Source organism: Desulfocucumis palustris (assembly GCF_002933875.1).
Taxonomy (GTDB): Bacteria; Bacillota; Desulfotomaculia; order Desulfotomaculales; family Desulfocucumaceae; genus Desulfocucumis; species Desulfocucumis palustris.
Genome location: NZ_BFAV01000019.1, coordinates 1 through 115,343, shown reverse-complemented (window position 1 = coordinate 115,343; position 115,343 = coordinate 1). Strand labels below are relative to the sequence as shown.

Sequence of the window (115,343 nt, the reverse complement as noted above, 5' to 3'; positions counted from 1 at the left end):
GTTTTTCCTGAAAGCTTGTAATTATATTCTGGTTAAAGTCTAACGCGCCAAATCGGCCCGGCGGCTGTACAGCTGTTAATGTAGCCCATTTACCTTGTCCACGGTGAAACGAAATTAAATCATTGATATTAACATCACAAACACCGTCGCCATAGGTAAAACAAAAAGTCTCATTTCCAACATAACTTTGAACCCTTTTTAGCCTTCCACCTGTCATAGTTTTTTCCCCGGTATCAACCAGCGTAACACGCCAGGGTTCACAATGGTTATTATGGATTTCAAACTTATTATTAAACAATTCAATTGTTACGTCAGATTGGTGCAAAAAATAGTTAGCAAAGTATTCTTTAATTAAATATCCTTTATATCCTAAACAAATTATAAATTCGTGTATATCATAATAAGAATATATTTTCATTATATGCCATAGTATAGGTTTGCCACCGATCTCAATCATCGGCTTTGGTTTAAGATGGGATTCTTCACTAATACGAGTGCCTAGTCCTCCAGCTAAAATAACAACTTTCATTAAAATTCACTCTCTTTATATATTAAAATATTTGCATATTTTAGCAAACAAAATATGATTAATCTAATCGCATACTTAGCATATCATTAGGATTTAGGCCAAAGCGAACTTTTTTTCATACCTTTTTCTAACTCTTTCAAATCAAATTGACTATTTGTCTGAATCACATATTCTTTTGGTATGCCAAGGAAAAAAACCAAAAAGTTACTGAATATAGTATCTATTTTTTTATCAAGTTTTTCTCCAAATACTCCTACTATTTTGCAATATTGAAGAAAGGATCTTTTAAATCGAATGTAATCTTCATTAAAAGTTTTGTCAAGAACTGCATGTGGAAAATTGGTAAAGGCTTGCTCTCTAGCTACTCCTTTATCCCTTATATTAAAGTCAACATCAATTTTTCCTATTTTTCCTGTTAATACTACCATATAATAAAATAGGTATTCTTGAAAAGTGTTATTATAAGGCAATAGTTCCTTATTACGGACTAGAAATCTATATATTTCTTTCAACTCTTTTGTTCTAAAAACTTGATAAAAAAGTGAAGGGAAAAAGCCATGATTTATTAATTCCAATCTTTTAATAGGATCGCTATCATAAAGTCCTGCAAAAAAATCATATTCTTTTAAATTAGATATGTCTTTAACATAGAATAAATTTCTACCTTTAACAGAAAACAAACTACTATCTCTTTCTAAAGCAATTAGTGACCTGAACAATCCCTCTTCTTTTATGAAATCATCATCCGCGCACAGACAAATATAATCAGTATCTATATCTTCAATACCTTGAAAGATTTTTTCAAAAACACTAATATCCGAATTAAATGATAAACAATCTAGATCTAGGCCTTGAAAATTATCAATTATCTTTTGATTAATAATTTTATTTTCTTGACAACTAGAGTCAAGCACCAGTATCCTAGGGGCAACCCTAGAATATTGATTATTAATATAGTAAAGTAATCTACTTAAATACCTAGGCCTATTATATGTAGGAATTATTAATGCAAAATTATTATAGCAATCATTATCTGAGCATAAAAATGATTTACTCACTTGAACAATACTACTATTTCGATATTGTTCTTGCTCTATATTAGAAATTATTTGTATAAGCTCCAATTTATCTTCACTTTTCATTGTATTATTTATTAACTTTTCATAAATATCAATAGCAAAAGTATAATCTTTTTTTTGCTCATAAAGATATGCCAAATTAAAAAGCAAATCATAATTATTCTTATCAATTAGTAAGCCTTTCCTGATTATTTCTTCTGCCTCATGCAAATTATTATTCATTATAGCTATAACAGCTTTCATTGAATAAATATCAAGGTCGTCACCATTAATATGCTCATATTTATTAATAACTTTTTGTGCCTTATAAAAACTACCTTCGTTAATCAAAGTTTTTATATCTTTCTTAAACTCAGATTTATATTCTTCGTAGTCTTTTAAGGGCAGAAATTGTTCAATATCTTTTTCACTGTCCATCAAAATGTAGACCAGACTAAGCAATGCAACCGCCGCCGGATCATCAGGCAGGGAAGCAATATAGTGATTAAGCAATTCCTCCGCATTAATAAAATTATCTTCCTGTATAAGCTTTCTAACAGAATTTAAAATATAATCCCTTTTTTGTCTCAACTCAGCACATTGCTTTTCAAATTCAATATTTTTAAGCTTTTCAATGTACTTTTCAAGAGGCTTAACCATATCGTTATAGGTTTTTTTTGCTTTATCCAAATATTTAGCTCTACTTTTTACTTCTTTTGCTTCGAATGCTTTCATAACAAAAAGCAAGAATGCTTCTTCTTTATTTTTCATACTAAAGATATGTTCTTCCAATACAACCTGATCACTATATACATTTCTTACATATTTAAAACCAATTTCCAGATAAAACTTAAATGCTCCAATATATTCATTTTCTTCAATACCACCAATCAAGATTATATATCTAGCCATAATCTTTCCAATTCTCATATCATCAAGTGTTGCCTCATGAGGCACGTCTATTAAATAACGATATACTATCTTTGTAAGTCCGGGATAATGCTTTCTTAAATATTCAAAATATATATCAATATCCTGCTCCCACAAAATTCCAATTAACTTTGAAAGAGGATGTTGATTTTTCATCCAAAGTAGTATAATATCAGCATAATAATCATATTGTCCATAAAAATCGAAACATTTAATTCTATCTATAATGTCAGCATCAGCCGATGCATCTCTTTTATATTCAAGCCTCGCCTCGCACAGCAGGCCATAATTTCCTGGGGTATTTTCAAAAGCCCTGCAGAATGCAATAAACTGCTCAGGAGTCATATTTTTTCTGTTATTCTCCAATGCCAGATAAAAGCCTGGAATACTGTCAGGCAGTTGGTTTTCCACGTTATCGACAAAGTATTTCCGCAATTCATCAAACCTTGCCAAATAGACAAAAACTTTAACTATATTTTCCAAGTTGTTCCGTATATAATCTATTTTTGTTATTTTTATTGCATATGACAGTGCATCTTCCAGCTTATCAACCAAAATGAATAGTTTAAAAAGAAGCACATAGGCATCTTCAACTTTTCCAACTGTATACAATGTGGTGGTGAGATCTGCTTCTTCCTCACCCATATGCATACTTTCTATAATTTTAAGATAATTCTTAAAGTTTTCTATTGCTTCACTGTATTTATTTAGATTGAACTGCGCTATTCCGGCAATATAATGTACATCAAGATGTCCTTTTTTTATATTAAAACACTTAAGGCAAGCTTCCTCCGCTTCCTTGTACATGCCCAGGTTGTTATAGACTATTGCACATTCGTTAAAAACATAGTAATTTTGTTTTAAATCCAAATTATGCTTGCTAACGACATCCACGGCTTTTAGAATACACTCCAGCGCAGTTTGATATTCCTGATGCATGGAGTAGGTAGTGCTTAATTGAAAAAGATAGTATACATTATCAGGATTTTTTTCAAGCTCAGATTTAAGTATCGAGGACGTTCTCTGAAACTTTCTTTCCATCAGCTCTTTATCGGTGTGAAGGTAACCATAGTGGACCAGCAACGCTTGTAATTTCCTTACCGGCGCTTTATATATGGCTTGATTGTGTACAGCACCCTCATAATGAAAATCTTCGTCATTTCTAAAAAGCCTTGGAGCTGTGATAATAGAAAAGCCTTCTTCTTCGTTTGTTTCATTGGTGATATTTTTAATCTGAATAACAGCAGTATTGAATTTATTACTTTCTTTACCATTTAAAAAATTAACAAGCTGTTCATGCTCCTGAAGTATTTCATCTCCATCCACAATAAACAGCCATTCTCCTCTGGAATAGCCGATGGTAATATTCCGCATTTCCGAAAAATTGTTATTCCACGGATGAAAGTAAACGTTGTCGGTATATTCCCTTGCTATTTCTACAGTATTATCTTCTGAGCCGGTATCGACTATGATTAACTCGGAATCCACTTTTTTCATTAACGGCTTAAGTGCTTCAAGGCATTTTTTTAGATATTTGGATTCATTTTTAACCATCATCGCTATACTTAGCTTCATTTTGTACATCCCCCGAAGTAGTTTCTCGCATATTATTAGGGAAGCCAGAGGATACCCTCTGACTTCCCTGAAACCCTTTTTTCTTATAGTGTCAATGGCATCACAGCATTACCTGAGAAGCTGCAATACTCCTTCGGGCTGCTGATTCGCCTGAGCCAGCATAGCCTGTGCCGCCTGCATGAGAATGTTGTTCTTGGTATACTCCATCATCTCTTTAGCCATATCCACATCACGAATACGAGACTCGGATGCAGTGAGGTTCTCAGATGACGTGTCAAGGTTGTTAATAGTGTGATCAAGACGGTTTTGGAAAGCACCGAGCTGTGAGCGCTGCGCAGACACTGTTTCAATGGCATCATTAATCACGCTTATCGCGGCTGAAGCCTTCTCCGATGTTGAAACATCAAGGGAATATTCCACATTTGTATTTGTTGTGCCGTTTGTTACATTCGCCGATGCAACATAGCTGGCAACCGTGCCGTTCTTGGCTGTTGCTGTATCATATGTTCCGTCGCCGCTCACACCGATAGCCTTGGAACGCATGTCAGCTACAGTAATGGTCATGCTCTGACCGGAGTTTGCACCCACCTGGAACGTGGCAGTGTAATCACCCTGGTCTGTGGTTCTGATCTTCATATCCGGAGCTGTTGCAGAGGTGAAGCCATCCTTTTGCACCAGCTTAAGCTTGCCATCATCCACTGAAGCAGTATATTTTTCACCCAGGGTTTTGTTCTTATTGATGGCTTCAACAAGATTTGAAAGCTGTCCTTCAGCAGAAGTTGCTTCCTTCATCGCGGTGCCGTCATCATAACCAGTGTGAGCAACCTTGTCGGATATAACTATTTCCTCACCGTCAATAATGAACTTGGCACCGGCTTGCTGTAATTCACCGGTATCTACCGAGTAGACGCCGTTGGTTCCAGTAGCCCGCAAAGTAATATCAGCGCTGTCCATGTCCTCGCCCGTTGGAGCTTTTTCAGTAAGAGTTATCTTTGTAGGCGTTGTTGAATTGATGGAGGCCGTGTAAGCAGCCTTCAGGGTGCTTAAGCTAATGGCGTCCATAAGACCGGTGGCCTGGCCGCCGAGATCGCCGCCAGCCACGCTGAACTCGCCTTTTGTGGCATCGGCAACGCCGTCAACAGCTTTAAACTTCTGTCCCTTGATATCAACTACATCCCCCGCCGCAAATGCCTGCGTCACCTCAAAGCTGTATACGCCCTTTGACTCCTCAGTTCCGCCTACAAAGGTTCCTGTGCCCTGAACTATATTGTTGCCAACCGTGGAAGTATCCCAGTTACCCAAAGCAGAAACGGTTATCTTTTTAAGATCAACTTCTGTTTGGGGTTTGCCCGCGGCTTGATCAGCAGCGCTTTGCGTGAGCTTGATAATACCGTCCAAACCTACTCCCAGTTGATGCAATTGCTCCTGTATCTTTTCCGCCGTGTTCTTGCTGGCAGTCTTATTGGCAAGCTGGATTTTAATCTCAAAACTCTCAATATTGCTGGTAACGACTGTAACCTTCAACGTATCAGGATTCGCGGATGTATTCTGGACAATTGTTATTTTGTCAAAATTTCTGCCTGACGCATTTGATAACACCAGTTTGTCGTTTGTGCCGTACCCAGCCACGGTCACGTTCTCCAACCCGACACCGGTCGCCTGTGCGGCCTTCTCAGTAAGTATGAGGGTCGCATTGGTTACCGTTACGGTATAGTGATTCTTTAATTCGGCGTCCGCCTCTATAGCGGCTTTCAGACTGGTAAGCTGTGTGTTGGCGTCCACAACAGAGTTGGCTGCGTTTGCTATATCGAACTCGTGATTTGCAGCCACTGCATTTTGCAGAGTTGCTTTAAAGGTTCTGCCAGCTATGGTAATTGTATCTCCCGCTTCATTAAATACGTCCTTCAGTTCAAACTTATATACACCTTTAACTTCATTTTTCCCACCGGAGAAGGTACCGGTTTCACCATCCGTGGTCAGGTTGACCACTTCCGACTCAGAACCGGCAGGCTGAAGAACCTCTAGTTTAACTCCGTTAGCTGCAGCGCCAGTTATATTGTTTATCGTGGCTGCAGTAGCATTAAGCAGTAAATTATTAATCTCATTGTACAACTGGCCCCTGTTCTGCGCTCTTGATGTCCCGTCAGCATTCTTGCCTATTGTTATGGTCATAGTGTTTGTTGTGGAATCAATCTTTGAAACGCCGCCGATAGTTGTGCCTTGGATAACTTTTATAGCCTTGCTATTTGCGTCGTTAAGATTGGTGCCCATAACTGTATTCAAGGTGGTACCAGTAGCACTGATAGACAATTGGATTGTTATACCGTTTGAGAGGGATACCGAACTCCTTAAGCCTTTCACGCTGTCAGTGCTAGCGCTAACAGTGGATACCTTGGCAGTCGCCTCGCTGGTGCCTGCCTGAACGCTGGCTTCCGATTCGGAGGCCACTACGCTGTTTTTATCCACTGAAAGTGATGTCAAAGCGCCTGCAAGTACACCCTCAGCGCCAGCGGTAATGGTGGTTTTTAATGCATCGGAAGTAACGGCGGGAGTTATTATCCCTTTGAGCAGAGACTGGGTGTTGAATTCTGTGGTGTTGCCGATACGGTTGATTTCAGAGGTTAACTGGTTGATTTCCTTTTGGATCTCGTCACGGTCAATGCTTACGTTGGTGTCGTTGGAGGCCTGGGTGGCCAACTCACGCATCCTCTGCAGAATGCTGTGGGTCTCGTTCAGGGCACCCTCAGCGGTCTGAATCAAGGAAATGCCGTCCTGGGCGTTGCGGGAAGCCTGATCCAAGCCGCGGATCTGGGCGCGCATCTTCTCACTGATGGCCAGACCTGCCGCGTCGTCACCGGCCCGGTTGATGCGCAGTCCGGATGAAAGCTTCTCCAGCGACCTGGACCCGATGCTGGTGTTGTTGCTCAGCTGGCGATAGGTGTTGAGAGCTGCGATGTTGTGGTTGATTCTCATTTTTCTTCCTCCCTGAAATATTTGTTCACCGCATCCATGCGGTGATTTATAGGGAATCCGGTCGGCCGCCCGGATTCTTTCCCTGCAATATATATCGGCATTTTACGAGACAGATTTAGACTAAAAAATATATTTATTTCTTTTTCGACATGATATTCATAAGCATTTCCGCTGCGGATTTACCGGTGGAAACTGCGGTAATGTTTTCATCTGTCACGGATTTATACAGTTCGCTCCTTAATATAATTGTGTCCTTGGGAGCCTCTATTCCTATTTTTACCACATCGTCCTTAATTTCCAGTATTACAACCGAAATATTATCCCCCAGCATAATGCCCTGATTTTTTTTGCGGGTGAGCACCAGCATTATTTCCCCTCCCCGCCTGAAACATTACACTTTTTCTTTTCACTGGAGGAATTCATGTCCGGAAAAAGCCTGTGTCTGGTAGTGTAGGGCAAACCATTCAAAATGATCTGCCTGGCCCGGCTTGTGCGGGTGTTAATAATCACCGGGGCCAGCAGGTTGGCGGTGGTCAGTGCAGGGTCATCCCCGGGAATGGTTACCACGGCTATTACCAGCACCTGCGCCTGCTCTGTTATTTCCAGTTCCTCCAGGTCCGGGCCGGGGATTTCAAAGGAATAGTCTATAAAATATTTAAAGGGGTCAATTACCAGCAGGGCCACCCCGGGGTTCTCCACAGCCTGCAGCCAGTGTATGTCTTCCAGGCCTTCCACCGGCAGTAAAAAAAACCGTCTTACATTTTCAAAACCGGGTATTCCCCGGGGAAAGGTTATTATTTTTTCTTCTTTAATTTCCAGATTTCCGAAACGGGTAGTCTCTATTTTCATTTCCGCCCTCCCGTGATAAAGGTTTAAACTATTTAAGGTGACCTGTCCGGTCACCCCAAAATATCGGTTTCGTTACATATATTTATCCAGCAGAACCCCTTTTAACCCTGGAGGCATGTCTTTATCCGGGCTGTCTGAGTCTTTTGGCTTATCGCCTTCCTGGCGTTTTCCACCGGAGTCTTTGTTCTTTTTACCCTCTCCGGATGTTTCTTTGTTTCGGAGGTAACCTTCCAATTCCGCGGATTTATTTGGGTGAAGCACCGGTTTATTAAGCTCCAAACCCTGTTTTTGCGATTGAAGCAGTTCCTGTTCCAGGGTGGGTTTTAGCCTGATCTGCTCTTGCTGTCTGGCTGCGACGGCATCCTGGGCTGCCTGGGCATTATGCCCCCCGGAGCCTATTTTCATTTCCTCCTCCTCCCCACCAATATATAATTAATCTTCTTATTGCAAGCTCACACTAGCGGAGAAAGTCCAGCAGGCTCAACTGCATCATACTTGCTCCCGAAGCCAGGGAAGCATTATATGCAAGATTCTGCTCGGCATACTCTATTGTCAGCTTTTCCATATCAGCGCCTTCTATATTGTTTAAATTAGCTTTAAGGGCAACTTCCTGGTCCAGCAACTGCGCCTGAATACCCTCGAAGTGATTGGTGCGGGCTCCTATGGCCACACGGTACTGAAGCGCCTGGTCATTTTTCTGGTCCAATTCATCAATGCTTTTCTGCAAGCCGTCGGTGTCATTATTACTGAGCCTGTCCCTCAGGGCAAATAGAACATCAAAAATTCCCTTGTCAATTTCAGACTTGCCGGTATCCGCAGGGTCATAAACCACACCGCTGTCATCCACATTCCCGAAGACTCCAAGCTTCCCGAAACTTAAATTATATTCCGACCCGTCGGCAGAATTACTAAAATCAATATCAAGTCCGTCAAGCACGTCACCGGCTGTTCCCAACTCGTCAAATGTCATGGTTACGTTATCATAATCTGTCTCCACGGGGTTTTCGGGATCAGTTAAATCCTGAATTTTTCCGTTTATCGTAACCGTTCCGGACACAGCATCAACTTTTACACTTAATACGCCAACTATGTTTGTATTGGTTTGCCTGCTGGTAACCTCCGGTTTTTCGGAAGCCAGCGCTTCATTATTCACACCGTCAATCTCTACGCCGGTGGTAACGCCCGGCGCGTCAATCCTATAATCCTTGCCTGGGGACACTTCTCTGTACAAGCCTTCGAAGTTTCCTTTGTAAATTATCTTGTCCCCCTCTCTTTCAAAGGGAGCCGCATTGTTGTCCGTTCCCGCGTATATATATTTATCACCTACGGATGAGTTGGCCAGGTCTACAATCTGATCAATCATTTTATCTATTTGGGTGGCTACTGCCGCCCGGTCATCAGGATTATAAGTATCATTGGCCGCCTGAAGGGCATATTCACTGGCCTTTTTCAAAATATCCCCTATGGTGCCCAGGGCTGTATCATTCATGCCCAGGTAGGATAACCCGTCGTCAATGTTTTTACTATACTGCTCATTATAGGAAAGGGTATTCTTTATTGATAAAAGTGAACCCATCGCATTTGGGTTGTCGCTGGGCCGCAAAACCTTTTTAGTGGAAGCTAGTTGCTCCTGGCTGCGGGCCAGCCTGCTTAAATTCCCCTGAATACTGTTTATTACATTGTTGGTAATATATCTGTTGCTGATTCGCATAAATACCCTCCCGCCCTAAAAATAATCCTCAATACCCTTTTAGAACAACTTGTTTATTATTACATCCAGCATGCTGTCTATTGTAGTTATCATCCTGGAGGATGCCTGAAAACCATATTGAAACTGAAGCATTTTGGTTAATTCCTCGTCTATGGATACGCCGGACACGGAATCCCTCAAGGCGGCGATTTGATCCCTGATGGCGGACTGGGTGGCTGCCATGTCGTCGGCTCCCTTTGCCGCGCCGCCCACCTCCGTGATTAAAATCCCAAAATATTCCTCCAGTGTGCAGGGTTTTGTCAGTGGCGGAATCTCTATTTCCGATGACCTAACGTTGGCATTGTTCTTGGCCTTGTCGCCATCCAGTTGAGAAGGGTCGTTTATCAGGCTTGGTATCACATTGAAGTCACCATTTACCAGGTCGCCCTGGAAAAAATAATTGGTGCTGTCCGCCATAATGTTGTCCCTCAGGGTAATGGCAAAGTTGTTTAATTTATCCTTAAATCCGACAATCTGCTGCCTGGCCGCCTCCACTCCCAGCAGAGAACCGCCGCTTACAATATTATCGGAATCGCTTAAATCCTCCTGATTGGTCAAATCCACCGTCTTTAACTCGGTGCCGTCAGGGTCGGAAAACACAAGTTCGATTGTATCATCGGTGTCATCATCATCGGTTCCGCCGTCATTATAATTAAGGCTCAGCGTTACCGGCTGAAACTCCGGATCCTCGGAATTAACAACCTCCTGCCCCATAAAGCTGACCTGCAGCTCGCCGTTCGGCTTTCCGCCGGTATATCCGTAGGTGACCTTTACCGGGCCGAACTCGGCCAGTTGCTCCAGCAGCGCATCACGTTTATCCATCAGGTCATTGGGCTGCTGTCCCAGATCATAAATTTTCTTAATGGCTTCGGTCAAGTCATTAATCTGGGTTAAAACGTCATTGGCGCTGTCCACCTGTTCCTTTATAATGCCTCCAACCACCTCCGGGGTATCATCCACAGAGACAACCGAATTCTGTATTTCCTTCAACTGGCTGTATGTATAGGACATCAAATTCGCCAACCCGTCTCCAACCTCAACAACCGCCGCTTTGACACCAGGGTCCTGGGGCGTATTATTCAGGTCCATCCAGGCTTTGAAGAAATCAACCAGCAGGTCGTCTATACCGTCGGTATCAGGCTCGGAGAAGGAGGATTCGGCCCTTTGCAGGATGGATATCTGATCCTCCCAGTAGGTGGTGTCGGTGGCGGACCTGTATACATTTTGCTGCAGATGCTCGTCGGTAATCCGGCGGATCATATTTACCATGGAGCCCGTGCCCAGCTGCCCCGGGGTGACGGCGCTGTCCATGGTGGGATTTGAAAAGGGATCGGTGGCAGTAATCATTACCTCCTGCCTGGAGTAACCCGGGGTGCTGGCGTTGGCCAGGTTGTGCCCGGTGGTGTCCAGGCTCCTCTGGTGCACCATTATTCCCCTTCTACCTGTTTCAAGACCTAGCCATGTTCCCGGCATATAATAATACCACCTGTCTTAAATAGTTTTGTTTAAAACCGAGCTGGTGCTTCTTTCATTTTTAAATACCCCGCTGCCCGCATAGGTGTTGGTATCGCTTGGGGCGATTATATTAAGGAACCGCGAGGTAAACTGCAGCCCCCTGGCGGCCAGCGCCTGGTTGATATCGTTAATCGCCGACAATTCTTCTATTTTATCCTTTATTTCAGCGGCGAGCGGTTTAAGTCTGGATATAGACGGTGATTCACCCGCCCCGGCCAAAATATCGGATAGCCGCGCCTGCCGGTTAAGTCCCAACTCCTCCGCTAATTCGTGCTGAAGCTTTTCTCTTTGTTTATCCTGCCTATGCAGTGTCCCGGACACCTCTTCCAGTCTCATCACCGCGGCCACCATGCCTGGGGGATTATTTTTCCTGAGGGCGGCATTATGCTCCTTGGCCGCCGGCAGCATATCCGCCAAGGTTGCATTTTGTTGTTCCAGCACGTCAATAAGCTCTTGTAATAAATTTTCCATATATCATCCCTGCCGTAATATTCTTGTCCCGGTCAACCCTGCCGAAAAAAATTCGGCAAAACCAAACAAGGCGGGTTTCGGCCCGCCTTTCAATTACTACACTTCCTCGTCAAGAAGCCTCTCCCTGATTATACCTTCGGCAATTTTTCCGGCATCGGGTTTGTAGGCGCCTTTATTAATCTGTGACTTAATATCCTCGACCAGATCTTCCCTCACCAGGGGCATATCCTTTAAAACGGCCTTGAATGTTTGCAGTGCCTTGCCTTCCTGGGATATCTGCAAGGTATCCCCGCCTGGCGAAGCCCCTGCGCCGCTTCTTTGCAGTTTATCCTTATTTGCGCCGGCCCTGTACAGCCTGGTTATATCCGCGGGGCCGTAACCGAATATTTTCATCTCTACCGACCTTCTTCAGTGTATCTTATTTCTAAAATCGGCAGAGCATTATAAAACTTTATATCATTTTTACAATTTCCTGGGCAATATCATAGAGCGGCGGCACCTTTTCCGCCGCGCCTCCGGAGTCAGGCCCATAGTCGCTCTGCCCTTTTATATAACCTCACCATGTAAAAATTGACCATGTTGGGCATTTCAACCATTGTTGTTTCACCCCTTGAACTCTTGCAATATGTTTTTGTCCCTTGCTTTGTAAAGAGGCAGCAAATCAAAATATTTCCGGCGGGATCCAACTTCAAAGTTTATTCGTGCCGGCCTGTCGTTTTCCAGCAGTAATTGACCTGTCTTAAGTATTTGATGCTGAAGTACCAAAGGGACTTTGGTAATATCCACCACGTCGAATGACCGGCCTGTTTCTTTTTCCAGTTCCATTCCGGCAGTCAGGATCAAGTCAAAGCGCTGTATTTTATTTTTTATTTTCTCATCTAATAATACGGCAATATCGATGTCGCTATTTTTTTGCATCAGGTTTTTGGCTGCGGAACCGAAAAGATAAACGGCCAGGACATGCTGCTTACCGGTAAAGTATTTAATTATGATATAAAAGATGTTTTTCATGTCGGCAGATGTAATAACGTCCATATTGCACCTTCTTCCAGGCAATTTCCCTAATTATACCATTGCAGGTATGTGGGTGCAATTGACCGTAACAGCATTCAGATAACACGAAACGAAACAAGGACAATTATAGTGTTATGCCCAATAAACAAGAACAGCCTCGCGCGCGAATCAATTCACAGGAGGCTGCTTCCCATTTATTTTCATTACTTATATCATTTTTACAATTTCCTGGGCAATATCATAGAGCGGCAGCACCTTTTCCGCCGCTCCGATTTCATAAGCAGCCTTGGGCATGCCGTACACCACGCAGGTGCTTTCCGCCTCGGCAATGGTATGCCCCCTGCGCTGCCTTATTTCCAGCATGCCTTTTGCCCCGTCCCTCCCCATGCCGGTGAGAAGAACCCCCATGCAACCAGCGCCGCAGGTTTGAGCCGCCGACGACATAACCACATCCACCGACGGCCTGAACCCCCCCGGCGGCACGGGACCTTTTCCGGGGTCCAGGTTTACCGTGAGTGCCCCCGGCCTTCCCCTGAAGGTGAGGTCGTAGCCTGCCGGAGCCACCAGCACAGTTCCGGGAGTCACCGGATCTCCCTGGGCCGCGTGTTTCACCTTTAATTTTGACTTTCTGTCCAGGTGCTCCGACATGGGCCCAGAAAATCCCACCGGTATGTGCTGCACTATGACCACTCCCGCCGAAAGGGTGGTCGGCAAGACCGGAACCAGTTGCTGCAGGGCGGCGGGCCCGCCGGTGGAGGACCCGATAACCACCAACCCCACTTTCCCACCGGTCCTGGGTTGGTGACCGGTTGGGGTGATAACCGGCGCAACCGGCCTGATGGGAGAAATCGCCTTTCTCTGGGCGACTCTGCGCAAGGAAGCCTGGGCGGCCGCCCTTAATTTAAATTTAAGGTCCGCCACCATGGCTTCCATTTCTCCCGGTTTGGTGGGTTTGGATACGAAATCCACGGCCCCCAGGGAAAGCGCCCGCATGGTTTCCCTGGCCCCTTCGTAGGTAAGGGCGCTTAACATTACCACCGGTATGGGACGCTGCTTCATAATGGTGCTCAGGGTTGTAAGACCGTCCATAACCGGCATTTCCACGTCCAGGGTCACCACATCCGGACGAAGGTTAATTATTTTTTTAATGGCCTCTTCACCGTTGGAGGCCGTGTCTATTACCTGGAACTCCCCATCAACCTCCAGAAAGCGGGTGATCAGGCGCCTCATCAGGGCCGAATCATCCACCACCAGAACCTTAATTGGCGGCATAGGCAAGCTCCTCGGTGCCCAACTCTTTAACCAGTCCCCTGGCGTCCACTATCAGAGCCACCCGTCCGTCCCCAAGTATTGTGGCTCCGGAAAGCCCGGTAATCTGCCCGAGGTAATTGCCCAGCGACTTAATGACTATCTCCTGCTCGCCTATTAACCTGTGCACAACCACACCTATCCTGCGCTCCGCCGAGCCCAGGATTACCACATAAAGCCTTTCTTCATCCGCCTCTTCCATCTGGTATATGTTGGACAGGCGGACCAGGGGCAGCACTCTCCCCCGCACCACTATAACTTCATTGTGGCGGATAAGTTTAATTTCCTCCCGCTTTATGGCCAGGGTTTCCTGGACATTGGTGAGCGGGAAGGCATAAACCTGCTCGCCCAGACTCACCATTAACGCCCTGATAATAGCCAGGGTAAGGGGCAGCTTGATGTAGAAAGTGGTGCCCCGGCCAACGGAGGTGTCCAGTTCAACAGTGCCGTTTATTTGCTCTATTTGGTTTCTCACTATATCCATACCCACGCCCCGGCCGGAAACATCGCTTACCACCTGGGCGGTGGAAAATCCCGGGGCCATGATCAGTTCCAGGGCCTCGCGGTCGCTCATCCGGGCGGCGGCTTCCCCGGTGATTATCCCCTTTTTAACGGCGGTTGCCTTTAATTTGGCCGCGTCCATGCCCCGCCCGTCGTCTTCCAGGGTTATGACGATGTGGCTTTCCACGTAGGAAGCCTTTAATTTTACCCGGCCGGTCCGGGGTTTGCCTAGGGCAACCCTTTCCTCGGGGGGCTCAATTCCATGGTCGATGGCGTTCCTGATTAGGTGAATAAGGGGATCGCCGATTATTTCAATAACGTTACGGTCCAGTTCCGTTTCCTGGCCTTCCACGATAAAGTCGATTTCCCTGCCCAATTTTTGAGCTATATCCCGCACCATCCTGGGCAAACGGTTAAAAACGGTTGCCACGGGAAGCATCCTGGCCTTCATTATTTCATCCTGAAGGTCGGTGGTAACCTGCCCCAAATGATTGGAAATTTCCAGTATATTCTCGGCCAAATCATCCGAACCGTACTTGCCCTCAAATATCTCCGAAAAACGGTCCAGCCTGGTGCGGTCAATAACCAGTTCCCCCACCAGGTTCATCAGGGAATCAAGCTTCTGCACATCCACCCGGACGGTTTTAATGGTGGTCTTTTCCATATGGGGGGCGGCCGCCTTTTTAATATCCCCGGAATCCTTCCGGGTCTCGTTTACCTCGGCGGCTTGCTGCCCAAAATTATTCTCGACGGCGGTGTCACCGTCGGCAACATGCCCGTTTATTTCCAGGGGCACTACCTCAACCCTGCTTATTTCAGCTATTGACATGAGCAGGTTGGTTATTTCCCCCTGGTCTTCCTTGGTAAACAGCACCAGGGTGAATCCCTGGTCGTATTTGCCGTCTTGCAAATCCTCCGCCGAAGGAATGCTCCTGATGATATCCCCCACCTGCTGCAGGGATTCAAACACCAGAAAGGCCCGAACATTTTTCATCTGGGTGCCCGGGTCCACCTCAATGTTTATTTTATAAGCCTGGTAGCCTCTTACCTCGGCTTCTCTTACCATATTCTCAAGAATATCGTCTATCTGAAGCATATCTTTAAAAGTCCCGTCAGGCTGTTCAGACACAACCGGTCCGGCGGGGGCGGGGGTTTCCGCTGCTGCCGGAGCGCAGCCGCCGGTTTCCCCAAGACAGGATTTTATTTTTTGAATAACCGGTGCCTCGTCCACCTCTCCGGCATCCCCGGTTATTTCATCCTTCAGGGCTTTAAGAGTGTCCAGCGCCTCAAACAGTATGTCCACCATGGGAGTTGTCACCTTCATAGTTCCCTGGCGCAGGCGGTCAAACAGGTTTTCTATTTCATGCGTAAGCCGGGACATTTTCTCGTAGCCCATCACCGCCGACGATCCTTTTATGGTGTGGGCCGCCCGGAATATCTCCTGGATAACCGCCGGACTTTCACCGTCCTTCTCCAGCAACAGCACATTATCATTTATCAGCTGAATTTTCTCTTCCAGTTCCTCCATGAATACCATCATTTCAACGTCGCTGAACATACTGTCATCACCCCTTACACGTAACTTTTTAATGCATTCATGTCAAGTTGGTCAAGGGCCGTTTTTTCTTCCTCCCGCAGCACCCTGGCCAATTCCAGCAGAATTATCATGCGCTGGTCAAACAGAGCTACCCCCCTGATAAATTCCATATTGCCGATCATCGGCGGCGGAGGCTCAATACAGGACACGGGAAATCTTAATACCTCGGAAACGGAATCAACAATCATTCCCACCGTGCTTTCCCCGGCCTCCACTATGATAATCCGGGATGATGAAGTGATTTCCGACGCCTCCAGCCCGAACCACCTGGCAAGATCCATTACAGGCACTATGCGGCCCCTGAGATTAATAATGCCTTCAATAAAGTGAGGGGTACCCGGCACCTGCACAATGGACTCCATGCGAATTATTTCCAGCACTGAATCAATATCAATACCGTAAGTCTGCTCCCGCAGATAAAAAACCACGGCCTGTTCTTCATTTCTATTGTCAGCCATCTTTTACCCCCCAATAACTATGTATTATTCCTCTTCCTCTTCTTTGCTCCTATTACGGGCGGACGGGTTTAAAAACGCCGTAAGCCTTTCCCTGATCAGTATCGGATTGTAGCCGGCCTGCAGGGAAACAATCCCCTCCACCATAAGCTCTCTTAAAAGCACTTCTTTTTTGCTGATATTGCCCAACCTGGCGGCCATTGGTAGAAAGACCACGTTGGCGCTGCCTATTCCGTAAAAAGTGGCCATGAACGCCACGGCAATGGCGGAAGCAAGGCCGTTGGGGTCGGACACGCTTCCCAATACGTGCACCAGTCCCATAACCGTGCCTATAATTCCCATGGTGGGCGCGTAACCACCGGCGGCCTCAAAAATCTGTATGCCGGCGTGATGCCTTTCCTCAATGGAATAAAGCTCCACATCCATTATGCTTCTAACCAGTTCGGGGTCTGTTCCGTCCACAACCAGTTGAATACCTTTCCGCAAAAAAGGATCATGAACTTCATTCAGGCGGTTCTCCAGAAACAGCAGGCCCTCCCGCCTGGCCTCATCCGCCAGCCCCACTATCAGGTCGATGATCTCGGCGGGATCCTGGGATTTGGCCTGGAGCGCCACCCTAAAAAGGGTGGGAATGTTTTTTATTTCATTAAATGTAAAACTAAAGAATGTACACCCGGCGGTCCCCCCGAAAACAATCAGCGCGGCACTGGGTTTAAAAAGCGAGGACAGGTGTCCGCCGTCCCACAGAAAACCCCCTGCCAGGGAAAATACAGCCACTAAAAAGGCGACAATCATTGTAGCTTCCATACAGATAATCCTTTCCCTTATCTATTCCTTACCTAACTGCCTGACTATTGTTAAATTCCTCAGCCGGTACGATCCTCGCTGATTCGGGCTCCGTCATGATAAATTTGTTTCTCATGATAACTATATTGACGCGCCTGTTAAGCTGCCGGTTATCGCTGGATATGTTCGGCGCCCTTGGCCTGAACTCCCCGTAAGCCGCCGCGGAAAGCCGCTGGGGCAGTATATCGAAGCCTTTTTCCAATTCCCTCAATACATTGATGGCTCTGGCGGCTGAAAGCTCCCAGTTGGAAGGGTACTGCCTGGTATTGATGGGCAGGTCGTCGGTATGCCCCTCTATCCGCATATAATTGGGAACGGTTTCCAATATAGGCCCTATTTTGTGTATGATTCCCCTCGCGGAAGGGGTTAATTCGGCTGATCCAAGATTGAACAACACTTCCTCCTGGAAGGAAAGCACTATTCCTCTCTCCTCGGTGCTGACAGACACTTTCTTATCAAGCTGCGCCTTGGTTATATACTCCTGAAGCTGCTGCTTTAATTTTTCCAGTTGCGCGGTTTCCGCTGAAGTATGGATAGTCTCCGGCTGTGACAATCCCTCCACCATGGAAGGACCGGGTGCGTCAAGCACCATACCACCCGCCCCCAGCGCCTGGGTAAGTGAATTTGAAAGCACCCTCCATTTTTCCACATCTATCTTGCTCATGGTGTATAATACAATAAAAAAAATGAGCAAGAGTGTAATCATGTCTGAGTATGTCAGCAACCAGCGTTCCGAATTATCCTTTTTTTGTTTTTTCGAAGAACGCTTCAAACGCCGGGCGCCCCCTCCCTGTTTTGCTAAATATTGCAGAATAATACCTTTATATGCAATATTCGACTTCAAAGGAAAACTTCCTTCAATATGCCTGAAAAATTCTTTTTTTTGCCAATACCTTGCCACATTTTGTTATCTTTAAATTAATTTAAAGTTATCTTTAAACTTTTGTTTGCTATGTGCTAGCAATGCTTTCCCTAATCCTGCACCAATATGTATAATAGATTAGTGGATATACGCCGGGACATTCCTTCGCGAGTTTTTGTTTAAAATTAAAAAAGAATTAAGATAGTCCACAAAGGTGTGTCCCCGGACCTGTTTGGAGGATAACACATGTTAATAGAAGTAATTGCGGCCGCGAAACATATACCTGACCATGATTTAACCGGAAAAACCGCAGTGGTATTTGATGTGCTCAGAGCCACCAGCACCATAACCACAGCGCTGGCCAACGGATGTTTGGGAATTTTTCCGGTGGTTTCCGTGGAGGAAGCCCGGTCGCTGGCGGCGGAGCCCCAGAAAAAAATAAACAACGCTCATCCGGGGATAATGTTGCTGGCGGGAGAGCGGGGAGGACAGAAGATACCCTTTTTCCCCCACGGCAACTCGCCTCTGGAATATACACCACAGGTGGTTACCGGCAATTACCTGGTGCTTACCACCTCCAACGGCACCAGGGCCATCAGTGGGGCCGCCAGGGCGTCCGACATTTTTATAGCCGGCATGTTGAACGCAAAGGCAACCGCCCTGGCAGCGGCAAAAAAAGGCAAGGACATTGTACTCATCTGTGCCGGCACCGCGGATAAATTTTCCCTGGAGGACACCCTGGCGGCCGGATTTGTGATACAGGAACTGCTGCAGCTAAAACCCTCGCTTGCCGATTCAGCCACGGGAGCCCTGCGCATCGCCCAGCATTACGCCCGGGAACCGATCAGAGCATTTTACGATTCCCGGCACGGACAAAAACTTTTACGGCTTGGCCTTGAGGAAGACATTAAATGGTGCGCCAGGTTAAACATGTATGACTTCACCAGCCGGTATAAAGATGGAAAAATTGAATTATATAGATGACATGTACATATTTTTATGACCGTTCACCCTTGCTTTTAGGGAATATTTATGTTAACATGACTATTGCAAGTTGATAGTCGCGGGGGCGTAGCTCAGCGGGAGAGCGCTTGACTCACATTCAAGAGGCCGCTGGTTCGAAACCAGCCGTCCCCACCAGACCTACAGCGACAAGGGATTCAGGGTTTTTACTCTGAATCCTTTTTTATTTTGACAACTTAATTTCATGTTTTAAAATTGCTCCATTTTTTAACCTCTTAACTCACGAATCAAATTGTCAATTTACCACAAAAAAATTTTAAGGAGTGGTACAAATTGACAAACCAAGAATTGGTAAATTACTTCCTGATGTATCAAGAAACAAAAAATCTCTCTAAAAATTCCATTGACTGGTACAAGACAATGCTAGACAAATTTCTTACCTTTTGCAAGGAGAATAAAGTTTCAATTACTTCAATGGGAGTCCCACATGCAAGGGGTTATGTCCACTGGTTACAAAATTGTAAAAGCAAATTAGGAAAAAAATATGCTGACAATGGCATCAACGGCTATATACGTGCGATAAAAGTTATGTTCAACTATCTTATGGAAGATGAATACATTGAGAAAAATCCATTTGCCAAGGTTCGGCAAATAAAAACGGATAAAGTTATTATCCAGACGTTTGAACTCGAGGAAGTTAAAAAAATGCTGACTCAATTAAAAAGAAATGTCTATGCAGATTTAAGGTCTGCCCTACTAATCAGGATTCTTTTTGATTGTGGCCTGAGAATCTCGGAGGCAAGAAATTTAAAAATTGCTGACATTGACACCGAAAGAAATGTTTTAAAAGTTTTTGGCAAAGGCCATAAGGAGAGAAAGGTTCCCTTTGGCAGAAGTGTCAAACGTGAGATATTAAAATTTCTTGCCAAACGTGAAAAATCTGTCCCCAAGGATTTAGACGAAGGTTATCTATTTAGTACACGGATGGGCACTCCCTTAACAAACAGAAATGTTCTGAGAAAAATTCAAATAGTAGGCAAAAAAGCAAAAATTGAAGGTAAACGCTTGTCGCCTCACACTTTTAGGCATACTTTCGCAAAAATGTATTTAATGCAAGGTGGAGATTTATTTAGTTTACAGCAGATTATGGGCCATACTGACTTAGCCACAACCAGACAATATGTCCACCTTCTTACAGAAGATATTCAGAAAAAACATCGTCAATTCAGCCCCTTGGATAATCTATAGGGGGTGAAAATATGAATATCGTTTATGGTTATGGCAAAACAATCCTCTGTAAACAACCTATTGTTGGAAAATGGTATGATCATATACAATGTGATATTTCACGTAAATATAAAGTTTTAAGCGCAGGATTAAGCGAAAGTGAATATGAAATGATTGTATCCGCTAAAGAATTATGTTCTGATTGTCCATGTAATTACGGTAAAGTTTCAATGTACTGGAAGAAAGAATAAAAATAAAAGGGGTAGGCCAAAAACCTACTCCTTTTTATTCTCTAAAATAGATTCTTTAATTTAATATTTTCTTTCCTAATCATATCACCTGTGCTAGTATCCTGTGCAACTAACGAAATATAATAAGTTGCTGAATTTGCTTTTATTGAACATTGAGTATTACTAATAACTGTTAATGTTGCTATACTACTATTGCCCAAATAATCAATAGAAAAATTAAATACTGCATTGGGGTCTGCTGTCCCATTAACTAGTTTGCTTGCAGTATAATTTTGACTGTATCCCTTGACAATCTCACTTGCACCTGTAAGAGTATATGTAATAGTTTCAGGAATTTCTACTTCTTCAACAGTAATAGAAATTGAATCATTGACGGTAGCATCAAATTCTAATTGAACGATTATATTTACATTACCAATTGAAATAGGAGTAACTAAACCATTAGAATCTACTGTAGCCACCGATTCATCACTTGAACTAAAAATCATTGGTAAAGGTTCAGTCAAAACAGTTTCCCCATTTTTTTGCTCAACATCTAACTGTACGGGTGTATTAGTATTAGTTGTCAATGGTTTCGTATTAGTAATTATAATAGAATAATCAGGAAATACTTGTGCTTCTGCTGAGAATTCCATTTTAAGAATTAATAAGCCGAATTTACTAATATCATCAACATTTACAACTTTATAGTTATATTTTGAGATTTTGTAAATATCATTAACCTTAATATTACTATTAAAGGAATCATTGGCAATTAGAATATAAATAGTAGTATCTAAAGTCATTAAATATTGACTAGCATCAACATTTAAACTAGCACCATCTGTAACAATACAAGGAACATTATATAAAATACCTGAAATATTTACGGTTAAATTATTATTGCACTTTTGCATTATGCCCTTATATTTATTGTATCTCATGCCATTGACTTCAGAGATAATAAGCCATTTTTTATTATTATAATCAATCAAAAAACCACGCTCAATATTTGTGAGTGTGGTTATCTTTTTGTTGTCTGTAGATTCGTTTAAATTGGTATTTGTTATCAATGCCCTTGCAGGGATATTATTAATATATATATCTTGACCTAAATTATCCAATATGTATTGAAAATCATTATCATTTGGTTGGAGTAAATTGAACAATAAGTAATCCTCCTTTCTCTAACTACTAAACATATAGAAGAAACTGGCTCCATCCTCATAAATTTTTTCGTCATTGGGTATCTCTCTAATTTTTCGTTCTAATTGGTCAATCCTTGCCATTAGATTTTCATGGAATTGGGAGACAGTAATATCATCCTGCTTGTATGACTTCATTAGTTGTGGCTGATTAGCAATGGATTCCAGAATTGATAAAGCCGTTTTTAGGATATTCCGCTTATTAGTGTTGCTGGCAGGATTATAAACAGTAATTGAATCAAGGTCATTTTCCTGTAAATAAATTTCCAGTTCATTAGGGGTTAGGGTTATCCCTTTTGTTTCAAGTTGTAAACGTTCTAAATTTGTCAGCGGTGACACCTCCTTAAAATTGAGAAATAAAAAAGGTATTATTAGTAGTCATCAACAAATATTATTTAATTATCATTTAACTTTCATTATAGATTCCCTATCTTAACATAAAAATAAAAGGGAGTAGCAATCCACTACTCCCCTACCCTACTCTACCCTAACTATCTTACAACAACACCAATTGATTTCTTTTTACCGCCATACTCAACCCATATTTTACATTTACCTTTACCAACTGATTCAACACAACCATATTCATCTACTGTAATAACATCTTCGTCAGTACTACTATAACTACATTCTTCGGTAACATCTTCTTTTGTTTTATTTGTATATGTGGCAATCACTTCTAACTGCTCCGCACGATTAAGAGGTAATTTTAATGTCTTTGGTGTTATTGATAGAGATTTTACCTTTACTGATTGAATAACATACTCAAAACTTATAACATTACTTTCACCAATGTCGTATTCTGCATATGTTTTAAGAGTGGTTGTTTTATTAATTTTTATTAGTTCTTCATAAATGTCTCCATTCTCAATAGGATCACTGCCATCTAGTGTATAATAAATATTAGCATACATATCTGTAGTTAATTCAACTTCAATAGGATTTTTATATGAACCACTTTCATAATTAGATTTAGGCGTCATATTAGGTATTTCATTTTCATTATATACACATACATTACAAATTGCTTCACAGTTTCCATCGACAGATTTTGCTCTAATAATAGTATTTCCAAAATTAACAGCAGTAACGGTGCCATCTTGAGAAACAGTTGCTATGTCAGTATTATCACTAGACCATATTACAGATTTATTAGTTGCATTAGATGGTTCAACCTCGGCATATATTTGTTCACTTAAATTTATTTCAGGAAAATATATTGCTTCTATATCAAGTGTAATTTTTTCAACTGGAATTGTTGAACCTTTGGGATTTACTGTAACATATATTTTGGTTGAACAATTACCTCCGTCATGTGGCGTTAACGTAATTGTTGTTGTTCCTGGTTTGCCAGGAATAACTTTATTATCTTTTATTGTTGCTACTGTTCCATTACTTGAATACCAATTATAATATCTGTCAGTTGCATTAGATGGTGATAATGTTACGGTAATATTTTGTGGTTCATCACCTTCAATAAATGTTAAATTTGAAGGTTCAACTGAAATAGAAGTAACTGGTATATCTGTTGATATATCGTCTGAATATGCTACAAGTCCATACATATTCCCTACTAAATAATTACTTTCAACTGTTTGTAGCACTACTAAATAATATGTTCCTGCTGAAACTTTATATTCTAAATATTGTGCTTCTGCTGCAGATATATAACTACTAGATTTTAAAATTTTATTATTTTTATCTAATAAACATATTGCTAAATATTTTTCATATCCATCAAATATGCCAATAGTTTTTAATGTGCAATCTTGTGGGATGGTTAGTTTGTAATAATCTAAGTCGTAATAATAATTCGTAATTGTACCAAAAACATAATCGTCAAGGTGAATAGTGTCTGCTTTAGATATAGAATTGTTTGGTTCGGTTTCAACTACTCTAGGATTTTCACTATTTGGTTTAATATTTAGTAAATTTTGTAATTGTAATGTGTTTTTAGGATTGATTGATAAACTTTGTGGTTGTAATCTGGTTTGGTTAATTTGATCGTTTTGAAATTCTTTGAGAAGGTTTAGGTAGTTTTGTGTGTCTGTGTTGTTAGAATCAATTTTTTCCATAATTATTTCGTTGCCTGTGATGTCAGTCATTGCAATTACTGGGTTAACGGAAAAAAGAAAAGTTAACGTCAATAACAAAAATACTGCGGGCCATTTTCTTACACCCCTAAACAACATACATTCCCCCTTAGAAGTTTTGCTTCCATAATACTTCCTTAGTAAAATGTATTCAATTCATATGACATATACCGACATTATTTTTAGAATTAAGTTGTCAAATGAAAAAATTGAATTTCTTAATCTTATAATAATTATCCTAAATTTGCCAATATTATATCCATCTGCTCTTTAGTAGTGAGGGGTTCTAGTATTTCATATTTAGTATTATCCCAAAGACAATTATTTTTAGTAACATGCCATTGGCTGGTATCATAGTTGAAATGAATATATTGCTCCTTTTTAGTTTTAAAATTTTTCAGTAAAATAGATGTGAATCTAATATCTAAAAACATAACTTTGATTATAGCATATTGATTTTTTATATCTGGATATGAGGCGTTGAATGTATTTACAAAATCATTGTATCGTTCAAGGAAATGGTTTTTATCCTGCTCTTGTTTTTGTTTTGCTTTTTGTCGATTTATATTTTCTTCTTGCTGTCTTTGCTCTGGTGTTTTGTGTTTTTCTAAATTAGCATAGAACGGTTTTCTGAAGTAATTATATGATGGCATTGTGAATCTCTCCTTCCAAATAAAAAACCCGACACAAAGCCGAGTTTTAATGGTTTATCTATTGTATTTGTATTTATAATTATTTTGCAACAGTCGTAGTAGTATTTTTTAATTCATCAAATTTCTTTCTTGATTCATCAATTCTTTCTTCAACCATTTTTAATACAGTAACATATTTATTGATTTCAGCATGACTTTGAATACTTTTTGCCAATAAATCTAAGTTTTCCTCTATTTTATAATCCATGTCAACGCCATATTTTTTGCAGAATAGATGCTTTTCATATTTTTTATATTCCTCAATAATAGGATTAATTATAGATTCCAACTTTTTAATTATTTCATTTTTTAATTCTGTATAAATTTCTATATTAAGTTCATAATCATATCCATTTCCGGCACTATGAATCAATGTGTTTAGAGTAATCAATTGGCATTTTTTATTAATATCCATATTTAACCACCTTTTTTGTTTCCATTGTATCATAATCTAGGATTGAAAAATGCTTAAAAATCTTAAAATTTTCCGAACGTGTAAATTTAGGTATGCTAGAGCCATCCAAAAAACTTTTGGGGTATCGCCACAATCAATTCTAACGGCTCTAAAATGCCTTTCAATCAACGAAAATTAATTAGGGATACAATTTTATACCCTGTGATATATGTCAACTTAATCAATTTATATGAATGCCAACAAACCCTTATAATATAAGGAAAAAATGAGCATCAGTAATAATCAATAATAAATAGCCAACTAACCCTTATATATCAATGGTTTTTAAGGATTCTAACAGTAATTAAAACCATTTTAGAGGGGCTGTGAGCCATTTAAATTTAACTTAGGAACAAACATATTACCGGAAAATAGCCCGGCAAATAGGGGCAAAATTTAAGCCATTTTTAGCAAAAATAGAGCAATTAAGTTGTCACTAAGCATAATACAAACTGCTAAACCCTTGAAATATAAGGGATTCTTTTATTTTATACCTGTAAAAATTGACAACTTAATACTTGATTAAGATGTCAATTATGAATAGGAGGAAAATAATTTACTTCCTAAAACATGACAAAAGAAAAATTTTATGTTGAGTTTTAATTGGTGAATTATCCACCAATTGAGGATTACAAATAATTTGGTATCCTCTCAGCCAGTAGGCCATTACCGGGAGAGTGGGGAGGGGAGGATATAAGGCGAACAATTGTTCTGGTTGCGATATATATAGCACCCCTCCCAATGGACAACTGTTCTATATTGGAACAGTTAAGGTAACATGCGCCGGAAAGGTGAACTAACATTCCAAATATCCATCCCCTATAACTCCTACACTCTTAATTGATAATCATTCTCATTAAAAACAATCTACTCCAATTGATTATTTACAATATCCTCATTGCCTTTATTTACACTCTCTTTACTTAACCTCTCAATCTCATTCACAGGGTCATATATCATCGGAGCGTTTTCTACTGCTGTCTGCAAACTCATTACCCCTAATTCCTTCAGCGTCTTAATGTTGTCAATTATATCTGATTCGTTGAGAGGTCTGGAATAAATAAAAACAACATCTATATCATCTGAATTAATCTCTATTCCCTGTAACCCTAACAACTTCTCTATCTTCTTAAACCTTTGTTCAAACCCTTCTCTAATGTACCTCTCATTTAATCCTGCCTTAATATCAGCCAAAGAAAAAAGCAACTTGATTGAAACCTCGCTCAAATTGCTTATATCAGTATTATTCATGCTAACGGCAGGAGTATTACTTATATCTAACAATGCTTGCTTTAATACCTTCCAAACTGATTCAAAACTTTCAAAATCCAATTGCCCATGAACAAATTTCATATCTGAGCCATCGTCCAAATTCAAACCAATACCAACTAAATTTGTAGGTATCTCACCTTGATTGTTTTTAATGTTTAATTTCTGACCAATGACAACAGGAAGCGGATTAAGAAATTTATAAATGCTATCAGTGTACTTACTAATTAAATCCTCCATGTTATCAATGATATTTACAAAATCTTCTAAATCTGATCTGCCATCTGTATTATCTAACTCATTCAGATTCTTATAAATAACAGGAAGTCCACCAGGATTATTAAATTCTCCTAGAAAATTCAAATCCCCTCCGGCATCCGTCCATTTCTGGACTGTGCTATCAGTAAAAATATTATAGAAACTTACATTAAAAACGCTTGTGAAATGCTCAATAAAGCAAATCATTTCCCCTTGCTCATTATAAACAGGGTATGAATCTTCAGGAGCAATCAATTTACTTTTTATTTTTCCGTCTTTATCAATAAACAGGTATTCATAGACAGCCCCGTATTTAACCATCTTATCCATAATATCTAAATCGCTTCTGTGTAGTTTACCTTTTTTATAAACGTCCTTCATTACCTTTACGTCTGATTCTTCACCTGTAAGTGTTACAGGATTTTTAAGCAAATAAGAAGTAGAAAAATTCAAAACAGTTTTGGCATATTGTAAAACTATTCTCCTGGGTTCAAATGTCTTTCCATTCCATTGTTCTGCTGGCCTATTATTAATTAGGTGATTGCCGGAAAGATACTCCTTAATGTCAACAACCTTATTAATTCTGTTCATATGGTAATAACTGTTGCACTCAGAAACAAACCAATCCGCTTTCCCATCATGGACAAAATTTATATATTCTTGTAAATTCAAGTTTCATTCCTCCTTTAAACATACCATTTACCACATTTCATTCCCTGTATAGCAAGGGCTGAAGCAATAACCATATCATCATGGAAACCTTCACCCCTAATATTTCCTGTTTTTCCGTTATAATCAGTAAAAATTTTCATTTCTTCCAGGGTTTCATTATCATTAAGTAAAATTAAATCCATTTCGAACTGCTCTTTATAATCTGAAATTAATTTTGGCTTTGTGACACTTGTTGTCACCCATCCGATTTTATACCTTTTCCGGCCACGCTCATCAAACTGCTTCATTTTATACATATTTAAGTAGCCATACTCAACCCTTAACTTTTCAATCACTGATTGTCCGAATGAATTTTTTTCTACAACCAGAAAACCATAATGAAAATATATTCCAATGTCATAAACAACCTGGGCAAACTTATATACAGGAATTTTATTATTAAAGAACGCTGCCACCTGTTCACCGTTGCTATCAAATACACTGACAGCGGAATAATCTCCACCAGAGCCGGAAGAAGTATCAACGCCAATATAATAGCGTTCATTTGCCTTGACATTCTTGTAAATAAAAAATCCCTTGTTCAAATAAGAATCAAGGGAAATGGGTAATTCTTTATTTATATCAGCCCTGCCAATGGGAGGGAGGATATAATTTAATCTCTCCGTAATTTTCATGGTATCAAACACTGATCGACTTGTGGCCTTGAATGATTCCTCTGGCGTGGAAGGGTATTCCTGTTGGAAATCCTCAATATCAATATCTTCCAGTTTCCATCTACGCCACATTAATAATTTAAAGGAGATTCCTTTTTCTCTCAGAGGAATTTCATCACGCTCTAAATGTTGTGGCTCCATCCTATGGCCTTTGTTATTGGCTCTAAACCATTTTTCTGCCAGTGAAATCTCATGTTTAAATTGGTTTGAAGTAGCAGAAGAAAACCAAGGAAAGAAAAATGCTTTGTATTTACTATTGCCTTTATAGGCAGACATAAATAATTTCTGGTAATAATTGTAACCGTTTGAGGTAGTTTCAATAACTATTTTACTGTCATTATTTTTTGCTAATGCTTGCTCCAAAGATACTAAGGAATCCTGTTGTTGGTCATTTTGATAAAAGCCAAATTCGCTCAAAAGTACATATTGAAGCGTCATACCCCTACCCAGTGATTTAACGCCAGCAGTTTTCACAATTATTCTTGAATTATTTTCCAAGAATAATTCCATTCGGTTGTTTCTACGTTCTCCAGGTTTATATTTATCTGGAATAGAAGCGAACATTTGTTTCAATCTCTCGAATATGCTCTGTGTTGATTCAACGTTATACGATACAATCAGACAGTTTGTATTTGCCTTAGTGCAAGCAAGCCATAAACAATAAGCCAGGGAATAGGTTGTAAATCCCAATTGCCTTGACTTGGATATTATATTGAACTTATCCATGTTCTGGTAAAAATAATCTTGCTGCTCATTTAATACGAATGGAATTTCATCGCCATTATTGTCGATGATCTTAACAAAATTTTTACACCATAATTTAAAATCAGCATTAATAATCTTTAATTTATCCTGAGCCGTTCGTGCTGGTCTAGTCATTGCCGATCACCTACAATTCCAATCCATCATCATCGGCAACTTCTTTTTCTTTTCTTTTGGCCTGACGAATATTGGCCTGGATTTCTTTCTGCAATTTTAAAAGGGTATCAATTGCTTTATCATTGCCCTGTTTGGCCTTCTCGGAAATGGCAGTATATATATCAAGTAAATCATTAGCAGTTTTTGTATTAAGATAAATATTAACTAAATTTAAATATTCATCTGTTTTTTCCCAATCTGCAAAATATTGAGGATTTTTTACGCCTAAATATTTACAGATTTCTTCGATGGTATTTTGATTCATTGGTCTGCCACCGAAAGGAATATTAAATTTCCATCTAAAATATTTTCTTTGTCTATCATTTACTTGGCTTAATGCGTATTCTAAATCGTTCCTATATTTAAATCCCATTATTGCTACCTCCAATCAAATATATAAGGGGCAGGACAATAAGCCCTACCCCTTTAATGATTTATTTTATAGATAATTATTTCAAAGAATCGTTAATAATCGCTTTTGCATCCTGAATGTATAATATATTTTTATCAATTAATTCCTCTATATGTTTAAAGCGTACTATTACTTCTTCATTGTATTTTGCAATTAAATCCATTATTTCAATTAGTTTTTCTTTCATTTTTCTTGCTCCTTTCATTTTTATTTGTTGTCTGTGACACAGGATAAAAAATAAAATTTGCTAAGTTCAGGCGTCTTTCAGGACGCCTTCACCAAGCAAATTTAATATTTTTTATTTATGCCCGCTCTGCGGAGCGGTCATTCAATATTTTTTATTTTTGTTTTTTAATTGTAAGAGTAGAAACCTTTGAATTTTCATTTACCACGTTTATTTTAATTTTATTTCTATTGGTCTATGGGGCAAGCCCCATCCCCCAATCAAAAAGGTAAAATATAAAATAAATCCTGAAATGAAAATATTTTTACTTTATAATTTTATACATTGCGTCACTTTTACTAAATAATTAATATAATATAATTTTATAGTAAAACCAACGCAAAATAAGATTAATAACTACAAATCAACTATTTTTGTAATAATTATATATTTTTTATTTCTCATTTCTCCCTTTGTTTCTGGTGTGCTTTTGGATACTGCGTATGGTAAACTTAATTGTTCTCGTAATATACTTTCTAATGTTGAAGGTTTTATTTTTTTGGTTCGATAATCTATTTTATTTTTTACAGTTATAAGTTCTCCAATAATTAAATCTGATAGTTTTTGCTGCTCATCACCGAACAATTTTTTGCCAATTATACTTTCCAAATAATCCTCCAATTTCATAACGTCTTCATTAAGCACAACATCTTCTATCAAATTCATTTCATCAAAAGTATACCCTAATTCCAACCAAGACAATTGTTCAGTAATAAAAGCAAATTCGCCTTCTTCTTCAAATTTATTAACCATATAAGCAGCAAATTTTATGTCCTTAATTAATCTATAATATCCACCTTTATTTAACTTCCAGTTTCCATTTTTCTGACTTCTATAAAATAATTCGTTTAAATTTTTGCCTATTTTCCATAAATCATTGTCGTATTTTCTATTAAACTCATTTTCATTATTTTTATACAATTCAACTTCATCTAATTTTTTGTTGTAATTAATTATTTTCTGTGAAAAACTCTTTTTATATCTAGTCATTATATATAAATTAATTTGTTGAGCGTTTTCTATCTCAATTCTTTTTCTGCCCAACATCTGCACAAAAGTTATTTTATCCCATGCCATAATTACAATATTTTTGAGTTGGTCGTCTTTGATATTGATTCCATTATCAAGCGTTTTTGTGGCAATTAATACTTTGCTTTCAAATTTACTATTGTTAATTATAGAAGTTAATTCTTCGCTTTTTGTTCCTGATTTAATAATAGTACATTTATCTTGACCTAATTCTTTTTCAATTTCTTTTGCATCATCTATTTTACTAACGAATACTAACCACTTATCATTTGTGGTATCGTTTTTAATGGTTGCAATGATACTGTCTAAATCTCTGAAGTAATTAGTATTAACATAACTATAATCAATTCCAGTTGTATAATTATGTATTTTCGGTTTCTTGCCAATTATTTTATCTACATAATTATAAATTGGTTTTTTAATTTCATCCATTGTAGCAGAAATGAATATTTTTATGGTTTGTCTGTGATAATCCCTAATTAATTCATCAAGGACTATGCGAGTTTTATTATTAAAACTTCCATCTGAAAGAATATAATGTGCTTCATCAAGGACAATATAATCATAAAAGTTTAAATCACCTTTAAATTCAGCAACATTATAATCTTTATCTAATTCTGAATCCTGAATGGCATGATAACTTGTAATTACTACATTATATATTTTTGTTATTTTATCCAATTCTTCCAATGATTCAGGAATTTCTAAGTTGTATTTTTCCAATAAATCTTTTTTAATTTGTCTCTTTAAATTTGTCCTATTAGAAACAAGTAATACATTTTTATAATCCTCAATGTAGTCAAGTAATACATTTTCTATGAACCAAGTTTTGCCTGTGCCTGTTTGGGCATTCAGAAGGACAATATCACCTTTTCTCCAATTCTTATATTCATCACCTATTGTTTCAGCCACCCATTTAAGATTTAATCTTTTACCAGTATCTGTCATTAGTTATCATTTTCCCCCTATCAATTAATCCTTATTTATAATCGCTTTACCCTGCTTAAATATGCTCATTTTTTCTTCAATTTCAGGCGTTCTCGGAAACTTTAAGTATAAATCACCTTTCATACCTTTACCTGCTTCTTCAGGCAAGCATCCTTGTTGGAGTAGCCAGTTACATTGTAAAAGATTATAAATGTAATATGGATTTCTTTTAATATTTTCTTGCATAATTAATCATCCTCCTAAATTATCAAAGTTATGTCTATAATAACATTATATTTTAAAAATGTAAAGAGGGACTTACTGCTGTCTCACGACATGTGCCCTCTGGTTAAACTAATCAATTCTAATTGAATAATTTAAATAATCTCTTCTTGTTAGTGCAACACTATACATTTCCTCTGATATATCATCTTTACTCCAGGAATAATTTCCTTTAGGTAAACTCATAGCATTATTTTCGTATTCTTCCTTCTTGTAAAATTTATTTTCGGGCAACAAAAAAGGAAGATTAAAAACCTTCCTTAACGCTTCTAAATCAATATCCGTATGTAGGAATCCTTTTTTTAAACTAATCTTTCCGGCAAGATTATATTTGCTAATTAGGTTTGAAAATTCATATTGCTTATGTCTTTGTAGGCACTCGTATAATTCTGGAAAATCCATATAATCAACTAAATATTTTCTATTTGCTTTTTTAGGCAATGGATAACCACTGTAAAATCCTTTGAATGTTGAATCTATACACAATAAAATCATTTTTGCTTCTTCTGTGGCAGGAAGTGGAACATCATATAGTGACCATATTGTTAATAATGTGCTGCCACAATATTTGCTGAAATAATTTTCTCGGCTGATTTCATCTATGATATTGAAATTGGCTGATTGATAATTGTAATCATCATTGCTATTCATCATAACCACGTGATTATCAAAACATTTGCTATTGCAAAGGGAAAAGTCAACGCCTATATTTTCATTGCCATCTGCAAATTCGGTTAAACCCATTGCAGAAAAGTTATAGTTGAAATAATTAGGTTTCCATCCCTTGACCATCTCTAACAACTGACAACTAAAAAATGAATCTAAATCATTGCTCAAAATTAAATCATAGTATTTAGTATCATGTACCCATTCAGGAAATTTCTCCTTTATATTTAATTTCACTTTTGCATATGTTGCTGTCTATTGATATGCTATTTTATAAATTGAAAAAATATCTTGTATTAAATTGTTTTTTAGTTTTTCAATGGTTTTTTGGTGCATTTCAAGGTGGTATCCGTTAATACCACTTTCGACTACAAGCATTATTCAACCCCTTTCAATTATTATTTATTAGTAATTTGGTTATATAGTTTACTCATTTCATCTAAGTTTAATTTTATATTTGCTATTTCTTGCCTAACTAATTTGTCATATTCTATTAGTTGTTGCTGAAGTTCAAGTAATTTTTCTAACATATTAATCACCTACCTTTCAATTTAATTTATTTAGGGGTTAGGACAAGAGATAATTCCCCTGCCCTAACATTGACTAACTTTGACCAATTAGGCATAAGTTAAAACGGCAATGGCCTTCTGATTTAATACTTTTAGGGTAAGTTCAGTGACTACATGACCAGAAATACTATCACCTGTTTTTGCCAGTGGTTCAAATACTGGTTGACGGAGATAAGCAATTTTAAGATAGTTAGGATCAAATACAACCATTTTGTCACTCGGGCAGTGTCTATTAAGCACAAGTTTAATGGTTCCATAGTTTGTGGCAATGCTAGAAACCACTAGACCAAATAGTGATTCCTGAGCAATATAGGAATATTTACCATCATATAAAGCATCAATTTTTTCCTTTAGGTCAGCATTAACCATTGCGATATATTGGCCTGTTGACATTCCCGCAGTCCATAGAGTTTTTACAGTATTTTTTACATCTGTTTCAGCAAGAGTCCCAGTAGTTGCATTGGTTATAGATTGGTCTTCTAAAGCAAATGCTAAAATACCATCCATTTTTCTTACAAAGGGAGTAAGTGAACCATCATTTTTTGTACCAGAAATTAACTTCTTTTCAATATTTACCTTCATTTCAATAAGGCGGTCATTAATTTCCTCTGAAAAGAGATTGCTAATACCTGTAATACCTGAAGCAGAAGCAGTTCCAGAAACGCTTACCGCTTTCTTGAATATCTCACAAATGTTAGATTTCTCTGCTCTTTCACTGGCCTGGAATACAGTGGTTTCGCTTCCTTCTACCTGGGAAATATCCTCAGTGGTGTCAAGGGATTTTTCCCTCCAACTTGTGATTTTTGAAGTAGTATTCTCACTTTTCCCGCTACCAAGTAGAAGAGTGCTAAATGGGCAATCCATTGGAGCCACCAAACTGATTTCCTTTGCCAGATTAATGTTTTCATTAGTAGTAAAAGTAGTAGTTTTAATCATAAATAATCATCCTCCTTTAATTTATTTAAAAATTTTAGATAGTTTAGTATCAATCATGCCAATAGTGTCTTTGTTCTTTTCTGCTTGAGTATAAGCATCAGTTTGCTTGTGACTGTCAGGGATATAAGAACTATTAAGTTTTTTAGCATCTAAAACCTTATTAAGTTTTTCAATGTCCTTATTCAATTGTTCAGTGTCATTGGCATTAAAAAAATCTGCAAATTCATGCAGATTGTGCTCCTTTAGAATTAGGGATTTTTCCTTATTCCATAATTCTTGTTCCTTCTGCTCTAATGCCTTTTCAGTGTCAGATTTTTCCTTGGGTTTATATTGCTCTACTTGCGCCTGAATTGGTTCCAATTCATCCTTAATCCATTTTGCCTTAGTATCTGCTAGTATTTGGTCAATATGTGCTTGTTGTTCAGCGGTAAACTCCATTAGTTATTCTCCCTCCTTAGAATTTGATTTTATGTTAAACAGAATCAGATCCCTTAAACTCTTGACTGCTTCTGTATTATTTTCTAATTGCTGGACTAATTTATCTTCTCTTGATTTACTGTCCCGGCGTTCATTTATCATAAGCCAAACAAAGAGCAAGCAAAAGACACCATTTGATACTGCCACTTTAATTAATTCTTGCGAAAAATCCATTATCACCACCTCCAATACTATGGATTTTATTTAGTTAAAATTTAGTATGAAATTTTTGTAGCCAATTATCTTTCGTTCATCCATGCAAATATCTTCTCGTTCATATCTGGATAGTAATGATATACTACAATTTAGATGATTTGCAATTTGCTTTAGACGTATTTTTTTGTTTCTCCGCAAGTTAAAATAAAAATGTTTTTCGTATTCGCTCATTACTTATAACCTCTTTTTTAAAATTTTAATAATAATGTTTATTAAGTGCTTGATTTTACAGTAAAGTAAATTCAAAAATTTTAATAAAAAAATATAAAAGAGAGGGGCAGCCCTCTCTAGTCCTATGTATAGATTTGCAACATTTGCCTAAAAAGCAAAAGTCACATTAAATACACTCAACGGAATGTACTTAATGTGGCCTTTGGTGTTAGTGGTGTATTATATTCATATACAAGAAAATGAAACTTGCCTTTGTAAAACCGTATTTTTTATGCATTTGCAAGATTTTCTGTTTTCGACTAACTCTAATTCCATACTGCTGTCCACATAAAAATTCCTATCTATATCATAAGTTAAGAAAAATATAAACATTTAATAAACATAGTTAAAATAAGTATTTTTATGAATATTCTATTTCAAACAATTTTTATTTATTCCATACTGATAAATACCATTCTAAATGGTAAAGTTTTTCTCTATATACCACACTACTATCTCTTGCTCGTGTCCGCAACCTATTGATATGTAAGGGTTAGAAGGTTGTTTCTAAAACGTCACATTTTTATTTCTCCCTAGTAGTAACCATATCCCCTTAAAGAGCATTATCTTTTTGTTTTTATTTTGAAATATGAAGAAAATAGAAGTAATACAGAGTTGATTTACAATTATGGCAATTTTCTAAACCGTTAACATTTTTTTATTTCTATATTCATTTATAATACAAAATTTCTCGCACTTAAAAAATCTCTTTATTTTCAAGGGGTTTAGGGTTTGACTGCTTCGTCCAGCACTTTTTATATGACAATTTTATCATGCACAACTATCGTTACTTATTATTAGTGAATTTATTCCATATACAAGAAAGATAGTCGCCACTCAAAGCCGTTAATATTATTTAGTTTCTGAATACCCTTATGTTGCAATTAACTACTTTTTTGTTTATATACCTATATACTCCGCTGAAAATAACCTCACAAAACCCAATAATATTAATGGTTTGCGGAATAGGCACTTGGACAATTTGGCCATTTTTGACTAAATTTTATAACTATAATTTTACGACATACTACTATCGTATTCATAAATAGAAAAAATAATTATATACCTATATAGGGTGATTTAACCCACCCACAGAAAAGATAATAAATACAATGGTTTAAGTATGTTAAATTTTCAAAAAACTTACTTTTGGGTACTTTTGATGGTAATATTTAATGGTAAGATTTATTGGTAATCTACTATTAGTTTCATAATATAGAAAATTTTTTTATATCTATAGGAATCCTTTATTTGCAATGGTTTGATGATAATTTTAATACTGTCGTAATCACTTTAGCAAATATGTCACTCATATATATTATTCATAATCAGTAATAGTTATTGAATCAAAAAATTCGTGATAAATTTCCGTTTTGGTAGAGATTTAGAATATCATCACCAAATCTTGTTTTGGTTAAAAGTTAGCCCCTTGGGTGATTGAAACCAAGTACCTAGTTACAAACAAAAAAGATAGGCAATAATTGCCTACCCCTACATTCTAACAAAATCACCTTCAATTACTAAAAACCAAACAGTATTGGCTGCACAATCATCAAGCATATAAAATTCATCTCTCATTTCATCGTAACGGATTTCATATATTTTCCCTACTGTCAAACTTCCTTCACAATGTTGATTGATTTCTTTGCATATCCAGTGTGTTGCTTTTTCTATAGGAATTTCATTTTGTTGTGGCTCTGTCTGATCGTGACAGCCAGGGAAATTGACAACAAGGCCCATTATATCACCTTCTTTAAAATTTGTTTTATGGATTTTTGATGTATCGTTTTTTTACCTTTGGGTATATCTCTTGTTAGGAAAAAATATTCGCCCTGCTTTTTTTGTTCTTCCTTGGGAAGTTTTAAAAAATCACTGCCTAAATCTTTCTTCCAATCAGGTATATATATTACAGTCCAATCTAAACCTTCAAATCCCGCCAATTCATTCATTCTACGTAGTTTTTCAATCGTTTTTTCAGCACTTTCTTTTGTTGATGTTCCACGGTCAGCCCATTTGCAACTATGGTAGAAATATTCTTTTCCTTTAGATTTGTCGTCTAAATCTTTGGGTATAATTCCTATAGAGTATTCGTATGCGTAACCTCCAAGTGTGTCCTTGATAACATAGATACCTTTTGTCATGTAAACTACCTCCTATAAATTTGATATTTGGTTGCTTATATATTACCATCTTAAATCCATACTTGCAAGCACATTATTTAATTAATTTAATTTTATGTATTGACACGTCATTATTAGATTACAAATATAATAGTTGTGCATAAATTTCAGTTACTATTATATTAGTAATCTAATAATCACATATTTTGTTACTATCACTTTTAGTTTTAAAACAACATGTGGTTCAAGAGTGAATAATTCACTTTTGAAAATTAATCTGAATTACCAGAATGTATTGTTGAATTGGAAGGGATGTTTATGGTAAAATAAATTGACAACTTAATACGGTTAAATTGACAACTTTATTCGAGAAAAAATAAGAGGTTAAAAAACCTTGTAACCCTTGTAAATAAAGGGATGGGGACTCAGCGTAGCTCAGCGGGAGAGCGCTTGACTCACATTCAAGAGGCCGCTGGTTCGAAACCAGCCGTCCCCACCAGTGGTATTAACTGGTTCCGTTTTTTGCGGAACCAGTTTTTTTGTAGACATTAATGGCAAAAATTATATAATATTTCTTTCCCGCAGACCAACTCAGCTTAAATCCAACATTTCTATTTGATGAAGAAAAAGAGCAATTTCAGCAACAAAGCTACAAATGCTTTTACAAAAACTACGGTACATGCTATTTAGACAGTTGTAATCAAAGTTAAAAACCCCCGGGGAAACCGGAGGCTTACATAGTCAACCTTGTATATTAGTTTGGCATCAATTCTTTTAAAGCCTGATTAAATTCATCCATGGTTTTGGACTTTACTGCCCGGCGAAGTATTTTTTTCAACAAGTCTCTATCATCAACAGCGGACAAACTCTTCTTAATCCAGTTCGGCTTCTGTCCCGTGTTTTCTTCGAGAGCTTCTATAATTGCCTCAACTATCCCCTCACCAAGACCTTCGGCTCTACCCTCGGCTTTACCTTCGGCTTTACCTCTGGCCTCCCACTCTTCCCGGATGCCGTCAAACAGCGGTAGGTTTTCCAATTTGCTCACCTCCAGCACCTTTAGAATTACTTCCTTCGGAAACTTTAATGACGATAGTGCGGCCAAAGCAACATACAGTATATTCCTTTCATCTTCCGCTTGCACCTCGTTATGAAGCCGGTTAGCGCACTTTTCAAGTACCGCCTCCGGCGGATCATCCTGCCGCATCAATGGGGCCAGGGGCAACAGCTCCACCGGTCCCGTGTATAACAACTCCCTGCCGGAAACCTCCTCCAGGTTAATCCACCTAAAACTGAAATCAACCACGGTCAGATCAACACAGTCCATTCTGTATCGTTCTTCCCGCCGGCTTCCGCCGGTCAGGTTTATAACCACCGGGTAGACCGGTCTCTCATACCGGCAATGGTGCATCGCAGTATATTGCAATAACCTGCCGGGCATCTTCCTGTCCGGCCTGGCCTGAAACTCCACTAACATTAAGTATTCATACCCATTTTCCCGTATCTTTACCAAAACGTCGGAAGTGCGCTGCACCGCCACGGCCTCTTTATCTCTATCCTCCAACTGCTCCACGGAAACTTCCACGCCCCGGATAAAAGAAGCAATCTTGTCCATGTAACGTCCGGCCAGGGCTTTGATAATCAAATCATATTCGGCCAATTACATCTTCCCTTTCTGGAATAATTATATCACATCAGGCGATTTGGGGTTTATTTCTTTTCCTGCCTGACCTTCTGCCTGAATAGTTGCGGAAATCCGTGTAAATCAAGGGATACAAACGGAACTAAAACAACTCCGCAGAAAAAACAAAAAGCCCGCAAAGCCATCATTCAAACGGCTTTGCGGGTTTTTCGCTGGTGCGCCCGGCAGGAATCGAACCTGCGCTTCCGGCTCCGGAGGCCGGCGCTCTATCCCCTGAGCTACGGGCGCGTACGTTAATCGCTGCAAAGAATATTATATCGAAACTGATGTTGGAATGCAAGCAACAAATACGTTATTAGGCATGTAATATATCCCATGCCTGGAATTAATGCAGCCGGCCGGTGCCCCACGGCAATCTTTCTCCTGTCCTCAACCGCCATAATATTCCTCATATTCCTCCATATAAAATATTATATATTTTTTGTAGGATTTATAGTAACTATGCAGAACATTCAAGATTATAATTCGTCTATTATTACGGAACTCAAAAACAACAGCGTTTGCAGAAGGGACATAATATAATGAAGAAAAAGGCATTACTGACAGCAATGGCAATTTTATTTTGCATCCTGCCCCTGGTGGCCGGATGCTCTTTATTCAGTCAGGAAAAGGGCTCGGAAAAAAAGGTTGTCCTTTCTACAAACAATGAACAGCCCGGCCATCAAACAGGCTCCACAAGCAACACCCTTCCCGTTAGTCCCCCGGCACCAGATAAAAATGCACAGCCCCAAGCTGAACCGGAACCGGAACCGGACCATAACAATAGCGCCGGCCCGCCGGAAGCCCCTTTGGATAAAAACAATGGGGAAAAAACCCCGGAGGAGGCGGAACAGCCGCCACAAGCCCCGCCTTCACCCGGCAGCAATAATAAAAACATTAAAACTGTCTACCTTACCTTTGATGACGGCCCCAACTCGCATTTTACGGAAAAGGTTTTGGGAATTTTGGATAAGGAGCAGGTTAAGGCAAGTTTCATGGTGATTGGGACCAATGTTTTAAAAAACAGCGAATTAATCAAACAGATGGTTGCCCAGGGTCACACCGTGGCTAACCACACCTATAGCCACGACTATCAATATATTTACGGTTCACCGGAAAATTTCATGGCGGATCTGGAGAAAAACAGGGAGATATTAAAATCTCTCACGGGAAAGGACACATTGATTTTCAGGGCCCCGGGCGGACCGGCCCGTTTAACGAAGCCCTACTGGGATAAGCTGCAGGAAAAGGGCTATAAATCCATTAGCTGGAATATCACCGGAGGGGATTCGGACCCGGCCGGGGTTACACCGGAACAGGTCTACAACAACGTGGCGTCCGGGCTGGACAAAGTGGAAAAAGCCCACCTGACCCCCATCGTGCTGTTGCATGACGGAAGTCAACTGAGCAGTTTGGAAGCGAAGCCCGGCACAGCCACGTACTATTACATCCAAAGCAGAAACAGCGTTGTAACCGCCCTGCCGGATATAATTCATTTATTTAAGGAGAAAGGCTACACCTTTGTAACGGTGGATGAAAACACTCCCAACGCATGGTGACAGGGTTGAACAACCCCGGGTGTCATCTGGCTCAGCCCGGCCCTCCGCCCAGAAACACGGCGGCAAAGCCTGCGGCCACCAGGCCTATTCTCCATCCGCTGTCGTAATCCGATAAAAGGCCGAAGGCTATCAACCCTATTCCCGCAAGGCGTAAAACATTTTTTAACATATCAGACTCCTTTACGTGAGTCAGGGGCCGGTTCTTTGGCCCGCCGGCCAGTCAAAAAACCGGCCCCTGACTCACCGAATCGGATTTTCATTCCACATTATTATGGCGTCTTCATTATTGTCGGAATAATACTTTTTACGGAGCCCCAGTTCCTTAAAGCCCAGGGAGCGGTATAGTTTAAGCGCTATTTCGTTCGAAGGCCTGACCTCCAGGGTGATTTTATCGGCGCCTTTTATGGAAGCCCTTCTCATTATCTCCGTCATTAACAAAAACCCCAACCTGTTGCCCCGGAAATCCGGGTGCACGGCCACGTTTGTAATATGCCCCTCATCAAGCACAACCCACAGCCCCGCATAGCCCAATACCTTTTGATTATAAACAGCCACAATGTAATGGGCAAACTCATTCTGCATTATTTCAAATTCAAAGGATTGCCTGGACCAGGGCACCGGAAAGCTCATTTTTTCTATCTCCAGCACCTGATCCAGGTGTTCCGGCAGCATTTCTCCAATGTTTAACTGCATCCGCCGCACTCTCCGGTTTTTTGTTTTTGCAGCCATTTGCTTTCCGCCTCGGAAAGACGGATGTAACGGGGCAGAAGTTTTAAGGGATCCGTCCCTCCACCCCTGGAAATCTCCATGACACCCAATTCCGCCACTCCCGCCCCCCGGGGAAAACTGACGGCCGCCGGTGCGAATTCGACATTATTCAAAAGCGTTGTCAAAATTTCCCGGTATACGGGGACTCCATCACCTAAAAAGGTTACTCCCCTGCCCAAATTGCGGATTACACCGGCAAGTTCCTCCGGAGTTACCGCCGCGGGTCCGTAAATTTTTTCAAAACCGGCTTCCGTGTCATCGAAAAGGGCTGTGTAAACCTCGTTTTTTCTGGCATTCATAATGGGGCACAGCAAATTTTTCGACCCTTTCAGGGAATAGGCCAGGGAATCCAGGGTGCTGATCCCCACCACAGGCAAACCCCAGACCTGGGCCAGTGTTTTTGCGGTGCTCATGCCGATGCGCAACCCGGTAAAGGAGCCCGGACCGCTGGACACCGCTATCGCGTCCAACTGGCCCGGAGATATTCCGGCCTCTTCAATTACCGCCTTTATCATGGGCAGCAGGTTGACTGAATGGGTGCGCTGATTATTGATCATTCTTTCAGACTTTATATTACTCCCGTCCACCACAGCCACCCCCGCCACCGGCGTGGCTGTTTCAATACCTAAAACCATCAAAACTTCCTCATCTCCCTTACCAGCCGCTCATATCCCTCACCCCTGGGCGAAAAGGTCAGCTTTCTTTCATTTTCACCGTCACCCGGGTCAAAATCGATGTCCAGCCTGTCCCGGGGCAGCGCTTCCTCCACCCGGCCGGCCCATTCCACCAGGGTTACCCCCCTACCGTAAAAATATTCCTCGCAGCCAAGATCCGACATTTCTTCGGAACCGCCCAGCCGGTACACATCCATGTGATATAGAGGCAGCCGCCCGTGGTACTCATTGATCAGGGTAAAGGTAGGGCTGGTAACGGGCTCCGAAATACCCAGGCCTGCCGCGACCCCCTGGGCAAACCTTGTTTTGCCCGCGCCCAGGTCTCCATTGAGACATAGCACGTCCCCCGGGGCCAATATTTTACCCAGCAGTTCCCCCAGCCGGTATGTATGCTCAGGCGATTTTGAAATAATTGTATGATACATAGACATCCTTCTTTATAAACTATTCCACCTTTCAATTATTTTAACCTGTAAGGTTTACGTCAAGACCCAAAACAAAAAGCCTGATTTTTTTTCATCAGGCTTTTTGTTTCTTTTTGTGGAATTTTTTTAACCGGTGTTGCCGGAGCAGTAATAATCCGACTTATTGCAAAATCTCCAGTAGAAATCGTAAAGAAAAGTCTTTATCTCGTCAACGTCAAAGGGTTTGGCGATGCAGCACATGGCTCCCTTTCTCATTGCCATTTCCACTGTTTCATCCGACACGTAAGCGGTCATCAATACAACTTCGGTATCGGGTGAAATCATCTTTATCTTTCCCAGGGCTTCCACTCCGCCCATCAGCGGCATACGAACATCCATAAATACAAGATCGGGTTTTGTCGAACGAACTATTTCCAGAGCTTCCAGTCCATTTTCCGCAATCAATACCCGATGCCCGGATTCCTTAATAATAATATCCAGCAAAAATCGGACCCCTGGCTGATCGTCCACAACCAGCACATTCATCGATGTCGTCATTTTTCCCGCACCTCCGACAAAATATGACATCCGCTTACAATTGTGTATAAATATACCATTATCATATTTCGTCGTCTGTGACACAACTCCTGCTTAAAGCAAAAAATTATTCGGCAAAAATTTTTCCACACCCGAAAGATCGACAGTCACCTTTAAAGGCCGGTCAAAATTGATAGATAAGCTCAATAGATCAGCCGATAACTTTCTCTCCGGATACAATTACAGCGCCGACCCTGGTCCTGGTATCAAAGGGATGGCCTTCAAAAATGGCTATATCCGCATCCTTACCCGGCTCCAGGCTGCCCAGCCTGTCCTCCATTCCGATTATGCCGGCTGCATCCAGGGTAATTGCCCTCAGCGCTCTTTCCTCGGTAAGACCGCCCCTTACGGTCAGCCCCGCGGATAAAGACAAATATTGGATGGGAACCACCGGATGATCCGTCATTATGCCGAAAGTAACACCGGCCTCCGCCAGAATTCTGGCATTTTCCAGCGTAATTCCCTGTAATTCCACCTTCGCCCTGTTGGTTATCACCGGCCCCAGCACCGCCATTACCCCCCTGGAGGCAAGCTCCGGGGCCACCTTGTAACCCTCGGTGCAATGCTCCACCACCAGGCGCACCCCAAATTCCTCCGCCAGCCTTACCGCGGTCATGATGTCATCGGCCCTGTGAGCGTGAACCCTTAAGGGTATTTCCCCCTTTAAAACCCTGGCCAGGGCCTCCATTTTGAGGTCCCTGTCAGGCTGCTCCCCATTGCCCTGCTCACATTTCTCCATCTTCCTTATATAATCCCCGGCCTTGGCCAGTGCTTCCCGTATTAAAGCCGCCGACGCCATTCTTGTATAGGGCGACTTTTTCTGGCTTCCGTAGCTTCTTTTGGGATTCTCCCCCAGGGCTGCCTTTAACCCCACCGGATATTTCACCACCATGTGTTCAACCAGCCTGCCATGGGTTTTTATCGCCACCATCTCGCCGCCCAGCACATTGGCGCTGCCGGGCCCGGTTACCACCGTGGTCACCCCCCCGGACAGCGCGTCGGCAAACCCCAAGTCTTCCGGATATATAGCGTCCACAGCCCGGAGATGGGGAGTTACGGGATCGGTAATTTCATTGCAGTCGTCACCTTCCTCCCGGTATATTTCCTCCACAATGCCAAGGTGGGAGTGGGCGTCGATAAAACCGGGGAATACCATCTTTCCCGAAGCATCCACCGTTTTCGCGCCGGCGGGTATTTTATTGCCCTGATATACGTCCGCGATTACTTTGCCGTCAATAAGCACCGTTCCCGTATCATAAACTTTTCCAGCCATGGTATACACCCTGCCGCCTTTTATCGCCAGCAAATTTGTCACCTCGCCCTTCACAATAAACTTTTTTAACAATTTTCCGGAAGGAACGTCCCCAAACAAGAAAGGGGACACGCCTTCCGGTGCCGGAGCTTGCTCCTTTGCCATCGGCAAATTCAGGAAGGAATATCCCCTCTACAAGCAGCCGCCCGGACCAGGGCCTGAAAAATTGATAAAAATAATTTATCCCTGGGCCACATGGTTTCCGGATGGCACTGGATTCCCACAACAAAGGGCAGGTCCGGACGCTCAATGCCTTCCACCACGCCGTCCGAGGATCTGGCTGAAACTATAAAGCCCGGGGCTATTTTGCGAACGGCCTGGTGATGGAAACTGTTCACCCTGATTTTCCCGCCCCCGGTTATCCTCTCCAGCAGCGTTCCCTTAACCACTTCAATATCATGGGTGGGGTGCCAGCGGGGAGCCTGCTGCCGGTGCTGAATACCCCTTTGGCTCCCGGAATAAATATCCTGGTAAATGTCCCCGCCCGCCGCGATGTTGAGCACCTGCATTCCCCGGCAAATCCCCAGCACCGGCAAACCGGCGGATAGGAACAGCCGGGTCAGCTCCATTTCAAAGCAGTCCCTTTCGGGGTCAATCTCACCGCAGGCGGGTGAAGGCTCCTGGTCAAAAAAAACCGGGTCGACATCCACTCCACCTGTTAGAATTACACCATCCAAATAATTAACCAATTTTTTAAAAACTCCTGCATTGCCGCTGTAATCAAGCAGCAGGGGAATCCCCCCGGCGGCTTCCACCGCCCGGGTGTAATTCCTGGCAAGCCATATACGGTCGTTCTGCATATCGTGGCTGCAGGTCAAACCTATAACAGGCCCCATAGTTAAAGCCTCACTTTCTGAGAGGCGCGAGGCGAGAAGTGAGAGGTGCGATTCCTGTGGGAATTTGCTAAAGCAAATTCCTGCTATTCCCACATCCCACCTCTCACTTCTCACTTCTCAATAAACAGCCCCATATAATATATTAGGGGCATCCCCTTTTAAATACTCCGGGATGCCCTTTCTATATCTCTATTAATCCCAAACTGATTTCCGCAGCCTGGTTTACTTTTCTCATCATATCCTCATTAAGGGAGGTTACCTTTTCCATAAGCCGGCTTTTGTCAATGGTTCTTATCTGCTCCAGAAGCACCACCGAATCCTTTTCCAGCCCGCCCGGGGTTTTGCTCAATTCCACGTGGGTGGGCAGCTTGGCCTTGTCGATCTGGGATGTTATCGCCGCCACGATGGTGGTGGGGCTGTACTGGTTACCGATATCATTCTGCAATATCAAAACCGGCCTGGTTCCACCCTGTTCGGATCCCACCACAGGGCTCAGGTCGGCGAAAAAGATATCCCCTCTGCGGATCAACATGTTACTTGGCCTCCGCCAGAGGCTCGTAAGGTGTGGAGACCTCCGATTCCAGCCGGTACTGCTCCAGTGCCAGGGCCAGGTTTATTTTGGCCATTTCCATGTAGCCCATTTTCATTTGTTCCCTTAACAGACGCCGCTTGCGCTCGGCGATATACAGCTTCATGGCCTCGCGTATCAGCTCGCTCCGGTTCAACTGCTCGGCGGCTACAATACCGTCCACCTCTGCCAGTAAATTGTCGGGAAGACTGATCATAATTCTCTTGACCTGGGCCACCTGCCAAAAACCCCCCCTAACGATACCTGATTTTTTGGTATAACATATTATACACAAAAAATCAGTTTATATGTCTATACCGTCTGTTATATACTAGTATACGCAATAATGGCCTGCTTCAACACGCATTTATTATATAAATTCTCCGCCCGGAAGCGAAATCCTCCGCTGGCGGCGAATAAACAAAATTTACCAAAATTCATTTTCAAGCATTATCGGAAATATTCTTCGTTGCTTCAGGAGCCCTGGACAGGGCAATTTTACCGGTGCGAACCAGTTCCACTATGCCGTGCTCCTCCAGTACGGCACAAAGCGCGTTTATCTTTCTCTCGTCCCCGGTGAGCTCTATCACCATGGTTTCAGGGTTTACATCCACTATACCGGCCCGGAATATATTTACTATATCCACAATGTCCGAGCGGCGATTGGCGTTTGCGCTGACCTTGATCAAGGCCAGTTCCCTTTCAATGGACTCCTCGGTTTTCAATTCATGAATTTTTATCACGTCCACCAGCTTGGACAGTTGTTTTACCACCTGATCCAGTATATGAGTATCCCCCTGCACCACAATGGTAATGCGGGTTACGTCAGGTTCCTCGGTATACCCGGCGGCTATGCTTTCAATATTAAAGACCCTCCTGCTCAAAAGTCCCGCGATACGGGCCAAAACACCGGGCTTGTTTACCACCAGAACGGCAAGGGTATGTTTCATTTTCTTTACCTCCGGAAACAATGTGTTATTGAAAAATATTGTATCATAACGGCATGAATAATTGAATTAAAAAGGGCAATATAAATAAGCTGCTTCGGTTTTCTATCCCAAGCAGCTTTGTTGATAATTTTTGTTAATAATTATTGTTATTTGTCAAGGTAGTTCAGCATTTCCAAATTGAAAACCTGGCCAAAGTGCCATATAACCCTCTCCCGCACCTCTTCCTCATCCACCGGCGCTCCCCTTTCTTTTTCCAGGGAAGTCACGCCCTGGTCGGATTTGCCGCAGGGGTCGATATAACTGAAATGGTTAAGATTGGTATTTATGTTCAATGCAAAACCGTGGTAACTTATCCAATTGCTGATGGCTATTCCCAGGGTGCTTATTTTCCGGTTGCCCACCCATACCCCGGGACATTTGTCCCTCCTGTAGCCGGACAGGCTGTAGTCCTTCAAGAGCCTGATCACAACTTCCTCGTAATTATTCACAAGCCACCTCTCATCCTTGACGTGCTGTTTAAGGTCAAGAATGGGATAGGCCAGCAACTGGCCGGGTCCGTGGTAGGTAATATCCCCGCTCCTGTCCGTTTCATATACAAGTATACCTTCCCTGCGAAGCACCTCCGGCTCCACCAGAATGTGCCCCCTGGCGCCTTTCCGCCCTATGGTGAGTATGGGCGGGTGATATAAAAGCACCAGGGTGTCCGGTATTTTATACCCCATCCTTTTACATATGAGCTGTCTCTGGTAAGAATAGGCTTCCTGGTAATCACAGCATCCAAGATATACCACATTGCATTTTCTATACATACGATAGACCACCTCACACGTGGATTCAAATCCCGTGCACAAATATTACTATCCGGGGGCAGGGACTCTAGCCAGCGCAGGGTGAGAAATGGTGGCCATTTATATCAAGTCTTCGGAGTCCGTCAGATAGCGATGGCACTCCCTGGCGGCGCCGCGCCCTTCATTTATCGCCCAAACCACCAGGCTTTGTCCCCGGCGCATATCACCGGCGGCAAATACCCCTTTAACATTGGTGGAAAAATGTCCGTAATCGGCTTTAACATTGGAGCGCTCATCCCGCTCTATGCCAAGCTGCTCCAGCATGGTATCCTCGGGGCCGAGGAAACCCATGGCCAGCAAAACCAGCTGCGCCCGCCACACCTTCTCGGTTCCCGGAATTTCCCGGGGTAGAAAACGGCCTTGCTCATCCTTAACCCACTCAACATTAACAGTCTGCACCCCGGTCACCCGCCCGTCCTGGTCACCAATAAACCTTTTGGCGGTGATGCAGTATTCCCGGGGGTCTTTACCATAAAGGGCGATGGCCTCCTCCTGGCCGTAATCAACCTTCAGCACCCTGGGAAACTGCGGCCAGGGATTGTTTTCGGCGCGCTGGAGCGGTGCCTGGGGCATAATTTCCAGCTGGGTTACGGTTTTGCAGCCATGACGAATAACCGTGGCCACACAGTCGGTACCCGTGTCACCGCCGCCAATAACGATAACATCCTTATCCCCGGCGGAAATGTATTTACCGTCGGCAAGATTGGAATCCAGCAAACTCTTGGTATTCAGCCGTAAAAAATCCACGGCGAAATGAATGCCTTTAAGTTCACGCCCTTCTATTTTAAGATCCCTGGGGTTGGTGGCTCCTCCGCAGAGAACCACCGCGTCATATTCATTTAACAGGCTCCTGGAGGGGTAGTCCCTGCCCACCTCGGTGCCAGTGACAAAGGTGACCCCCTCTTCCTCCATTATCTTCACCCGGCGTTCCACATATCTCTTATCCAGCTTCATATTGGGTATGCCATACATCAGCAGTCCGCCGATCCTGTCTGCCCGTTCAAAAACCGTTACCAGGTGGCCGTACTTGTTCAGTTCGTCCGCGCAGGCCAGCCCCGCGGGGCCGGACCCCACCACGGCAACCTTTTTCCCGGTGCGCCGGGCGGGAGGGACGGGAACCATCCAGCCTTCATCGTAAGCCCTGTCGATAATGGCACACTCAATATTTTTGGTGGTTACCGGGTCGCCCGCCAGTCCCGCGGTGCAGGCGCCCTCACAGGGCGCCGGGCAGACCCTTCCGGTGAACTCCGGAAAATTGTTGGACATCTTCAACCGGGCCAGCGCTTCCCGCCATAATCCCCTGTAAACAAGATCGTTGTATTCCGGCATCAGATTGTGATTGGGACAGCCGGAGGCCATGCCGTTAATCAACATTCCGCTGTGGCAGAAGGGTGTGCCGCACTCCATACAGCGGGCCGCCTGCTTCTTAATTTTTTCCTCGGGCAATCTGTGGTGAAATTCCTGCCAGTCCTTAATACGCTCCAGCGGTGAGCGGTCGGCGGGCAGTTCCCTTTTATATTCCATAAACCCGGTGGGTTTACCCATGGTTTCTCCCCCTTTACTGATGAGACCTTCACAGCAGGTCCGTCCTAAATTTGATTAAAGCCGGCTTTAAAAGCAAGAATTAAGGCACTACGGAAAGTGCGTCCCCTGAGCTTAATTGCCAGGCGCCGTTTTTCCCCAGCCTCTTTAGTTTCCGGCCACCCGGGATATGTCCCTGATGTTTTCCTCAAAAGCAACCATAATCGCTTCCTCGCCGTTCAAACCCGCCTGGTGCGCCCGGTCTATGGCTGCCAGCATGCGTTTATAGTCCTTCGGGATAACCCGTACAAATTTAGGCAACATCTCATCCCAATTATCCAGAATCCTTTGGGCAACTCCGCTCCGGGTATATTCCAGATGACGTTCAATCAAAAGCTTTATGCCGTCAATTTCGGCTTGATCCTCCAGTTTTTCCAGTAAAACCATATCCTTGTTGCAGCGTCCGGGGAAGGTATCGTCCCGGTCCAGCACATAGGCGATACCGCCGGACATGCCCGCGGCAAAGTTCCTGCCGGTGGCGCCCAGCACCACCACCTGGCCGCCGGTCATATACTCGCAGCCGTGGTCGCCTACTCCCTCCACCACAGCCTTTGCACCGCTATTCCTGACACAGAACCTTTCGCCGGCAATACCCCGGATGTACGCCTCGCCGGAGGTTGCCCCGTAAAGGGCCACATTGCCGATGATTATATTTTCCTCGGGCACAAAGCTTGCGCCCCTGGGCGGGTGCACAACAATTTTGCCCCCGGAAAGTCCCTTGCCCAAATAGTCGTTGGCATCGCCCTCCAGGGTAAGAGTCATGCCCCCGGGAACGAAGGCACCAAAACTCTGGCCCGCGGATCCTTTAAAATTAAGTTTGATGGTGTCCCCGGGAAGCCCACCGGCGCCTTTAAGCCTGGTAATTTCGCTACCCACAATGGTACCCACCACGCGGTTGACATTTTTTATGGGCAGGGCGGCTTCCACCTTTTCCCCCCGGTCCAGGGCCGGCCGGCAAATGGATAGCAGTTCCTGCACATCCAGGGATTTATCCAGCATGTGATTCTGGGCTATGCGCTGGCACCTGCCCACCACCGCCGGCACCTCCGGCTGGTGCAAAAGGGGCGACAAATCCAGGCCCTTGGCCTTCCAGTGGCCGGCCAAATTCCCTCCAACCTCCAGTATCTCGGTGGCGCCCACCATTTCACTGACGGTGCGAAAGCCCAGTTCAGCCATTATCTCCCGAAGTTCCCTGGCGATAAACAGCATGAAATTGACCACGTGCCGGGGATCGCCCTTGAACAATTTGCGCAACTCGGGATTCTGGGTGGCTATGCCGCAGGGGCAGGTATTGAGATTGCACACCCTCATCATAACGCAGCCCAGCACCACCAGCGGAGCTGTGGCGAAACCATACTCCTCGGCCCCCAGCAGGGTGGCTATGGCCACATCCCGGCCGGTCATAAGCTTGCCGTCGGTCTCCACCACAATCCGGTCACGCAGGTTGTTCAGCACCAGTGTCTGGTGCGTCTCCGCCAGACCAAGCTCCCAGGGAAGGCCGGCGTGATTGATACTGGTGCGGGGGGATGCCCCGGTGCCGCCGTCGTAACCGCTGATCAGCACCACGTCCGCCCGGCCTTTGGCTACCCCGGCGGCAATGGTACCGACGCCCACTTCGGAAACCAGTTTCACGTTTATTCTGGCCGCGGGGTTGGCGTTTTTCAAGTCGTGAATCAGCTCGGCCAGGTCTTCAATGGAATAAATATCGTGGTGCGGGGGCGGTGATATCAGACCGACCCCGGCTGTGGTGCCCCTTACCTCGGCCACCCAGGGATAAACCTTGCGGCCGGGAAGCTGGCCGCCTTCACCGGGCTTCGCCCCCTGGGCCATTTTAATCTGAATTTCATCCGCGTTGACCAGATACTGGCTGGTTACCCCGAACCTGCCCGAAGCCACCTGCTTAATGGCGCTGCGGCGGGAATCTCCATTGGGATCGGGAGTGTAACGGGCGGGATCCTCCCCGCCTTCGCCGGTGTTGCTTTTCCCGCCGATGCGGTTCATGGCTATGGCCAGTGCCTCGTGGGCCTCCTTGCTGATGGAGCCGAAGGACATGGCCCCGGTTTTAAAGCGCCGGCAAATGGATTCCACCGGTTCCACTTCATCTATGGGCACCGGCGGCCGGTTCGATTTAAAATCAAAATATCCCCTGAGGGTGCTTCTCTGCCCGTTGATCATGGCGGAGTACTTTTTAAACAGGCTGTAGTCGTTGTCGCGGCAGGCCTGCTGCAGGGTGATTATTGTCCGGGGATTGTATAAATGCTGCTCCCCATCGTGCCTCCACTGGTAGGCGGAGCCGGAATCCAGGGGTTTCAGGGATGCGGCCGCGGCCGGGTAGGCCTTTTTATGGCGCATCTCCGCCTCCCGGGCAATAACCTCCAGGTCAATGCCCTCCACCCGGGAAGAGGTCCAGGTGAAATATTTGTCTATAACCGCCTGCTTTATGCCCACCGCCTCGAAAATCTGGGCGCCGTGGTAGCTCTGTATGGTGGAAATGCCCATTTTGGACATTACCTTGACCACACCCTTGGTGGCCGCCTTGATATAATTTTTTAACGCGTTTTTGGGGGTGATGTCCGTCATAACCCCCCGGCGGATCATATCCTCAATGGTTTCAAAGGCAAGATAGGGGTTAACGGCGCTGGCGCCGTATCCTATCAGCACCGCGAAATGGTGAACCTCCCGGGGTTCCCCGGATTCCAGCATTAGCCCCACCCTGGTGCGGGTACCCTCCCGTATCAGGTGGTGATGCAAGCCCGAAAGGGCCAGCAGGGCGGGAATCGGAGCATCCTCCGGGCCGGCTTCCCGGTCGGAGAGAATTAATAAATTGGCGCCCCCGTCAATGGCCAGGTCCGCTGCCCGGCACAAATCATCCAGGGCCTTTTCCATCCCGGCGCCGCCTTCCCCCGCCTTGAACAGAATAGGCAGGGTTACCGTTTTATACCCTTCTTTTTCAATATGCCTTATTTTTGCCAGTTCCCCGTTGCTGAGTATCGGGGATTTCAGCCTTATCTGGGTGCAGCTGTCGGGGGCGGGCTCTATGAGGTTCCTCTCCGAGCCGATGGCCGTGCCGGCATCCATGATAATTTCTTCCCTTATGGAGTCAATGGGCGGGTTGGTTACCTGGGCAAACAGTTGTTTAAAATATGTGTACAGCAGTTGGGGCTTTTCCGACAGCACCGCCAGGGAGGCGTCATTGCCCATGGAACCCACGGCGTCGATACCGTGTTTGGCCATGGGCTCAATCATTTTGCCCAAATCCTCAAAGGTATAGCCGAACAGCTGCTGCCTCTGGAGCAGGGTTTGCTGGTCGGGTATGGGCAGTTCTCCGGCGTCCGGAAGTTCCTCCAGGCTGACCATGTTTTCATTCAGCCACTGTCGGTATGGCTGCGCGGTAACAATCCTGTCTTTCAGTTCGGCGTCGGAAACTATGCGCCCCTCCCTGGTATCCACCAGCAGCATGCGGCCCGGGCGCAGCCTTTCCTTGACCAGCACCTTTTCAGGGGGCACGTCCAGAACGCCCACCTCCGAGGCCATAATAATCAGATCGTCGCTGGTTACGTAATAACGCGCCGGGCGAAGGCCGTTGCGGTCCAGCACCGCCCCGATTCTATCCCCGTCGGTGAAGGCGATGGCCGCGGGGCCGTCCCAGGGCTCCATCAGGCAGCTATGGTATTCGTAGAAAGCCTTTTTCCGATCATCCATGCTTTCGTGGTTGGCCCAGGGCTCGGGTATCATCATCATGGCCGCATGGGGCAGGGAACGGCCGGAAAGATATAAAAACTCCAGGCAATTGTCAAACATGGCCGAGTCACTGCCTTCCTGGTCAATAACCGGCAAAGTTTTCGCCAGGTCCTCCCCGAAAAGAGGGGTGGAGCACATGGACTGGCGGGCGTGCATCCAGTTGACGTTGCCCCGCAGCGTGTTGATCTCCCCGTTGTGTATTAAATAGCGGTAGGGGTGGGCCCGCTCCCAACTGGGGAAGGTATTGGTGCTGAAGCGGGAGTGAACCAGCGCCAGGGCCGTTTCCAGGGACTGGTCCCTTAAATCAAGGTAAAACTCGTCCAGCTGTTCCGGTGTGAGCATACCTTTGTATACAATGGTGCTGGCCGACAGGCTGGCAAAATAAAAGGTGTCGGACTGGCCCAGGCAATCGCCGCGCAGTTCTTTTTTGGTCCGTTTGCGTATCACATAGAGTTTGCGCTCAAAGGACATTTTGTCCTGAATCCCGGGAGACGGGGCGATAAAAACCTGGCGGATATGGGGCTGCGCCAGCCTGGCCGTTTCCCCCAGGGTGAAATTATCCGTGGGAACTGTGCGCCACCCTAAAAAGATCTGCCCCTCTTCCCGGACAACCCTTTCCAGAGCTTGCTGGCATTTTTCCCTTTTTTCCTCATCCTGGGGCAGAAATAGCATACCCACGCCGTATTGCCCCCGGGGCGGCAAATTGATTTCCAGCTTGGCACATTCCTGCTTTAAAAAGGCATGGGGAATTTGCATTAATATTCCCGCGCCGTCGCCGGTGTTGATTTCGGCCCCCCTGGCTCCCCGGTGATCCAGGTTCACCAGTATGGTAAGGGCCTGCCGCAATATATCGTTTGATTTTTTGCCCTTTATATTGGCCACAAAACCAATGCCGCACGCATCGTGCTCGAATTGCGGATTATATAGACCCTGCCTGGGGGGTAATCCGTTAATATTGTTTACTTCCCATACGTTTCTTTTCCCCTGCATTAGGCATTTGCACCTGCCTTTATATCTTTTTCTTATTGTAAAGCCGCATTTTTTACGACGGCGGTTTTGGCATCCGGGACAGGCTCTTTAACCCTGGTCCTAAAAGACAAAAAAACCCACCGCGGTTATTTTTGTTAACCTGCCAGTGGGCTCCGTTGCCCTCCCCCGCCGGTACGCCATCGAGCCGGCACGGGTCATTTATTTATTGGATGGTGTTATTAATATTTAGACAGATACTCCTCAATCTCCCAGGGGTGGACCTGGGTGCTGTATCTGTGCCATTCTATCTCTTTGGCCTCGGTAAACCTCCGATGCACGTGGGAACCCAGGGCTTCCTTGACAACCTCGTCCCTGTTAAGCTCCCGCATGGCTTCCTCCAGGCTGGTGGGTAGATTTCCAATACCTTCCGCATCCCGCTCTTCGGGGGTCATTTCATAAATATTGCGATCACAGGACCTGGGGGGCCTGATTTGATTCTTTATTCCGTCCAGACCGGATTTAAGGGACACGGCCAGGGCTAGATACGGATTGCAGGAAGGGTCGGGACTGCGAAGCTCTATCCTGGTGGACATTCCCCGTTTGGCCGGCACCCTGATCAGGGGGCTTCTGTTCCTGGAGGACCAGGCTATATATACCGGCGCCTCGTAGCCGGAGACCAGGCGTTTATATGAATTCACCGTGGGATTGGTTATGGCGCTGACGGCCTTGGCGTGCTTCATCAGCCCGCCTATATAATACATGGCTATATCGCTGAGCTGCATGTCGGCGCCGGGGTCGAAAAACGCGTTTTCACCATTTTTCATCAGCGACTGGTTCAGGTGCATCCCTGAACCGGCGATGCCGAACACCGGCTTGGGCATAAATGTGGCGTGCAAGCCATGGCGCTGGGCGATGGTGCGCACCACAAATTTAAAAGTAACCACCTTGTCGGCAATATCCAGGGCATCCGAATATTTAAAATCTATTTCATGCTGGCCCGGTGCCACCTCGTGATGGGAGGCCTCTATTTCGAAGCCCATCTGATCCAGGGTAAGGACCATGTCCCGGCGGGCGTTCTCGCCCAGATCCACCGGGGTAAGGTCGAAATAACCCGCCCTGTCCTGGGTAATGGTGGTGGGCCGGCCATCGTTATCAACATGAAAGAGGAAAAATTCCGCTTCCGGTCCCACATTCATGGTATAACCCATTTCGGCCGCCTCGGCCACGGCCTTCCTCAGCACAAAACGCGGGTCCCCGGCAAAGGGCGTTCCGTCGGGGTTGTATATGTCGCAGATGAGCCTTGCCACCGCGCCGTCCCTGGGCCTCCAGGGAAAAACCGCAAATGTGTTGGGATCCGGACGCAAGTACATGTCCGACTCTTCTATTCTAACAAAACCCTCGATGGAAGAGCCGTCAAACATTAATTCCCCGTCCAAAGCCTTATCAAGTTGTTCCACAGTAATTGATACATTTTTAAGTACACCGAAAATGTCCGTGAATTGGAGGCGGATAAATTTAACCCCCAAATCCCTGGCCAAACTGCGGACATCATCGTTCGACAATTGAGCCACTCTCTTTACCCCACTTCCTTAAACTGGAGGGGCAAATTTTAAATAAAAAAAGCCATGCCGCCGGGACGCACATCCCCCGACACGCAGGCCCCTTTGCCCCGTACCGGCACCACGCTGTGCCACAGTATGATTTATAAAACTTAATAAACAGTATAGCATAACTTTTTAAAAAAGAAAGGTTTTTTGGCCAAAAAAAATCGGCTGAAAGCTATTGGATACTGTATTATTGGGGGTCATTCCCCGCAAAAAAAATCCCCTAACCTTTCGGTTAAGGGGGAGGATGAAACAGACTGGAAAATCTTTATTAAAACTTGGAAAGATACTCTTCCACTTCCCAGGGATGAACCTGGACCCGGAAGGAGTCCCATTCCTTCGTTTTGGCTTCGATGAATTTCTCGAAGATGTGCGGGCCAAGGGCGGATTTGACCACCTCGTCGGCGGACAGTTCCTGCATCGCCTCCATGAGGCTGGCGGGCAGGCTGCCGATGCCCAGATCCGCGCGTTCCGCGGGGCTCATGTGGTAAATGTTTTTCTCGCAGGGAGTCGCGGGCTCAATCTTATTCTTGATTCCGTCCATACCGCACTTGAGCATGGCTGCGATGGCCAGGTAGGGGTTGCAGGACGGGTCCGGGCACCTGAGCTCGATCCTGGTGGACATGCCGCGCTTGGCCGGAACCCGGATCAGCGGGCTGCGGTTGCGCTCGGACCAGGCAATGTATACCGGGGCCTCGTAGCCGGGCACCAGGCGCTTGTAGGAGTTCACCGTGGGGTTGGTAATGGCCGCGAAAGCCCTGGCGTGCTTCATAAGTCCGCCGATGTAGTATTTGGCGAGCTGGCTCATCCCATCCGGGCTGCCGGCGTCATAGAAAGCGTTTTTGCCGTCCACGAACAGCGACTGGTGGCAATGCATGCCGCTGCCGTTGATGCCGAAAATGGGCTTCGGCATGAAGGTGGCATGCAATCCATGGCGCTGGGCTATGGTGCGCACCACAAACTTGAAGGTGACAATTTTATCGGCAACATCCAGGGCGTCGCCATATTTAAAGTCGATTTCATGCTGGCCCGGGGCGACCTCGTGGTGGGAGGCCTCAATTTCAAATCCCATGTCCTCCAGGGTAAGAACCATGGAGCGGCGGGCGTTTTCGCCCATATCCACGGGAGTCAGGTCAAAATAGCCGGCATTGTCGTGGGTCTTTAAGGTGGGCTGGCCGTTTTCATCCACCTGGAAGAGGAAGAATTCAGCTTCCGGGCCGACATTCATGGAATAACCCATTTCGGCCGCCTCAGCCAGGGCTTTCTTCAGGGCGTTGCGGGGGCAACCTTCAAAGGGTGTGCCGTCGGGGTTGTACACGTCGCACATAAGTCTGGCCACAGCGCCTTCCCTGGGCCTCCAGGGGAACACCACAAAGGTGCTGGGATCCGGACGCAGATACATGTCCGATTCCTCAATCCGCACAAATCCTTCAATAGAGGAACCGTCAAACATCAGCTCTCCGTCCAGGGCTTTTTCCAGTTGTTCAACCGTGATGGCAACATTCTTTAATACACCGAGTATATCGGTGAACTGCAGGCGGATGAATTTTACCTGCATTTCCCTGGCTTTGGCCAGAATTTCATTCTTAACAGCCGCTTCCATTTTTGACCACCTTTCATTTTTTAAAAATTAGGTACTATAAAAAACGCCTTCAGGGGAGTGCTCGCCGTTAACGGTGTACACTCCCTTGAAGGCGCCATTGCCTTGCCGCCGCCACAACCTTATGCCGGCATTTTTATTAACTTGTCAGTCATCCCGAAACATTTAAAAAGTAAAACTTACGCTTTCAGGTTCTGTGCCAGTATAACCGCCTCGGCCACCTGGCGCATGGAGATCCTTTTATTCATGCTCTGCTTCTGCATTCTTTTGAATGCTTCACCCTCGGAAAGCCCCATGCTTTCCATAAGTATGCCCTTTGCCCGCTCAATAATTTTCCTGGTTTCAATAGCCTCTTTCAGTTCCTTGACCTTGTTTTCCAGGTCAACCACTTCCTGATAATTGGCCATGGCCAGTTCCACCGCGGAGGTCAGGGTAATCTCATCCAGGGGTTTTAGAAGAAGGGCTGATACCCTGCATTCCTTGGCCCTCTCCAGAATGGACTGGGTGAACTTTGAAGCCACCACCACCACCGGGGCAAGTTTGTCTTCATGAAGTATCTTCGCCACTTCAAGACCATCCATCCCCGCAAGCCCAGCCTCAATAATCAGCAGGTCCGGCTGCCTGGCCCTGACCATCTTCAAGGCGCTTAGACCGTCGCCGGTTTCTCCCACTACCCAGTAGCCAAGCTTAACGAGTACGGATTTGATATTTTTTCTAAAGGCGTCGTCGCTGTCTACCAGCACTATTCTCTGCTCGGCCATCGGAGGGAGCCTCCCCGTATAATGTTTGACTAAAACCACAAATAAAATACCAAAAAGAACAGAAAAAGCCCTCGGCAGATAAATAATCTGGGAGGGCATCATCGCCTGAATGTATAGATACGCCTTTGTATCCACATGTTTTGTTTTCGATGTAACTATTATAACTGTGGAGTCGATACAGTGCAATAGTTTTTTTAGGTGCTAGCGTAAAATTTGCAGTACCTCTTCATCGTCCAAATCCATGATATACCTGATGCCGGAAATATGAGCGGCTTCCCTGGTAAGGGCGGCTATATCATCCCTGGTAATGTAATTCAGACCAAATTTCCTGGCCCCGCACATGAACTGGCGCAACCCCTGGGCCAGGCGCTCGAAGTACGAGTATACCCCTATGGCGCCCACCGGAAGCCTGTTATATCCGTCAGTCCCCAGCTTTTCCTTCAGCTCGCTGGCGGCAATGAATATCTGCTCCACGGTTTCACCGTATTTTTTGTACTCCGCGGGAACCTTGCCGGATTTTACCGCCTCGCCCACGGTTTTGCCCACCATGGCGGCGGACAGGGCCGAACGGGCCATTCCTATGGCCTTGATATAAGGCGCTCCCAGGGCAATGCCCTTGAACATGTGGTCCTCCAGGGTGAAGCCGCCGGCTATGGCCACCGGGGGTATATAGGCGCCCCTGGCTGCCAGCATATCAATATATTTTACCAGCAGGGCCTGGATGTACACCGTGGGAACGCCCCATTCGTTCATCATCCTCCAGGGACTCATGCCCGTGCCGCCGCCGGCGCCGTCAACGGTAAGCAGGTCAAGCCTGGCATCGGAGGCGTACTTAACCGCCCTGGCCAGGTCCGCCGGGCGATAGGCCCCTGTTTTCAGGAACACGTGCTTTGCGCCCCGCCTGCGCAGCTCTTCCACCCTGGACATAAAGGACTCATATTCCACCATGCCAATCCGGGAGTGGCGCTCAAACTCGGTAAAAGCGCCTGACTTGAAGGCAGCCTGAACTTTGGGGTCCGTGGGGTCGGGCAGCACTATGTAGCCGCGCTCCTTCAGCTGCAGCGCCCTTTCCAGGGTGCCCAGCTTGACTTCTCCGCCGATGTCCTTGGCCCCCTGGCCCCATTTAAGTTCCACCGCTTCAACACCCAGTTTTTCAATGGCGTATTCCTGCACCCCAAGGGTGGTATCCTCCACGTTGGCCTGAACGGCGATGAATCCCCTGCCGCCGTACCAATTCGTGAAGTCTTTAACCCTGCGTTCCAGGTTCGGTGAGTGAACCACCCTGCCGTCCTTAATTTCCACGTTGGGGTCCATGGCGCAGACATTCTCGCCTATGGCGATGCCCACCCCGGAAATGGCGGCGCCGGCTGCCAGGTGATCCCAGTTGTTGGCCGCCACATTGGTTGAACCCATGGCTGCTATTACAATAGGAAGGTTTAATTTCAAGTCGCCCTTTGAGCCCACCGCCGTTTCAAGGTTTACCGCTGGAAATATGGCTGTTTCCGGGTCCGCCTTGATGCCCTGGGCGCCCACGGCGGTCCCCATGATATTAAAATGGGAATAATCCACCGGATAATTCTTCTCCGATGCCGAAGTGGTTTTGCCGAAAGGCTGCGGATAAAGAATCTCTTTGCCCCGCACGGCGGATTTGCCTATTTCGCAAAGACCGGGACAGCCGTCCAGACAGGTCACGCACATTCCGCTGTAGGGACACCTGCTGTCCCCGGTGCGGAGCTTGGTAAGAGTCGCTGCAGAAGCGTTGGTGCCATTGCTATAATTCATTTAAGTTTCATCCTCCCAAAATACATTGGCAAAAATTTCAGGGCAAATCCTCTGCCCTGATTTTTGTTTTTCTCTTTCTTTTTTTATCTTTTATCTCTATCCGTTATCTTTTTACCCCAAATCATACCGTTATCATCTCTTTACAAACTTAAAGGCAACGCTTTTTTGGTTCTCGCGGTATTATGTGTTTGTGAACCGGTTTTTCTTCATTTATCCCCTCCCAACAGGTTAGTAAACAACAAAAACGCCCTTATACAGAACATATCAAAATGATCTGCACAAGGACGTCATTGCCCCGAAAAGCTATTTACAATATAAAGTATAGATATTCACCGGCATAAAATCAACAGTTCGGATATAAGAATATTGTATACATTTTATGGTTGCTTCTGGTAAAACAGTATTATATTTTTAGCCACCTTGGCCAGTGGAAGGGATTTGTTCATGCTAAGCTTCTGAATGTATTTGAACGCTTCCTTTTCCGACAGGGATTTCTTTTCCATCAGCAAGCCCTTGGCCTGCTCCACAACCTTTCTGGTTTCCAGCTCCTTCCTGAGCTGATATACCTCCCTGGACAGCCGCATGGCCCTGTCAAAATTGGCCAGGGCCGATTCTATTATGGTCTGCACGGTTATATCCTGCACCGGCTTCAGCAGGACGCCATAAACCCCAGGGGACCAGGCGAAGTCCTCTATCTCACCCCTGGTTTGCGGTATGGCCATCAACACCGGAGCCACCCTGTGTTCATCCACAATCTCCGCCACATTAATATTTTCAGTACCCGGCAGCCAAGGGTCCAACACCACCAGTTTGGGCTCCTGCTGGAAAATCATCTGCAGGGCGCTGTGCGCATCCGACGCCTCCCCCACTATCTGGTAGTCTGTGTGGCGGAATATTTCCCTGAGGGTTTTCCGGAAATTGCCGTCACCGTCCGCTATGACTATTCTGGTACCATACATCAGCCGCACCTCGGATTAAAAGCCGGTAAAATAAATAACAGTATAATTTTAACACGCTGAAATAAAAAATCATATATCCCCGAATCTTGCATTTTCTTCCGCCACGGCAAATATATTTATAGACAGGAGGTGATGGTGCGTGAAAGGCGACAGAATAAAAGGAAACCTTAAAAAATATTTTCCCGGAGGCAATACCAGCAAAGGCTTCCATTCCTTTTATGATTACATCATTGAAACCGACGCCAACAGGATTTTTGTTATTAAAGGCGGCCCGGGGGTCGGCAAATCCACCTTCATGCGAAAAATCGGAGAGGAAATGCTTGATAGAGGCTATGATGTGGAGTTTCACTGCTGTTCCTCGGACAACGGCTCTCTGGATGGTGTTGTGATACCGGCAATCCGGGTAGCCCTCCTGGATGGAACAAGCCCCCACGTGGTTGACCCCCGTAATCCCGGTGCGGTGGACGAGATAATACATCTGGGGGACCATTGGGATTCCAAGGGGCTGACGGGGAACAAACAAGAAATACTGGCGACCAACCGGGAAGTCGGAAGACTTTTCCGCAGGGCATACGGTTATCTGGCCAGCGCCAAAATATTCCTGGACCAGGTGGAATCCTACTATCAGGACACAGGAGCCCTGGACGCGGGGGCGCTGGATAAAGTTTGTCTTGAACTGACACACCGGATATTTGAGGGGAAAAACCGACAAACGGATAAGCCAAAAGCAAGACACCTTTTTATAACCGCAATCACCCCTGACGGCTCGGTGAGTCATTTAAATACCGTGGTGGACGATTTGAGCAAAAGGTATATTATCACCGGGGATGATGGAACTGGTAAAACCACGCTGGTAAAAAGGCTGGCGGACGCCGCCATGATGAGGGGTTTTGATGTTGAGGCCTATCACTGCGCCCTTACGCCGGAGAATATAGACCACCTGGTCATACCACAGCTGGATATTGCCGTTATTAATTCCGTTGAGCCTCATTTTTACAAGCCCCGGGCCGAGGATGAAATAATCGACACCATGCAGTTCGTCAACCCTGTTCTGGATTCCCGGTATCTTGCCGAAAAGACCACCGCCCGGGAAATGTACCGCCGGAGCATGGAACTGGCCATAGAGTTCATCGCCAAAGCCAAGGCCGAGCACGACCGCATGGAAACCTTATACGTACCGTACATGAACTTTGACGAAGTTAACGCCCGGAGGGAGCAAACCCTGACCAGGATACTGGAAATCGCCGCTACCCAAGACATATAGTGAAAAACCCGCGACCAACGCGGGTTTTTTGAATCAGGTGCCGAAGAAAGGAATCCAACCCTTACGGTGTTGCCACTCCCTTTTTTAAATAAGCATTCAAGATTTACAAATACTGGCTAATATAATATTATAGTTTAAAGGCTATTTAGGAGTTGATTAAGCTGCCTATTTTAACGGCTTTTACAAGTGCGGCAATGCGTGAGGCAAAATATAAAATACTTGAGGATGGTTCTTTTTTTGGTGAAATACCTTCCTGTCCGGGTGTATGGGCAAACCAAAAGTCACTGGAGGACTGTAGGGAAGAACTTCAAGAAGTTCTCGAAGAATGGCTTATTCTTAAATTACGCGACCATGACCCGCTTCCACAGATCGGCGGGATTGATCTTAATGTAACAGTGGCCGAAGCATGAAGCCCATTAACAAACGAGAATTAATCAGACGCTTACGGTCATTTGGATTTGAAGGCCCGTTTTCGGGAGATCGCCACTCTTTTATGCGTAAAGGACAATTAAAACTGCGTATCCCAAACCCACACGAAGGCGACATTAGCGTTCCATTACTGAAGGAAATACTTAGGCAAGCTGGTATTACCGAAGAAAGCTGGGAAAACTAATTTACAGTATTACCAGCAAAGTATGGGATAATCTTTCAGGACAATTGAAAAATCAGTAGCTTCATACACTTTCCTGAACGACAAGGAAAGCCCCTTTTGGCATAAAAGGGGCTTTACCGTTAGCACAGCCGGCAGACTTTTCCTGCCGTTAGTTTTCCAGAGGATTATTTCAACATCATTTTGTCAATGGCGCCCTGGTTCTTCCGTACCGTCTCCGCGATATCCTTGGCGGACCTGGCGGATTTTTCCGCCAGTTTTCTAACCTCCCCGGCAACCACCGCGAAGGTCCGGCCGTGCTCTCCGGCCCGGGCGGCTTCAATGGAAGCATTCAGAGACAGCATATTGGTCTGCTCGGCTATTTCTTCAATCACCTTGGCCACCAGGCCTATATCCTGGCCAAAGGTCAGCAATTGCTGCAATTGATCGGTTATATAATTTTCTATGGCCAGCTGCATGTCAAAATTAACCCTTTTCTGAAAAGCATTATACGCCCTTTGCAGGGCGGCGGGGTCTTCCGGGTGTTCCGACTGCAATAGCATGTATATTTCGGATAAATAAATTTGATAGGCGCCGATATACCATTTGGGAGAGAGCCCTATTTCCCGGTGCTTTAAGCCGATGGCAAGGCGACGATTCACATAATTTCCATCCAGATTGCCGGAAGTCAGGCTGATAAAATATTGCTTTTGGGTATCCTTTAACCTGTTTATGGTGCTGTGAGTTTCAATGAGTTTTCTTAACTCCTGGTTTTTCAATATATGATTATAAAAAACCTCCACAACCCTGTCCGCTTCCCGGGTAAAAACGTCTTTATAATTGCTCATTAAAGCTATCTCTTCTTCGGTGATGCCAAGAAAATCAACCTGCCCCTGACGGAAATTATCATCCAAGCGGCTCATCAACTCCCTATAAAAGTTATTGCACCTAATATATTTTATTGATTGAATGAATTTCCTTTTTCTTTTTTGACTTTTTTCGATAAAATTATTGCCTTAAAAAGGGGCGAATTGCTGAAGGAGCTCGCGGGCATCTGGCGGATTTTATTTCATATGGTTTTGATATTCCGCCTCCACAGTATCTTCCACAAGCTCTGCAGGCGCGCCTTTTACAGTTTTACCGTCCACATATGCTTCAGCCAGGACATAAATCACAGCGGAGCCAACTGCGCCTATAAGACCCAATATCTCCGCGGTGGTGTCTTCGCCGGCATTTGCCAGCACACAGACACTGGTGGTAATGGCGGAGATGAATGCCCAAAATTTTCTGCTTCCCAATTTTTTCTTCCAATTAATACTCATTTTTATTGCCTCCCTCTCATTGCGGCTGTATCTCATCTTTCAATGTCTTAATATCCTTTTTGCTTCCTTACAATCTCTTCTTCCTTATTGTTCCTAGTTTTCTTTGGACTGAACTGTTTCCATCATAGAATCTTTAAATTGCACTGTAGCTTTTTTGGGACAATTCCCTGATAAATACTTTAGTCTGAGTTTCAGCTATATCATCTATTTTTAAGGCACTATAGATTCATAGGCAGGATTTAATCGTGGCTTTTTCACATTATGAAAGCATATTGGCAACTAATATAACCAATATTATTATTGTTACCAACCAACAAACGATGGTGAATAGAACCATGTAAGTTTAATATTGCGCGTTGCGCTTCCTTTGTCATTAAATCATGTAAAATAATACCATTTTTATCTATTAATTGTCCTGCAATATTAGGTGACTCAACATCAACTTGCAATATCGGATGAACAATATCAACAATACCAATATTATTGTTGTTACCAACTAGCAAACGATGGTGAATAGAACCAGGCAAGTTTAATGTAGCGCGTTGCGCTTCCTTTGCCACTAAACCATGTAAAATAATACCGTTTATATCTGTTAATTGCTCCGCAATATTAGGTGACTCAACATCAACTTGGAGCATCGGATGAATAATATCAACAATACCAATGTTATTATTGTTGCCAACTAACAAACGATGGTGAATAGAACCGGGTAAGTTCAATGTAGCGCGTTGTGCTTCCTTTGCTGCTAAACCATGTAAAATAATACCATTTTTATCTGCTGATTGCTCCACAATATTAGGTGACTCAACATCAACTTGGAGTATCGGACGAACAATATCAACAATACCAATGTTATTATTGTTGCCAACCAACAAACGATGGTGAATAGAACCAGGTAAGTTTAATATAGCACGTTGTGCTTCATTTGCTACTAAACCATGCAAAATAACACCATTTTTATCTGTTGATGGCTCCGCAATATTAGGTGATTCAACATCAACTTGTAATATCGGATAAACAATATCAACAATACCAATGTTATTATTGTTGCCAACCAACAAACGATGGTAAATAGAACCAGGCAATGTAGCGCGTTGCGCTTCATCTCCTATTAAACCATGTAAAATAACACCATTTATATCTGCTGATTGCTCTGCAATATTGGGTAACTCAACATCAACTTGTGGTATTGGATGAACAATATCAACATTACTGTTGTTACCAACTAACAAACGATGGTGAATAGAACCAGGTAATGTAGCGCGCTGTGTTTGATTACCCATTAAAACATGTAAAATAATACCATTTTTAGCTGATTGCTCCGCAATATTAGGTGACTCAACATTAATTTGTACTGCTGGATAAACAATATCAACGTTATTGTTGATACCAACTAATAAACGATGGTGAATAGAACCAGGTAATGTAACGCGTTGTGCTTCATTTGCTACCAAACCATGTGAAATAACACCATTTTTATCTGTTGATTGCTCCGCAATATTAGGTAATTCAACATCAACTTGTGATATTAGATGAGCAATAGCAATAACAATATCAATGTTATTGCTATAGAGGTTTGATAATTTTACTCCTTTTAAATTAATCCCCAACCAATTCTCACCTCAATCAAACTACCAAGCATAAAACCATTAATGGTAACATAACTAAACTTTCCACCTACTAATGAATATTCCTGGTCAAACTGAACAGTTTGACCACAGTGATTAAACAGTATTTCCGTTTGAAACTGTACACCTTCTCCGGCAAAGTTGAACACCGGATATGGTCCTCTTGCTAAATTGAATTTATACATCTGAAAGATGCAAATAAATTCAAGGAGGGGCATAGAGATGATCAGTTACAAAGAGATTCCGCTGTCGCGCTTGATCAAAAACGCTGGTTTTGCCTCCAATGACGCGTGTATTGAGAACATTGTACTAAGCAGGTGGGCTTAATTTTATGGTGGTTTTCATTTCGGAATCATCTTCATACATTACTATAAAGCAAAAATTGACAAGTTATGTTTGAATAAACCAAAATACACAGATTATCTAAAAACCTTCGCCTGAGGGCGAAGGTTTTTAGACTTGGCGGTTAAAATTCTTATTAGGCAATAAAATGATTAAATAGTGCCACCACTCTACTGCCAGCAAAGCTACTGTTACCGGTGCTTCCACAAACACAAACATCATACACTTCGTTACCAACTGTTATAGTATCACCATGAATAACACCGGCAGCAGGTAAAGCATAGATATGTTGCATCTCTCCACGAATACCATCCATAGCATCACCAATTTCCATTGGTGCCATATAATATAGGTCTCCCTGTCCGGGGTTGGTAGAAGGTAATGCACAATAAATATTGTAAACAGGTAAAAATGTTGCACCAGTTCTATTTTTTATGGGTTTAACGGTTGCCAGTGTAGTATTTGATGACGCAAAAAACGAAGCCGTATTGTCAGTTTCAGCAATACCATAAAAAGATGGTTTACCAATATAAGCCACTGCATTAATTGCGGTGTTAATTGCTGGATCAGCTGTTAGAACTATAATAACATGGTCATTATAAATATAAAACTTATAATCGACCGGAGAAGTAGCTGCAACAACATTACTACCATAAATAAAGTATTGTGCACCGTCGTTTACTTTAGTACCATTTACTCCGTTTACACCTTGATCATACTGGCATGTAATAATAATATCACCGACTATCTTTTTAGTTATAGTTACAATATTGGTTGTCACAGTTACATTGTAAGCAGCAGCAATATCTATATCAGCAGCCAGGATATTCTTGATATTAGTGGCAATTATAGAAGTAGTATTACCAGCAGCTACAGTAATAAGAAATTGCTTATTAAGAATATTGTCAGAAAAATCAATATTAAAAGTGCCAGCAGCAGTGCAAGCTGTATTAACAGTAAGAGTATGAACAGCAGCAGTAGATGTATTGCCAACAACTGTTTTATCTAAAGTAGCTGTAACACCGGTAGTGCCACGAATATAATCTTCCAATGGGCCAACATAAACCTGATTACTATTTGCTGTGATAGCCCCAAATCTAATAAACATATCTTTCCCATTGACAGTTTTCTTTAGAACACCATCAACAATAGAAGACATAACCTTAACCCAACCATTAGATTCCATGGCATCCAAAAATTTTTGAGAAAGTTCATTATACAAACATCTTCCTTGAATAATAGGCACTTAATATTCCTCCTTCTTATAGATAAATAATACTAATTTATAATTGATATTTAACAGCTAACACAAAATCAATTGCACCAGTGTCATTTGCACTCATGCCATATTGAAATCCGTTATATGGGGAATAATAATTATTAGCCCAACGATAAGTTGGCGGAGCAGTAGCATACGGCCACACTAACAGGTATGGCTGCTCATTTTCTTTAATTGTCTTAACAAATCCGTAAGACGAATCAAGATCTCTAAAAGTTGACCGCTTCAACTTGGTAGCAAACACATTCTGTATTGAACCAATAAGCATGGCATTATATATAACAGTAGGTTGTGTATACACTAATATTGGATGTAAATATAATTGTCTATCCGAACTAAACCGTTCATAATATGCAGTCGTGCCGTAGATGGGTACTGTATGAAATACATTATGATTAACTTTGGCGCAGGGGCCATCGACAGTAGTAAAATAATTATCCAAATTTTGAGATTTTGTAGATGATAATAATATAACACCAATACCATCTGGATGGATGCCATGTGGTGTCAAAGAACCGAAAAATCCACATGCCCTACGGGGGCGATAAGTATTTGTATTGTACACATCCATTATAGCTAAAAATATGAAAGTATCTTCCACAATTAAATGCCATTCAATAGGATTAGTACCAGTATAGCTACTCAAACATGCTAAAAATAGCGTACATCTACGCAAATCAATATATACACCAGCACTAGGCGTTATGCCAGGCGTATAATCATAAGCACCACCGATAACCAAACCATAGCTATAATAACCATACATATTACTCCATATGTCAGTATAAGTATTTGGCTCACCGACTCCAGTGGTAGGTTCGACTAATAAACTTATATCAAAAGTAAGCTGTTTGTTATTAACCTTGGCTACTGACTTATATACTCGACACCACCTATTATCAACAGAAGGAGGATTTGAAGCAATATTATCACCCCATTTCCCTGTACTTTCAATAGCAGCACATATGGCATCAACTAATTGTTGCCCATAATTGTTCGTTCCCGTAAAATATGGCATTTACTTCACTCCACTACTTTAAATTAGAAATAGTATAGGAATAGACTTCCCGCTTATCTTCGGTTTCCAGCTTAGTTAGCCGTTCACTCTGACTTGATTTCATCATCTACAGTATTTTCAATATCAACCAGACGTTCTTCCAGATTGGTAAAGGTCTGCTCATCAAAAACACCATTTGTAGTAGAGCGACCTGAGCGCCCCATGAGGTTTAGCAAGGAGAGTGATACCGCCGGGTATCGCTCTTTTTTGTATCGTAGAAACACTATTCCTCATACCCTCTTTCGAACCCCGGCAGCTTCAGCAATACGGTTAAGCAACACAATGCTTAGCCACTCCATGGAATAATCGGGCAGCTTTTCAAGACCGGCCTTATGCATCTCCGGATCGTTTAGCAGCCCCCTGGCCGCAAGTTCGTCGATACTCTCCCTGGCGGCATTAATTTTCCACGCCTGTTCAGGATCGTCAATCATCAGTTTAGCCACTTCGTCCCCCTCCTTTTGGAGATTTTGCACCTGATCCTTTTTATAGAAGATAAAATACATTCGGCCCTCCCGGCGGAACAAATCATAGGGAGCCCGGGTACGAACAGTGCTGTTGGGATCGTTAACCAGGATCTGTTTGTTTATCTCATCCAGCCCCCACAATACAATGTAGTGACCGGACTTTGTGAAATACCCCGATCCCATGCTGGCCACTATCAGCGCGCCCTTTTGAAGAGCTTTGATTGCTTCGTCGGCAGAATCGTTCCGGACTAAATCAAGGCAGTACTTCCCGGCGGCGAAAGCAAAGAATCCCCAATCAACCCCATTATTATAGGTGCGGTAGCCATTATCCACTATAATCTTCGCTATTTCCGGCGGGTAAACAGCTTTGCCGGTAAATGCCGTAAGAATCATGGCAAAAGAGGCGGCCCCGCAGCCGGAGGAGCCAATGGTCTGTTTGGGGTCGTTATGATTGCTGAACATTATCCCCGACCATTTTTTGTCTGTTTGCAGATAATGAACTGGCTTTTTGAATTCCGCCATTGAAAATTCCTCCTCAATCATGGGCAAAGCTTATATTCTTATGTGTATCCTTCACTATAACCACCTCCAAGCACCTCCGGCTGCTGTAAAGGCAACCCAGTTATAGAATAGGACAAAAATAAAAAAAGAGAACACCCTAAATTCATTATCCATATTTAAACCATAAACCGGGGCTGGCGCCCCGGTCCATTACATTATGAAAGCATACCCGCAAGTTGCCTTTCTAATCTCCATGCAACAATTTGAGGCAAGTTTACTTACTCCTATGCAGCAGCCCGCGGCAGGTTTATTTACCCCCATACGGCAGTCTACCGTGGTTTTACTTACCGCAATCCTTGAATATATGCTCTTCTCACTGTTAAGCCTGACATGAACTTCACCGGGAACTGTTTCCGCACATTTAACTTCTATGCTGCCTCTCTCTGCCGGCCTGTTCACCGCAAGCCCGCCCGCCTTCTGAGGGTGGCTTACCCGGAGGACACCTTGCTGGTGCTTACGGCTGACTGCCATACCGGCGAAAACAGCCGGACGACTTACGCTCAGGCTTGATTGAACGCCTATTTCATCAAACCTTCTAATTACAATAACGCCCGGAACTCCCGGCTTCTCCTTAACCGTGACAACTCCGCAAGCCGCCGGGCAGCTGACTGCCATCCTTGAAACCACATGCTTTTCATCATACCGCCTGATAACAATATTACCTTCAGCCCGGTTCCTTAACTTGAGTAATATTTTACCATAAGTAAAATATTTGCTAATTACCACGCGGCCATGCTCAATAGGGCGACTTACACCCAAAGCGCCTAAAATTAGCGGTTTACCGAGCACCAATGAGCCATGCACCTTACGCTTGCTAATGACCATCGAGCCGGAAACGATACTTCCATGTCCTATCCTTAAAACAGATCCCACATCTGACAGGTACTTAACCCGAACTTCAACCACACCCGGCTCTTCTGAGCCATCGTAAGCGGGGATATGAATCTTGCCAAAAACACACTGCGAAACAATACCCAGCACACCCGGCACAACACCGGCCCCGGTGATGTTCATAACCGCCCGCTTTATATGGTTGAGCTTAATTCTGATAAAAGCAGGCTGTTTTGTTGCACCCCCGGCACGCACCAGGATCCGGCCGGAAGTTTGTTTCTTTTCCTTCAGCTCCACTGCCCCCGCCACCTGCGGATGGCTGATGAACAATCGCCCCAATAAGGACTCCACCTTACGCACACTTATCCTGCCCGGCACATTACCATGCGCCTTAACCGCTATGGAGCCCTCAAGAACAGGTTTTCCAACAGTCAGATTTCCCGGGATATATTTATCATGCTTAATGCATATTAAACCAATAATCCCCGGCTGGTTGATAAAAAGCCGGCCTGGAGCATAACCGCTAACTTTGATGTGAATCACACCGACAGCACTTGGATGATTGACAATAATCTCCGAACCGACGTTTTCACTGCTTGAATTTCTAACAATGATCCGCCCTGCGACATAACCGCTGTCTTTGATGTGAATCACACCGGCAGCGCTTGGATGGTTGACAATAATCTCCGAGCCGATGCTTTCACTGCTTGAATTCCTAACAACAATACGCCCTGTAGCATAACCGCTGTCTTTGATATGAATCACACCGGAAGCACTTGGCCGGTTGACAATAATCTCCGAGCCGATGCTTTCACTGCTTGAATTCCTAACAACAATACGCCCTGTGGCATAACCGCTGTCTTTGATGTAAATCACACCGGCAGCACTTGGCCGGTTGACAATGATCTCCGAGCGGACGTTTTCACTGCTTAAATTCCTAACAGCGATCCGCCCCGCAACAACATGATTCTCTTTAATAAAAAGTTTACCTGGAGCTCCGGGTCGGCTTACGGCCATGCTGCTTTCCACGGACTCATCCACACTGCTGCGGACAGCCATCACGGAGGATACTTCATTTTTAGGCTTAACACCCACCACGCCGGTTTCCTGGGCGCGGGTGACAGCGACAACAGCTTCAGTATCATCAGAATCAGTGGTAAAAACCTGAATGGCGCCTTCAACACTGTTGTTAAAACTAACCGCCAGTGTAACCGGCACATCCGGTTTATTGACGTGTAATACACCTTCGCAAAAAAGGCTGTTTGGCTTTCCCACAACAAGCGAACCGGTAATAATACCCTTATCCGCCTGCCGGATTAATAACGCGCCGGGTGTTTCAGGTCTGGAAACAATAAGACAGGCAGGAGAAACATCATCCCTGTGAACAGTAATAACTCCGGGGACATCATTATTCCGCCAATGGCCTACAACTTCAAGAACAGCCGGCACACCCCGCTTATCCGGTCTCTGAACCCTCATGGAGCCACGTTTGGCGGACCTACCGAAGCTCATTACATTAGGGTCATAGTAAACCACTTCAAGTACCGGAGGTATGCTGCCTTCTCTTGAATAGTAGTATTGCAGGCCGGCCCCCTCTACCACGAAACCTATCTCCCCGGCCCCGCCGCCGGCCCGAAAAGCTTCAATGCAGGATAATAAATCAAATTTTAGTTCATAACCACTCCGGGACGTTACGATTAAGCCGCCGGCACCCGGCTGGTTCTTCCAGTTTATATCCGACTCTCTCCAGTTAGTGGCCGCGGAATACAAAAAACAATCAGCGCCACTGTCTTCGGAAAATCCGGTTAACCTCAGTTCAGCCTTATCTAAAGCAACACCCTGGGGAATTCTAACATCAAATACCAGGTAGCTCCGGTATTCTTCAGTGCCACTGCCGATAATAAGCTGCTGCTCAAAGCCATAGCTCAGTGCCGGGACCCTGGAGCGCACAAAGGCATCCCTTACAGGGCTATACCGGAGTATTGTTCTTGGCGGCTCCGTAATGTCTTCAACCCGCCCGAAAACTCTATTATGAACCGGAATAGCTATAGCGCCTTCCGCACCTGACTTACCTGGAGAACGGACTAAAATTTTACCTTCCGCCTGTTCCCGCCCATCAGTCAACACAGTGCCCAGGCGACCAAACATCTTGTTAAAGTAAGTCATCCATACCACCTGACTTCCATTGTATTGGACAGTTAAATCCCCCGCCCGTTCAAAGGCGGGGGAAACCGGGATCACGCCGGGTCGGCTTTAGCGTTTACTTCAAATTGCCCGCCGCCCCTTGTGGAGCTTGCCGTAACCAGCCTGGCATAAAACTTCCATCTATCTTCGTGCTGCAAAATGTCCGGATACAGCAGAGCGTCGCCAAAGTTAACGCCGTCACTGCTAAATTCAATCAGCACAGAGGCCGGCAAAGTTCCTTGCCGGGATGAAATAAGCAGGTTTTTGAGAGGCATCCCCAGCGTATTTTTAAGATAAATGGGAACAGGCAATGAAATCTGCCCGGCTATTAAAACGCCCATATTAAGCTCATTTAACAGCCCGCCAAGGTCTGTGGAATAGAGGGCGCCCTCACTGTCATCCTCCAGACACTCAATGAACATGAGGCCGGCATAATGACCAACAAAGTGGTACTCAACCGAACTTTGCTTACCCCACTGGTCTTTGGCAAATACCTCGATTTTATTGTCAGCTTCAATGTTTACCTCGTTACTGAGAAAAATTTTACGCCAGTTCACCGGGGCCGGGGTAAGCTGGGAATACTCACCTTCAGCAACCGGGTAAACCTGCTTTCCGTTAAGCCTGACAAAATATTGAATGTCGTCGCCTTCGGGATCGCCTATCTGAACATCAACGGTCAGACCCGACATAATTAAAATCAATGTGGGCTCTGTGTCAAAAAGTGTTACTGTGCCGGAAGCCGTTACCTGTTCTCCACCGGCCTGTTCGGCAGTCACAGTAATAGTGTAGGGATTCAGCCCCTGGATTACAGAAAAAGGCACAATAACCGAATCATTAACCTCTTGATCGGTATAACCGGTCCAGTCCTTAAAAACAATTGGCGGGTCTTGCAGCTCTACCTTATATTTAAAAATAGGCTTAAAGATACCTATCACCTCTACAGAGGTGGGAGTGGCGTTAGGAGCATCAGTCCATTTCAGCAACTCGGGATTTTCTAACTTCTCAAGCGGCCAGAAAGAATCACCAGGAATATTCTGCTTTGTGTTTATAGTTGCTAAAGAATCTAGACCTTTTTCCCAAAACAACTGTTCAGTGGGAGGGGAAAAAGCAATAACAGACCACTCATGCATAATTGGATCAAAATGCTTGATAGTATCATTATCTTTGATTAAATATTTAATCTTGTACAGAGAATTAACCAGAAGAACGGGACGGAAACCCTGTATAGAACTTACATATGATGATTGAGTTCCATTTTGTCCGTCCGCTCTCGTACTAACAGAATTTCTACCTCTAACAACCCGATGTCCCGGATATCCGGAAGGTGTTGTTGAACACATTGTCATTACACCATAACTACCGCTAGAACTCCAATGCCATAAGTTATCATCGCCGGCAACAATCTGTCCACCTAGTGCTGATTTTACAATGAACTCATCCCATTCACTGTCCTTGTCTATACTTGAGATACCACCACTGAGTAAGCGAACAGTATATTTCTTCTCAAATGCAGCAAATATCTCATACGTAACTTTAGGATAAAAAGTATAATTGGGATACTTACCTGCATGGATATTAAATGCATCGGGTTGACTATACACGACTTGCGAAAGAACTAAAGCCCCATTTACATAAATTGCTATTTTTTGATGTTCATACTCAATATCAATTATGTCGTTTATTGAGGCATTACTTGTAGCGGCATATCTTACAGTTGTACTATTTATAGTTACGTATAATTCACAATCGGTGTTTCCTACCCAACTATCAGTGTAACTAACTTTTGCAATTATGTTATTCGAAGAATCTGTCACATTAAACCCGGTGGCAGCTATATTGCCAATATTTGGGTTACTTAATATAGTAATTACATGCAATTTAAAGTAAGACTTATCTGCTAAAGGGATATTAGACTTTAATATGCCAGGACTAGTAAGAAAACCAGTAGAAGATGTTCCTGTAATTTCTACTTTATTACCAGTTACGGTTTCAGTTATATTATTAAAAACATCGTTCCACAACAAATCAATAGAAGATGTTATAGGTATAACAAGTCCACTACCTGATGCTACGCCAGCGGTATTAAGTGTATCCCAGGATATGCTATGTTGAACATTTCTATCAGAGACCAGTATCTTTCTACCGGCAGCATCTTCTCCAGCACAGACAAAATAAAAAAGTCCATTCGGGGTTGCAGAGCCTGCCACAGGTATCTCTTGTGCCGTACACGTTCCCAATTCAGAAAATATGCCAAACTGCCCTGATAATGCTGTATAACGACAAGGAATTGCTTGTCCCTTTGATATCGTGTTCAAATCAATATTAACATCTAACAACATTAATCTATCGCTCCCTTAACTCCAAAACAAACTGCCATCTTCTTTATATTCCAATACTGGTCTAAAACCACAAATGGAACTTACAGCATTGCTAGTATCTAAAGAAAGCCCTATCCATGCAGACCCAATCCTATTATCAAAACCCCTAACAATTCTCCAAGAGGACGTAGCGGCCTGTGAAACCCCGCTTCTGTTTGTATAAGTAGCAATAAGTGATGTGTCCCTTACACGAGTAAAATTATCTTTATGATGCCATACCGCATTATCGTCAGCCGTTATCTTACCATCCAAATCACTTTTAACTATATATGTATCCCATTCATTGTTAATAGGCCACCCACCATAACTTTGATCTATTGTTACTTTATTACCATTGACATCTGCGTATGCACAACCACCAGAAAGAGAGCGAATTATTGTATTTGAAATTATACTTAATTCACCTATACTTAGATAATTAACATTATGCGATTCCAAAAATGTAAATTTGAGTTTTATATAACCGTTCAAATCTGCATTATAAAATCGTTTCTCTGCTTGGGCAAATGGTTGTTCATTATTTACTTCATGCAATAAATACCATTTTATTTCATCATTAGAACCTTCCACTTTCCATGATTTAGGACTGTCACCAGTCGTATCATTTCTTCTTGTTATACTGTATTTCTTATTAATCCATTGTTGTTCAATTTCAAAACTAAGTATTGCTGGTAAGTTTGCAGTTCTAACCGTCCAGCAATCAAATGCATCATTTGTTGTTCCATTGAAGGCTTTATTTGGCGTATAATTACTATAATAACTACTTGCTGTTACGTTTGATGTTTTAATTATATCAGGAACTTTACATTCAATTAATTTTGCAGCATTTAATGTATCCCAGCTAATACTATGTTGAACTACCCTATCAGCAATCAGCAACCCTTTTCTTACTTTAATAAAGTAGAAAAGGCCGTCCGGTGTTGCGCTCCCCGCCACAGGGATTTCATCTGCGGTGCAGGTCCCTAATTCTGAGAAGGTACCTACAGCACCTGATAATGCTGTATATCGGCATGGAATAACATCACCAATTTGCATATCAGATAGGACTGTTTTTTGCGTCAGTATTGGATGAATCAGCTTTCCTGCATCGTCGATGTCAATGGCATCCAAATCAAATATTTTTCCCTCAGTAAGTTCGATAATAACCGTGTGTTCACCAGAAGTTAAACCAACTTTCTCATATACTAAAGCATTATAAATTAAATTGCCGTATGTGTTAATATAGTTAACAGCACCATCTATAGTTATTTTTACATTAGATGAGCGAGCTGTATTTATTGCAGATATAATTCTGAGTTTATTTCCTATAAACTTAAAATTCACACTGGAACCTACTGAACTCGAATAGTTAGCTGTGCTATTATAGTAATTAGTATTTGAATCATGCGTCCAGTTGCCAACATATAAAAATTCTGCTTTTGCTCCGTCATACCGCTTCCATCCTGCTTCAGGTGCTGTTAATTGCTGCCCTATTGTTGCCATTAATCAAAACTCCTTCCGTAACCCGCCCAATGGCGGAAGGGGTATTAAGGTTTAAACTTATAAATCTTATCCCATTTAGTCATATCAGGCGCATAGGAAAACATCCTCCCTGCGCTCAGTGCCCCTGTATCGGCCATGGTATAAGTTTTTGACTCCTCCCCGGGTACGGGAGGAGTAATTTTAAAGGAAAATACATAGTCATTATTTTTATAAACCATCCCCGAAGGATTGGTTATTGTAATAACCGCATCAGCCATTTACCTTACCTCCCACATAGCCTCCAACCCCACGCCTTTCTGAAGCGGGACAGGAATCTGCTCCATTGTTTGACCATTCCTCCTGATCACCAGTTCCCCATCTGCAATATCCCTGTCCGCCACCAGCCGGAAGGTGGCGTAGACGGGCCTGTCATAAGGAATAAATACCACCGGCTTAAAATGTAATTCCAGGTCCCCAAGCTGCAACCGGACTTTATATCCAAAGCAATACTGAACAATCCTTGTATTTGACCGCCTGCAGGTAAGTGGACTTATCTCGGTGTAGGCCTGCTTAAAAGAAATACAGTCATTGTAAAGCTTCGTTTGTCCGGTAAGCGGATATTCTTTTTCACCAACCCGGTAGGCCAGCTCCACAATCCTTCCCGCCAGGTTAAAAATACCTGTGGACACGTCATAATAAAGAGACATTCCGCGCCCGGCAAGTCCGAAGGCAATAAGTTTATCTTTTTGAATTTCCTTGAAAAGATGGGCTTTGCCGCTTTCTTCAATCTCCACCAGATGGGTTCCATCAGCGTATTCCGCACACCAGGTAAAGTCTTGCATTTTATTTCCCCTTTTTATTAATAAGCCCGCCCACAATGGGGCGGGCCGGTTACGGACTTAAAATTTTAATACCAGTAGCTTATCCGCAGCAGGAACTCAAACTTGCCGGCCGGCGCGATGGCCGGCGGAAAGGCGTCAATAAGAACTTCCACAAAGTTACCCATTGCATGACTTTTATCACCATCATTTTTTACACCGAGAATATCCACAGTGTGGCCGGGATAGGGATAATGAGCCGGCGGGTGGTCGGGGTCCGCCGGATAAGTGTTTTGATGCGGGGTGGAAGTCACCCCATTATAGTTAGTCGATCTGGTGGTATAAATGTGCTTTGCGCCGGTACCGCCAATGGCAGTAAAATTTCCATCAGAAACAGACACATTTTTTACCCGTATCATTTTGTGCTCCACCACCGGGCCGTCGAAAGCGCCTTCATGTCCAGGCTCGTTGTTGGCCGTGGTAATGTTGACATCCTGCATGTCGGGCGCATCATCCGTGGTATTGGCGTAGTTATTCCAAATAAGCACCCCGGCCTTACGATTGGCGGGAAGTTCAAAACCCGCGTCGACCACCCCAAGATCCCACTTGCCTCCACTGGGCCATACACCGCTGTTATCGGCTAATCGCCATGAAATAACCGGTGCGGCTAAAGCCATATTACATTCCTCCCCTTATATTCCAAAATAAAGCGCATCACTCAATTCAACACGCCCCACCACTAAAAAACCTGCTAAAATTAGTATAGGGATTTTCCAGCCGGTATTAACGAAAAAAAAATACCCCCCTTGATAGAGGAGCATTTCACTTGGTCCCAAAGGTCTTTAAACCCGCCATTTAGAGATGCAAACAAACTGTCAGGCAGAGGGTTCTATCCATCCCCGGTTCTTTCTACATTATGAAAGCATATGCTCCAAGTATACCCACCTCGATATAACTAGGTAGATTGCCGTGTTCTTTGGTATTTATGAAACCCGGCAGGTCAGATGTTTTTATCGCCCGGCACGTAATATGCCCTTCTAAATCAGAAGCCGCCTTAACCCTGACAATCAAAATTCCCCTGTTGTCCTTTGCACCCCAAACTTTAACTGCGATGCTGCCGGGTAGGCTTTCTTTTCCCAGGGCTATGGCAACTAAACTACAATTCAAATCACAAAAGTTTGATAAACGAACGGCTAAATTACCACTTCTATCGGTATACCGTGCCTTCCGGGCAGCAATAGTTCCCTGCAGGCTGCTATTCTTCTTTACCCTCACCGCAAACATTGCAGATAAATCATTTGGCATGGCCCTGCGAACAGAGATGATTGAAAGCAAATTGTGCTTGCCTTTTACCCGAATCGCGACATGAGAATTTATATACCCTGATCTAATAAAAACAGAAGACTCCAGGTCCGAGGCATATTTATTTCTTAGCGTTATATATGAATGCCAATCAATAGTTTTATTGAAAGGTATTGCCATATGTCCGGCAAGGTAAGGTGAGCGCACCTGCAAATGGCCATGAAAATTATATAACGCGGGTATATACAAAAAGCATTGTAATTCTTGATACCCCAGCTGCCAAATTGAAATTTCAGAGGGAAGCGCCTCAACAGCAATTTGCCTTGCGCTTATATGTCCGGGCAAATCAGCGAACCTGGCAACCGATAGGGAACTTTCCAGTTTGGCCCTGTTCACGGAGACCCGTCCGGGCAAGCTGTCATGGTATCTAACGTACCCACCGGCCGATATATCATTTCCCTCTGATAATCTAATACTAATATGCCCGCTTAAGTTTACCTTTTCAAGAATAGCGATGGAACCAATCAAGTCTTGTCTGTTTATAAATAGTGCGGCTGATAAATCATCATCGCCAAACCGGCTGATTGTAATGCCGCCGGATAAATAAGGACTGCTGATAATGGAACTTGAAGGCAAGTCATTCTCCTCTTCCCGGCGAACACCAAGCCGGGATATGAGGTCTTTTCTAAAAGGTACTGTAATGTCACCAGGTATTAATTTTTTGTTTACATTAATTTCAGCAGCAAGTTCATCAAAATCCTTTACCCGCGCCCCCACCGCACCTGGCAACCAAGCATATGCGGACCTGGCGATACCGATATGCGAATACAGTGACGCTTTGTTAATTTCGATGGTGCTGTACAGTTCCCTTGGGTTATAGATGAACGCGCAACCTGTTAAATCGGAATAATAGGCATACTGCCGTATATTGACAGAGCCTTTAATATCTTTAACCTTGTTTTGGATAACGGTAAGATCCGCAATTATAAAATCATAACCGATACTAAAAATTCTCGTATCATAGTAAGTTATTTCCAGAACAGGCCTGGATTCCTTCTGCTCTCTCGTATAGAATATCTTTATTTTATCATCCAGTTCATTAATTGCTCTCAACAAAAACCCGCAATTCTGTTTTGTCCCATCCTGCCAGGCAGCCACCAATTCCGTAACGTCAATATCAACATACCGGATTGAATCGCCTACGGTCTTTACAACACTGAAACCTGTGTAGGTTCCCGCATCGATGTTGCCGGGACAGGGCTGATTCGCCCAGGTAATTCCATACTCCGTCCAATCGGCCGCAGGCCCGGCCAGCTGCACATCAAGTAAACCTTTATAATAACCACTGAAGAATACCTTTAAAACAGCTTTGCCTATGGTCGTGTTCTCTTCAGGGATTGAGGAAATATCAAAACCAATATATGATCTGTATTTTTCATCCTTGCCCGCCGAGTAGCCCACATACATCTGTTCCTCCGTGCCGTAGTTCAGCCTGGGCACATTACCGCGGACAAAAGCGTCTTTAACAGGATACAGGGCAACGGTGGTATTGGGCCTCTCCATTATGGTGTAACTGCCGGACACTTTATTGTAAGGAGGTATACCTAAATGCCCGGGCAGTTCACAATATTCTTTGATGCCCAGCTCCGAAGGAAAATCTTCATAATAGACGGGTAGCACATTATATTTACCACTCATTAGAGCCTGAGCGGTAAGGCCAATACTGGATTGAAGATTATCCGCCGCTTTAACCTCTGCCCACGAAGATAGGTCTTCAATATATACACCCAAAACATTATATCTACCCGCCATTACAGCTTTAGGGGCTATACGCATATTGCTCTTGAAATCCACCGTGCTTGTAATGGTAAGGCTTGCCGGCAACTGAGCCACATAGATACCTGACGTACCATACCGTCCTGTCATCCTCCCCCGGGGGTTGACGCTTATTTTAGACGGCAACTGTGCTATAGCGCTAATTTTAATTGAAGCTGCCAGCTCACTTATATAAACCCCTGAACAACCATATCTCCCCGTCAACTTATTCCAGGGATTTATTTTCAAATTTGAAGGCAATTGTGAAACAGAACTGATTGTGAGAGTTGACTGCAGATTATTTATATAAATACCAGTAACATTGAATCTGCCAGTCACTTTATTACAGGATGCGATTTTCAAGAAAGAAGGTAAATTACCCGAACCTTTAACTAATAGCGAAGAAGGTAGATCTATAATATATAAACCTGATATGTTATAGCTGACCCGGATTAAATTTGCCGGAGCCACGGAAACTTTGGCGGGTAAAGAATTAACCTGCTTTACATCAATGGATGACTGAAAATCATCGGCATAAGCGCCAAATACATTGTATCGCCCCGTGGTCTTCGCCGAAGAATTGACCCCAAGGCCGGCGGGTAATGTACCTAAACTGTTTATCCTCAGTGACGAAGGCAGTTCATTTACATATATCCCGTCTATCTTGTATTCAGCCCGCATCAAGCTGGACGGGCTGACACTAAAGCCACCGGGCAAATCAGTGATATTTTTTACACTGATTGAACCATTCAGCTCACCCGCATAAATGCCTTCAATGTTGTATTTACCTGTAATCCCAGCGCCGGGAGCAATGTGCAGCAAACTCTTCAGGTCATCCGGTTTTTTAATTGTGATATTGGAGCTTAGTCCAGCCATGCCGACAGGTGTGGTATCGTAATGAGCACCGGCCTTTCCTGAAGTCATCACCCCGATATGCCCGGGCAGCAAACTGATGAAGGGAACATAAATATTGCTTCTTAAATCTGCCGCTTCCCCTGCCCGCAAGTATCCGGCCAGATAGTTGCCGGCTACTTCCGCCCCGGTTAAAGCCCTGTCATAAATGCGCACTAAAGGTATTGAGCCTCTAAAAAACTGGTCTAAGGAGTTATTGGGTCTACCGATGGTAAGGGCGGGACAAGCATTGGTGAACGAACCCGCCGCAGCCATTGACCTTCCTTCGGGAGCACCGTTAAGATAGGCCCAAAGCAAACCGGTGGAATTATCATAAACCCCCGCAATGTGATACCACGCTGAAGGGCTTAAAACCCCATAATTATAAGCAGCCTGCCTGGTTGCAGTCTTGACATCTAAAATAAGTTCACCGAGATCGTTAAAGTGAATCGCCGCGCCTGTTGAAGAAGCCTGGCCGCCTGTGGACAGCACATACGAACCTCCGGCATAGTAAATCCATGCTTCAAAGGTAATGCTGCCGGAAGGTTTACTGAAATCATCACAGGTTACATAATCATCCACACCATCAAATTTTAAAGAATAAGGGTTGGTAACTGTGTTATCACCAACCCACCCACTTACCGCATTATATGCAAAATTTGTCAGCGTGCCGTTACAGCCCTTGCCGCTAAGATCATACCAGCTTGCAGTTGAAGGGTTTGCCCCCGGTGATAAACCATTGTCAGCCAACGAAGCATGATAAAATAGCACTAATCCCTTGGACACACCGTATCACGTCCTTTAATCCCATTGAATTGAGATTCCAAGTCCAGATTATTAAGCCGGGCTTGCCTTGGCCCGCAGGTCAAATGTTCCGCCCTCTTTTACGGTAATGGCGGAACCAATCCGCGCATAGAATTTAGCCGAGTTCCCCGGGGCGAATGTACCGCTGAATGTAATCAGATCAACCGGTATAAAGGGAGATTCGGACTGACTCAATTCAATGGTCATTCCAGGCTTAACGGTCAATTGATCCACCCATACCTGCATATTATTCACAGAAAAATCAGCATTGTTTTGGAGCCATACAGGTTTGGGCAAAGAAGTCTGACCGGCAATCATGTTGCCATATTCCAGATACCTCAATACATTACCGGCATTATCCGAGTAATATTTGCCGAATTCATTTCTGAAACCCAATATTGGCGCTGTTAACGGCAATAAAGCTCTTAACGCGGGGTAGCCGCCGTTATACGCCGGGTCCAATATCCATGTATTGGTAAAATCCCACCCGTTAGCTGAAAGGTAGGTTCCGTCATATTTCATTTCAGCGGTATATTTTGATATTGCCTTATCGTCAGCAGCATTCGCCGATAATTGATAATCATAATAACACTCAACAACAATTGGATAATAATAATGGCTGCTATAATAGTAAGGAGCGCCTAAAAAACCTTTGCCTGAATTTGATGCAAATATAGAACAGAATGAAATACATCTACGAAAATTATTTGTACCGGGTAGAGAAGTACCACCGCTAACAACGGTACAACCGCAAAATCCTGCGGCATTAACACCGTTTATAGTAACTCCTGAATAGCAATCCTCGAATACATTATTGGTAATAAACCGTCCAACAAATCCACCTGACCAGCCAGTCCCTGTAACTTCCATTAAACCGGAAGCATGACACCTACGGATATTTATTCCATTATTAGTGTAACCAACAAATCCACCGCAATAATTGACACCCATAACCTTAACACGGGCAGAACAAAACTCTACCAATGTTGAAGCGCCATCCAAATAACCAATTAATCCTCCAGCATACTCACTTACTGAACGAACTTTAGATATATTGAATTGAACACTGTTACAGTTAGTTATATAGACATTTAATGCATAACCGGCAAGAACGCCAGAATAGTTAGCGCCAGTTATATCAGGATCAATAATATCAAGGTTCTTAATAGTCGCATTCACGGCATATCCAAAGAGACTCATATAATCATCACTTTGCCTGTTGATAAACAAGTCTGCAATGTATCGGCCATTGCCGTCAAATGTTCCGGTAAAGGCATTGCCAAATGGAGTTGCATTATTATCCGTGCCTATGGGCTTCCAGCCGTTACCCGCCTGGTGGTCAGTCATTTTAATGTCATCCATTAGTTTGAAATGCTTGTCACGCCAAAACCTGATCTGGTTAAGATCAAATTCATTATAGATAAGAAAAGGCTCGGCTGCCGTACCCTTACCGTACTTATAACGAATATACTGCCTTAGTTCAGGATAACCGTTGTTGTAATCCGAATTAATGTGCCACACCAAATCAAAATCATAGCAGTTGGCGGTATCTGTAGAAACATAAAAAGTATTTTTGGATTTCATCTCAGAGGAAGTTCTGCCGGCAACACCGCTGCCGGCGCTGGTCAGCCTGCCTGATGTATCTTTATCCCAGAAACAGTAGATGAATGCTGAAGAACCATAGCCGGCGAAACCCCCGTAATTTATTCTGTTATTAGCAACAGATATATCAGTCACACTGCCTGTGGAATAACAACGGTACATAGTACCAACGTTAGCATACCCCACAAAGCCGCCGGCGTTATCAAACCTGGACGATACGCTTGCACGGGAATACGAGTTATAAATATAGCCGGTGTAATGGTAACCAACCAAACCGCCGGTATTGTTGCCGCCCGTGACAGAACCGGAAACAACACAACAGGTATTAATTGAGCTTGCATTAGACCCGGCCAAACCGCCGGTATGGCTATAGCTTCCTGTGCCTGCAGCGTCATTCGTAATGTTAACATCTACAAGTTTTACGTTGGAGATAGTCCCTGAGTTATACCCGAACAAGCCGACAGAGTTCCTGGCAGCGTTGATAAACAGGTTCTTAATCATGTATCCCTTGCCATCATACTTACCTGAAAATTTTGCGGTATCATCTCCGATAGGGGTAAAACCAGCGCCTGTTTGGAATTTTGACATTACAATATCGTTGGTCTGAATATAATAAGCGCTCAACGGAGTTTGACCGGTTCCAGCGCCGCGAATAGCGTTCAGGTCATCTTCGGTGGAGACAAGATAAGGATCTGCCTGGGTGCCGCCGCCACCTGAAAAGTGTTCCACATAAATGCGGGTCTTACCGTCCACCTTCTCGTAATAGGGGCGCGCCCCGCCTGTGGCTTCCTTATCGTCAATGTAAATAATTTGGGCCTGGCCGTTTTCATCGGGCTCGCCGACAACATAAACCCTGTCATAATCAGCGTAAGGGAGCACTATCACACCGGAAGTGGCGGCCGCTCCGTCCACCCACACAAATTCCCTGGGGTAATCTATACCTTCCGGACTTTTATCCCCCTCAAGAATACCTATAGTCTCCCTGCCCTTTACGGAAAGGCCCTCCGGATTATCGGTGTCCAGGATGACAGTGGCTTCCAGGTGGTGTTCATAGAAAAAACCGCATATCTCCAAATACTCCTTCAAATCCGCTTTTTCTTCTTCCGTAAGCTCGTTTATGTCTTTATCCTCTATGGCGTCAATATTGTGAAGCTCTCTTAAATTCGCCCACCCATTCCTTGAAAGAATTTCCCGGGGCGTGGAGGACACTTCAAGTATTACTTTATCGTCCTCAGTGGTTTTAACTATATAATTCCTGACATAATCAGTTAACGAAGCACCCAATTTAATTCGCCTCCAACATTAGGCTTCAGGGGAGCGATAAACTCTTCAGCCACCAGCCCGTTACGCCTAATTACAAATTTCCCGTCCAATTCCTTATCCGCAACCAGCCTTAAAGCTATATAAATTGGTTTATTAAAAGGAATTTTTACAATAGCTTTAAAGTTGAATGTAACGCCATCTATATTAAGAACAGCCTTGTATCCAAAGTTATATTGGGTAATTCTGCTGCCCACGCCCCCGCCGGCCTGGGTAAAATTAGCGAGTCCCATAGCCTCGGCATCCTTGTACATGATTACATCCCTGCTGACGGTATTGAACAGTCCGCCTGTCAAGAAGTAATCTTCCCCGGAAGCGCGGTAAATAGCTTCAATGCAACTGCCTGACAAATTAAAAGTGCCATCGGTTTCATAAAAAAATTTCCTGTGGTGTCCGATTAAGCCGAAACGCAGCAGTTTATCCTGCTGTAGCCTGTAAAAGCTATTTTCTTCTTTTGTTACAAAATCGAACTCGGAAAGGTGAGTACCGTCGATGTACTCACCTACCCAGATAAAGTCCTGTTCAACCGGAGAAAGCCCGTCACAGTTTGCAAAAATCATTTGATGTTCCTCCCATTGTATTGAGAATTGATTTTAAACGTATTGATAAGCCACCCGGGTCAAAAAGTTCACGTTGCCGGCAGTGGCTGTAGCCGGTACGTTGGCTCTTAAAGAAACTTGAGCATAGTTGCCCTTGGCGTTTGTTTTGGAACTGTCATTGGCCACGCCCAGAATTTCCTTAGCATTGGGAGAAGTGGTCACATCATTGAATGTGGTGTTGCCCCCGGCTTGAATAACGTGGGTTGTCGGGCCGCCAATCTTGCCGCCGGTAAAGTCGGTTTCACCCATGCTATCCACCTTGACTTCAATCCACAGGTTGGTCACCAGCTCTCCGGTATCGCCGCCCGCGCTATCCTTGGTCGTAATCGTACAGTTGGTCATGGTGGATACATCCGCCGTGCCGCCACGGTTATTCCAGATTAAAACCCCCAGCATTGGAGATATGGACCCCGCGTCTATGGTCCCAATTTCCCATTTTGTCAGCTGCGCAACATTATCAGCGGAATACCAGGATACTAAAGGCGCTGGCATATTAAACACTCTCCTTTTGTAATTTGTAATATTAGTATAGGAAATAAGCAATTAACCATAACAATGGAAACAAAAAAGCCCTCCTTTTCAGGAAGGCTTTGCATTATCTTTATAGAACCTTTTTATACCACACCAACAGCACGTCAGGAACACCCCCGGTTACTTTCATGGTATCCGGCGCAAAGGTGATGCCGGTGACATTACCGTTACCATCCGGAACCTCGTCATAATTAATACCGGGAGCCTGAAGGCCGCCGTTCAGAAATACAAACAAGCTGTTGGGTTTTGCGGGGCCATCCTGCAGGCTGTAGCCGGTTTCACCGCCCACGGCCTCATAGGCTTCCCGTTTGTCTTCGTTTTCCAGCCTGGTCAGCCGGTCACGCCCGGACATGGTTTCAGCGTCCACGATGTTTTCAATATCAACCAGCCGCTCTTCCAGGGTGCTGAAGGACAAAATGTCTATTTTATTTTCATTAATTTTGTTATCGACATCAAAGTGGACATCCCTCATGATCCCGGGCCGGAGCTGTTCACCACGGAAAGCCGCAAGCCCTCTTGTCCCCGCCATTTCAATCACTCCCCTATCAGAATATGCCCCCTTGATTTAGTATAGATAGATAATGCAAGGAAATAACAAACTTAAGACTAAATCTTAACGGCAATTTCAACAGTTATATCAGAAATACCGGGGCCCAGTTCAACTATATCAACCCTAAAATGATCGTTTAGGGTAACTTCGGAAACCCCTATTACAGCAGGAATATTTCCTGTCAGGGTGGATTTTTCACCCCGGTCCAACATTAAAGGGGTTGATAATACACTTACCCAGCCACCCGGTTCGCCTGATAGATCATCATAATTATTTTGGGAAATTTTTTGTATTTGTAAAACCGTGCGCTCCGTTCCCGGCACGGAGCAGGAGGCGTAGACATCTACAATTTCACCGTCAAAAGGAAAGCGGATCTCTATTTTTTGAATCCCCGGGGTTATAACCTTCCCGGGAATTACAAACACAATAACCTTTTTCAGTTCTCCATCCAGCCGGTGGTTTAAGGAAGGATAGTCCTGCCTGGCAACTTTTATCTCGCCTTCCAACCGGGTAATTCTTTCGTCAAAAGGATCCTTACCGGATGCATAAAAAGTCCTCCAGGTTCTTATGAACACTTCGTCGCCAGGATAGAATTGAGTTATTGGAGAACCATCCACGGGATTTCTTATGTCCAGCCGGATAGTGCGATCGTCTATTTCCTCGTAGCCCCCGCCCGCGGACAGGTACTGGCCATTATAATAAACTTCCAGCATTTTTAAGTTTGGGACATAGGGATAATCCAACCTGACGATAAGATCGTTATGGGAGGCAAGATATGCTTCATCCACAACAATTTCCTGGGTATCATAATAAGTAGCCCTGCTCTCATACCTTTTTAACGTCATCTTGGTACCGGCCATCAAATCTCACCTCCCTAACCATGCTGAATGTCTATTACAAAATGTTCATTCTTAAAAATAAACATATTATCAGCCTTCTCCACCCGTATCCAGAAATCGCGGCTTTCACCCGGAGCCAGCGTTCCTAATGCTATTGTGTCCCCATAGACTCCCGGTGTTCCACCGGCATCCGGGGCCACATCAGCCCACTGCCATACGAACTCATTCAGGTACTGTTTAATTGAAAGGGTAACATCAAAAGCGTCCACATCAGCATTGTTGACAACCTGCAGCATCTCTTCAATTACGCCGTTATACATTTTTCCAAGGTCGGTGAAGCCGGTCTTGGAAAGCTCCACGCCATTCCAATACACATCAATATCAAAGCCATAAAGGTAGATGTCACCGCCGCAAAATTCAACGGGGCCAACCTCACCTATAGGACTGACGGCTGCCTGGTCCGCGAAAAGTTTTACCGTCCCCTTAAAAATAGCCGAGGGAAGAATAAATTCAACCCCGGAATAACCTGTGGGTACAACTTTCGTGTCCACAGCATTCTGCAGCTCGTCATACAAAACAACCTTATTCCCGGGCAGCACATTTCCAATGGTAATAGAGGCGCTTCTGCAAAGAACAACCTCATTTACATTCAAAGACATATAACCGCCGGTTGACCCGTTCTTTAATGATACCCCGGCCATGGGCGCGTCAAGAACAGCCGAATCGAAAAGCTCCCACTGACCGTCACGCTTTGCGTAAAAGGTCCAGAGGTTCCCGCGTTTCACCGCCCTCCAGACGGTATACTCGCTTATTTTGGTGTCAAGGCTCTCTAAGAACTCCAATTTATTTAAAGCGGACTGCCAAACCACAATCCCGCCCTCATCACCGGGCTCGGAAGGAATGTAATCTGCTGTTACCTCCAGCATTAGATTTGTTTCATCCGGCAAATTAAATAAAGCAAGTGTTTGCGGATCGCTATGTTCAATCCGCAAACACCCGGAGTTGACCCGGGCCGATCCGGTAGGTGATATAATCCACCTGGAGTCCAGGGTATCGAATGTATCGTCAAAGATTAATCCACTTACTGCTTTATATATAGCCACCTTATCAACACCTACCTTGTCTTCTTCCAAGGCCAGATATTCCATGAACCGGGCTTACCCATGATAAGCCAGATCTTTTTCTTTTCCGGTTCCTCCACCGGAGGTCCCCCTTCATCGGTACTGGCACCGTTTACATGCTGCTTCCAGAGTCGTGTTTTTTTATGTTTCTTGCTAAAGCGCAACAGGTCCGCCAGCCTTTCAGCCACCTGCACAAAAAACGAAGCTTTAGCGGCATTTTCAGCAGTTGCCTCAATTACTGTTTCAACCTTGCCGGTGTCCTGTTCGGTTAACGGCAGGGCTTCTATAACATTGCCGGTTGCGGTGTCAAAATTACTGTCCAACAGACCCTGGTCATCTGAAGCAATAGCATGGTCATAACCTTTCCCGCTATTACCCTCATGCCAGCCCAGTTCAGCGATATCACCCGGTGCTTCCCGGTAACCCTGTCTCTCTGTTAGCTGGGCCGGGTCCGTTGCGCCTTCCCGGTAACCTTGCCTTTCTATCAACTGGGCCAGGTCCGTGGCGCCTTCCCGGTACCCCTGCCTTTCTGTTAACTGGGCCAGGTCCGTTGCGCCTTCCCGGTAACCCTGCCTTTCTGTTAACTGAGCTAGGTCCGTCTCGCCTTCCCGGTACCCCTGCCTTTCTGTCAACTGGGCCAGGTCCGTAGCGCCTTCCCGGTACCCCTGCCTTTCTGTTAGCTGGGCTAGGTCCGTAGCGCCTTCCCGGTACCCCTGCCTTTCTGTTAGCTGGGCTAGGTCCGTCTCGCCTTCCCGGTAACCCTGCCTTTCTGTCAACTGGGCCAAATCCGTAGCGCCTTCCCGGTAACCTTGCCTCTCTGTCAACTGGGCCAAATCCGTAGCGCCTTCCCGGTAGCCCTGCCTTTCTGTCAACCGGGCCAGGTCCGTCTCGCCTTCCCGGTACCCCTGCCTCTCTGTCAACCGGGCCAGGTCCGTAGCGCCTTCCCGGTACCCCTGACTCTCTGTCAACCAAGCCAGGTCCGTCTCGCCTTCCCGGTAACCCTGCCTCTCTGTCAACCGGGCCAGATCCGTCTCGCCTTCCCGGTAACCCTGCCTCTCTGTCAACTGGGCCAGGTCCGTGGCGCCTTCCCGGTAACCCTGCCTCTCTGTCAACTGGGCTAGGTCCGTGGCGCCTTCCCGGTAACCCCGCCTCTCTGTCAACCGGGCAAGGTCTGTTTCACTTTCACGGTAGCCTATTCGCTCCGTGAGCCCGCTTAAACCAAACCTGCTCTCTATTAAACCAATCAGGTTCCTCCCTTGGCTGGCCGGGTCAAACTTGCCCGGCAGTAAACTTGAGAACTCACCGCCTTGCTCAGCCAGGACGAATTTACTTTCAATTACTCCCCGCAGGTTCCCGCCCTTATCGGCTTTATCCCAGGCACCATCCGCAATACCGTCAATTTCCCTGTTGTGCTCCGCCAGGCCGGGGATTTCCGTGGTCCCGTAAAACTCCCGCTCCTGGGCGGCTAGGGCATAATCCGCCTCAAGCACACCGGAACACCGGCTTTCACGGTCCGCCGGGTCAAGTTCTTTCTTAATAATCCCATCCATACAGGCTCCGGTATTTCCTGTTTCCAGGCCGCTCCTCCCGGCACCGTCAATCACTTCATCCCAATTTGCTTCATTAATCCCTTCATCAACCAGCCCGCTAATAACAGTATTCCTATCAGCAAAATCCGCTTGACAGCCTTGTAACCCATTGACCGAGGTATTCTTCTCAGCAGGGCCTGCAATATTTTCAGGCAGCCCATCCAGTACCCTGTTCAGTTTTACGGATTCAGCACCGCTATTATTTACACCATCCGCCATATCCGGGCGGGTGCCTGAATCCAGTGGCATGGCGGTTATTTCGAAGCCATTGGCCAACCCTCTGCGTTCAGACGGGGCAGGAACATCCACAGTTGCCTCATAATCCCGTCCTTGCCCGGCCAGGGCATAACCGTTCTCAGCTGCTCCTGTGTTTTTGCTTACCTGTGAGGCGGTAACAGAACTTTCAACATTTGATCCGCAAGCACTTTCCACAACACCTGAGTTAAGAGCCTGGTTCTCACCGTCCGTAATGTCTGTTCTGTCAGCCCGGCTCAAAACCAAGTCAATTGTTTCATTGATTGCAGTATTCCTCTTTGCAAGCATTGGGTCAGCGGCAGATAGATTGTCAAATACACTGCCCTCAGAGTTTGTGGTTACCAGGCCGGCATCCTGAACAGCCTCGCCACCGGACCGACCCGCCGGCTCCCAGGCAGGTGAGATAACTCCCTGGCTCTTCTCCATACCGCCGGGGATATATTTATCCGCCTCCGGGCTTACTTTGGAAAGGCAGTCTGCGATAACTCCGCTTTGGCTGTTATCAGTCTCAAACACCCTATCTATCCCGGCGGCATCCTGGACACAGCCCGGCAAACCCTGGTGTTCGGTTTTTATGGTAGATATATTAATTAGCTCATTAAGGGCTAAATCATCCCTTGGCGGAATATTGCCGGAACCTGCTATTTGTATCACGCCGGTATCTGTTCCATCCTTCTCCGCCCTTTCAAAGACATCCACGACGCCGGCATTTTGGCATGGCTCGGAAACTTCCAGGTCAACGGCACTACCATCTTTATACAATTCAAAAGCTTCCGCTTTCTGTTCCCCGGAATCTGCTACGACCTCCCCGGCAGAATATTTAGCTTCCCCGCCGGTCCCCTCCAGCACCGGTGGTAATGTGTGCTCCAGGCCGGCCAGATGTCCATCAAATATATTCCGCTCCGCAGCAGCCTTTCGAACCGTGTGCTCCACACCATCCAATATCACATTTAACCGGAACCTGCCAGACGTCTCACCATCAGCAGTCACATCCGGCCTGCTGGACATGGCAACCGGGCAGCGCACCTGATCCTTACCGGCGGGGACAGCACAGTCAAAATACCCGTCCTCTTCGGCAAAGGTTCCTGTTATATCCACGCCTGTTAACCTGAAAGCTTTATCATCAGCACGGTGCACGACCTCAGCCGCTGGAGGAGCATCCACCTTATCAATACCCTCAAAAACAACCTCTTCCGCCTGAGGAAGGACTGATTTATCCGTATCATAATAAGAATAAGCAGCAGCACTAACCCCTGCTTTCTCATCGCATGAGGGTACTAACAGCGCGCCGGTTTCTAAATCATAAATTTCCGGGCTTGCAAGCGGTACATACCGGCAGATAACAAGGTCCGATATCCCGGAAACAGGATAAAGCCGGTAAACACAAAAACCGTATTGACTATATATATCTCCGTCACCCGACAACTCCTTCGGGATGCCCGCCGACATTGCTTGGGGCTTATACACCGCCGGCCGTTCACCCGGACCGCAAACCACAAACCTCTGGAACTCAGCCCCGGCAATTTTCTGTTTTGTAATCAGCTGGCGCTGAAGCTCAACCCCCGGTATTTTCTGATTTGCAATCAGTTGGCGCCCGATCTCAGCCCCGGGAGTTTTCTGACTTGTAATCAGCTGGCGTTCAATCTCAATCCCGGGAATTTTCTGATTTGTAATCAGCTGGCGTTCAATCTCAATCCCGGGAGTTTTTTGATTTGCAATCAGCCGGCGTTCAATCTCAATCCCGGAAGTTTTTTGATTTGTAATCAGCCGGCGCCCAACCTCAGCCGGCAGGGAATGAGCAGGAGCAATTAAAAACTGCTGCAGATCCGTATCAAATAAATGCTGTTTAATTAACGTGGTATGGAATCCCTGAACAGCGCCGTCGGCACTAGCTTTTTTAACCGGGTCCGCCACCTGTCCCAGAGCATTGTATACCTTCTCCAGCCAAGAAATTTGTTGCCGGACCAATATTCCCGGCATACCCGGTTTACTAATCAAAAACCTTTGACAGCCAGCCGTATAGACCTTTTTAGGAGAGAGGCTCTCCCGCTGAACGCATACTTCAGGTATACCCGGGTTACCTTGCAGGAAACTTTGGGTTTCTGCCGGATAAACCTTTTGGAAAACCGGTATCTCCCGGTAAATAAACCCGTCACAAATTTCAAAGCGCCCGCCGCCATCCAATTGCCCGGAGATTTTATCTGAAACAACAACATTATTGGCACTGAACAGATTTACCCATTCCGAAAGAAATGAAATCCCCGCCCTGCCGCTTATAACCGGTTCCTTACCGTCTTTAATTGTGCCGGCGGCCCGGAACCCGACAGGCCCAAGACCATCGAATATCTGACTGCAATCCCCGAAATACAAGGCTTTACCGCCGATACCTTCATGCACCGGGTCACCAGACAGGTGCAAGTCCCCTTTAATAACGCCACGCTTTACTTTCCGGGCTTGTTCCGTGAAAGCATTTTTCACCGCCCTGTAAGTACTTTGGACAGGTACGGCAAACCCATGTTCAGTCTCAGCCGGTATCCGGTAATAATACTGAAACCCAAACATATACCGGGGAGAAAAAAAGGTGGTGAAACTGAAGATGTACCGCTTACCACCTTGCATTTCCACCACCCGCCTTTATCACTTTATTAAGCAGCTTCAAAGGGCTCATTTTTCTTTAGAATCCCTAATCCAATGGGCACATACGGAGATACGGATTCCATGGTGTAGACAGACACGGGAGTTGTGGCCAGGGAGAATATATAAGTCTGTTCGTACCTGTATGTGGCGTAGACCGACTCTCCTTCAGCCGGGGCCACCGCCAGGGTTACGGCCTTCAATTGCTCGTCGGCGTCCCCGGCGCCATCGGTGGTTATGCGGGTGAACTCCGCCTCCGCGCAATCCACTTTAATGGTGACCGTTGTTCCGGGCTTCGGGGTGTGTCTTAAATGGAAAACTTTATTCACCCCGTCACCCATCCCGATAATCTCATCGGCGGCCTCCTCAATGACTTCCAGTTCATCCAACTGGCTTATGTTTTTCGGATGCACGGCATAAACCTCATCCAGAAGACCCACAAAACCATCGTTGGGATGAACCACATAAATCGGGCTGATGTGGTACTTTCCGCTGTACGCCGAAGGATTATACCGGGACTCGGCGGAAATATCCGCTTTGTCGTCATGGGTGATAAAGGACAGATAATGCTTTTGATAGAAGGCTCCGCCCAGTGCCTGCTGCAGCTGAACGCCATCATTGCCATTGGTGGCATTGGCGCCATAATCAAGTTTTTTGATACCAATATCAATCACTGTATCCGACGGTACGGAATCCGCGACATTGGAACCGCCAATCATCACATTGTTTATTTTAGGCGATTTACCAAAGGTAATCAGCTTACCGATATACAAAGGCACATAATAAGCTTTTACAGGATCAGGGTTGGGGTCAACCCGGAAGAACATCGCAATACGGTTCTTGGTAATGTTACCCCAGTAAAACATGTCGGATTCCCGGCCCCAGGCAGCCGTGTACCGGTCAATAAAAGAAAGAGTTGTAGGCAGCGAAGGATTTATATAGTGTAAAGAACCGTAGACTCTCTCGATTACCTGCTCACCCTCATCAATATCAAAGGCATCCACAGTCACATCCTCCAAAGCCGTGCCGTTCAATGACAATGGAAGCACTAAATCGGCAGTCACGGTGCCCGGGCTGAATCCGGCCTTAAACTTGACCGAAGGATTATTCCAATCCACCGGCTCATAATTTGAAGAATCAACCGTCACTCCGTTGTTTTTCACGGTGAGCCCGCCGTAGCGGATTTTAGTCACCCAGGCTGCAAACTCATATGAACCTGATGCCGCGTCATAAGTCAGCGGCTGGTTAAAGAAGAAACGCTCCAGAATGACATCTTCGTAAGTAAAGAACCACAGTTTGGAGGGAATATCAGGGGCATCGTCCGATACGCCATAGGTGGCCTTCACCTCGGGACTGGCCGGCAAATTGTAGTCTTCGGCAAATTCCAGAAAACCACCGGCCTCATCCACGGCGGAAATAACCGATGCATCATTGACATTGACCTCGGTATCATTCACGTAAACCTTCAGGTAAGCCCTTAAAATTGGGAATACCTTGAAATAGAAGCGCTTCTGGTTCACAGAATCCTGACTGAGCAGCCCCATAGTGGAATTGTAGGTTATGACAGGCTCAGAGCCCAGCGGTGCCGGAGTCTTCCCGCCATAGGCGTGAACAACGCCGAAATTACGGTTTTGTCCGTCGGTCCCCTTACTCTTAAACAAGGATACCGCACCAAACTTCCTTGTCTTTCCACCAGTAGCCGGGGCGACTATTTTATACTTGCAAACAGTATCCCAACCGTTGGTGTTTACCAGTTTCTCAAAATCCTCCACCAACAACTGAAGAGGAACAGTTTTGTCAAAATATGCCACAATAATCACTCCAATCTTTTAATTAGTCAAGTTTAACGCCTAAGCCCACGGGCCTGTACGCGGTGCCCGGCCGTTTGGTTAAGGGGGAAACGCCGTCCAGCACAAAATATTTGAAGTATTCATAAACCGGGCTGTTATTCAGCTCATCACAGGGATCCACAAGCACGCGAATTTTCCCGCTGCAAATACCGATAGGCGAAAGACCGATGGAATACCTCAAACTTCCCCGCACGCCCTCTTCGGGGTGAATCAGGTAAATTTTGGAGGTATGAATTTTCTTGCTGTAACGGGAGGGATTGAACCAGTATTTGTACTCGTCACTGTTGACCTGGTTCCAGGCTCTTAGGTAATCCCTCTCAACATTATTGGTAAAATCGGTATTATGCCTGTCTTCCCTGTCCGCGGGCATGGCGTTGGGTGATGTGTTCCAGGACAGGTAGTATTCCTGATAACGCGCACCGTATTTGGACTTCCTTACCATAACCGTATCCACACCGTTGGAAGGATGCCGCGGGTAACTCTTTAATATAGGCAGAATCTTCTCCTGGTAATTGGACTTGTCGGGGTTGTCAAAATCAAAATCAGGAACCTGGCTTACCGTACCGTCAGGCATGGTTCCGGCGAAAAAGGCGATGGGCTTGTCCGCTTCATCCACAGGATCAATAGGCCCGAAATACAAGGGGATGGAAGGAACTATGTTGTCTTCCCAGGCGGGAACCGTGTCGGCTTGCAGGACCAGGAAAATTCCCCCGTCCGGAGCGGTGTATCCCTGAATATGGACTTCGGAATCGTACCACCAGTTGGTAAGGTTTTGGGACACGTCATACTCTTCACTCCACAAATCCTCCACCGGACTCTTATGGTAGCGCAAAATACATTTGGAAACAGGTGATTGCAATATTTGCAGCTCAGGTTCCTTAATCTTGTAATTAGATCCATCATAATATGCTTTCCACACCTCGATATCCAGGCAGCCCCTTTCCAGCTCCGCAGAATCAAATGGAAGCAGGTTCCATGAATCGTCTTCCACGGAAGGCAGCCTGTCAGACATGTAAAAGTATAGAACGCAAGGCGTGAAGAACTTTGTCATTTTTGGTTCAGTGTCTCCGGGCTGGGTCTCCAGTACGGCAATCTGCTCTTTCACCCAGTCCACAAAAGCCTGCCCATCCAGGGGATCAGTACTGTTTACAGGCCGTGACTCCGTGGGTACGGAACTGTAAGAAGGTGACATCTCACCCTTTATAGCCAGACCCAGGTAGGAGTCGGGCATATTGGTATTCTGGAAAATATAGTGTTTAGCCACCTCTATATTTACTGAGTAAGGCAAATTAATGGGATAAGGATCAATAAAGACCTTGTTATAAGAAATCTTGTGGAATTTCTTGGCCACACTCCACCCCGGGGCGTGGTCCGTCAACATATCAGCAAACCTCTCCAGGATCTCCCCCTCAATTATCTTTTTATCCGACGTGAAAGTTGCAGAATCAATAAAGGCCATTAGCGTACACCTCTTCTTTGTATTAATCTAAAACTTAGTATAGTCACCAAAGTGCAACCAGTAACTTATCGGGAAATAATTTATACTTAAGCGGCCCCACCGGGCCGGGAGAGAATCTCGTTGCGCTGCTCCAGAGTAACATGCGGACATTTTTTGTCTTCCATCCTTATCCCCACTCCCACCGGCCTGAAGGCGGAAGCGGGAGGGTTAATAGAATCATCATCCTCCGGATAAAAAGTTAGCGGGGATAAAGCGGCGTTAATAAGCCTGAAATTATACATTACCTTGCCCCAGATGGTACTGGCGCAATCTTCCGGAAGAATCAATACATCTTCATAGGGATATTCCAATTCAGATAATAATGGAATATCGGCCTTCAGCACATCATCCAAAACCGGGCCGTAAAACCTCAAAGTCAAACCGGAGCCGGCAGTGTTGAGCTCAGTCACCGGAAATGTTTCGTCAAACAGGCCTTCGGTTTGCTCACAAATCAAATCTTCCATATCGTGGTTATTGATTATCAGCTGGTGGTTGGCAACCCCGGCCAGCCAGGTTATTTCAGCCGGATAAAACAATCTGTTGCCCAGCCTTAGCCTGACAGACAGCAGCTTTACCCTGTCCCCGGCATAACCGCCGAAAAAGTTATTTATGGTAACCAAAAACAGGTTCGCCGGGTCATAGCTGTACGATACCGCCAGAGGGCTTCTTACAGCCCGGTTATTAACAGGATGGTGCGGGTGATATTTCTCACCGTTGCTGAACTCTATTGTTTTAATGTAGCTGTATTGGGACAAATCAATAACAGAGGGGTCGGTGACCCCGGGCTCATACAGGTGAACCACCGGTATGCTTGTAAGAACCACACAACCCTCCCGGGACAGCTCGAATATCTCCAGGGACAAATCATATTTAGACGGCTTATATGCACAGCGGCAGGGAGGGCATTCACCGGCGGCCTCCAGCGTATCCCCGGTCACCAGAGACATGGGCTGTGTGAAAATGGCATTGGGCAGCCACCCGTATACCCCGTTTCTCGGTTCCAGGATATATGCGGGGGAGGAATAGACACTGCCCTCATACCTGGACGGATTAAACCAGTAATGGTATGCCTCCTTATCAACACGCCCTCCGGGCCTTTGGAGCATGGCCCCTTCCCTGCCCGGGACGAATCCGTCCGCCTCATTTTCAGCCACAGGCATCTGATTTGACGGTAAAAGCCAGGACAGAAAGTGAGGAGTAAAGAGTCTCCCCGTGGTGTCCTTCTTGACTATCACATTCTTTAGCCCGTCACCAACCCGGCGGTTTGCCTCATAGTCCCGCCGGATAGGAGACAGGCTTTGCCCGCCGTTAGGCTCCATCAGGTAGAACACCTGCTCCTCTCCCCGATAGCCCAGGTAAGTTTCCACGGTATTAGCTTCCGGGGGAGGCGGGGGCGGTTTGGCCCCGGGCATCTCGCCAACATCCCGGCAGCACCCGGCGCTCATATGAACGGGCTCGGCTGAGTTAACAACAGTCCCGCCGAAAAGGGCCACGTTGCCGTTCCAATCTTTCCAGTATCCTTTATCCGTGAAAAAGGGCACTTCAAATACCCCGAAAAACATGGGCAAAACCGGAATACCCCGGGGATATTCAAAATATGGGGACTCATCCGCCCTGAGGGTAAGGAATACCGATTTGTCGTCATAATAACCGGCCACGGCAACCTTGGAGTCTTCCCACCAGTTAGTCAGCTGCTGGCTAACATCGAAATCTTCATTGAAAAGGCTGTTAATACTTGTGTCTCTCAGACGAACAGGTATTATGGGAGACTGCCTGGCCAAATCGAAATAAAGGAGAGTCTTGCCGTATACTCCGCTGTTAACACTCTTAAAATCCGAAAAATTCTCCAAATCCAGGGCCGTTCTCAGTAAATCCGAGCCGGTCCTTACCAGGTGATCCGTAAGCCTGAACTCTTTGGTTGCCAATGGGTCCCGGGGATAAAATTTGCTCAGTTCAGGTAATCCGCCCCCCACCTGCTTCATCCCTGTAAGAAGAATCTCGTCCCGGCTGTAGGGCTCCTCCCTGGTAAGATCAATCTCAATCCTGGGGCCGTAGTAGTCTTCAAGGGAGTAGAAGTGCCATACAGGGCAGCCGGCCATTTTAACGTATTGGTTTAAAAACTGCTGCCCCAAGGAAATCCACCGCAGATTGGCCGCTTTTCTCCTGGCCGGAAGAATAAACTCCAGGGCCCGCCAATTGTAGATACCCAGTTCCACCAGTGTCGCCCGGCTGACCTGGGCGCGGACGGCATAGGCCATGCCGTACCTGCGCTTCTTTTTATCCTCTATAATGTAATGGCGGGCGCAGGAAAAACCCACCGCTTCAGTAAAATCCCCCGCCCTGAAATCTTCCTTCCAGCTCCGGAGGGTTTCCTCCGGTATTCTCCCCTGCTCCTCCGGGTAGTCAGGGTCATCCGGGTATCCCGGGTCGGCCGGGCCAAGCAGGCCATGGCACAGTACCTGGTAGCTCCAGCCGGTGTTATCCGGCCCTGTCACCCTGATCATTACCTCCGTGTCAGGTTCCTCCGCGCGGCAGGAAGAGGACAGCGACGGATTGTAATTGAACGATAGTATGCCCGAGCCGGAAACGGGACCCCCCGTGCCTGTCAAAAGCCGCCCCTTATAGAAAACCTCCAGCCCGTCGGGGATGGCCGCCATATCGTAATGGACCTCCACAGTGCCGGGAACATGGCCGATTTCATACCAGGTTTCCGTAACCCCGGCCCCGCCGGACCGGCTGGCTTCTCCACATTTCCTGGCGGCGTTTCCACCGTTGGGCGACGGCTTATTGCAAAGGGCGACCCTGTAAAAGTCACCAATGAATTTCCACCCGGCCCCCTCCATTGTTTTAAAAATATTCTCCGCCAGCATCGGCTCGTCAATTGCCTTGTCAACCCACGGCACCCCAATCACCTACTTCAAAAACTGGTAATTAAACCAGATGTATTTGGCCATCCCTTCCGTATTGTCAAAAGAAAACTTTAGAACCTGTCCCGCGGCCACCGGGATGACGGCAACCAGGAAGGCCCCCTCCGGCAGGTCCTTTGTATATACGGAATCAAACACCTTTTCACCGTTAACGGTGAGGCTCCACCTGTCGGTGGGGTAATACCTGCTTGCTCCCACCGCCACCGAGAGAAGTTCGGCATCAAAGGGAAGGATAACCGTATCTTCCCTGGTGGCCGCCAGATCATCCGGAAAGTGCAAAAGCCTGCCCAGAATATAGGGCTGTGTTTTGGTGGGCATGAACGGAGGACTTAGCCTGCCGCCGACAATTTCAGCAAGGGTAAACAATTAAATCACCTCGCTCCCCTTAATAGTTTCATCAATGCTGTACGCCCAAGCAAACTCACATCAGACAGCCACAAAAAAGCACCCCGCCTAAAAATGATAGTCTGCAGCGCCATATGTCCGTTCAACATTGGTGGATTGCAGCACGGCCCCACTATCATAGTTTAGGTCAACTTTATAAGTTACTACCGGTTGCCCCTGGGGATCATAGGCAGTTGTTATTAAAGTTTTCAGGGTCCAGGCATAGCCGCTATTCAAAGGGTTGGCGCCGTACTCAAAGGTAAGCTGCGCCTTATAGCCCGAGAGATAGGTCAGCATAGCCTCATTAACAATGGTTTTGCCGCTGTCCCCGGGGTGTTCCCTGGTTATCATCACGGAAGGAATCCCCGCGAAGGGAGCGTCGCCGGAGTCAGCCACAGCGCTGCCCTGGTTAAAACCCCCGGTCATTGAACCCCCGGCGGCTAACCTTACCTCTCTTTGGATTAAATCCAAAATTGGGAATGCTAAATAATCGTTGACAATACCAGCCATTTTATCCCACCTCCGGTTCTAAGGAGTAATATCAGCCCAAAACAGTTCAAGGGTCATTAAATATCCGTCATCAACGCTGTAGTTTGTTTTTATGCCTTTAATACAGTAAATGTCCCTTGTCCCCGTGGTCTTGTCCAGAATGTAGACGCGGTCCAGCACATCCAGGTCCGGCCTGCCCGGTATGACAACCTGAAGTGTCCGGCACAATCGCTTCATGTCCCAGAACATTCTTTTAGCAATTACCTTTGCCAGTTCCTGGGTCCTGGCCCAGCTGACCGCCACGGAGCACGACCTGATCTCCCCTTTAAGCTCCATCAGTATCTCGTTATCCACCATATGCAGGCTGCTTTCAACTTCACCGCTCAGGCCCCCCGGATTACCGGGGGCGTATTCGGTAACAACAACACAGATGTGACTGCGCGCCCTGGAGAAATCTATAGATTTGTTCACCGGCATAAGGTCGTCGTACCCGGTAAACATGGCCGCCACAGGCTTATTGTATTTAACGGCCTCAAGCCTGTAGGTGCCGTACCTGTCACAGTAAGACCTGTAAGGGGTGTCCCTGATAATCTCCCTTATGGCCTCGGCCACCTTGAATTTAAAGGGGTCGAACTCCCACTGTTTGGACTCCACCAGGGGGTTTTTCCAGCCCTCCGGAGTCGGGACGGCACTGGCGGGAACCACCGTAAACTCGCCCTCATTTGCCCCCGCCTTGATCACCTGGCCGGTTAACGGGTTGGCGGATATCAAATAAGCTTCCTCTATAACCACATCCGGGTAGGCCCTATCGTCAGGCGACGCTCTCCAGCCGGTTAACCTGGCGTGGGCCGCCAGATCATGCACAATGGCTGATTTAAGCCAGGCTGTGCCTGCCCGGCCTGCAACGTCATTATAGAAATTGTTGTCATAATAGTTGCTTACCCCGGAGTCAGGCGGGGGAGCCGCCGCAGTGCCAGTGAAATACTGAACATTATATTTTGCTTCCGCGCCTATTAACTGATAGGCGTTCCACACGTTATCCGGCCAGTTACTCTCCGGACACCAGGTAAATTGTTTCCCCAGGTCCCCGCCCTTTTGGAAATACTTTATATTTTCCAAGGTTGCCGGCCTGCCGTTCAAAGCCTCTTTAATACGTTTGGCCGTGTAGTGGCACTGCGCGGGTATTCCCGCATAAGTGAACTTATCTGAGGCGTTGATACCATAACCGCATATATAGCTGCCCTGGGCTTCAAGTCCTTTGCCGGCAAAGCCGCCCACCTTGACAGGACTGGCGGGGTTCCCGGTTTCCGCCGCGGAAATGGCCAGAATAAGCCGGTAGTCAACACCCCACCTGGCGGCTGCCTGCTGGGCGTAATAAACAACCAGCTGCTCCCTGTCATTTATATTGGCCGGGTTTTCTGAAGGCTTATAGGCGGCATCGGTGTTTACATCCATGCCGCACTCATAGTCCGGGTAGCATTTTCTCTCGGTAATCACTTTTTCCAATATCCGTTTGTACATATTCCGGCAATATATGGTGAGAGTCTGGTCGGCGCCGCAAATATCCACTTTATCGATCAGCCCGGTGAAAACCCGGACCAGGTTCCGGCCGTAACCCAGGTATATCCTGACAGGAGTATTCTCGCTTAAGACTCCCAGATCCACGCCGTTAACGTGGCAGGACCAGGGAGAATCCACACCGGCCTCCGGAAATTTATAAGCATTAAAGTCCGGGCTGTAATACCCCCCCGGATTTGATATGGTTACCCTGGCACTGGCGGCATCCATTTCAAATTGATCATCCATTTCTATGCCGATTACATTTTCCAGCTCCAGGGTATCCATATATATAAACCGGCCCGCGGGTATTTCCGCGGTCTCAAGCTTTTGAAACCGGTTTTCATCCCCGTATTCCCGGTAGATATAGCCCTCCCCGTTTACCCCTTGATATTGGCCGCTTTTTATACGGATATAATCCAGTTTAAATACCCTGGGCCAGCCGGAGTCGCAACGCATATTGAAGGTTAAAGCAACCTCGCCCTCTGGTACGGCCACATCCTTAATTTCCCTGCTGATATAACTCCCGTTAAAATCCTGGTATCTTATAATTGAGGTTTCCTTTCCGTCCACGGTTGCCCACACCCTGAAAAGGCTGCCCGCAGGGAAGTCGGAGTCAAAGCCCAGATCCAGGGTGGCCGGTCCGATAACGCTGAGTCTTAACTGTAATGAAAGCAAGGTAGTGCCGGAATCATATTTAATTAAAAGTTTTGAGGTTCTTCTCCCGCCGGGGTAATCTCCGTCATACTCAATGGAGGACCTTGACAATAAATCAGGGGGAGCGGAAAATGCCGGGTTCTGTATCCAGTCCTTATTTAAAAAGTTCTCTTCAAACACCACCCGGGCATTTTGCATGGTGATATAGTTGTCACTGGAAGTAACCCCGGTCACACTGGCCGGACCGAATACTTTTTTCGCCCCGGTGAGATAAGGCCTTGGATCAGTGGAATGGTTATTATCCACAACACCGCCGGTATATACTCCGAAGTGCAAATGGGAACCGGCTCCGGAAGACCGCTCAGCATCGCTGACCCAGCCGCCGGCGAAACAAAGGCCCGTGTTCCCCACCCCGCCTATCTTCTGGCCTGCTGAAACCATTTGCCCGTTTGATACCAGAACTTTACTCAAATGAGCATACTTTGTTATAAGCCCATCACCATGGCTTATGTGAATTTGGTTTCCGTAGCCGCCCGACTGGTTGCTGCTTTGCACCAGGATAACCTTGCCGGACCAGGCCGCCAGCACCCCCGTACCCACGGGAGCAGCCATATCAACGCCGTGATGTTTTCTGGACTGCCCGCCAAGAGTCCTCATACCGTAGTTTGAATTAATTGAATTGATATTGCCTCCCTGTAAGGGAAAGGCAAAATCCTTTTCATTGGCAACTGTTGCGCCATCATCGGGCACAGCACCGGTTAAAATTTTCTTTATCACATCCGGGTCGGGGGAGAAGGTCTGCACCTCCTCCACGCCGCCCGGCACAAAGGTTAATCTATCAACCTCAACCCTGCAAACAGGCTTTTCTCTATCACCAAGCTTGAGGCGTTTGGCTATAACCTTCAGCAATTCATCTGGAATGTACTCCATAAGGCACGCCTCCTACATTTTGAATTTCTCAATACACCATTTTCTAAACCTGTTCAGCACGGCAACCAGTTCCGCCCTGGTCAGCTTCCTTTCCGGCATGAAAGTCTGTCCATTAATATCCAGTGAATGATCGGCATTGGTCCCGGTCAGGACGTACTCACCATTATTAAAAGTCTCCAGCTCCAGCTCAATAATGTCCCATTGATAGAAGGGATTGGGATAACTGCCCGGAATATCGGAAAACCGGCTTTTTTCCCGCTTCCCGGAAAAACCGACCTTATCCCCGTCCTGCAGCGGGACAAGCATTTTTACGGCGGAAGAACCCCGGGCCTGGTATAAGTTACTGGGAATTGTCTCCCCGTTCACCTTAACCGTTAAAGTTGAAGCATCCTCCGGATCAAAGCAGCCCATAAGCTTAAAAACATTTTGCCCGCCACAGGCGGTATAGGTTTCATCCAGTATGGCTGCTCTTTTCATGGGGTAATCAAGGCTGCCGCAAAAGAAACAGTACTCCCTGTCCTGGTTGATATCATGGTATTGGTCATAGGCGACGCAGCCGGGATTGGCACAATATTTATTGAGTTTGTAACCGTCATAGTCAGTAAATCTGGCATAAAAGGACTTTCTGATTTTGTTCATTAAAATTGCGGCCTCGGCCCTTAACATATACGTGTGGGGGAAAAACCTGTCATTATAAATAACCTTGCCGTTGGGGGATCTTACGGCAAACTCCCCGCCCTTCATCTCGTGCTGCCCTGTCAGCCGGTTCCTGGTCACGTATTCAATCCTGCACGTCACGTTTTGCAGGCTGTAGGGCATGAATATCCAACTTCTTATTTTGTTTCTCTCCTCCGGCAGCGCATAAAATCCCGGCACACCGGGACAGTAGTTGTTGGCGCCGCTTTCCGAGTCGGCCACAGCCTGGAGCCTCAGCTGCTCCGCATGGGGAAAAATGGCAAGGTCATTGGGGGATACCACATAAACGTCATTGCTGTAGCCAATATATTTACTCAGCAAGGTTTCAAGTTTTTCGTCCGAATCAACCCCTCTCCACTCCCTGTCCGGTATTACCGACCTCCGCATTCTCCGGCCGTAGGCATAGCAGTACTCATTAAAGACCATGTGCTGGGGATCGTAATAATACAGATCGCCATACATCAGCGGGTTTCTGGGATACATGCCCTCAGCCTCCACATAAGGCCTTCCGTTATACTCATCCCCGGTATCCGGGCCGGTGCCTCCAATACCCTCTTTGTACCTGGGCACGCCTATTTGACAAAAGCTGACAATGGCGCCCAGGGCGGGAGAGGCGTAAAGGGAAACAATATTCCCGGTGCCGCCCTCCCCGCCGTTGGAATCCTTAATGCACCTATACAGGCTCTGCACCCCGTCAACGTAAACAAAAAGCGGATTGTCAGGCGTAACTGTGATGGTCTGTTTCAGGTCATAATCCTTTTGTCCCTTGGCAGCCTTAAGCTCAAGATAAAAACCCGGTTTGACAAAGGCGTTGTAAGCAATACCGGCTATTAGCGGGGTACCGTCCTCAAGGGCGTAATTGGTGGCTTCAATCACTTCATTGTAAAACCAGTCCCCGGAATTAACGTCCAACCAAGCTTTCAAAGTAAATCACCTCATACCTAGAGTAGGCCAAAAACAAAAAGGAATACCTTCCAGGCATCCCTTTTTATCCATATAAAAACTATTGCCGCCCGTGCAAAAACAACCGGACCGGTTACTCCCTGATGACCCTTTCCGCCCAACGCCGGGTACGGTTGAGAAAAGTAACAAACTCGGCCCGGGTGGCATTCTTGTCGCCATCAAAATACAATACCGGACTGCCATCCCGGTTTACCAGGGCGATTAGCCCCGAATCCGCCATTTCGTGAACATCCTGGGCGTACCACATTGGCTCTCCCCTATGAACGTCCACCAGATCCAGAAACTGCGCCCTGTGCTTTTGCTCGTAGGTATCTTTTTTAATCATCACAAGGCTTAACTCTACGATGGATTTGCCGGTTCCCTGGTAAACGGTGCGTGTCATTCCTTCCACACCGCCCAGGAAAATTGCGCCCTTCTCATCGTAGAATTTATGGGCGGCGTGGGCATAGGCCATGTACTCCGCGTAGGACTCCCGGTCGCTAAAATATAGCCGCAGCTTCACCCTGTAGGAAGCAAATCCCTGATGGTGTATGTGAGAGGGAGCAGTTGTTATTCTGTGCTCCTTAAATTTGGCCGCCGGCTCCGGGGGCGTATAAGGGGCCAGTATCTTTCCCCGGACTTCAACAAAATCAATCCCTTTGTCCACAAACAGCCGCAGCCTGTACTTACGGTTTGCGGTATCATTAATAAATTGCTGGGTCACGCCGAGGCACCACCTTTCGAGAAAACGCCCTTTATAGAGCGGTTATTTTTTAAAACAAGGATCTGTAACCCAATGGCCCGTTTTTAACCTGCTGGGCTAACTGATTGGATATATTGCTATTAGCGTCCCTCACCGCGTTCCCTATGGCCGCCGTCATTTTTTCAACATCCCTGGTGTTGCCCGTCATGTTGTCTATGGTGACGTTTACCGTTACCCCGCCGGACCCCACGGTGATATTTTTATGAGTATTATCCCTGGTCATTGCCTCCATGTAGGTTATTGGCGCAATACCGGAAGGCAGGTTAAAAGTGGCCGCATTTTTTTGCAACTCCTGCAGTATCTTCACCTGGTTGTCGGATTGCAGGGCTTGATAGCTCAGTATCCGTGCCCATATGTTTTCATACTGCCCGTCATTGGCGTTTAAACCGGCCAATTGTTGTCGTAAATCGGCTATTGCCCGGGCAATATACCTGTTGGATTCCCTTAAGGCATTAACATTGGCCATTCTGACGGCAAAGGAATCCTCTGAGGCCCCCTCCAGCAAAAGATTGTTTCTTGCAATGGTTCCTCTGGATTGGGCCAGGTTTAAGTTCCTGTCAAGCTCTCCGGTTATATTGCTTACCGCGTTGTCTACTTCGGCCTGTTTCAACTCAAGTTGTATTTCAATTTTTTCTGACTGTCTCTGTTGATACTGTATTTCCACTCTTTTGCCATCAGAGTCATCCCCCTTATTAACAGGCAGGTCCTTATCATTATTGCCGGCATTATGCTCACTCTTTTGCTGTTCTTCAGGGCCGGCTCCTGCTGAATTCAGGGCTGATTTCATAACCTCCAGCCTCTCCTGGGCCGTGGGAGCCACCCCAAGCAAATTGCCTGTGAAAAAAGAGGTCGCCAATTCAGGCAGCTGAAAAATGTCATAGGCTGCCTGCGCCCACCCGGGCAACTTGGCAACGTAACTATATTCAGCCTCCAATTCTTCCGACTTTCTGTTTTTGGTTTCAATATGCCCGGCCTCTGTGCCTGCAGCCCAATCGTATAGACCGCCTACGGCGTCAATACCCATTGTCGCGAGAGTTCCTATAACAAACCCACCTGTTTTGGTTAATAACCTTCCACCTGTTTTGGCTAATAAATTACCGCCTGTCTTAAGAGCCGCCTTCTTGCCGGCTTCCTCGCCAATTTCCTCCGAAACCATTTTTCTGCCGTTTACGTCCAGTTCAGTCCTGCCGGTTCGCCCTTTGTTGTTCATACTTTTGCTTTGCCCGTCACCATTCGTCCCGCTGTTTCGGCTATCACTGTCAGCCCCGCCTTTTTGCCTGCCACGCTCCGTACTGGCATCAGGCCCATTATCGTCCCCTCCAGCACCTCGCCCAACTCCACCCGGCCCGCCGCTTCGCCCGCCGCCGTAAGGTTCATCCTTTTGCCCGGTAAAAATATCCTGTATTTTATTACTGATTAAATCTGTCAGCACATCCTTGGCCACATCCCGGATGAAATCAAGAACCGACTGGCCGAAACTCTCCTCGCTGGAAGACGATGGTTTCTCCTCCGGCATGTCCACGGTTACTTTAACACTGATTTGATTAACCCTTTGCCCAATGGTGTTTTGCAGTATACCGGCACCGGCGCTCTTTTCAATATAGGTTTTTAAATCATTCAGTCCCCACAGCCTATTGTCAACAAGGGCGTTTATTTCCGCGTCGGCGGCCTCCAGCTTAGCCAAAAAGGAATTAAAGGTCTCAACAAAGGCCGCACATAAATCAGCAAACTCATCTTGTACCCCTCGAAGCCGGGTAAACCCCGGATCTTTCACCATTCCCCAGGAAGCCGTTCCCATATTATTTTCCATATCTTTTACAAAACTGTTGATTCCGGCTGCATATTTACTAATAATGACTTTTAATTTTATAAGCTCCACTTTAGTTGTGCCATCCAAATCATCAAATACAGAATCAATTGCGGCAAGCTCCTTGCCCAGGGTATTTCCGAAGGAACCTAAACTTTTAGCCATATTATCTAAAGCAGACTCAATTTCTTTGCGGCCGCCGTCAAAACCATCCACCGACCCGCCAAGCAGCCGGTCAATACTTCTTAATTGCTCCTCGAGCAGGGCAAACCGGTATCCTATCTTATTCTCCATATCACCCAATCCTTCATGTAAAGCATTACCGCCCATGGTTCTCACCATCCTTTTATAATAAAAACTGCCTATTCCATAATAGACAGTCTTATCGTCCGCTTAGCATACTTGACAGCATTCCGATATCCTCTTCAGCAAACTCCTTGTAATCATTTTCATTGTCATCCCCACCACCACCAAACATAGCCTTTAATGGAACAGTCATAACCCTGACCTGAAATTCAATATGTTTATTGGTGTGCTTCATTAATTCGGCTATCTGCGGTAAAGTATACTCATATATTTCCCATCTGTTTAAGTGACAGTAATGATGCAAACGGAAAAATATTTCTCCCCAATCCAAAGGCTGCCCGGTTTCCCTGTCAACGACCCCGGCCACATCCTTTTGGCCGTCAAAGTTTACTTTTTTTTAATTTCATTAAGGTCGAGAATACTATTAATTACCTTGCGGGCTATCTTCAGATCAACGTACTTTTCCAGGTAAGCCTGGTCAATCCCGGGATAATCCTTAAAGGCAATCTTCATTACCCTGTAGAAATCCCTGACCCTTTGCTCATCCTCATCATCCTTGCCGGTGGGTATGAAGTTGACAATAATCAAATCAACATTAATGGTACGGAATATCCTTATCAACTCACGGGCGTCTTTAAGGCTGCAGGGAGGTATTTTATACTTTTTGCCATCCCGCAGAATTATTTCATCATCGTCTTCGAAAATAACCCGTTCAATCCTGTCAGCCTCTATCTGGCTCAGACCATCCTCTTCCTTCCCAGTGTTGTCCAATTCCGGGTTTTCAGACAGAATCTTTTGAAGCTCTTCAAAATTACCTTTTTTAACCTCATCAACGGTTAGAGTTGCAACATTGCCGCTCAGTCATACCGCCCCCTCATCTGAAATAATTTTTACCCCGTCTTTAATAAGCCAGTAAGTGCCGTGAGAAGGGGGCCGCATCCCACGACACATTATATTTACTGGTTTTTAAGCTGACTAACCATCAAGCAATGGTGATTACACAGATATTAGTGAAGTAACCGTCTTAATACACACCGGTTACAGCCGCGATTTAACCGGGAGTACAAACAGTCTTGTCCATTTCAAACACCTTGATGGTACCAATCATGCCGCATTCCATTTCCGGGTCATGAATTTGCAGGGTAACAGTGCTGGCGGAGGCGGCAGCCCTTTGGGCGTCAATGGTAAAGTTACCCTTTGCCTTGCAGGAGAACAGCTCTGTTTCAATTCCCCGGAGCTTGCCGTTCTTCTGCATGAACGCGCCGTGGTGCACCACGTGAACCGGGAAGGGAGACGTGTCTTTTAGAATGCGAACCAGGTCCACATCCGAGGCGCGTTTGTAGTTCACGTAGACCTTTTTACCGGCCATGCCGGTATTGGTCACGTCCTTGCCGCTGACGGTATTGGAGCCGGTGATCCTGGTATTGGACTCCACCTCGTAGATGCTGATGTCGGAATCAGCACCGGAGTACACCGCATACTGCAGAGAAATTTTACCGGAAGCGTCCGCTTCATGGATTTCATTCAGTTCCCACACGTAACTGGCCACATTTTCTTCAAGGCTGTCTCCCAGCATCACGGACACCGCGGCCAGGTCAAATTTGGCGTCAGTTCCGGTGATCTCGATGGACTTGCTTTTTACCAGGCTGTCAATGGGAAAAGTGCCGTCGCCGCCGAAAATGTCCTCAGCCTCGGAGTTCATATCGATTTTTAAATTCTGCAGTGTTCCGAGAGTTAGAACCTGCTCCTCCCCGCCGGCGTCCTTCCATTTGGCCATCATGGTGCCGACACCTTTAATAATCAGCTTTTTAGCCATGTAAAATAACCCCTTTCTTTAAATTATTTACCCATACCCATTGAAAATTGAATTACCGTTGTGAAGCAGTAAGTATTTGCAAGGTCAGACTCACTTTCGTAAGCCGACACAAACAACCCCTCAAAAGTAACGCTGTTTGCAAAGCACGGTATAGCGCTTTCAAACAAATCACTGATTTTTTGGGCTATGGTAAGCGCCAGTGAAACATCATCATTAGTATAGATATCAAATATAAAGTTTGTAACATAGACCTCTGAATTTCCCTCCTCCCTTTTTCCGGGAGAAATACAGCAGGCCGTGGGGCAATCCAGACTAACCATGCTTTTGGGAGATAAGACATAATAAGTTATTAAAGGCAAGTTGTCCGCTAAATTCAGTGGTTTGGCTCTCTTTTGAATGTGTTTCGCTTTAGTTGCCTCATCGGCATTTAGCAGCCCAAGATAGTTTAGGATTTCTTGATCATTTACAAGGGTTTCATAAATGCCATTATAAACATCCGCCATCGACACTTTTTACACACCTCGTTCCTGCTCATTATCAACACGGCTATTTGCAAACACTCACTTAAAATTAGACTAGGCACAGTGAATAAAAAAATAACACGCCCAAAAGCGTGTCCGGAAAAAGCATTTTTAATTAAGAAGATTTATAAAGGGAAGCTCCGCCTGAATGAATAAAAATTCCACTACCCCGCCATTCCCGGCACCGGTTCCCTGATAAGAAAGTCATAAGTCACTTCTACATGGTAAGGCTCTGCCTGCGGGCTGCTTTTATCGGCTGTATAAATAAACTGTAAAATAGAAGCGGGAGTGAGCCGGTGGGCCACCATCAGGTAAATACCTTCAGAAATGTCTTTACAGTAAATATTTTTGAATAAAGGTTCGCCGTCATGGTACAAATCCCAATAATCTTCAGGCAGTATTTTAGAGGACTTCATGTGCAGCGCAAACAGCTCAGCGTCTGCCCCCGGGCTGAATATTTTTTCATAAACCGTCTGCGGGTCATTTAAAATTTCAATATTAAAACCTGCAAACCAGGGGCGGGTGTAAACCGGGAAAAAAGGTGACATAAATCTGCCGTTTAAAAAGTGAACCGGTTTAAACACATTAACCAACCTCCATCGTGCTTAAAAATTACTATAAAAAACTGACCCGGCCCCGTTTTCTTTTAACAGGCCCTAATATTTATTGTAGGCAATCCGGCATAAAAAATATCGCCTGTGTATCACAGAAGCCCGCGACTAATTGATGGCACATCCATTCACAATAAGCTTGGCCCCAGTAAAGGCCGCTGGAAAAAAAAGGAAAGATCGTTTTTATCCTTTGTGCGGAGTATTTATCGTGATATAATGCTCCTCTATGTTAAAATAACCTCAGGGGTGTATTTGTGACACACAGCGAATTAGCAAACCTATTAAAAGCCAAATTTCAAGCCGGTGACCTCAGGGATTATGAAATAGTTATCGCTTTGATCGCAATGGTAAAAGACAATACTATTAATTTGAAAAGTATCCAGCCTGTTTTAGAAGAAATACACAATAATAATTATCCGGATATTGTGACTTCTCTGGAAAAAGCCATGAAAATAATTGACGACAGGCTGATTGACGATGTACTTGAAGGCGTGAGAAATGAAGTGCGTGGCAAGGATAGCGGATCACCCGGTTGATCCCTAATTACTATTTAACAAATATAGACGGTTAACTGCTATATAAACTTTTATAGCCAGGTTATTACGTATCCGGCAAATCGTTTCTCCACAATCACCCTGTCAACCACCAAACCGGCCCTCCTTAATCCTTCTGATTAATCCTTCGTGCAATATTTTCTCCACGGGTAAAAAGTCAAAATAGCGGTCGTAGGTTTGAGCCTGAAAGTTTACACGCCAGCTTTTCTGCCCACTTCTTTCCCATAAAAGTTTTCCTTTGCAGAACACCCGGTAAGCAAGAGAAGGGGGAGCCTGATTGAGAATTATCAAATCCACTTCATCGGTTTTTAGACATGTGGTTACCCGGGCAAGCAAAGTTAATTTCTTTTCAAAATATAGGGCGGCGGGATAATCCCTGGATAACAGCACCGCCAAATCCACATCGCTGGAGTCCCCGGCTCTATCCTCGGCGTATGAGCCAAATAGGTAAACAGATATTATATCCTTGTCCTGACCAAGAATTTCTATTACCCGGGGTATAAGCTTCAAAACACCGTTCTTAATTTTTTCAAACCGGTACATAATTATCACCATCAGGCCCGCATATAATATGTTTCTGGATTAATTCTATCACATATTGCGGGAGCTTTAATAAATTGCTTTTTATCAAGTTTAGCTCGGGGAAATTTTACCCCCGGGATAACCTGGCCGCTCCTCCCAGGCTGCCATTAATAAAGCATGGAGAATAACAAAAATTTTGACAAAAACAGAGGAATAATTCAGGTAATATTGAAATTAATAATTAGGCAATAATTAACTGCTGCGTTACATAAACTGTCTTCATGGGAACCAGGCAAACAAGCTCCATTTTTACAGGTCTGGCCGGTTCCTTTTCTGGCGGTTATCATATGGACAACGAGAAACGACAAGTGCGACAAGGTAGCACCTTTTCCTGCCGCACTTGTCGCAGTTTTGACAGGAGGTTGAAACAGCATTGGAATCCACCATCAGCGCATTGAAAGGTTACCTGGAACCACAGTCGGTCACCATCATCGGGGTCTCCACCCGCACCGGGGCCGGAACCTTCAATGTCTTCGAAGTTATGCTAAACAGCGGCTATAAAGGACGCATATTCCCCGTCAATCCCAAGGGCGGCGAAATTCTCGGAAAAAAAGTGTACAGATCCGTTGCCGAAGTGCCGGAAGTCAGCGATCTGGCCATTATATCCATTCCCCGGACAGCCGTGCTGGGCGCCGTCAAGGATTGTACAGCCAAGGGAATCAAATCCGTGGCCATTATCACCCAGGGATTCGCCGACGCGGACGAAACAGGCAGGGCAATGCAGCAGGAATTAATGGAGGCTGTAAAAGGAACCGGAACCCGTCTGGTGGGCCCCAACACCCTGGGAGTGGCCAACCTGCATAATAATTTTTACAGTTCCTTTCTTGATTTCAATAAATCCACCACGGATTCCGCCATTGTCTGCCAGTCCGGAATATTTCTGGCGGCATCCCTGGATTTAACCGCCGGCATGGGTCTGGGGATAGATATCGGCAATGCCAGCGACATAGGCTTTAACGATGTGCTGGAATATTTCGCCCTGGACGAAAAAACCAGGGTGGTCAACATGCACATGGAAGGCATCCACGGCGGCCGCCGGTTTATGGCTATAGCCTCGGAGGCCAGCAGGCGCAAGCCGCTGCTCTGCTTTAAAACCGGCCGCAGCGAGGCCGGAGCCAGGGCGGCGGGCTCCCACAGCGGCTCCCTGGCGGGAGAGGACCACGTTTTCGGGGCAGCCTTCCGCCAGTGCGGCGTGATCCGGGTGCGGGACGTGGAGGACATGCATTATCTTAACAAAACATTTCTGGCCTATCCCAATATGTCCGGCCGGCGGATCGGTGTGGTGACCATCAGCGGGGGTGCCGGGATAGCCACCATGGACGCCTGCGCCGACCACGGGCTTGAAGTGGCTGATTTTACCGGAGATACTTTAAAAATACTGAACGACATGTCGCCGGACTGGATGGATGTCAATAACCCGGCGGACATATGGCCCGCGGGAATGTCCAGGGGATATCTGAACATTGCGAAGCTTTCCCTGGACACGGTGCTGTCGGACCCCAACGTGGACGCCTGCATTTGCATAACCCCGGCCTACCAGGACCCGGAGAACAACCCCCTGGACATATCGGAAGTAATCAGGGAGGTTGCCGGGAAACACCCGGGCAAACCCCTGGCGGTCTGGATATTCGGCCCCAGCAGGGAAAAATTCAGGCTCCGGCTGGAATCAGAGGGAAACGTAGTGGTATATCCCTCCCCGGACAGGGCGGCCAGATCCCTGGCGATGCTCTGCCGCTATCACACTGAAATAAAAAACAGGCCAGCTCCCGGGTACGAAACCCTTGGAGAAATCAACACCGCCCCGGTTTCAGAACTCATCACCGGCCACCTGGCTGACGGCCCCGTGACGGTAAACGAGCCGGTGCTGGACATGCTTGGGGCCTACGGAATCCCGGCGGTGGTTTCCCGCAGGGCCGCGAACCTTGAAGAAGCCCTGGCCCTGGCCGGAGATATCGGCTACCCGGTGGCGCTAAAAATAATCAGCAGGCAAATATCCCACAAATCCGATGTGGGAGGGGTGAGCCTCAATATCCGGGATGAAGCCGCCCTTCAAACAGCCTACCGGCAAATGCTGCAAAGGGTTAAGTCCAATGCCCCCGGCGCAGCCGTGGAAGGAGTGCTGGTACAGTCCTTCCGCCCGGAAGGGGTGGAGGTCATACTGGGAATCAAAAGAGACCCGGAATTCGGCCCGGTGGTAATATTCGGCCTGGGGGGAATATACGCCGAGCTGTTCAGGGATGTGGCATTCAGAATAGCTCCCTTCACCCGGGAGGAAGCGCTGGCCATGCTTCGGGAAACCAAGGCCTATAAGCTTCTGGCGGGATACAGGGGAGCCGCCGGCGGAAATATGGACGCGGTGGCGGACTGTCTGCTGCGGCTGGGCCAACTGGCCCTGGAACACCCGGAAATAAAGGAACTGGATATCAATCCTTTAATGGTCACACCAGGTGGGGCGCTGGCCGTGGACGCCAGGGCCGTGCTGGAAAAATTAAAATAAAGGGGCTGCCGCCAGGCGGCCCTTTCCCTTTAATAACAAAAAAAATAGCCGCTAAAAATAAGACGGCTTGACAAGAAGGAGGTTGTGAAAACGTATCAAAATCATTTGTATTATAAAACCGCCGTGTTAAAAGCATTTTAAACCCGTGTTATTATTCCCCTAAAATTCGTTTTTTTGATATTTTAATTGTCCTAACAAAAGGTTAACCTTCATTTCCCGGATATTTTACCGGTATAAATTACAATACCAACAGGTTGGGCAATGATACTGCAATGGGGGAATGCAATTGAATACAGTGGTGCTCGATACCAACGTTCTGCTGGACAGACCCGTTGACCAGACACTGATGTCCTTTAACCCGTGCAAAGTGGTCATCCCTCTGGCCGTGGTAAGTGAACTGGATAAATTCAAAGGGTTTGATGATTCCAGAGGCTATTGCGCCAGGCAGGCCATCAGATTTCTGGACTCGCTGCGACCCAATCTGCACAATGGGGTTCTGCTGGACTCCGGACACACCGTGGTGGTGGAGATAAACCACCTGGACGTGGAACTGCCCCCCTCCCTTGTCAGGGATCACACTGACACCAGAATATTGGCCATCACCAAAGGCCTCCAAAAAACCGACGCGGTCTCCCTGATTACCCAGGACATTTGCGTGAGAATCATAGCCGACGCGCTCTCCATACCGGCGGATAATTACGTGGTGGAACGGGTTGACCTGGATAACCTCTATACAGGGTGGTCGGAACTGCAAATAGTCGACAGCGAAGTCCAGTCCCTTTACGAAAAGGGCAGTTTCGCCCCCTCTTCAGCTTTAATCCCAAATGAATATGTAAAAATGAAGGATACGTCGGGTGGATCCCACCTGGGACGGTACTGCGCCGGCTCCGGGATTATCCGCCCCCTGGCCAGGGAACCGCACGCCTTCGGTATATCACCTGCTGAAAATAATATAGAGCAGGTTTTTTTACTGGATGCCCTGCTGGACCCGGATCTACACCTGGTCAGCGTGCTGGGTCCGGCGGGAACGGGAAAAACCCTGCTGGCTCTGGCCGCGGGCCTGCAGCAGGTGATCAATACCCGGCGCTACGACAAACTGGTGGTAACCAGGGAACTGATTCCCCACGGCAGGGATATAGGCGCCCTGCCAGGCACCAAGGAAGAGAAAATAAGCGCCTGGATGGGAGCGGTGTACGACAACCTTCAATACCTGGTTAGAAATTTCGTCACGGGAAAATACGATGAAAAATCCAATCCCGCCGAAAAAGTAAAAAGGTTCATGGAAGAGGGCTTTATTGAACTGGAAGCTCTCACTTACATCAGGGGCAGATCCATACCCAATCAGTGGATTGTGGTGGACGAGGCCCAAAACCTCACCAAGGAAAACATAAAAACAATAATTACCAGAGCCGGCAAGGGTACAAAAATTGTGGTCACCGGAGACATACAGCAGATTGACAACTGCAGGCTCACATCCACCAACAACGGCCTGGTTACACTAATAGACAAATTTAAAGGTCAGGATATATACGCCCACATATCCCTGCACCGCAGCGAAAGAAGCAAGCTGGCCGGTCTGGGAGTAGAGCTTCTGCCATAAATTGTAAACATCTATTGCTCATATCGCTGATAAGCAGGTAATCAATACTAGTAGAGTGATTCCAAATTATAGTTGCAATAATATCTAGCAGGGTATACGATTCTCTTAACGAAATTAACGTTAGGGGGATCATTCTATGCC

100 protein-coding genes and 3 tRNA genes (1 of these 103 running past the window's edge) are annotated in these 115,343 nt (G+C 45.2%); 12 read left to right on the top strand and 91 right to left on the bottom strand.

Features of this window, described 5'->3' with window-relative positions:
* From rfbF to DCCM_RS02175, 16 genes are all read right to left on the bottom strand, one after another.
* On the bottom strand, positions 1 to 529 hold the 5' portion of the coding sequence (gene rfbF, locus DCCM_RS02255; protein WP_104370835.1) for a glucose-1-phosphate cytidylyltransferase. 242 nt of this gene lie to the left of the window's left edge; only the first 529 of its 771 coding nucleotides appear in the window; it begins with the start codon at positions 527 to 529; the stop codon falls past the left edge of the window.
* An 86-nt stretch (positions 530 to 615) separates the two neighbouring features.
* Positions 616 to 4,092: a glycosyltransferase family 2 protein gene (locus DCCM_RS02250; protein ID WP_165791987.1), complete on the bottom strand. Its 3,477-nt coding sequence runs from the start codon at positions 4,090 to 4,092 to the stop codon at positions 616 to 618.
* Positions 4,093 to 4,200: 108 nt separating this feature from the next.
* Positions 4,201 to 7,065, bottom strand: coding sequence for a flagellin N-terminal helical domain-containing protein (locus tag DCCM_RS19805; RefSeq protein WP_231702609.1), 2,865 nt, complete (start codon positions 7,063 to 7,065; stop codon positions 4,201 to 4,203).
* A gap of 133 nt (positions 7,066 to 7,198) precedes the next feature.
* A complete protein-coding gene (gene csrA, locus DCCM_RS02235; protein ID WP_104370833.1) occupies positions 7,199 to 7,432 on the bottom strand; it encodes a carbon storage regulator CsrA in 234 nt (77 codons plus the stop codon).
* Entirely contained in the window at positions 7,432 to 7,914 is a 483-nt protein-coding gene (gene fliW / locus DCCM_RS02230) for a flagellar assembly protein FliW (RefSeq protein ID WP_104370832.1), read from the bottom strand. Before fliW ends, csrA begins: the two co-directional genes overlap by 1 nt.
* A 72-nt stretch (positions 7,915 to 7,986) precedes the next feature.
* Positions 7,987 to 8,319 (bottom strand): hypothetical protein, encoded by a 333-nt coding sequence (locus DCCM_RS02225; protein WP_104370831.1) that lies wholly within the window; start codon positions 8,317 to 8,319, stop codon positions 7,987 to 7,989.
* Positions 8,320 to 8,371: 52 nt separating this feature from the next.
* Complete coding sequence (gene flgL / locus DCCM_RS02220) at positions 8,372 to 9,625, bottom strand: flagellar hook-associated protein FlgL (RefSeq protein WP_104370830.1); 1,254 nt, start codon at positions 9,623 to 9,625, stop codon at positions 8,372 to 8,374.
* A 39-nt stretch (positions 9,626 to 9,664) separates the two neighbouring features.
* Positions 9,665 to 11,137 carry a flagellar hook-associated protein FlgK gene (flgK, locus tag DCCM_RS02215; RefSeq protein ID WP_104370829.1) on the bottom strand — a complete coding sequence of 491 codons (1,473 nt, stop codon included), beginning with the start codon at positions 11,135 to 11,137 and terminating at the stop codon, positions 9,665 to 9,667.
* Positions 11,138 to 11,155: 18 nt separating this feature from the next.
* Entirely contained in the window at positions 11,156 to 11,650 is a 495-nt protein-coding gene (locus tag DCCM_RS02210; protein ID WP_104370828.1) for a flagellar protein FlgN, read from the bottom strand.
* Positions 11,651 to 11,746: 96 nt separating this feature from the next.
* Positions 11,747 to 12,043: a flagellar biosynthesis anti-sigma factor FlgM gene (flgM, locus tag DCCM_RS02205; RefSeq protein ID WP_104370827.1), complete on the bottom strand. Its 297-nt coding sequence runs from the start codon at positions 12,041 to 12,043 to the stop codon at positions 11,747 to 11,749.
* A gap of 210 nt (positions 12,044 to 12,253) precedes the next feature.
* Positions 12,254 to 12,685 carry a type VII toxin-antitoxin system MntA family adenylyltransferase antitoxin gene (gene mntA / locus DCCM_RS02200; RefSeq protein ID WP_104370826.1) on the bottom strand — a complete coding sequence of 144 codons (432 nt, stop codon included), beginning with the start codon at positions 12,683 to 12,685 and terminating at the stop codon, positions 12,254 to 12,256.
* Positions 12,686 to 12,871: 186 nt separating this feature from the next.
* Complete coding sequence (locus DCCM_RS02195; RefSeq protein WP_104370825.1) at positions 12,872 to 13,936, bottom strand: protein-glutamate methylesterase/protein-glutamine glutaminase; 1,065 nt, start codon at positions 13,934 to 13,936, stop codon at positions 12,872 to 12,874.
* On the bottom strand, positions 13,923 to 16,031 hold the full coding sequence (locus DCCM_RS02190) for a chemotaxis protein CheA (protein WP_104370824.1): 2,109 nt from the start codon (positions 16,029 to 16,031) through the stop codon (positions 13,923 to 13,925). Before DCCM_RS02190 ends, DCCM_RS02195 begins: the two co-directional genes overlap by 14 nt.
* Before the next feature lie 14 nt (positions 16,032 to 16,045).
* Positions 16,046 to 16,528 carry a chemotaxis protein CheW gene (locus tag DCCM_RS02185; RefSeq protein ID WP_104370823.1) on the bottom strand — a complete coding sequence of 161 codons (483 nt, stop codon included), beginning with the start codon at positions 16,526 to 16,528 and terminating at the stop codon, positions 16,046 to 16,048.
* A gap of 24 nt (positions 16,529 to 16,552) precedes the next feature.
* The gene (locus DCCM_RS02180; RefSeq protein ID WP_104370822.1) at positions 16,553 to 17,332 is read right to left on the bottom strand and encodes a flagellar motor protein; all 780 of its coding nucleotides are present in this window, start codon (positions 17,330 to 17,332) and stop codon (positions 16,553 to 16,555) included.
* A 28-nt stretch (positions 17,333 to 17,360) separates the two neighbouring features.
* Positions 17,361 to 18,143 carry a flagellar motor protein MotB gene (locus tag DCCM_RS02175; RefSeq protein WP_104370851.1) on the bottom strand — a complete coding sequence of 261 codons (783 nt, stop codon included), beginning with the start codon at positions 18,141 to 18,143 and terminating at the stop codon, positions 17,361 to 17,363.
* 336 nt (positions 18,144 to 18,479) lie between these two features.
* Here DCCM_RS02175 and DCCM_RS02170 point away from each other — a divergent pair, with 336 nt between their 5' ends.
* The 4 genes from DCCM_RS02170 (at position 18,480) to DCCM_RS02155 (ending at position 20,674) form a co-directional block, all read left to right on the top strand.
* Positions 18,480 to 19,217 (top strand): 2-phosphosulfolactate phosphatase, encoded by a 738-nt coding sequence (locus DCCM_RS02170; protein ID WP_104370821.1) that lies wholly within the window; start codon positions 18,480 to 18,482, stop codon positions 19,215 to 19,217.
* 81 nt (positions 19,218 to 19,298) lie between these two features.
* Positions 19,299 to 19,373, top strand: a tRNA-Val gene (locus DCCM_RS02165).
* A 156-nt stretch (positions 19,374 to 19,529) separates the two neighbouring features.
* Complete coding sequence (locus tag DCCM_RS02160) at positions 19,530 to 20,444, top strand: tyrosine-type recombinase/integrase (protein ID WP_104370820.1); 915 nt, start codon at positions 19,530 to 19,532, stop codon at positions 20,442 to 20,444.
* An 11-nt stretch (positions 20,445 to 20,455) separates the two neighbouring features.
* On the top strand, positions 20,456 to 20,674 hold the full coding sequence (locus tag DCCM_RS02155) for a hypothetical protein (protein ID WP_104370819.1): 219 nt from the start codon (positions 20,456 to 20,458) through the stop codon (positions 20,672 to 20,674).
* Between the two features lie 41 nt (positions 20,675 to 20,715).
* Here the strand turns inward: DCCM_RS02155 and DCCM_RS02150 are convergent, their stop codons facing one another.
* The 18 genes from DCCM_RS02150 to DCCM_RS02070 all read right to left on the bottom strand — a co-directional run bounded on the left by DCCM_RS02150 (position 20,716) and on the right by DCCM_RS02070 (position 37,015).
* Positions 20,716 to 21,822 (bottom strand): Ig-like domain-containing protein, encoded by a 1,107-nt coding sequence (locus tag DCCM_RS02150; protein WP_104370818.1) that lies wholly within the window; start codon positions 21,820 to 21,822, stop codon positions 20,716 to 20,718.
* A gap of 18 nt (positions 21,823 to 21,840) precedes the next feature.
* Positions 21,841 to 22,197 (bottom strand): hypothetical protein, encoded by a 357-nt coding sequence (locus DCCM_RS02145; RefSeq protein ID WP_231702608.1) that lies wholly within the window; start codon positions 22,195 to 22,197, stop codon positions 21,841 to 21,843.
* Positions 22,198 to 22,349: 152 nt separating this feature from the next.
* Positions 22,350 to 24,050 carry an Ig-like domain-containing protein gene (locus tag DCCM_RS02140; RefSeq protein ID WP_104370817.1) on the bottom strand — a complete coding sequence of 567 codons (1,701 nt, stop codon included), beginning with the start codon at positions 24,048 to 24,050 and terminating at the stop codon, positions 22,350 to 22,352.
* Between the two features lie 134 nt (positions 24,051 to 24,184).
* Positions 24,185 to 24,604 carry a hypothetical protein gene (locus tag DCCM_RS02135; RefSeq protein WP_104370816.1) on the bottom strand — a complete coding sequence of 140 codons (420 nt, stop codon included), beginning with the start codon at positions 24,602 to 24,604 and terminating at the stop codon, positions 24,185 to 24,187.
* A gap of 79 nt (positions 24,605 to 24,683) precedes the next feature.
* Positions 24,684 to 25,058 carry a hypothetical protein gene (locus DCCM_RS02130; protein ID WP_104370815.1) on the bottom strand — a complete coding sequence of 125 codons (375 nt, stop codon included), beginning with the start codon at positions 25,056 to 25,058 and terminating at the stop codon, positions 24,684 to 24,686.
* Positions 25,059 to 25,964: 906 nt separating this feature from the next.
* Positions 25,965 to 27,296, bottom strand: coding sequence for a phage portal protein (locus DCCM_RS02125; protein ID WP_104370814.1), 1,332 nt, complete (start codon positions 27,294 to 27,296; stop codon positions 25,965 to 25,967).
* A gap of 14 nt (positions 27,297 to 27,310) precedes the next feature.
* Positions 27,311 to 28,888 (bottom strand): terminase large subunit domain-containing protein, encoded by a 1,578-nt coding sequence (locus DCCM_RS02120; protein WP_104370813.1) that lies wholly within the window; start codon positions 28,886 to 28,888, stop codon positions 27,311 to 27,313.
* A 10-nt stretch (positions 28,889 to 28,898) separates the two neighbouring features.
* A complete protein-coding gene (locus DCCM_RS02115) occupies positions 28,899 to 29,300 on the bottom strand; it encodes a hypothetical protein (protein ID WP_104370812.1) in 402 nt (133 codons plus the stop codon).
* A 76-nt stretch (positions 29,301 to 29,376) separates the two neighbouring features.
* A complete protein-coding gene (locus DCCM_RS18380; protein WP_165791986.1) occupies positions 29,377 to 29,526 on the bottom strand; it encodes a hypothetical protein in 150 nt (49 codons plus the stop codon).
* A gap of 393 nt (positions 29,527 to 29,919) precedes the next feature.
* The gene (locus tag DCCM_RS02110) at positions 29,920 to 31,539 is read right to left on the bottom strand and encodes a DEAD/DEAH box helicase (RefSeq protein ID WP_104370811.1); all 1,620 of its coding nucleotides are present in this window, start codon (positions 31,537 to 31,539) and stop codon (positions 29,920 to 29,922) included.
* 24 nt (positions 31,540 to 31,563) lie between these two features.
* Positions 31,564 to 31,764, bottom strand: a complete 201-nt coding sequence (locus tag DCCM_RS02105) for a hypothetical protein (RefSeq protein WP_104370810.1) — start codon at positions 31,762 to 31,764, stop codon at positions 31,564 to 31,566.
* A 108-nt stretch (positions 31,765 to 31,872) separates the two neighbouring features.
* On the bottom strand, positions 31,873 to 32,703 hold the full coding sequence (locus DCCM_RS02100) for a hypothetical protein (protein WP_104370809.1): 831 nt from the start codon (positions 32,701 to 32,703) through the stop codon (positions 31,873 to 31,875).
* 18 nt (positions 32,704 to 32,721) lie between these two features.
* Positions 32,722 to 32,844, bottom strand: a complete 123-nt coding sequence (locus tag DCCM_RS19395; RefSeq protein WP_269433725.1) for a hypothetical protein — start codon at positions 32,842 to 32,844, stop codon at positions 32,722 to 32,724.
* Positions 32,845 to 33,083: 239 nt separating this feature from the next.
* Positions 33,084 to 33,971, bottom strand: coding sequence for a DUF5309 domain-containing protein (locus DCCM_RS02095; protein WP_104370808.1), 888 nt, complete (start codon positions 33,969 to 33,971; stop codon positions 33,084 to 33,086).
* A 21-nt stretch (positions 33,972 to 33,992) separates the two neighbouring features.
* The gene (locus DCCM_RS02090; protein WP_104370807.1) at positions 33,993 to 34,409 is read right to left on the bottom strand and encodes a hypothetical protein; all 417 of its coding nucleotides are present in this window, start codon (positions 34,407 to 34,409) and stop codon (positions 33,993 to 33,995) included.
* Between the two features lie 3 nt (positions 34,410 to 34,412).
* On the bottom strand, positions 34,413 to 34,622 hold the full coding sequence (locus tag DCCM_RS02085) for a BhlA/UviB family holin-like peptide (protein WP_104370806.1): 210 nt from the start codon (positions 34,620 to 34,622) through the stop codon (positions 34,413 to 34,415).
* Between the two features lie 1,743 nt (positions 34,623 to 36,365).
* Positions 36,366 to 36,614 (bottom strand): hypothetical protein, encoded by a 249-nt coding sequence (locus tag DCCM_RS02075; protein WP_104370804.1) that lies wholly within the window; start codon positions 36,612 to 36,614, stop codon positions 36,366 to 36,368.
* Positions 36,614 to 37,015: a hypothetical protein gene (locus DCCM_RS02070; protein ID WP_104370803.1), complete on the bottom strand. Its 402-nt coding sequence runs from the start codon at positions 37,013 to 37,015 to the stop codon at positions 36,614 to 36,616. Before DCCM_RS02070 ends, DCCM_RS02075 begins: the two co-directional genes overlap by 1 nt.
* A gap of 398 nt (positions 37,016 to 37,413) precedes the next feature.
* On the opposite strand from DCCM_RS02070, the gene DCCM_RS02065 reads away from it, so the two are divergent.
* A tRNA-Val gene (locus DCCM_RS02065) sits at positions 37,414 to 37,493 on the top strand.
* A 255-nt stretch (positions 37,494 to 37,748) separates the two neighbouring features.
* Here the strand turns inward: DCCM_RS02065 and DCCM_RS02060 are convergent.
* Entirely contained in the window at positions 37,749 to 38,651 is a 903-nt protein-coding gene (locus DCCM_RS02060; protein WP_104370802.1) for an RpnC/YadD family protein, read from the bottom strand.
* A gap of 195 nt (positions 38,652 to 38,846) precedes the next feature.
* Positions 38,847 to 38,921, bottom strand: a tRNA-Arg gene (locus tag DCCM_RS02055).
* A gap of 293 nt (positions 38,922 to 39,214) precedes the next feature.
* Between DCCM_RS02055 and DCCM_RS02045 the strand changes: the two genes are divergently transcribed.
* Positions 39,215 to 40,231 carry a polysaccharide deacetylase family protein gene (locus tag DCCM_RS02045; protein ID WP_104370800.1) on the top strand — a complete coding sequence of 339 codons (1,017 nt, stop codon included), beginning with the start codon at positions 39,215 to 39,217 and terminating at the stop codon, positions 40,229 to 40,231.
* A gap of 31 nt (positions 40,232 to 40,262) precedes the next feature.
* On the opposite strand, the gene DCCM_RS18375 is transcribed toward DCCM_RS02045, so the two are convergent.
* The 18 genes from DCCM_RS18375 to DCCM_RS01960 all read right to left on the bottom strand — a co-directional run bounded on the left by DCCM_RS18375 (position 40,263) and on the right by DCCM_RS01960 (position 60,185).
* Complete coding sequence (locus tag DCCM_RS18375) at positions 40,263 to 40,400, bottom strand: hypothetical protein (protein WP_165791985.1); 138 nt, start codon at positions 40,398 to 40,400, stop codon at positions 40,263 to 40,265.
* Between the two features lie 71 nt (positions 40,401 to 40,471).
* Positions 40,472 to 40,924, bottom strand: coding sequence for a ribosomal protein S18-alanine N-acetyltransferase (rimI, locus tag DCCM_RS02040; protein WP_231702607.1), 453 nt, complete (start codon positions 40,922 to 40,924; stop codon positions 40,472 to 40,474).
* Positions 40,915 to 41,634, bottom strand: coding sequence for a tRNA (adenosine(37)-N6)-threonylcarbamoyltransferase complex dimerization subunit type 1 TsaB (tsaB, locus tag DCCM_RS02035; RefSeq protein WP_307718789.1), 720 nt, complete (start codon positions 41,632 to 41,634; stop codon positions 40,915 to 40,917). The genes rimI and tsaB overlap by 10 nt, the downstream gene beginning before the upstream one ends.
* On the bottom strand, positions 41,634 to 42,098 hold the full coding sequence (gene tsaE, locus DCCM_RS02030) for a tRNA (adenosine(37)-N6)-threonylcarbamoyltransferase complex ATPase subunit type 1 TsaE (protein WP_174705130.1): 465 nt from the start codon (positions 42,096 to 42,098) through the stop codon (positions 41,634 to 41,636). Before tsaE ends, tsaB begins: the two co-directional genes overlap by 1 nt.
* 126 nt (positions 42,099 to 42,224) lie before the next feature.
* Entirely contained in the window at positions 42,225 to 42,635 is a 411-nt protein-coding gene (locus DCCM_RS02025) for a response regulator (protein WP_104370797.1), read from the bottom strand.
* Between the two features lie 190 nt (positions 42,636 to 42,825).
* A complete protein-coding gene (locus tag DCCM_RS02020; protein WP_104370848.1) occupies positions 42,826 to 43,980 on the bottom strand; it encodes an amidohydrolase in 1,155 nt (384 codons plus the stop codon).
* 119 nt (positions 43,981 to 44,099) lie between these two features.
* Positions 44,100 to 44,822, bottom strand: coding sequence for a gamma-glutamyl-gamma-aminobutyrate hydrolase family protein (locus tag DCCM_RS02015; protein ID WP_104370796.1), 723 nt, complete (start codon positions 44,820 to 44,822; stop codon positions 44,100 to 44,102).
* A 181-nt stretch (positions 44,823 to 45,003) separates the two neighbouring features.
* Positions 45,004 to 45,354, bottom strand: a complete 351-nt coding sequence (locus DCCM_RS02010; RefSeq protein ID WP_104370795.1) for a type II toxin-antitoxin system PemK/MazF family toxin — start codon at positions 45,352 to 45,354, stop codon at positions 45,004 to 45,006.
* Between the two features lies 1 nt (position 45,355).
* A complete protein-coding gene (locus DCCM_RS02005; RefSeq protein WP_207655521.1) occupies positions 45,356 to 45,628 on the bottom strand; it encodes a CopG family ribbon-helix-helix protein in 273 nt (90 codons plus the stop codon).
* Positions 45,629 to 45,833: 205 nt separating this feature from the next.
* Positions 45,834 to 46,340, bottom strand: a complete 507-nt coding sequence (gene ilvN, locus DCCM_RS02000) for an acetolactate synthase small subunit (RefSeq protein ID WP_104370794.1) — start codon at positions 46,338 to 46,340, stop codon at positions 45,834 to 45,836.
* A 146-nt stretch (positions 46,341 to 46,486) separates the two neighbouring features.
* Positions 46,487 to 47,149: a lipoyl(octanoyl) transferase LipB gene (gene lipB / locus DCCM_RS01995; RefSeq protein ID WP_104370793.1), complete on the bottom strand. Its 663-nt coding sequence runs from the start codon at positions 47,147 to 47,149 to the stop codon at positions 46,487 to 46,489.
* A 99-nt stretch (positions 47,150 to 47,248) separates the two neighbouring features.
* Positions 47,249 to 48,733, bottom strand: coding sequence for a glutamate synthase subunit beta (locus DCCM_RS01990; RefSeq protein ID WP_104370792.1), 1,485 nt, complete (start codon positions 48,731 to 48,733; stop codon positions 47,249 to 47,251).
* Between the two features lie 144 nt (positions 48,734 to 48,877).
* Positions 48,878 to 53,500 (bottom strand): glutamate synthase large subunit, encoded by a 4,623-nt coding sequence (gene gltB / locus DCCM_RS01985; RefSeq protein ID WP_104370791.1) that lies wholly within the window; start codon positions 53,498 to 53,500, stop codon positions 48,878 to 48,880.
* 218 nt (positions 53,501 to 53,718) lie between these two features.
* Positions 53,719 to 55,050 carry a type I glutamate--ammonia ligase gene (gene glnA, locus DCCM_RS01980; protein ID WP_104370790.1) on the bottom strand — a complete coding sequence of 444 codons (1,332 nt, stop codon included), beginning with the start codon at positions 55,048 to 55,050 and terminating at the stop codon, positions 53,719 to 53,721.
* A 304-nt stretch (positions 55,051 to 55,354) separates the two neighbouring features.
* Positions 55,355 to 56,686 (bottom strand): type I glutamate--ammonia ligase, encoded by a 1,332-nt coding sequence (gene glnA, locus DCCM_RS01975; RefSeq protein WP_104370789.1) that lies wholly within the window; start codon positions 56,684 to 56,686, stop codon positions 55,355 to 55,357.
* 176 nt (positions 56,687 to 56,862) lie between these two features.
* Positions 56,863 to 57,444, bottom strand: coding sequence for an ANTAR domain-containing response regulator (locus tag DCCM_RS01970; RefSeq protein ID WP_104370788.1), 582 nt, complete (start codon positions 57,442 to 57,444; stop codon positions 56,863 to 56,865).
* A 201-nt stretch (positions 57,445 to 57,645) separates the two neighbouring features.
* Entirely contained in the window at positions 57,646 to 59,226 is a 1,581-nt protein-coding gene (locus DCCM_RS01965; protein WP_104370787.1) for an FMN-binding glutamate synthase family protein, read from the bottom strand.
* Between the two features lie 377 nt (positions 59,227 to 59,603).
* Positions 59,604 to 60,185: an ANTAR domain-containing response regulator gene (locus tag DCCM_RS01960; RefSeq protein WP_104370786.1), complete on the bottom strand. Its 582-nt coding sequence runs from the start codon at positions 60,183 to 60,185 to the stop codon at positions 59,604 to 59,606.
* A 139-nt stretch (positions 60,186 to 60,324) separates the two neighbouring features.
* On the opposite strand from DCCM_RS01960, the gene DCCM_RS01955 reads away from it, so the two are divergent.
* The 3 genes from DCCM_RS01955 to DCCM_RS01945 all read left to right on the top strand — a co-directional run bounded on the left by DCCM_RS01955 (position 60,325) and on the right by DCCM_RS01945 (position 62,062).
* Positions 60,325 to 61,449, top strand: a complete 1,125-nt coding sequence (locus tag DCCM_RS01955) for a PRK06851 family protein (protein ID WP_231702606.1) — start codon at positions 60,325 to 60,327, stop codon at positions 61,447 to 61,449.
* Positions 61,450 to 61,601: 152 nt separating this feature from the next.
* Complete coding sequence (locus DCCM_RS01950) at positions 61,602 to 61,859, top strand: type II toxin-antitoxin system HicB family antitoxin (protein WP_231702605.1); 258 nt, start codon at positions 61,602 to 61,604, stop codon at positions 61,857 to 61,859.
* Positions 61,856 to 62,062 (top strand): type II toxin-antitoxin system HicA family toxin, encoded by a 207-nt coding sequence (locus DCCM_RS01945; protein WP_104370785.1) that lies wholly within the window; start codon positions 61,856 to 61,858, stop codon positions 62,060 to 62,062. The genes DCCM_RS01950 and DCCM_RS01945 overlap by 4 nt, the downstream gene beginning before the upstream one ends.
* A gap of 164 nt (positions 62,063 to 62,226) precedes the next feature.
* On the opposite strand, the gene DCCM_RS19390 is transcribed toward DCCM_RS01945, so the two are convergent.
* The 36 genes from DCCM_RS19390 to DCCM_RS01770 form a co-directional block, all read right to left on the bottom strand.
* The gene (locus DCCM_RS19390; protein ID WP_104370784.1) at positions 62,227 to 62,961 is read right to left on the bottom strand and encodes a globin-coupled sensor protein; all 735 of its coding nucleotides are present in this window, start codon (positions 62,959 to 62,961) and stop codon (positions 62,227 to 62,229) included.
* Between the two features lie 141 nt (positions 62,962 to 63,102).
* Positions 63,103 to 63,360: a hypothetical protein gene (locus DCCM_RS01935; RefSeq protein ID WP_174705129.1), complete on the bottom strand. Its 258-nt coding sequence runs from the start codon at positions 63,358 to 63,360 to the stop codon at positions 63,103 to 63,105.
* Between the two features lie 254 nt (positions 63,361 to 63,614).
* The gene (locus DCCM_RS01930) at positions 63,615 to 64,970 is read right to left on the bottom strand and encodes a hypothetical protein (protein ID WP_104370783.1); all 1,356 of its coding nucleotides are present in this window, start codon (positions 64,968 to 64,970) and stop codon (positions 63,615 to 63,617) included.
* Entirely contained in the window at positions 64,955 to 65,137 is a 183-nt protein-coding gene (locus DCCM_RS01925) for a hypothetical protein (protein WP_104370782.1), read from the bottom strand. Before DCCM_RS01925 ends, DCCM_RS01930 begins: the two co-directional genes overlap by 16 nt.
* 329 nt (positions 65,138 to 65,466) lie before the next feature.
* Complete coding sequence (locus tag DCCM_RS01920; RefSeq protein WP_104370781.1) at positions 65,467 to 66,576, bottom strand: hypothetical protein; 1,110 nt, start codon at positions 66,574 to 66,576, stop codon at positions 65,467 to 65,469.
* A 37-nt stretch (positions 66,577 to 66,613) separates the two neighbouring features.
* Positions 66,614 to 67,627 carry a hypothetical protein gene (locus DCCM_RS01915; RefSeq protein WP_104370780.1) on the bottom strand — a complete coding sequence of 338 codons (1,014 nt, stop codon included), beginning with the start codon at positions 67,625 to 67,627 and terminating at the stop codon, positions 66,614 to 66,616.
* 83 nt (positions 67,628 to 67,710) lie between these two features.
* The gene (locus tag DCCM_RS18285) at positions 67,711 to 67,890 is read right to left on the bottom strand and encodes a hypothetical protein (RefSeq protein WP_128739056.1); all 180 of its coding nucleotides are present in this window, start codon (positions 67,888 to 67,890) and stop codon (positions 67,711 to 67,713) included.
* A gap of 6 nt (positions 67,891 to 67,896) precedes the next feature.
* Complete coding sequence (locus tag DCCM_RS01910) at positions 67,897 to 68,652, bottom strand: C39 family peptidase (RefSeq protein WP_165791984.1); 756 nt, start codon at positions 68,650 to 68,652, stop codon at positions 67,897 to 67,899.
* A gap of 189 nt (positions 68,653 to 68,841) precedes the next feature.
* Positions 68,842 to 71,688 (bottom strand): CBM96 family carbohydrate-binding protein, encoded by a 2,847-nt coding sequence (locus tag DCCM_RS01905; RefSeq protein ID WP_104370778.1) that lies wholly within the window; start codon positions 71,686 to 71,688, stop codon positions 68,842 to 68,844.
* Positions 71,689 to 71,759: 71 nt separating this feature from the next.
* Positions 71,760 to 74,045, bottom strand: coding sequence for a hypothetical protein (locus DCCM_RS01900; RefSeq protein WP_104370777.1), 2,286 nt, complete (start codon positions 74,043 to 74,045; stop codon positions 71,760 to 71,762).
* A 15-nt stretch (positions 74,046 to 74,060) separates the two neighbouring features.
* Entirely contained in the window at positions 74,061 to 75,566 is a 1,506-nt protein-coding gene (locus tag DCCM_RS01895; protein WP_104370776.1) for a discoidin/SUN/FTP domain-containing protein, read from the bottom strand.
* A 44-nt stretch (positions 75,567 to 75,610) separates the two neighbouring features.
* On the bottom strand, positions 75,611 to 75,823 hold the full coding sequence (locus tag DCCM_RS01890; protein ID WP_104370775.1) for a hypothetical protein: 213 nt from the start codon (positions 75,821 to 75,823) through the stop codon (positions 75,611 to 75,613).
* Positions 75,824 to 76,387: a hypothetical protein gene (locus DCCM_RS01885; protein WP_104370774.1), complete on the bottom strand. Its 564-nt coding sequence runs from the start codon at positions 76,385 to 76,387 to the stop codon at positions 75,824 to 75,826.
* Between the two features lie 65 nt (positions 76,388 to 76,452).
* The gene (locus DCCM_RS01880) at positions 76,453 to 77,040 is read right to left on the bottom strand and encodes a hypothetical protein (protein WP_104370773.1); all 588 of its coding nucleotides are present in this window, start codon (positions 77,038 to 77,040) and stop codon (positions 76,453 to 76,455) included.
* A 232-nt stretch (positions 77,041 to 77,272) separates the two neighbouring features.
* The gene (locus DCCM_RS01875) at positions 77,273 to 81,157 is read right to left on the bottom strand and encodes a DNRLRE domain-containing protein (protein ID WP_104370772.1); all 3,885 of its coding nucleotides are present in this window, start codon (positions 81,155 to 81,157) and stop codon (positions 77,273 to 77,275) included.
* Positions 81,158 to 81,208: 51 nt separating this feature from the next.
* On the bottom strand, positions 81,209 to 83,863 hold the full coding sequence (locus DCCM_RS01870) for a filamentous hemagglutinin (protein ID WP_128739052.1): 2,655 nt from the start codon (positions 83,861 to 83,863) through the stop codon (positions 81,209 to 81,211).
* Positions 83,864 to 84,045: 182 nt separating this feature from the next.
* On the bottom strand, positions 84,046 to 84,657 hold the full coding sequence (locus DCCM_RS01865) for a hypothetical protein (RefSeq protein WP_207655520.1): 612 nt from the start codon (positions 84,655 to 84,657) through the stop codon (positions 84,046 to 84,048).
* A gap of 33 nt (positions 84,658 to 84,690) precedes the next feature.
* Positions 84,691 to 85,188, bottom strand: a complete 498-nt coding sequence (locus DCCM_RS01860; RefSeq protein WP_104370843.1) for a hypothetical protein — start codon at positions 85,186 to 85,188, stop codon at positions 84,691 to 84,693.
* 109 nt (positions 85,189 to 85,297) lie between these two features.
* Positions 85,298 to 85,756 carry a hypothetical protein gene (locus tag DCCM_RS01855; RefSeq protein ID WP_104370770.1) on the bottom strand — a complete coding sequence of 153 codons (459 nt, stop codon included), beginning with the start codon at positions 85,754 to 85,756 and terminating at the stop codon, positions 85,298 to 85,300.
* Between the two features lie 77 nt (positions 85,757 to 85,833).
* Complete coding sequence (locus tag DCCM_RS01850; protein ID WP_104370769.1) at positions 85,834 to 86,637, bottom strand: hypothetical protein; 804 nt, start codon at positions 86,635 to 86,637, stop codon at positions 85,834 to 85,836.
* Positions 86,638 to 86,651: 14 nt separating this feature from the next.
* Positions 86,652 to 87,764 (bottom strand): cell adhesion protein, encoded by a 1,113-nt coding sequence (locus tag DCCM_RS01845; RefSeq protein WP_104370768.1) that lies wholly within the window; start codon positions 87,762 to 87,764, stop codon positions 86,652 to 86,654.
* On the bottom strand, positions 87,731 to 92,200 hold the full coding sequence (locus tag DCCM_RS19105) for a hypothetical protein (protein ID WP_231702604.1): 4,470 nt from the start codon (positions 92,198 to 92,200) through the stop codon (positions 87,731 to 87,733). The genes DCCM_RS01845 and DCCM_RS19105 overlap by 34 nt, the downstream gene beginning before the upstream one ends.
* A 26-nt stretch (positions 92,201 to 92,226) precedes the next feature.
* Complete coding sequence (locus DCCM_RS01835) at positions 92,227 to 94,026, bottom strand: hypothetical protein (RefSeq protein ID WP_104370767.1); 1,800 nt, start codon at positions 94,024 to 94,026, stop codon at positions 92,227 to 92,229.
* 22 nt (positions 94,027 to 94,048) lie between these two features.
* Positions 94,049 to 95,524 (bottom strand): hypothetical protein, encoded by a 1,476-nt coding sequence (locus DCCM_RS01830; protein ID WP_104370766.1) that lies wholly within the window; start codon positions 95,522 to 95,524, stop codon positions 94,049 to 94,051.
* 86 nt (positions 95,525 to 95,610) lie between these two features.
* On the bottom strand, positions 95,611 to 98,466 hold the full coding sequence (locus DCCM_RS01825) for a hypothetical protein (protein ID WP_104370765.1): 2,856 nt from the start codon (positions 98,464 to 98,466) through the stop codon (positions 95,611 to 95,613).
* Positions 98,467 to 98,475: 9 nt separating this feature from the next.
* The gene (locus tag DCCM_RS01820) at positions 98,476 to 98,856 is read right to left on the bottom strand and encodes a DUF8551 domain-containing protein (RefSeq protein WP_104370764.1); all 381 of its coding nucleotides are present in this window, start codon (positions 98,854 to 98,856) and stop codon (positions 98,476 to 98,478) included.
* A gap of 87 nt (positions 98,857 to 98,943) precedes the next feature.
* The gene (locus tag DCCM_RS01815) at positions 98,944 to 99,384 is read right to left on the bottom strand and encodes a hypothetical protein (protein ID WP_104370763.1); all 441 of its coding nucleotides are present in this window, start codon (positions 99,382 to 99,384) and stop codon (positions 98,944 to 98,946) included.
* Between the two features lie 18 nt (positions 99,385 to 99,402).
* Complete coding sequence (locus DCCM_RS01810) at positions 99,403 to 102,507, bottom strand: M23 family metallopeptidase (RefSeq protein WP_104370762.1); 3,105 nt, start codon at positions 102,505 to 102,507, stop codon at positions 99,403 to 99,405.
* 12 nt (positions 102,508 to 102,519) lie between these two features.
* A complete protein-coding gene (locus tag DCCM_RS01805; protein ID WP_104370761.1) occupies positions 102,520 to 104,127 on the bottom strand; it encodes a hypothetical protein in 1,608 nt (535 codons plus the stop codon).
* Positions 104,128 to 104,239: 112 nt separating this feature from the next.
* The gene (locus tag DCCM_RS01800; RefSeq protein WP_104370760.1) at positions 104,240 to 104,869 is read right to left on the bottom strand and encodes an S-layer homology domain-containing protein; all 630 of its coding nucleotides are present in this window, start codon (positions 104,867 to 104,869) and stop codon (positions 104,240 to 104,242) included.
* 49 nt (positions 104,870 to 104,918) lie between these two features.
* Positions 104,919 to 107,045 (bottom strand): hypothetical protein, encoded by a 2,127-nt coding sequence (locus DCCM_RS01795; protein ID WP_104370759.1) that lies wholly within the window; start codon positions 107,043 to 107,045, stop codon positions 104,919 to 104,921.
* Between the two features lie 52 nt (positions 107,046 to 107,097).
* Positions 107,098 to 107,352 (bottom strand): hypothetical protein, encoded by a 255-nt coding sequence (locus DCCM_RS01790; RefSeq protein WP_128739050.1) that lies wholly within the window; start codon positions 107,350 to 107,352, stop codon positions 107,098 to 107,100.
* A gap of 56 nt (positions 107,353 to 107,408) precedes the next feature.
* Positions 107,409 to 107,792, bottom strand: a complete 384-nt coding sequence (locus DCCM_RS01785) for a hypothetical protein (RefSeq protein ID WP_104370757.1) — start codon at positions 107,790 to 107,792, stop codon at positions 107,409 to 107,411.
* A 280-nt stretch (positions 107,793 to 108,072) separates the two neighbouring features.
* On the bottom strand, positions 108,073 to 108,837 hold the full coding sequence (locus tag DCCM_RS01780; protein ID WP_104370756.1) for a YomU family phage tail tube protein: 765 nt from the start codon (positions 108,835 to 108,837) through the stop codon (positions 108,073 to 108,075).
* A gap of 23 nt (positions 108,838 to 108,860) precedes the next feature.
* Positions 108,861 to 109,346, bottom strand: coding sequence for a hypothetical protein (locus DCCM_RS01775; RefSeq protein ID WP_128739048.1), 486 nt, complete (start codon positions 109,344 to 109,346; stop codon positions 108,861 to 108,863).
* A gap of 176 nt (positions 109,347 to 109,522) precedes the next feature.
* A complete protein-coding gene (locus DCCM_RS01770; RefSeq protein ID WP_104370754.1) occupies positions 109,523 to 109,942 on the bottom strand; it encodes a DUF8551 domain-containing protein in 420 nt (139 codons plus the stop codon).
* Between the two features lie 281 nt (positions 109,943 to 110,223).
* Between DCCM_RS01770 and DCCM_RS01765 the strand changes: the two genes are divergently transcribed.
* Positions 110,224 to 110,505, top strand: coding sequence for a hypothetical protein (locus tag DCCM_RS01765; protein ID WP_104370753.1), 282 nt, complete (start codon positions 110,224 to 110,226; stop codon positions 110,503 to 110,505).
* A 102-nt stretch (positions 110,506 to 110,607) separates the two neighbouring features.
* On the opposite strand, the gene mntA (DCCM_RS01760) is transcribed toward DCCM_RS01765, so the two are convergent.
* Complete coding sequence (mntA, locus tag DCCM_RS01760) at positions 110,608 to 111,066, bottom strand: type VII toxin-antitoxin system MntA family adenylyltransferase antitoxin (protein ID WP_165791983.1); 459 nt, start codon at positions 111,064 to 111,066, stop codon at positions 110,608 to 110,610.
* A gap of 412 nt (positions 111,067 to 111,478) precedes the next feature.
* On the opposite strand from mntA (DCCM_RS01760), the gene DCCM_RS01755 reads away from it, so the two are divergent.
* Positions 111,479 to 113,602 (top strand): acetate--CoA ligase family protein, encoded by a 2,124-nt coding sequence (locus DCCM_RS01755; protein WP_231702603.1) that lies wholly within the window; start codon positions 111,479 to 111,481, stop codon positions 113,600 to 113,602.
* A gap of 295 nt (positions 113,603 to 113,897) precedes the next feature.
* A complete protein-coding gene (locus DCCM_RS01750; RefSeq protein WP_373855385.1) occupies positions 113,898 to 115,202 on the top strand; it encodes a PhoH family protein in 1,305 nt (434 codons plus the stop codon).
* Positions 115,203 to 115,343: the final 141 nt, after the last annotated feature.

What these genes read in the sequence shown, in the direction of transcription:
- DCCM_RS02250 (WP_165791987.1), bottom strand. Translation starts at nt 4,092, where the DNA reads ATGAAGCTAAGTATAGCGATGATGGTTAAAAATGAATCCAAATATCTA.
- DCCM_RS02115 (WP_104370812.1), bottom strand. Translation starts at nt 29,300, where the DNA reads ATGGGATTTAAATATAGGAACGATTTAGAATACGCATTAAGCCAAGTA.
- rimI (WP_231702607.1), bottom strand. Translation starts at nt 40,924, where the DNA reads ATGCAGTTAAACATTGGAGAAATGCTGCCGGAACACCTGGATCAGGTG.
- DCCM_RS02170 (WP_104370821.1), top strand. Translation starts at nt 18,480, where the DNA reads ATGTTAATAGAAGTAATTGCGGCCGCGAAACATATACCTGACCATGAT.
- DCCM_RS01830 (WP_104370766.1), bottom strand. Translation starts at nt 95,524, where the DNA reads ATGGCCTTTATTGATTCTGCAACTTTCACGTCGGATAAAAAGATAATT.
- DCCM_RS01855 (WP_104370770.1), bottom strand. Translation starts at nt 85,756, where the DNA reads ATGGCGGGGACAAGAGGGCTTGCGGCTTTCCGTGGTGAACAGCTCCGG.
- DCCM_RS02190 (WP_104370824.1), bottom strand. Translation starts at nt 16,031, where the DNA reads ATGTTCAGCGACGTTGAAATGATGGTATTCATGGAGGAACTGGAAGAG.
- mntA (WP_104370826.1), bottom strand. Translation starts at nt 12,685, where the DNA reads ATGGACGTTATTACATCTGCCGACATGAAAAACATCTTTTATATCATA.
- DCCM_RS02195 (WP_104370825.1), bottom strand. Translation starts at nt 13,936, where the DNA reads ATGCCGCCAATTAAGGTTCTGGTGGTGGATGATTCGGCCCTGATGAGG.
- gltB (WP_104370791.1), bottom strand. Translation starts at nt 53,500, where the DNA reads ATGCAGGGGAAAAGAAACGTATGGGAAGTAAACAATATTAACGGATTA.
- glnA (WP_104370789.1), bottom strand. Translation starts at nt 56,686, where the DNA reads ATGGAAGCGGCTGTTAAGAATGAAATTCTGGCCAAAGCCAGGGAAATG.
- DCCM_RS01860 (WP_104370843.1), bottom strand. Translation starts at nt 85,188, where the DNA reads ATGCCAGCGCCTTTAGTATCCTGGTATTCCGCTGATAATGTTGCGCAG.
- flgK (WP_104370829.1), bottom strand. Translation starts at nt 11,137, where the DNA reads ATGCCGGGAACATGGCTAGGTCTTGAAACAGGTAGAAGGGGAATAATG.
- DCCM_RS01960 (WP_104370786.1), bottom strand. Translation starts at nt 60,185, where the DNA reads ATGTATGGTACCAGAATAGTCATAGCGGACGGTGACGGCAATTTCCGG.
- csrA (WP_104370833.1), bottom strand. Translation starts at nt 7,432, where the DNA reads ATGCTGGTGCTCACCCGCAAAAAAAATCAGGGCATTATGCTGGGGGAT.
- DCCM_RS19105 (WP_231702604.1), bottom strand. Translation starts at nt 92,200, where the DNA reads ATGCAAGGTGGTAAGCGGTACATCTTCAGTTTCACCACCTTTTTTTCT.
- DCCM_RS01905 (WP_104370778.1), bottom strand. Translation starts at nt 71,688, where the DNA reads ATGACTTACTTTAACAAGATGTTTGGTCGCCTGGGCACTGTGTTGACT.
- DCCM_RS01880 (WP_104370773.1), bottom strand. Translation starts at nt 77,040, where the DNA reads ATGGCTTTAGCCGCACCGGTTATTTCATGGCGATTAGCCGATAACAGC.
- DCCM_RS01815 (WP_104370763.1), bottom strand. Translation starts at nt 99,384, where the DNA reads ATGGCTGGTATTGTCAACGATTATTTAGCATTCCCAATTTTGGATTTA.
- DCCM_RS01935 (WP_174705129.1), bottom strand. Translation starts at nt 63,360, where the DNA reads ATGAGTATTAATTGGAAGAAAAAATTGGGAAGCAGAAAATTTTGGGCA.
- DCCM_RS01945 (WP_104370785.1), top strand. Translation starts at nt 61,856, where the DNA reads ATGAAGCCCATTAACAAACGAGAATTAATCAGACGCTTACGGTCATTT.
- DCCM_RS02090 (WP_104370807.1), bottom strand. Translation starts at nt 34,409, where the DNA reads ATGGAGTTTACCGCTGAACAACAAGCACATATTGACCAAATACTAGCA.
- tsaE (WP_174705130.1), bottom strand. Translation starts at nt 42,098, where the DNA reads ATGTATCATACAATTATTTCAAAATCGCCTGAGCATACATACCGGCTG.
- DCCM_RS01890 (WP_104370775.1), bottom strand. Translation starts at nt 75,823, where the DNA reads ATGGCTGATGCGGTTATTACAATAACCAATCCTTCGGGGATGGTTTAT.
- mntA (WP_165791983.1), bottom strand. Translation starts at nt 111,066, where the DNA reads ATGTACCGGTTTGAAAAAATTAAGAACGGTGTTTTGAAGCTTATACCC.
- DCCM_RS01900 (WP_104370777.1), bottom strand. Translation starts at nt 74,045, where the DNA reads ATGTTGTTAGATGTTAATATTGATTTGAACACGATATCAAAGGGACAA.
- DCCM_RS01795 (WP_104370759.1), bottom strand. Translation starts at nt 107,045, where the DNA reads ATGGGCGGTAATGCTTTACATGAAGGATTGGGTGATATGGAGAATAAG.
- DCCM_RS02075 (WP_104370804.1), bottom strand. Translation starts at nt 36,614, where the DNA reads ATGGGCCTTGTTGTCAATTTCCCTGGCTGTCACGATCAGACAGAGCCA.
- DCCM_RS19395 (WP_269433725.1), bottom strand. Translation starts at nt 32,844, where the DNA reads ATGCTTGTAGTCGAAAGTGGTATTAACGGATACCACCTTGAAATGCAC.
- DCCM_RS01915 (WP_104370780.1), bottom strand. Translation starts at nt 67,627, where the DNA reads ATGCCATATTTTACGGGAACGAACAATTATGGGCAACAATTAGTTGAT.
- DCCM_RS19805 (WP_231702609.1), bottom strand. Translation starts at nt 7,065, where the DNA reads ATGAGAATCAACCACAACATCGCAGCTCTCAACACCTATCGCCAGCTG.
- DCCM_RS01810 (WP_104370762.1), bottom strand. Translation starts at nt 102,507, where the DNA reads ATGGAGTACATTCCAGATGAATTGCTGAAGGTTATAGCCAAACGCCTC.
- DCCM_RS01965 (WP_104370787.1), bottom strand. Translation starts at nt 59,226, where the DNA reads ATGAATTATAGCAATGGCACCAACGCTTCTGCAGCGACTCTTACCAAG.
- DCCM_RS02095 (WP_104370808.1), bottom strand. Translation starts at nt 33,971, where the DNA reads ATGATTAAAACTACTACTTTTACTACTAATGAAAACATTAATCTGGCA.
- DCCM_RS02210 (WP_104370828.1), bottom strand. Translation starts at nt 11,650, where the DNA reads ATGGAAAATTTATTACAAGAGCTTATTGACGTGCTGGAACAACAAAAT.
- flgM (WP_104370827.1), bottom strand. Translation starts at nt 12,043, where the DNA reads ATGAAAATATTCGGTTACGGCCCCGCGGATATAACCAGGCTGTACAGG.
- DCCM_RS02015 (WP_104370796.1), bottom strand. Translation starts at nt 44,822, where the DNA reads ATGGGGCCTGTTATAGGTTTGACCTGCAGCCACGATATGCAGAACGAC.
- DCCM_RS01885 (WP_104370774.1), bottom strand. Translation starts at nt 76,387, where the DNA reads ATGCAAGACTTTACCTGGTGTGCGGAATACGCTGATGGAACCCATCTG.
- DCCM_RS02025 (WP_104370797.1), bottom strand. Translation starts at nt 42,635, where the DNA reads ATGACGACATCGATGAATGTGCTGGTTGTGGACGATCAGCCAGGGGTC.
- DCCM_RS02120 (WP_104370813.1), bottom strand. Translation starts at nt 28,888, where the DNA reads ATGACTAGACCAGCACGAACGGCTCAGGATAAATTAAAGATTATTAAT.
- DCCM_RS02135 (WP_104370816.1), bottom strand. Translation starts at nt 24,604, where the DNA reads ATGCCATCATATAATTACTTCAGAAAACCGTTCTATGCTAATTTAGAA.
- DCCM_RS01910 (WP_165791984.1), bottom strand. Translation starts at nt 68,652, where the DNA reads ATGGCGGAATTCAAAAAGCCAGTTCATTATCTGCAAACAGACAAAAAA.
- DCCM_RS02155 (WP_104370819.1), top strand. Translation starts at nt 20,456, where the DNA reads ATGAATATCGTTTATGGTTATGGCAAAACAATCCTCTGTAAACAACCT.
- DCCM_RS02130 (WP_104370815.1), bottom strand. Translation starts at nt 25,058, where the DNA reads ATGGATATTAATAAAAAATGCCAATTGATTACTCTAAACACATTGATT.
- DCCM_RS02180 (WP_104370822.1), bottom strand. Translation starts at nt 17,332, where the DNA reads ATGGAAGCTACAATGATTGTCGCCTTTTTAGTGGCTGTATTTTCCCTG.
- lipB (WP_104370793.1), bottom strand. Translation starts at nt 47,149, where the DNA reads ATGTATAGAAAATGCAATGTGGTATATCTTGGATGCTGTGATTACCAG.
- DCCM_RS02010 (WP_104370795.1), bottom strand. Translation starts at nt 45,354, where the DNA reads ATGTTGATCCGCAGAGGGGATATCTTTTTCGCCGACCTGAGCCCTGTG.
- DCCM_RS02045 (WP_104370800.1), top strand. Translation starts at nt 39,215, where the DNA reads ATGAAGAAAAAGGCATTACTGACAGCAATGGCAATTTTATTTTGCATC.
- DCCM_RS18380 (WP_165791986.1), bottom strand. Translation starts at nt 29,526, where the DNA reads ATGAAAGAAAAACTAATTGAAATAATGGATTTAATTGCAAAATACAAT.
- DCCM_RS01845 (WP_104370768.1), bottom strand. Translation starts at nt 87,764, where the DNA reads ATGGAATATCTGGCCTTGGAAGAAGACAAGGTAGGTGTTGATAAGGTG.
- flgL (WP_104370830.1), bottom strand. Translation starts at nt 9,625, where the DNA reads ATGCGAATCAGCAACAGATATATTACCAACAATGTAATAAACAGTATT.
- ilvN (WP_104370794.1), bottom strand. Translation starts at nt 46,340, where the DNA reads ATGAAACATACCCTTGCCGTTCTGGTGGTAAACAAGCCCGGTGTTTTG.
- fliW (WP_104370832.1), bottom strand. Translation starts at nt 7,914, where the DNA reads ATGAAAATAGAGACTACCCGTTTCGGAAATCTGGAAATTAAAGAAGAA.
- DCCM_RS02070 (WP_104370803.1), bottom strand. Translation starts at nt 37,015, where the DNA reads ATGACAAAAGGTATCTATGTTATCAAGGACACACTTGGAGGTTACGCA.
- DCCM_RS19390 (WP_104370784.1), bottom strand. Translation starts at nt 62,961, where the DNA reads ATGAGCCGCTTGGATGATAATTTCCGTCAGGGGCAGGTTGATTTTCTT.
- tsaB (WP_307718789.1), bottom strand. Translation starts at nt 41,634, where the DNA reads ATGGTTTTAGGTATTGAAACAGCCACGCCGGTGGCGGGGGTGGCTGTG.
- DCCM_RS01780 (WP_104370756.1), bottom strand. Translation starts at nt 108,837, where the DNA reads ATGGCTAAAAAGCTGATTATTAAAGGTGTCGGCACCATGATGGCCAAA.
- DCCM_RS01990 (WP_104370792.1), bottom strand. Translation starts at nt 48,733, where the DNA reads ATGGGTAAACCCACCGGGTTTATGGAATATAAAAGGGAACTGCCCGCC.
- DCCM_RS01850 (WP_104370769.1), bottom strand. Translation starts at nt 86,637, where the DNA reads ATGGCCGGTACCAAGATGACGTTAAAAAGGTATGAGAGCAGGGCTACT.
- DCCM_RS18375 (WP_165791985.1), bottom strand. Translation starts at nt 40,400, where the DNA reads ATGTTAAAAAATGTTTTACGCCTTGCGGGAATAGGGTTGATAGCCTTC.
- DCCM_RS01895 (WP_104370776.1), bottom strand. Translation starts at nt 75,566, where the DNA reads ATGGCAACAATAGGGCAGCAATTAACAGCACCTGAAGCAGGATGGAAG.
- DCCM_RS02185 (WP_104370823.1), bottom strand. Translation starts at nt 16,528, where the DNA reads ATGGCTGACAATAGAAATGAAGAACAGGCCGTGGTTTTTTATCTGCGG.
- DCCM_RS02110 (WP_104370811.1), bottom strand. Translation starts at nt 31,539, where the DNA reads ATGACAGATACTGGTAAAAGATTAAATCTTAAATGGGTGGCTGAAACA.
- DCCM_RS02140 (WP_104370817.1), bottom strand. Translation starts at nt 24,050, where the DNA reads ATGTTGTTTAGGGGTGTAAGAAAATGGCCCGCAGTATTTTTGTTATTG.
- DCCM_RS01865 (WP_207655520.1), bottom strand. Translation starts at nt 84,657, where the DNA reads ATGATTTTTGCAAACTGTGACGGGCTTTCTCCGGTTGAACAGGACTTT.
- DCCM_RS02105 (WP_104370810.1), bottom strand. Translation starts at nt 31,764, where the DNA reads ATGCAAGAAAATATTAAAAGAAATCCATATTACATTTATAATCTTTTA.
- DCCM_RS01970 (WP_104370788.1), bottom strand. Translation starts at nt 57,444, where the DNA reads ATGGCCGAGCAGAGAATAGTGCTGGTAGACAGCGACGACGCCTTTAGA.
- DCCM_RS02225 (WP_104370831.1), bottom strand. Translation starts at nt 8,319, where the DNA reads ATGAAAATAGGCTCCGGGGGGCATAATGCCCAGGCAGCCCAGGATGCC.
- DCCM_RS02085 (WP_104370806.1), bottom strand. Translation starts at nt 34,622, where the DNA reads ATGGATTTTTCGCAAGAATTAATTAAAGTGGCAGTATCAAATGGTGTC.